This is a genomic window from Pantoea sp. BS_8 (genome assembly GCF_041954965.1).
GTDB lineage: Bacteria > Pseudomonadota > Gammaproteobacteria > Enterobacterales > Enterobacteriaceae > Pantoea > Pantoea stewartii.
The window spans coordinates 57,672-173,014 of record NZ_JAVAXU010000005.1; the positions used below are offsets into that span (position 1 = coordinate 57,672).

100 protein-coding genes, 2 pseudogenes and 1 riboswitch (2 of these 103 cut by a window edge) are annotated in these 115,343 nt (G+C 51.3%); of the genes and pseudogenes, 54 read left to right on the forward strand and 48 right to left on the reverse strand.

The features are described from left to right. Nucleotides 1-918: the 5' portion of an undecaprenyl-phosphate 4-deoxy-4-formamido-L-arabinose transferase gene (gene arnC / locus RAC65_RS11815; RefSeq protein ID WP_033742463.1), read on the reverse strand. The gene continues 63 nt to the left of window position 1, outside the view; the window shows 918 of its 981 coding nt (coding positions 1-918); its start codon is at nt 916-918; the stop codon falls past the left edge of the window. Continuing rightward, on the reverse strand, nt 919-2,055 hold the full coding sequence (gene arnB, locus RAC65_RS11820) for a UDP-4-amino-4-deoxy-L-arabinose aminotransferase (protein WP_058702544.1): 1,137 nt from the start codon (nt 2,053-2,055) through the stop codon (nt 919-921). It lies immediately after the preceding gene. Between the two features lie 528 nt (nt 2,056-2,583). Here arnB and RAC65_RS11825 point away from each other — a divergent pair. Beyond that, a pseudogene (locus RAC65_RS11825) lies at nt 2,584-2,970 on the forward strand (bleomycin resistance protein). Nucleotides 2,971-2,977: 7 nt separating this feature from the next. On the opposite strand, the gene RAC65_RS11830 reads toward RAC65_RS11825, so the two are convergent. Further along, the gene (locus tag RAC65_RS11830; protein ID WP_375096740.1) at nt 2,978-3,289 is read right to left on the reverse strand and encodes a hypothetical protein; all 312 of its coding nucleotides are present in this window, start codon (nt 3,287-3,289) and stop codon (nt 2,978-2,980) included. 175 nt (nt 3,290-3,464) lie between these two features. On the opposite strand from RAC65_RS11830, the gene RAC65_RS11835 reads away from it, so the two are divergent. The 5 genes from RAC65_RS11835 to RAC65_RS11855 all read left to right on the forward strand — a co-directional run bounded on the left by RAC65_RS11835 (nt 3,465) and on the right by RAC65_RS11855 (nt 10,587). Next, nucleotides 3,465-3,749, forward strand: coding sequence for a hypothetical protein (locus RAC65_RS11835; RefSeq protein ID WP_006121951.1), 285 nt, complete (start codon nt 3,465-3,467; stop codon nt 3,747-3,749). A gap of 639 nt (nt 3,750-4,388) precedes the next feature. Further along, entirely contained in the window at nt 4,389-5,081 is a 693-nt protein-coding gene (locus RAC65_RS11840; protein WP_006121952.1) for a response regulator, read from the forward strand. Further along, entirely contained in the window at nt 5,078-6,265 is a 1,188-nt protein-coding gene (locus RAC65_RS11845; RefSeq protein WP_058708900.1) for a cell wall metabolism sensor histidine kinase WalK, read from the forward strand. The genes RAC65_RS11840 and RAC65_RS11845 overlap by 4 nt, the downstream gene beginning before the upstream one ends. A gap of 117 nt (nt 6,266-6,382) precedes the next feature. Continuing rightward, the gene (locus RAC65_RS11850) at nt 6,383-7,516 is read left to right on the forward strand and encodes an efflux RND transporter periplasmic adaptor subunit (protein WP_058708899.1); all 1,134 of its coding nucleotides are present in this window, start codon (nt 6,383-6,385) and stop codon (nt 7,514-7,516) included. Beyond that, nucleotides 7,513-10,587 carry an efflux RND transporter permease subunit gene (locus tag RAC65_RS11855; protein WP_172913183.1) on the forward strand — a complete coding sequence of 1,025 codons (3,075 nt, stop codon included), beginning with the start codon at nt 7,513-7,515 and terminating at the stop codon, nt 10,585-10,587. Before RAC65_RS11850 ends, RAC65_RS11855 begins: the two co-directional genes overlap by 4 nt. Before the next feature lie 252 nt (nt 10,588-10,839). Here the strand turns inward: RAC65_RS11855 and RAC65_RS11860 are convergent, their stop codons facing one another. After that, nucleotides 10,840-12,498 (reverse strand): methyl-accepting chemotaxis protein, encoded by a 1,659-nt coding sequence (locus RAC65_RS11860; RefSeq protein WP_033742450.1) that lies wholly within the window; start codon nt 12,496-12,498, stop codon nt 10,840-10,842. A 312-nt stretch (nt 12,499-12,810) separates the two neighbouring features. Here RAC65_RS11860 and RAC65_RS11865 point away from each other — a divergent pair, with 312 nt between their 5' ends. Further along, nucleotides 12,811-13,155, forward strand: coding sequence for a gamma-glutamylcyclotransferase family protein (locus tag RAC65_RS11865; RefSeq protein ID WP_033742448.1), 345 nt, complete (start codon nt 12,811-12,813; stop codon nt 13,153-13,155). Between the two features lie 4 nt (nt 13,156-13,159). Here the strand turns inward: RAC65_RS11865 and RAC65_RS11870 are convergent, their stop codons facing one another. Beyond that, a complete protein-coding gene (locus tag RAC65_RS11870) occupies nt 13,160-14,065 on the reverse strand; it encodes a DMT family transporter (RefSeq protein ID WP_058702537.1) in 906 nt (301 codons plus the stop codon). Between the two features lie 169 nt (nt 14,066-14,234). Between RAC65_RS11870 and RAC65_RS11875 the strand changes: the two genes are divergently transcribed. The 4 genes from RAC65_RS11875 (at nt 14,235) to RAC65_RS11890 (ending at nt 17,229) form a co-directional block, all read left to right on the forward strand. Further along, complete coding sequence (locus tag RAC65_RS11875; protein WP_375096741.1) at nt 14,235-15,119, forward strand: helix-turn-helix transcriptional regulator; 885 nt, start codon at nt 14,235-14,237, stop codon at nt 15,117-15,119. Between the two features lie 596 nt (nt 15,120-15,715). Beyond that, nucleotides 15,716-15,811: a protein MgtR gene (mgtR, locus tag RAC65_RS11880; RefSeq protein WP_110268492.1), complete on the forward strand. Its 96-nt coding sequence runs from the start codon at nt 15,716-15,718 to the stop codon at nt 15,809-15,811. A gap of 9 nt (nt 15,812-15,820) precedes the next feature. After that, on the forward strand, nt 15,821-15,907 hold the full coding sequence (gene mgtU, locus RAC65_RS11885) for a magnesium transporter protection protein MgtU (protein ID WP_353247409.1): 87 nt from the start codon (nt 15,821-15,823) through the stop codon (nt 15,905-15,907). Between the two features lie 296 nt (nt 15,908-16,203). After that, on the forward strand, nt 16,204-17,229 hold the full coding sequence (locus RAC65_RS11890) for an alpha/beta hydrolase fold domain-containing protein (protein WP_375096742.1): 1,026 nt from the start codon (nt 16,204-16,206) through the stop codon (nt 17,227-17,229). A 38-nt stretch (nt 17,230-17,267) separates the two neighbouring features. Here the strand turns inward: RAC65_RS11890 and RAC65_RS11895 are convergent, their stop codons facing one another. Next, a complete protein-coding gene (locus RAC65_RS11895; RefSeq protein ID WP_375096743.1) occupies nt 17,268-18,740 on the reverse strand; it encodes a mannitol dehydrogenase family protein in 1,473 nt (490 codons plus the stop codon). An 855-nt stretch (nt 18,741-19,595) separates the two neighbouring features. Further along, the gene (locus tag RAC65_RS11900; protein ID WP_375096744.1) at nt 19,596-20,582 is read right to left on the reverse strand and encodes a D-threonate 4-phosphate dehydrogenase; all 987 of its coding nucleotides are present in this window, start codon (nt 20,580-20,582) and stop codon (nt 19,596-19,598) included. 503 nt (nt 20,583-21,085) lie between these two features. On the opposite strand from RAC65_RS11900, the gene RAC65_RS11905 reads away from it, so the two are divergent. From RAC65_RS11905 to RAC65_RS11930, 6 genes are all read left to right on the forward strand, one after another. Further along, nucleotides 21,086-22,231, forward strand: a complete 1,146-nt coding sequence (locus RAC65_RS11905) for an iron-containing alcohol dehydrogenase (RefSeq protein WP_289368323.1) — start codon at nt 21,086-21,088, stop codon at nt 22,229-22,231. A gap of 22 nt (nt 22,232-22,253) precedes the next feature. After that, entirely contained in the window at nt 22,254-23,135 is an 882-nt protein-coding gene (locus RAC65_RS11910) for a dihydrodipicolinate synthase family protein (protein WP_006121966.1), read from the forward strand. A gap of 77 nt (nt 23,136-23,212) precedes the next feature. Continuing rightward, nucleotides 23,213-24,634 (forward strand): sodium:solute symporter family protein, encoded by a 1,422-nt coding sequence (locus RAC65_RS11915; protein WP_006121967.1) that lies wholly within the window; start codon nt 23,213-23,215, stop codon nt 24,632-24,634. Nucleotide 24,635: 1 nt separating this feature from the next. Next, complete coding sequence (locus RAC65_RS11920; RefSeq protein WP_263759442.1) at nt 24,636-25,793, forward strand: exo-alpha-sialidase; 1,158 nt, start codon at nt 24,636-24,638, stop codon at nt 25,791-25,793. Nucleotides 25,794-25,797: 4 nt separating this feature from the next. Further along, nucleotides 25,798-26,268: a YhcH/YjgK/YiaL family protein gene (locus tag RAC65_RS11925; RefSeq protein ID WP_367144117.1), complete on the forward strand. Its 471-nt coding sequence runs from the start codon at nt 25,798-25,800 to the stop codon at nt 26,266-26,268. Between the two features lies 1 nt (nt 26,269). Further along, entirely contained in the window at nt 26,270-26,950 is a 681-nt protein-coding gene (locus RAC65_RS11930; RefSeq protein ID WP_367144116.1) for an SDR family NAD(P)-dependent oxidoreductase, read from the forward strand. A 130-nt stretch (nt 26,951-27,080) separates the two neighbouring features. Here RAC65_RS11930 and RAC65_RS11935 read toward each other — a convergent pair whose 3' ends face one another. After that, nucleotides 27,081-27,482 (reverse strand): cupin domain-containing protein, encoded by a 402-nt coding sequence (locus tag RAC65_RS11935; protein ID WP_006121972.1) that lies wholly within the window; start codon nt 27,480-27,482, stop codon nt 27,081-27,083. Between the two features lie 239 nt (nt 27,483-27,721). Between RAC65_RS11935 and RAC65_RS11940 the strand changes: the two genes are divergently transcribed. Continuing rightward, nucleotides 27,722-28,519, forward strand: coding sequence for a MetQ/NlpA family ABC transporter substrate-binding protein (locus RAC65_RS11940; protein WP_033742422.1), 798 nt, complete (start codon nt 27,722-27,724; stop codon nt 28,517-28,519). A gap of 58 nt (nt 28,520-28,577) precedes the next feature. On the opposite strand, the gene RAC65_RS11945 is transcribed toward RAC65_RS11940, so the two are convergent. Next, entirely contained in the window at nt 28,578-29,285 is a 708-nt protein-coding gene (locus RAC65_RS11945; protein ID WP_006121973.1) for a phage antirepressor KilAC domain-containing protein, read from the reverse strand. Nucleotides 29,286-29,716: 431 nt separating this feature from the next. Here RAC65_RS11945 and RAC65_RS11950 point away from each other — a divergent pair, with 431 nt between their 5' ends. Then, on the forward strand, nt 29,717-30,151 hold the full coding sequence (locus tag RAC65_RS11950) for a 6,7-dimethyl-8-ribityllumazine synthase (RefSeq protein ID WP_006121974.1): 435 nt from the start codon (nt 29,717-29,719) through the stop codon (nt 30,149-30,151). 86 nt (nt 30,152-30,237) lie between these two features. Further along, a complete protein-coding gene (locus tag RAC65_RS11955; protein ID WP_033742417.1) occupies nt 30,238-30,711 on the forward strand; it encodes a nuclear transport factor 2 family protein in 474 nt (157 codons plus the stop codon). Nucleotides 30,712-30,926: 215 nt separating this feature from the next. On the opposite strand, the gene RAC65_RS11960 is transcribed toward RAC65_RS11955, so the two are convergent. The 4 genes from RAC65_RS11960 to budA all read right to left on the reverse strand — a co-directional run bounded on the left by RAC65_RS11960 (nt 30,927) and on the right by budA (nt 34,798). Then, complete coding sequence (locus RAC65_RS11960) at nt 30,927-31,343, reverse strand: hypothetical protein (RefSeq protein WP_006121976.1); 417 nt, start codon at nt 31,341-31,343, stop codon at nt 30,927-30,929. Between the two features lie 178 nt (nt 31,344-31,521). Then, nucleotides 31,522-32,295, reverse strand: coding sequence for a (S)-acetoin forming diacetyl reductase (locus RAC65_RS11965; protein WP_375096776.1), 774 nt, complete (start codon nt 32,293-32,295; stop codon nt 31,522-31,524). Nucleotides 32,296-32,320: 25 nt separating this feature from the next. Further along, nucleotides 32,321-34,000, reverse strand: a complete 1,680-nt coding sequence (gene alsS / locus RAC65_RS11970) for an acetolactate synthase AlsS (protein ID WP_054634025.1) — start codon at nt 33,998-34,000, stop codon at nt 32,321-32,323. A gap of 15 nt (nt 34,001-34,015) precedes the next feature. Then, on the reverse strand, nt 34,016-34,798 hold the full coding sequence (gene budA, locus RAC65_RS11975) for an acetolactate decarboxylase (protein WP_033742414.1): 783 nt from the start codon (nt 34,796-34,798) through the stop codon (nt 34,016-34,018). 104 nt (nt 34,799-34,902) lie between these two features. On the opposite strand from budA, the gene RAC65_RS11980 reads away from it, so the two are divergent. Both RAC65_RS11980 and RAC65_RS11985 read left to right on the forward strand, forming a co-directional pair. Further along, on the forward strand, nt 34,903-35,784 hold the full coding sequence (locus RAC65_RS11980) for a LysR family transcriptional regulator (protein ID WP_033742412.1): 882 nt from the start codon (nt 34,903-34,905) through the stop codon (nt 35,782-35,784). 498 nt (nt 35,785-36,282) lie between these two features. Next, entirely contained in the window at nt 36,283-37,557 is a 1,275-nt protein-coding gene (locus RAC65_RS11985; protein ID WP_033742410.1) for a Glu/Leu/Phe/Val dehydrogenase, read from the forward strand. A gap of 57 nt (nt 37,558-37,614) precedes the next feature. Here RAC65_RS11985 and RAC65_RS11990 read toward each other — a convergent pair whose 3' ends face one another. After that, on the reverse strand, nt 37,615-39,546 hold the full coding sequence (locus RAC65_RS11990) for a methyl-accepting chemotaxis protein (protein WP_375096745.1): 1,932 nt from the start codon (nt 39,544-39,546) through the stop codon (nt 37,615-37,617). 156 nt (nt 39,547-39,702) lie between these two features. On the opposite strand from RAC65_RS11990, the gene RAC65_RS11995 reads away from it, so the two are divergent. Further along, entirely contained in the window at nt 39,703-40,041 is a 339-nt protein-coding gene (locus RAC65_RS11995; protein ID WP_367144112.1) for a cupin domain-containing protein, read from the forward strand. A 350-nt stretch (nt 40,042-40,391) separates the two neighbouring features. Here the strand turns inward: RAC65_RS11995 and RAC65_RS12000 are convergent, their stop codons facing one another. From RAC65_RS12000 to RAC65_RS12010, 3 genes are all read right to left on the reverse strand, one after another. Next, nucleotides 40,392-40,706 carry a YebG family protein gene (locus tag RAC65_RS12000; RefSeq protein ID WP_006121982.1) on the reverse strand — a complete coding sequence of 105 codons (315 nt, stop codon included), beginning with the start codon at nt 40,704-40,706 and terminating at the stop codon, nt 40,392-40,394. A 113-nt stretch (nt 40,707-40,819) separates the two neighbouring features. Beyond that, nucleotides 40,820-41,614: an SIR2 family protein gene (locus tag RAC65_RS12005; RefSeq protein WP_033742404.1), complete on the reverse strand. Its 795-nt coding sequence runs from the start codon at nt 41,612-41,614 to the stop codon at nt 40,820-40,822. Continuing rightward, nucleotides 41,611-42,171 (reverse strand): non-canonical purine NTP pyrophosphatase, encoded by a 561-nt coding sequence (locus RAC65_RS12010; RefSeq protein WP_033742402.1) that lies wholly within the window; start codon nt 42,169-42,171, stop codon nt 41,611-41,613. The genes RAC65_RS12005 and RAC65_RS12010 overlap by 4 nt, the downstream gene beginning before the upstream one ends. 1,775 nt (nt 42,172-43,946) lie before the next feature. Between RAC65_RS12010 and RAC65_RS12015 the strand changes: the two genes are divergently transcribed. After that, nucleotides 43,947-44,342, forward strand: coding sequence for an H-NS family nucleoid-associated regulatory protein (locus RAC65_RS12015; protein WP_006121986.1), 396 nt, complete (start codon nt 43,947-43,949; stop codon nt 44,340-44,342). Nucleotides 44,343-44,402: 60 nt separating this feature from the next. Here RAC65_RS12015 and RAC65_RS12020 read toward each other — a convergent pair whose 3' ends face one another. Further along, complete coding sequence (locus RAC65_RS12020; protein ID WP_039339626.1) at nt 44,403-45,482, reverse strand: site-specific integrase; 1,080 nt, start codon at nt 45,480-45,482, stop codon at nt 44,403-44,405. 1,071 nt (nt 45,483-46,553) lie between these two features. Between RAC65_RS12020 and RAC65_RS12025 the strand changes: the two genes are divergently transcribed. Continuing rightward, entirely contained in the window at nt 46,554-46,754 is a 201-nt protein-coding gene (locus tag RAC65_RS12025) for a hypothetical protein (protein WP_141119408.1), read from the forward strand. Between the two features lie 330 nt (nt 46,755-47,084). Here RAC65_RS12025 and RAC65_RS12030 read toward each other — a convergent pair whose 3' ends face one another. Both RAC65_RS12030 and RAC65_RS12035 read right to left on the reverse strand, forming a co-directional pair. After that, nucleotides 47,085-49,625, reverse strand: coding sequence for a YbcC family protein (locus tag RAC65_RS12030; protein ID WP_081316789.1), 2,541 nt, complete (start codon nt 49,623-49,625; stop codon nt 47,085-47,087). A gap of 29 nt (nt 49,626-49,654) precedes the next feature. Continuing rightward, complete coding sequence (locus RAC65_RS12035) at nt 49,655-51,220, reverse strand: NADH-quinone oxidoreductase subunit L (RefSeq protein WP_375096746.1); 1,566 nt, start codon at nt 51,218-51,220, stop codon at nt 49,655-49,657. A gap of 98 nt (nt 51,221-51,318) precedes the next feature. Here RAC65_RS12035 and RAC65_RS12040 point away from each other — a divergent pair, with 98 nt between their 5' ends. From RAC65_RS12040 to map, 3 genes are all read left to right on the forward strand, one after another. Beyond that, entirely contained in the window at nt 51,319-52,221 is a 903-nt protein-coding gene (locus tag RAC65_RS12040) for a LysR family transcriptional regulator (RefSeq protein WP_006121992.1), read from the forward strand. A gap of 221 nt (nt 52,222-52,442) precedes the next feature. Beyond that, complete coding sequence (locus RAC65_RS12045; RefSeq protein ID WP_033742389.1) at nt 52,443-52,685, forward strand: ParD-like family protein; 243 nt, start codon at nt 52,443-52,445, stop codon at nt 52,683-52,685. Further along, complete coding sequence (gene map, locus RAC65_RS12050; protein WP_058702519.1) at nt 52,685-53,470, forward strand: type I methionyl aminopeptidase; 786 nt, start codon at nt 52,685-52,687, stop codon at nt 53,468-53,470. Before RAC65_RS12045 ends, map begins: the two co-directional genes overlap by 1 nt. Nucleotides 53,471-53,533: 63 nt before the next feature. Here map and RAC65_RS12055 read toward each other — a convergent pair whose 3' ends face one another. Beyond that, nucleotides 53,534-54,595 carry a diguanylate cyclase gene (locus RAC65_RS12055; protein WP_375096747.1) on the reverse strand — a complete coding sequence of 354 codons (1,062 nt, stop codon included), beginning with the start codon at nt 54,593-54,595 and terminating at the stop codon, nt 53,534-53,536. A gap of 208 nt (nt 54,596-54,803) precedes the next feature. Then, the gene (locus tag RAC65_RS12060) at nt 54,804-55,115 is read right to left on the reverse strand and encodes a hypothetical protein (RefSeq protein WP_006121995.1); all 312 of its coding nucleotides are present in this window, start codon (nt 55,113-55,115) and stop codon (nt 54,804-54,806) included. A gap of 158 nt (nt 55,116-55,273) precedes the next feature. On the opposite strand from RAC65_RS12060, the gene RAC65_RS12065 reads away from it, so the two are divergent. Then, nucleotides 55,274-55,957: a hypothetical protein gene (locus RAC65_RS12065; protein ID WP_058702517.1), complete on the forward strand. Its 684-nt coding sequence runs from the start codon at nt 55,274-55,276 to the stop codon at nt 55,955-55,957. 264 nt (nt 55,958-56,221) lie between these two features. Here RAC65_RS12065 and RAC65_RS12070 read toward each other — a convergent pair whose 3' ends face one another. Continuing rightward, nucleotides 56,222-57,043 carry a Cof-type HAD-IIB family hydrolase gene (locus RAC65_RS12070; RefSeq protein WP_033742381.1) on the reverse strand — a complete coding sequence of 274 codons (822 nt, stop codon included), beginning with the start codon at nt 57,041-57,043 and terminating at the stop codon, nt 56,222-56,224. 225 nt (nt 57,044-57,268) lie between these two features. On the opposite strand from RAC65_RS12070, the gene RAC65_RS12075 reads away from it, so the two are divergent. Together RAC65_RS12075 and RAC65_RS12080 are read left to right on the forward strand one after the other, a co-directional pair. Then, entirely contained in the window at nt 57,269-58,531 is a 1,263-nt protein-coding gene (locus RAC65_RS12075) for a DUF1479 domain-containing protein (RefSeq protein ID WP_375096748.1), read from the forward strand. 58 nt (nt 58,532-58,589) lie between these two features. Beyond that, the gene (locus RAC65_RS12080) at nt 58,590-59,339 is read left to right on the forward strand and encodes a DNA-binding transcriptional regulator YciT (RefSeq protein WP_006121999.1); all 750 of its coding nucleotides are present in this window, start codon (nt 58,590-58,592) and stop codon (nt 59,337-59,339) included. 15 nt (nt 59,340-59,354) lie between these two features. Here RAC65_RS12080 and RAC65_RS12085 read toward each other — a convergent pair whose 3' ends face one another. After that, entirely contained in the window at nt 59,355-60,362 is a 1,008-nt protein-coding gene (locus RAC65_RS12085; RefSeq protein WP_058702515.1) for a LacI family DNA-binding transcriptional regulator, read from the reverse strand. Nucleotides 60,363-60,677: 315 nt separating this feature from the next. On the opposite strand from RAC65_RS12085, the gene ascF reads away from it, so the two are divergent. Then, complete coding sequence (gene ascF / locus RAC65_RS12090) at nt 60,678-62,126, forward strand: PTS cellobiose/arbutin/salicin transporter subunit IIBC (protein WP_375096749.1); 1,449 nt, start codon at nt 60,678-60,680, stop codon at nt 62,124-62,126. Between the two features lie 29 nt (nt 62,127-62,155). Next, nucleotides 62,156-63,586, forward strand: coding sequence for a 6-phospho-beta-glucosidase (locus tag RAC65_RS12095; RefSeq protein ID WP_375096750.1), 1,431 nt, complete (start codon nt 62,156-62,158; stop codon nt 63,584-63,586). Between the two features lie 94 nt (nt 63,587-63,680). Here the strand turns inward: RAC65_RS12095 and RAC65_RS12100 are convergent, their stop codons facing one another. Beyond that, nucleotides 63,681-65,447, reverse strand: a complete 1,767-nt coding sequence (locus RAC65_RS12100) for a GGDEF and EAL domain-containing protein (RefSeq protein ID WP_262960137.1) — start codon at nt 65,445-65,447, stop codon at nt 63,681-63,683. 823 nt (nt 65,448-66,270) lie between these two features. Between RAC65_RS12100 and RAC65_RS12105 the strand changes: the two genes are divergently transcribed. Then, entirely contained in the window at nt 66,271-66,510 is a 240-nt protein-coding gene (locus tag RAC65_RS12105; protein WP_058702512.1) for a hypothetical protein, read from the forward strand. A gap of 512 nt (nt 66,511-67,022) precedes the next feature. Here RAC65_RS12105 and RAC65_RS12110 read toward each other — a convergent pair. Together RAC65_RS12110 and RAC65_RS12115 are read right to left on the reverse strand one after the other, a co-directional pair. Then, nucleotides 67,023-67,793: a DeoR/GlpR family DNA-binding transcription regulator gene (locus RAC65_RS12110; protein ID WP_058702588.1), complete on the reverse strand. Its 771-nt coding sequence runs from the start codon at nt 67,791-67,793 to the stop codon at nt 67,023-67,025. A 448-nt stretch (nt 67,794-68,241) separates the two neighbouring features. Further along, nucleotides 68,242-69,435, reverse strand: coding sequence for a diguanylate phosphodiesterase (locus tag RAC65_RS12115; RefSeq protein WP_205957519.1), 1,194 nt, complete (start codon nt 69,433-69,435; stop codon nt 68,242-68,244). A gap of 671 nt (nt 69,436-70,106) precedes the next feature. On the opposite strand from RAC65_RS12115, the gene RAC65_RS12120 reads away from it, so the two are divergent. Further along, nucleotides 70,107-71,879, forward strand: a complete 1,773-nt coding sequence (locus RAC65_RS12120) for an EAL domain-containing protein (protein WP_375096751.1) — start codon at nt 70,107-70,109, stop codon at nt 71,877-71,879. A gap of 44 nt (nt 71,880-71,923) precedes the next feature. On the opposite strand, the gene RAC65_RS12125 is transcribed toward RAC65_RS12120, so the two are convergent. The 5 genes from RAC65_RS12125 to RAC65_RS12145 all read right to left on the reverse strand — a co-directional run bounded on the left by RAC65_RS12125 (nt 71,924) and on the right by RAC65_RS12145 (nt 77,598). Next, the gene (locus tag RAC65_RS12125) at nt 71,924-72,595 is read right to left on the reverse strand and encodes a hypothetical protein (RefSeq protein ID WP_033742365.1); all 672 of its coding nucleotides are present in this window, start codon (nt 72,593-72,595) and stop codon (nt 71,924-71,926) included. Between the two features lie 221 nt (nt 72,596-72,816). Beyond that, a complete protein-coding gene (locus tag RAC65_RS12130) occupies nt 72,817-73,338 on the reverse strand; it encodes a GrpB family protein (RefSeq protein WP_226374660.1) in 522 nt (173 codons plus the stop codon). Between the two features lie 8 nt (nt 73,339-73,346). Further along, nucleotides 73,347-74,219, reverse strand: a complete 873-nt coding sequence (gene rluF / locus RAC65_RS12135; protein WP_262960139.1) for a 23S rRNA pseudouridine(2604) synthase RluF — start codon at nt 74,217-74,219, stop codon at nt 73,347-73,349. Nucleotides 74,220-74,448: 229 nt separating this feature from the next. Further along, nucleotides 74,449-76,422 carry an autotransporter outer membrane beta-barrel domain-containing protein gene (locus tag RAC65_RS12140; protein ID WP_262960140.1) on the reverse strand — a complete coding sequence of 658 codons (1,974 nt, stop codon included), beginning with the start codon at nt 76,420-76,422 and terminating at the stop codon, nt 74,449-74,451. A gap of 297 nt (nt 76,423-76,719) precedes the next feature. Then, nucleotides 76,720-77,598 (reverse strand): MurR/RpiR family transcriptional regulator, encoded by an 879-nt coding sequence (locus RAC65_RS12145; RefSeq protein WP_033742361.1) that lies wholly within the window; start codon nt 77,596-77,598, stop codon nt 76,720-76,722. A gap of 490 nt (nt 77,599-78,088) precedes the next feature. On the opposite strand from RAC65_RS12145, the gene RAC65_RS12150 reads away from it, so the two are divergent. Both RAC65_RS12150 and RAC65_RS12155 read left to right on the forward strand, forming a co-directional pair. Then, nucleotides 78,089-80,218 (forward strand): TonB-dependent siderophore receptor, encoded by a 2,130-nt coding sequence (locus tag RAC65_RS12150; protein WP_205959527.1) that lies wholly within the window; start codon nt 78,089-78,091, stop codon nt 80,216-80,218. After that, the gene (locus RAC65_RS12155) at nt 80,205-81,338 is read left to right on the forward strand and encodes an ABC transporter substrate-binding protein (RefSeq protein ID WP_262960141.1); all 1,134 of its coding nucleotides are present in this window, start codon (nt 80,205-80,207) and stop codon (nt 81,336-81,338) included. The genes RAC65_RS12150 and RAC65_RS12155 overlap by 14 nt, the downstream gene beginning before the upstream one ends. Before the next feature lie 48 nt (nt 81,339-81,386). On the opposite strand, the gene RAC65_RS12160 is transcribed toward RAC65_RS12155, so the two are convergent. From RAC65_RS12160 to RAC65_RS12200, 9 genes are all read right to left on the reverse strand, one after another. After that, complete coding sequence (locus RAC65_RS12160; protein WP_262960142.1) at nt 81,387-82,358, reverse strand: XdhC family protein; 972 nt, start codon at nt 82,356-82,358, stop codon at nt 81,387-81,389. Next, nucleotides 82,355-82,924, reverse strand: coding sequence for an NTP transferase domain-containing protein (locus RAC65_RS12165; protein ID WP_039339532.1), 570 nt, complete (start codon nt 82,922-82,924; stop codon nt 82,355-82,357). Before RAC65_RS12165 ends, RAC65_RS12160 begins: the two co-directional genes overlap by 4 nt. Before the next feature lie 22 nt (nt 82,925-82,946). Further along, nucleotides 82,947-85,286: a xanthine dehydrogenase family protein molybdopterin-binding subunit gene (locus RAC65_RS12170; protein ID WP_262960143.1), complete on the reverse strand. Its 2,340-nt coding sequence runs from the start codon at nt 85,284-85,286 to the stop codon at nt 82,947-82,949. Next, nucleotides 85,283-86,275 carry a xanthine dehydrogenase family protein subunit M gene (locus RAC65_RS12175; protein ID WP_262960144.1) on the reverse strand — a complete coding sequence of 331 codons (993 nt, stop codon included), beginning with the start codon at nt 86,273-86,275 and terminating at the stop codon, nt 85,283-85,285. Before RAC65_RS12175 ends, RAC65_RS12170 begins: the two co-directional genes overlap by 4 nt. After that, entirely contained in the window at nt 86,272-86,760 is a 489-nt protein-coding gene (locus tag RAC65_RS12180; protein ID WP_033742349.1) for a (2Fe-2S)-binding protein, read from the reverse strand. Before RAC65_RS12180 ends, RAC65_RS12175 begins: the two co-directional genes overlap by 4 nt. 223 nt (nt 86,761-86,983) lie before the next feature. Further along, nucleotides 86,984-87,805: a metal ABC transporter permease gene (locus tag RAC65_RS12185; RefSeq protein ID WP_205951477.1), complete on the reverse strand. Its 822-nt coding sequence runs from the start codon at nt 87,803-87,805 to the stop codon at nt 86,984-86,986. 2 nt (nt 87,806-87,807) lie between these two features. Continuing rightward, complete coding sequence (sitC, locus tag RAC65_RS12190) at nt 87,808-88,656, reverse strand: iron/manganese ABC transporter permease subunit SitC (RefSeq protein WP_375096752.1); 849 nt, start codon at nt 88,654-88,656, stop codon at nt 87,808-87,810. Next, nucleotides 88,653-89,471, reverse strand: a complete 819-nt coding sequence (locus RAC65_RS12195; RefSeq protein ID WP_058708871.1) for a manganese/iron ABC transporter ATP-binding protein — start codon at nt 89,469-89,471, stop codon at nt 88,653-88,655. The genes sitC and RAC65_RS12195 overlap by 4 nt, the downstream gene beginning before the upstream one ends. Continuing rightward, a complete protein-coding gene (locus RAC65_RS12200; RefSeq protein WP_269750711.1) occupies nt 89,468-90,325 on the reverse strand; it encodes a metal ABC transporter substrate-binding protein in 858 nt (285 codons plus the stop codon). The genes RAC65_RS12195 and RAC65_RS12200 overlap by 4 nt, the downstream gene beginning before the upstream one ends. A gap of 352 nt (nt 90,326-90,677) precedes the next feature. On the opposite strand from RAC65_RS12200, the gene RAC65_RS12205 reads away from it, so the two are divergent. The 4 genes from RAC65_RS12205 (at nt 90,678) to RAC65_RS12220 (ending at nt 92,308) form a co-directional block, all read left to right on the forward strand. Continuing rightward, entirely contained in the window at nt 90,678-90,986 is a 309-nt protein-coding gene (locus tag RAC65_RS12205; RefSeq protein ID WP_240156271.1) for a hypothetical protein, read from the forward strand. A 227-nt stretch (nt 90,987-91,213) separates the two neighbouring features. Next, nucleotides 91,214-91,459: a regulatory protein YcgZ gene (ycgZ, locus tag RAC65_RS12210; RefSeq protein ID WP_375096753.1), complete on the forward strand. Its 246-nt coding sequence runs from the start codon at nt 91,214-91,216 to the stop codon at nt 91,457-91,459. A gap of 164 nt (nt 91,460-91,623) precedes the next feature. Further along, a complete protein-coding gene (locus RAC65_RS12215) occupies nt 91,624-91,911 on the forward strand; it encodes a hypothetical protein (protein ID WP_033742341.1) in 288 nt (95 codons plus the stop codon). Between the two features lie 142 nt (nt 91,912-92,053). Next, on the forward strand, nt 92,054-92,308 hold the full coding sequence (locus tag RAC65_RS12220) for a biofilm/acid-resistance regulator YmgB/AriR (protein WP_058702503.1): 255 nt from the start codon (nt 92,054-92,056) through the stop codon (nt 92,306-92,308). A 598-nt stretch (nt 92,309-92,906) separates the two neighbouring features. On the opposite strand, the gene RAC65_RS12225 is transcribed toward RAC65_RS12220, so the two are convergent. Next, nucleotides 92,907-93,632, reverse strand: coding sequence for a YoaK family protein (locus RAC65_RS12225; protein WP_058702502.1), 726 nt, complete (start codon nt 93,630-93,632; stop codon nt 92,907-92,909). A gap of 320 nt (nt 93,633-93,952) precedes the next feature. On the opposite strand from RAC65_RS12225, the gene RAC65_RS12230 reads away from it, so the two are divergent. After that, nucleotides 93,953-94,285 (forward strand): hypothetical protein, encoded by a 333-nt coding sequence (locus RAC65_RS12230; protein ID WP_058702500.1) that lies wholly within the window; start codon nt 93,953-93,955, stop codon nt 94,283-94,285. A gap of 22 nt (nt 94,286-94,307) precedes the next feature. Further along, nucleotides 94,308-94,678 (forward strand): annotated as a pseudogene (locus RAC65_RS12235) (RidA family protein). 2,521 nt (nt 94,679-97,199) lie between these two features. On the opposite strand, the gene RAC65_RS12240 reads toward RAC65_RS12235, so the two are convergent. The 3 genes from RAC65_RS12240 to RAC65_RS12250 all read right to left on the reverse strand — a co-directional run bounded on the left by RAC65_RS12240 (nt 97,200) and on the right by RAC65_RS12250 (nt 102,152). Continuing rightward, nucleotides 97,200-98,171, reverse strand: a complete 972-nt coding sequence (locus tag RAC65_RS12240) for a ParB family protein (protein WP_006122021.1) — start codon at nt 98,169-98,171, stop codon at nt 97,200-97,202. 7 nt (nt 98,172-98,178) lie between these two features. After that, complete coding sequence (locus RAC65_RS12245) at nt 98,179-99,378, reverse strand: AAA family ATPase (RefSeq protein WP_039339560.1); 1,200 nt, start codon at nt 99,376-99,378, stop codon at nt 98,179-98,181. A gap of 1,844 nt (nt 99,379-101,222) precedes the next feature. After that, nucleotides 101,223-102,152: a RepB family plasmid replication initiator protein gene (locus RAC65_RS12250; RefSeq protein ID WP_006122024.1), complete on the reverse strand. Its 930-nt coding sequence runs from the start codon at nt 102,150-102,152 to the stop codon at nt 101,223-101,225. Nucleotides 102,153-102,611: 459 nt separating this feature from the next. Between RAC65_RS12250 and RAC65_RS12255 the strand changes: the two genes are divergently transcribed. Continuing rightward, the gene (locus RAC65_RS12255; RefSeq protein WP_058708870.1) at nt 102,612-103,982 is read left to right on the forward strand and encodes an aldehyde dehydrogenase family protein; all 1,371 of its coding nucleotides are present in this window, start codon (nt 102,612-102,614) and stop codon (nt 103,980-103,982) included. Nucleotides 103,983-104,107: 125 nt separating this feature from the next. Here the strand turns inward: RAC65_RS12255 and zigA are convergent, their stop codons facing one another. Further along, the gene (gene zigA / locus RAC65_RS12260; protein WP_375096754.1) at nt 104,108-105,340 is read right to left on the reverse strand and encodes a zinc metallochaperone GTPase ZigA; all 1,233 of its coding nucleotides are present in this window, start codon (nt 105,338-105,340) and stop codon (nt 104,108-104,110) included. A 220-nt stretch (nt 105,341-105,560) separates the two neighbouring features. On the opposite strand from zigA, the gene RAC65_RS12265 reads away from it, so the two are divergent. Genes RAC65_RS12265 through RAC65_RS12280 form a run of 4 tightly spaced genes read left to right on the forward strand, consistent with a single transcriptional unit; the run spans nt 105,561 to nt 110,207 of the window. Beyond that, the gene (locus tag RAC65_RS12265; protein WP_375096755.1) at nt 105,561-107,087 is read left to right on the forward strand and encodes an ABC transporter substrate-binding protein; all 1,527 of its coding nucleotides are present in this window, start codon (nt 105,561-105,563) and stop codon (nt 107,085-107,087) included. After that, nucleotides 107,087-108,022, forward strand: coding sequence for an ABC transporter permease (locus RAC65_RS12270; RefSeq protein ID WP_205959538.1), 936 nt, complete (start codon nt 107,087-107,089; stop codon nt 108,020-108,022). The genes RAC65_RS12265 and RAC65_RS12270 overlap by 1 nt, the downstream gene beginning before the upstream one ends. After that, nucleotides 108,019-108,810: an ABC transporter permease gene (locus tag RAC65_RS12275; RefSeq protein ID WP_039339572.1), complete on the forward strand. Its 792-nt coding sequence runs from the start codon at nt 108,019-108,021 to the stop codon at nt 108,808-108,810. Before RAC65_RS12270 ends, RAC65_RS12275 begins: the two co-directional genes overlap by 4 nt. Next, the gene (locus RAC65_RS12280; protein ID WP_375096756.1) at nt 108,795-110,207 is read left to right on the forward strand and encodes an ABC transporter ATP-binding protein; all 1,413 of its coding nucleotides are present in this window, start codon (nt 108,795-108,797) and stop codon (nt 110,205-110,207) included. Before RAC65_RS12275 ends, RAC65_RS12280 begins: the two co-directional genes overlap by 16 nt. A gap of 12 nt (nt 110,208-110,219) precedes the next feature. On the opposite strand, the gene RAC65_RS12285 is transcribed toward RAC65_RS12280, so the two are convergent. Beyond that, nucleotides 110,220-110,768: a helix-turn-helix domain-containing protein gene (locus RAC65_RS12285; RefSeq protein ID WP_277284895.1), complete on the reverse strand. Its 549-nt coding sequence runs from the start codon at nt 110,766-110,768 to the stop codon at nt 110,220-110,222. Between the two features lie 102 nt (nt 110,769-110,870). Between RAC65_RS12285 and RAC65_RS12290 the strand changes: the two genes are divergently transcribed. The 6 genes from RAC65_RS12290 (at nt 110,871) to RAC65_RS12315 (ending at nt 115,048) form a co-directional block, all read left to right on the forward strand. After that, complete coding sequence (locus RAC65_RS12290) at nt 110,871-111,536, forward strand: AzlC family ABC transporter permease (protein WP_039339577.1); 666 nt, start codon at nt 110,871-110,873, stop codon at nt 111,534-111,536. Further along, nucleotides 111,533-111,853, forward strand: coding sequence for an AzlD domain-containing protein (locus tag RAC65_RS12295; RefSeq protein ID WP_277284893.1), 321 nt, complete (start codon nt 111,533-111,535; stop codon nt 111,851-111,853). Before RAC65_RS12290 ends, RAC65_RS12295 begins: the two co-directional genes overlap by 4 nt. Nucleotides 111,854-111,930: 77 nt before the next feature. After that, nucleotides 111,931-112,050: riboswitch (TPP riboswitch) on the forward strand. A gap of 138 nt (nt 112,051-112,188) precedes the next feature. Beyond that, complete coding sequence (locus RAC65_RS12300) at nt 112,189-113,133, forward strand: FAD-dependent oxidoreductase (RefSeq protein ID WP_375096757.1); 945 nt, start codon at nt 112,189-112,191, stop codon at nt 113,131-113,133. Further along, nucleotides 113,118-113,315: a sulfur carrier protein ThiS gene (gene thiS, locus RAC65_RS12305; RefSeq protein ID WP_277284889.1), complete on the forward strand. Its 198-nt coding sequence runs from the start codon at nt 113,118-113,120 to the stop codon at nt 113,313-113,315. Before RAC65_RS12300 ends, thiS begins: the two co-directional genes overlap by 16 nt. A 2-nt stretch (nt 113,316-113,317) precedes the next feature. Next, nucleotides 113,318-114,076: a thiazole synthase gene (locus RAC65_RS12310; RefSeq protein WP_205952977.1), complete on the forward strand. Its 759-nt coding sequence runs from the start codon at nt 113,318-113,320 to the stop codon at nt 114,074-114,076. Between the two features lie 9 nt (nt 114,077-114,085). Then, the gene (locus RAC65_RS12315) at nt 114,086-115,048 is read left to right on the forward strand and encodes a ThiF family adenylyltransferase (RefSeq protein WP_375096758.1); all 963 of its coding nucleotides are present in this window, start codon (nt 114,086-114,088) and stop codon (nt 115,046-115,048) included. Between the two features lie 22 nt (nt 115,049-115,070). On the opposite strand, the gene RAC65_RS12320 is transcribed toward RAC65_RS12315, so the two are convergent. Further along, a protein-coding gene (locus tag RAC65_RS12320; RefSeq protein ID WP_006122039.1) for a GNAT family N-acetyltransferase crosses the window boundary here: on the reverse strand, nt 115,071-115,343 show its 3' portion. The gene runs 192 nt beyond the window's last position; the window shows 273 of its 465 coding nt (coding positions 193-465); its start codon lies beyond the right edge, outside the window; the stop codon is at nt 115,071-115,073.

Below are 115,343 nucleotides of genomic sequence, written 5' to 3' on the forward strand. Positions count from 1 at the left end.
TGGACGGGCACGTACATCGTTGTAGATACGACCAATGTATTCACCCAGCAGTCCCATGCCGATAAATTGCGCGCCGATAAAGATAAACAGGACGGCAAACAACATAAAAACACCATCGCCAGCCCATGCTGCGCCCAGAAACAGCCGCAGCAGAATCAGAATCACGGAGAACGCAAAACCTGCAATCGCAATCAGGCTGCCCAGTACACTTAGCATGCGTAGTGGTGTGGTTGTGAGACAGGTGACAAGGTCGTACATCAGGTTAATCAGGCGCATAAAGCTGTACTTCGAACTGCCGTGTTCACGTTCTGCGTGAGTAACCGGGAGTTCAATCGTACGACGCGCAAATGTGTTAGCCAGGATCGGGATAAACGTGCTGCGCTCATGGCAGTTAAGCATGGCATCGATAATGTGACGGCGATAAGCCCGCAGCATACAACCGTAATCCCCCATCGATTTACCGGTCACGCGTTGAATCATCTGGTTGATGGTGCGTGATGCCTGACGACGGAACCAGCTGTCCTGACGATTCTGGCGTACCGTGCCGACAACGTCATAGCCTTCCTGAGCGGCGGCCACCAGACGGGGAATTTCTTCGGGTGGGTTTTGCAAATCGGCATCCAGCGTGATGATGAGATCGCCGCTGACATTGCTGAATCCCGCCATAATCGCGGAGTGCTGACCATAGTTACGGTTGAGCAAAACGGCGACAATATGACTGCCGGGCAGTGAGGCTGCATCGGCGATCATCGTCGCGGACGCATCCTGGCTGCCGTCGTCGACCAGCAGAATTTCATAGTCCAGGTTCAGGCTCTTACAGGCATCATCGGTACGCTGAATCAATGCCGGTAAGCTTTCCTGCTCATTGTAAACCGGGATGACTACCGATACTTTTTCAATCTTTTTATCGTCGAACATTTAAACCCCAGCCAGTCCACGTAGTGCGCTGATAACGCGTTCAACGTCATCGTCAGTCATGTCGGGAAACAACGGAATGGAACAAATACGCTCGCTGTTCCACTCAGTGGCAGGCAGCGATAAATGCGGATAATGCTCACGGTAATATTTGTGCGTATGCGCTGCACGGAAATGCAGCCCCGTGCCGATGTCCTGCTCTTTCAGCGCCTGCATCAGTGCATCACGGGTCATACCGCACGCCTGCTCATCAACGCGAATAATGAAGAGATGCCAGGCGTGCTGATGCTGCCAGGCGGGCGGAACAAGAGGCTTAAACGGCGTATCTTTAAGGGCATCGAGGTAACGTTGCGCTATCGCCGCGCGACGCTGATTGATTTCGGGGAGCTTCTCCAGCTGAACCAGCGCAATGGCCGCGCTGATATCCGGCAGATTGTATTTAAAGCCCGGCATAATCACTTCTGCCTGCGGCTGACGACCGTGTGTTTGACGATCAAACGCGTCGACGCCCAGACCATGAAACTTCAGGCTGCGAATGCGATCGGCCAGAGCCGCGTCGTCGGTGACGACCAGGCCACCTTCTGCGCAGGTCATGTTTTTGATGGCATGGAAGGAAAAAATAGCATTTCCCTGGCCACCCACGTGTTTACCTTTGTAGTAGGTACCGGCCGCATGCGCGGCATCTTCAATGACCGGAATGCCATGGCGTTGGCCGATAGCATAGATCGCGTCCATATCCGCAGGCGCACCCGCATAATGGACAGGGATAATCGCCCTGGTTTTCGGCGTAATCGCCGCTTCGATAGCTTCAGGGGTCACCATCAGATTATCGATATCCACATCGATCATCACCGGCATCGCACCAAGTAACGTGATGATATTTAATGTAGAAACCCAGGTCAGGGAAGGTGTGATGACTTCATCACCGGCTTTGATGCCCAACGCCATTAACATGACGTGCATACCGGCAGTAGCAGACGTGACGGCAATAGCGTGTTGATTGCCGGTTAACTGGCAAAATGCGCGCTCAAGTTCAGCACACTTCGGCCCGGTCGTAATCCAGCCAGACGCAAAGACCTCACGCACTGCAGACAATTCAGTCTCGCCTAAAGAAGGACGAGAAAACGGAAGAAACGCCATTAAGTAATGTCCTTAAACTGTTTTGCCTTTTTTCCAGAAGAAAGAGGATAAGTTTGAAATATGAAAACAGCCAAAATGTAATCTTATGCTCATTTTTTTCCGTTAAAATCCGCGAAAAGAGGCAAAGTACACTGACCTCTGATCGTGAAGTCAAATATTAGAAAAATATTCACTTCATAACGATGCCAAATGATACGCTCGTAACCTTAACCAAACATTAAACGCTTCATTCAATTCACAAATTGACACGATCTTTATTAGGTTTACCAGATTAATCACATTAAATAAACAGATATGTTTGACAGTTTCATGAAGAGATTACCGCACATTCTGCAAATGCTGCCAGGCGGTATCTACATTGTTGACAGATAGCATTTTCTAAGGGAAAGTCGGAGTTTTGATACACGCGTTGCACTCATAATGTGACGGTGATCACTTTTCTAACTTTTAGATTTTTTTCTTATGAACAAGGAATTAGGCGTCACTACATCGTCAGTTGAACCTGCTGATTCTGGCTTCTGGAATTCGCTGGTGCCGGAACTGACTGTCACTGATTTTGCCAGATCCTTTGCGTTTTATGTCGATGAACTGGGGTTTACTTTGAGAATAAGACGCATTCATTCAGACTTCGCTTATCTCTGTTATGGTGAAGCGCAATTAATGATTTAACAGCAGCATGACGCGGGCTGGCACACCGCAGAGATGCAGTATCCTTTGGGACGCGGTATTAACTTCCAGACAGAAGTCTCCAATATTCAGCAGCTTCACACGCGCCTGGTGAAAACGGGCACGCCCTTGTTCCGACCACTTAGCGAAAACGCCTACTCTACGGGTGAGAAATATGAACGCCAGCAGGAGTTACTGGTTCAGGATCCAGATGGCTACCTGCTGCGTTTTTGTCAGGTCTTAGACTGAAAAAACATTACAGCGCGACCACCTCGCTGACCTGATGGTGAAAGACATAGGGATCGGAGATCAACCCAAACTGTTCGTCATCCGCATAGGTAACTGCCACCGGGTAATCCTCGCCAGCAAACGCTTTCACTGCCGCCAGATCCCGCCAGTATATGGCCAGAAAGAAATGCTGCCACTCTCCCTGTGCAACCTGATGAATAAAAGCGCCTGTGTTACCGGGTACCGATTCTGCATGCTGCACGCCCGTCTTCTGTAGATGCGTAAAAAATGCCTCTGCGTGCTGCTGAGGGACACAACCATGCCAGGTTCTGACAATCATCGTTTTCTCCTTTTAATGACGTAATGTCATGGTAACACGCTGTTTTTATAAAAAATTAAGACTGGCAGTGAAAAATAATGTTGTCGGCTGGCACAAATCCGAATTTGTTCTACATTTAGTGGCCCGACCAGGGGAACGACATTCATCACAGCAAAAAACAAAAACGGTAAAAATTATGGAATTGAGCAAGTTTGAGGTCAGAACGGGCCTGTGGCCACACATGCATTTCACGGATATTGAATACGATCACCGTGGCGGAAGTTACGAAATTTATGCCACCGATGTGACCAATCAAACCAAGAGTAAACTGTTTATCTGTCGTACCACGGATGAACAACAGGCGAAGCAACTGGCGGAGCAATTTAAAATCTGGCTGCCCAAAGTTAACAGCAGAAAGCGTAAAGCGACGGCGAAATCCGCACTTACCGGTTATGATCGCGTCGCGTGCCATAAAGGGTAAATACGGATTCATGCTGGCCGCCCCGTAGCAGATGAAGGCTGCTGTGGGGCGGCCTTGCACAGAAGCGATAAATCACGCGACCGATCAGGTTTGCGCCAGACATTACGCGGCGGCGTTATTAAACCGGGCGGTTTTTCATCGTATCAGTCGGACAGCCTTGTATGAACGTCACCTGGCCTGCCCGTAACCACTTCCTGCCCGGCACCATGCCAGTCTTGCCTGAGCAAAACGCTCACCATAAAAGTGACAGTGTCATTTTTTCTGCCCAGCGCTAACGCATCGGCATCGCAGACATTCCCCACACTGAGCAACCCCCGTAATGCCTTAAACGTAAACGTCTGACTCCGCCTGGTCAGCCGTTTGATAACAACATGAAAAAGCGTCTGATGTCCGTTCATTATTTCTGATCGAGCCCTTTTTCATCACGTTTTTTTATTAGGCGTATTGTTCCTCTCTCTGGCATCCTGCGCATTCCCTTCTCTTCCTCCAGCCGACATTAAACTGACCATGTCTTGCCGATTTTTTCAGGTTATTATCGTTTTGCTTAATCACATTAAATGCAGACGACACGGCTGACATGCCAATAGAGCGGTGCGGGCACATACGGGAAATGAGGGAGAAAAAGTCAAAGTGGCCCCAATGAAGTCTAAACGTGTACTGATTATCGAAGATGATGCCGATGCAGCCGGCGTACTTGAAGCCTATCTTAAACGTGAAGGCTACACGGTGATGATTGCTGGCGATGGAATGACAGGACTTGACCACGCGCAACGGTGGCAGCCCGATCTCATTCTGCTTGATGTGATGCTGCCCGTCATGAACGGCACGGAAGTTCTGGCGGCCCTTCGACGCAGGGGAAATACACCAGTGATTATGGTGACAGCGATGGGAGATGCCCCCGACAGGATCGGCGCATTACGCTATGGTGCAGATGATTATGTGGTGAAACCCTACCATCCTGGCGAGGTCGTCGCACGTGTTCAGGCCGTTTTACGTCGCACCCAACAAAGTACCGTCCCCGACAGCACATTGTGTTGGGCGGGCCTGGAAGTCGACACTGAATCGCTGACAGCGGTAGTAAAAAATGAACAGGGCATTCAGCGGCTCGATCTGACCCCAACGGAGTTTTCGATTCTGGTGACGTTGATGCGCGCCCCAACCCGCCCGTTTAGTCGCTTATTCTTGCTTGAACACTGCCTGCCTGAAAGTGATGCGCTTGAGCGCGTGGTTGATACCCATGTTTATAACCTGCGACGCAAACTGGAAGCCGCAGGCATGTCAGATATCTTACCTGCGGTTCGCAGCGTGGGTTACAGGTTCAGACAACCATGAAACTAAAAACGCACGACTCAATGTGGCGCTGGATCTGCATCCGTATTTTGATAATCGGTCTGGGAAGCGTCATCCTTATCGCGTTTTGCATGTGGCTGCGTTTCGCGCTGCAAATGCTCTGGGTTTACTCTCGCATGCCTGCGGACGTCTGGGCGGAGTTTTCCCGCATACGGTTACACCCGGAGCAGGCACCGGCTCGCTTTCATCAGATTGTCGATCAGTGGTGGGGCGTCGGCTTTTCCGACCCGTCAATCGCCTCGGCTGACTGGCTGACGGTCGCCGTGCTGGTCGCCGTGGTGATTCCGTTCTTTATTGTAATGGGGCTGCGCTTCGCCCGACCGCTGGCGAAACAGTTTAGTCAGCTGGCGAATGCGGCACGCGATGTGGCACAGGGGAAATTCGGCACATCGGTCGGTCAGGTCGACGGCGCGCCACAGGAATTAGTGCGGTTTACGGAAGACTTTAATCTGATGACCCAGCAGTTAGCCCGTTACGAACGCGAACTTAAAGCTTCGCAGGTTGCCATTGCTCATGAACTACGATCGCCACTCACCGCAGCCATTGGCCGCTTACAAGGCATTGTCGACGGCGTATTTGCGCCGGAACCTCAGCAGTTCTCCATGATCATGAAGCAGCTGACGCAGCTGAGCCGCCTGACGGATGAACTGCACTTATTATCGTTAGCGGAAGCTGGCCAGCTTACGCTCAGCCTGAGCCGGTTTAACCTTACCGAACTGTTACGCGAACGTACGGCGTGGCTAGCGCCTCAGGCTGAAGCCGAACAGATGGTGATTGAGGTGCAGTCACCCGGCCAACTCTCTTTCACTGGCGATGTCTCCCGGCTGGGCCAGGTGGTAACCATCTTAACGGAAAATGCACTGCGCTATGCCGCAGAGGGGAAACGGTTTTATGTGACCGCTCATACCTCGCCCGCCGCTGTCACACTGCAGTTTCGTGACTATGGGCCGGGCGTGGATCCTCAGTTTCTGCCTGTCATTTTCGACCGTTTCACCCGGGCAGAATCGTCACGCGCACGGCATTCCGGCGGAAGCGGTCTCGGCATGTCTATTGCGAAGGCTATCGTGGAGGCGCACGGTGGGGAGATATTTGCACGTTTGCCTGCGGACGGCGGACTGCAGATTACGATCGCTTTGCCTTTATCTGACGACGCGCGCTCAATCTGAGTGCGTGCTGGCCTGTACAGGCTTTTTTGTCTGCCTTGACCATTTCTTGATAATTCATCGAAGGTTTCTGGACATAACCCGCTTTAAATGAGCCTGTCTCATTTCAGGAATACGGTTATGACAGATTTTATTCCCGCTTTTGCCCGCCAGGCGCTGCGTCATCTGAGCTTTCCGGGTTATGTGTTACCGTCACTGTTTGTCGTGGCAGGCATGCTTATCCTGTCAGGCTGCCGGGAGGAAGCGCCGCCTGCGCGTGAAGCGCCTCGTCCCGTGCGGACAGTACTGGTTCCGCCCTTCTCCAGCGGTGGACTGATGACGCAGACGGGTGAAATTCGTGCCCATGAAGAAATTTCGCTGGCTTTCAGGCTGGATGGCCGCGTCATTACCCGCACCACGGACATTGGACAGCATGTGAATGCCGGTCAGGTTCTGGCGACCTTAGACAGTAATGCCGCTCAAAACCAGCTCAGCAGTGCCACTGCCGATCTGGCGAGTGCGCGCGCTTCAGAACATGTTGCCGCACTAACGCTGCGTCGTATGCAGCAGCTGATGCCCGGTGGGGCCATTTCCCGTTCGCAGTTAGACAGTGCAAAAGGTGACTGGCAGGCGGCCGTTTCACGGCGTCAGAGCAGTGAAGCCGCGCTTAAAAATGCCCAGGATAATCTCAACTGGACGCAGCTTACCGCGCCGCGCGCCGGTGTCATTACCGCCGTCAATGTCCAGCCGGGTCAGGTGGTAAGCGCCGCGCAGTCCGTAATGACGCTTGCCGCTGATGGCGATCGCGATGCTGTCTTTGACCTTGCTGAACCCTCGCTGGCGGAGTACGCCTCCTCCACGCCCTTCAGCATTACGCTGTTATCGAACCCTGCGATAAAGACACAAGGGCATTTTCGCGATATCAGTCCGCAGGCCGATCCGCAGACCCGCACCTGGCGGCTGCGTGTCATGCTGCCTCAACCGCCGGTCGCTATGGCGTTGGGGTCGACCGTCGTGGGGGCCTTTCCCGGTAAAGCCGAACAGGTTGTCACCCTGCCCGCCAGCGCTCTCACGCGTGCCGGTGATCGTCCCGCCGTTTTTGTGGTGAACACCCAGTCCCATCAGCTTTCACTCAGGCCGGTCACGCTGGCGCGCTTCGATGCCCAACATATCTATCTCAGTGCTGGCGTGATACCGGGTGAGCGCGTAGTCACCGCAGGCGTGAAAACGCTCTTGCCGGGAGAGCGGGTACAGTCCGGGGAGGATGAAAAATGAGAAGATCGGCTGAAAGAGCCCGCTTTAATCTCTCTGCCTGGGCGTTAGCACATCAGCAACTGGTGGTGTTTTTCATGCTGTTGGTGATGACGACGGGTGTACTGAGTTACATCGATCTGCCCCGTAATGAAGATCCGGCGTTTACCATCAAAACGGCGGTCGTGTCCGCACAATGGCCCGGTGCCACGGTGGAAGACACGATGCAGTTAGTGACGGATACGCTGGAAAAAAAACTGCAGGAAACACCGTTCCTGGATTTTATCGAGAGTGAAACCCGGGCGGGAAAGGCCGTCATCTTTGTTAACCTGCGTGATGATACGCCGCCGGATCAGGTCCCGACTATCTGGTACCAGATTCGGAAAAAAATGCAGGATATCGCCTCATCGCTTCCACAAGGCGTTCAGGGTCCCGCTGTTAATGACGAATTTGGCGACACCTATGGCACGATTTATGGCTTTACGGCCGATGGCTTCAGTCCGCGAGAACTGCGGGATAAAGTCGATGAGATCCGTCGAAGCCTGATGGATGTGCCAGACATGGGTAAAATTACCCTGCCCGGCGAACAGGAAGAACACATTGTTATCGCGTTTTCGCCACGGCAGTTAGCGGGCATGGGCCTTACGCTTCGGGAGGTAAGTGATGCTCTGGCCGCGCAAAATGCCGTTGCGCCCGCAGGTGTAATACGCACTGATAAAGAAAATATTGCACTTCATGTCAGTGGTGCATTGACCTCGGCTGATAACCTTAAGGCCATTACCTTACATATCGGCCAGCGCTTTATCCCGCTGACCAGTATTGCCACGATAACGCTTCAGCCTGCTGAACCGCCGGCGTCAACCTTCCGGGTCAACGGCGAGCCTGGCATTGGCCTGGCCATCTCCATGGCCCCGACGGGTAATATGCTGAAATTTGGTCAGGCCATTCATGCGCGCATGGAGACGATTGCCGCCCAGCTCCCGCACGGCATCACGATGGTGAAGATCGCTGATCAATCCACCGTTGTTAAAACCGCCGTCAGTGGCTTTGTGCGGGTGCTGGCGGAAGCGGTACTGATCGTTCTGGCAATCTCGTTTTTCTCGCTGGGTTTCCGTGCCGGGCTGGTGGTCGCCGCTGCGATTCCCCTCGTTCTGGCCATGACATTCGTCGGCATGACAGTGGCCGGTATTGGCCTGCAACGCATTTCGCTGGGGGCTCTCATTATTGCGCTGGGTTTACTGGTCGATGATGCCATGATCACGGTTGAAACCATGGTTTCCCGCCTTGAGGCGGGAGACAGCAAAGCGCAGGCCGCAACCTTTGCGTTTAAAACCACCGCTTTTCCTATGCTGACGGGAACGCTGGTGATGATCGCCGGTTTTATTCCGGTCGGTTTTGCGGCCTCCAGCGCCGGTGAATATTGTTACTCCCTTTTTGCAGTCGTGCTGATCTCGCTGCTGTGCTCCTGGGTCGTGGCGATTCTGTTTTCCCCGGTTATCGGCACCTGGCTGTTAACTGAGCAGGTGACAGCCCCATCACCACCTCCCGGGCTGATGGCCCGCTGCTATCGTCGTCTGCTTGATCGGGTTTTACACTACCGCTGGACAACCGTGATAAGCGCCTTGTTATTGCTGGGAATGGGGATTGCAGGCACTACATTGATGCAGGGCGAATTCTTCCCCGCGTCCGATCGTCCCGAGCTGTTAGTGAATCTTTCGCTGGCGGCAAATGCCTCTCAAAGTGAAACGACACGGCGTACCGCACAGCTGGAAACCCTGTTGCGCGCCGATCACGATGTCGATCACTTCTCCAGCTATGTCGGCGCAGGTGCCGTGCGGTTTTATTTGCCCATGGAAGTCTTGCTGGACAATGAAAATGTGGCGCAACTGGTTGTGGTGACTAAGAACCTGGAAGCGCGCGATCGCGTTCGACGCCGCCTGGAGGCGACACTGGCGCGGGATTTCAGCGATCTGACTGCCCGTGTGGCCCCTCTCGAACTGGGCCCACCCGTCGGCTGGCCATTGAAATACCGCGTCACCGGCCCTGACTACAGCAAAGTACGGGACATCGCGGAAAAACTGGCTGCTCAACTTTCGCGTTCGCCGAATACGCGTGAGGTAAATATGACGGCTGGCGAGCCCGAGCGGGAAATCAATGTTGAGGTAAACCAGACTGCTGCACGCGCCGTCGGCGTCTCCTCAGAAAGCATTGCTTCCACACTGAATACTGTCATGTCCGGCAGTACCGTGACCACGGTTCGCGATCATAACCGGCTGATAGATGTGGTTCTGCGCGGCAACGATCGGGAACGACAGGACACAGCCATCTTAGACAGCCTGATGCTCAACACAGCTTCCGGGCAAAAAATTCCGCTTGGGCAGGTCGCCACACTGAAATGGCAGCTCGACGATCCGGTGATTTGGCGACGACAGCGTTTGCCCTATATCACCGTGCAAACCGATATTGCACCTGAGCAACGGGCCGAAACGGTGTCTGATCAACTGAGACCTGGCCTGGATACTCTGCGGGCAACCTTGCCCGCAGGTTACGCCATTGAAGAAGGTGGAACCGTCGCCGAGTCGAATAAAGGTAACAGTTCAGTGTTTGCCGTTTTGCCGGTCACCCTGTGCTGCATGCTTGTGTTATTGATGCTGCAGTTGAAGCGGTTCTCCAGAATGCTGCTTGCGCTGCTGATGGCACCTTTCGGCCTGCCGGGGATTGTCCTGGCAATGTTACCGGGTGGCACGCCGATGGGGTTTGTCGCACTGCTGGGCATCATTGCGCTGGCGGGCATGATTATCCGTAACGCCGTAATCATGATCAGCGAGGTAGACAGCCATGCGCAGGCTGGCATGGCACAGGGTGACGCCATCCGCCATGCCGCACTGCACCGGGCGCGCCCCATCCTGCTCACTGCCTGCGCGGCAATCTTCGGCATGTTACCTATTTCACATCAGGTTTTCTGGGGGCCAATGGCATTCGCGATCATCGGTGGGCTGATCACCGGCACATTGGTCACGCTGACCCTGCTGCCTGCCTCACTCAGCCTGATAATGGCATGGGAAAACCGCGGCGCGCCCCGATCGCGCAAATGAGGGCGGCGAATATTGTCAATGGGTTACTGATCGCAGTGCGCAACGGAATGAGGCATACGGTCCGGGTATGGAGGGCATGAATGGCGCACAAGGCCTGCACAGTATCACTAGCGTGCATCGAAAGAGAGAAACGCGTCTTATGCGCCAAAAACAAGGCTTTTCGCCACGCAAAACGCATATCAATAAGAAAGCGCTGCGATATCGCAGCGCTCGTGTTCTGGGCCTGAAGCGATCAGGCCCAGTGACAGCGCATCAGAAACTTTCCCAGTTAACCTTGTCTGCACCGGTGGCATTCAGTTGCGGTCTTTTTAACACAGGCGATGCATAGCTCACGGCTACAGGGGACGATACTGCCACCTGCGTGACGCTCTCGTTAACTTTGAACGTTGACACCAGTCTCGACAACGTTTCCGCCTGCTCCTGTAAAGATTTGGATGCAGATGAAGCTTCCTCAACTAGGGAGGCGTTCTGCTGCGTGACCTCATCCATCTGGCCGATAGCCTGGTGCACCTGCTCAATGCCTTTGCTTTGCTCGGCTGTAGCAGCGGCAATTTCATTAACCAGATCGGCAACCTGCTGAATAGCATGGCCCACGTTATCGGAGTTACTGCCTACGCTTGTTGCCTGCGTCAGCCCCTGTTCAACCTGCGAAACAGACGTGGTGATTAACTCTTTAATTTCACGAGCCGCGGATGACGAACGTTGTGCCAGATTGCGAACTTCTGATGCCACGACCGCAAAACCACGGCCATGCTCACCCGCACGGGCAGCTTCAACGGCGGCGTTAAGGGCCAGAATATTCGTCTGAAATGCAATACCTTCGATCAGCCCTGTGATATCAGATATTTTGGCTGAGCTACCGCGAATTTCATCCATCGTGGTCAGCATCTGACTCACGGCTTCGCCGTTCTGCCTGGACAGTTTATTGGCGTTATTGGCCAGGTTGCTGGCCTGGACTGCGCCCTCGGCATTTTGCCGTACGGTATCGCTGAGCGTAGCCATACTAACCGATGTCTCTTCCAGCGAGGCGGCCTGTTGCTCAGTGCGAGATGACAAATCTTCGTTGCCAGCCGCAATCTGCGTCGATCCTGTGCTGACGGATTGCGCCGCATGATTGACTGACAGCAGCGTAGTCGATACACGCTTAAGCAGATCATTAAACGCCATAGCCGTTTGACCAATCTCATCCTTTCTCAACACCGGCGCTAAGCGTGTCAGATCCAAATTGCTGCTCACTTCAGCCATGGTATCTTTGATGCTGGTAAGGCTACGTTTAATGCCAACAATAATATTTATTGAGAACGCACCGAGCAGCAAAATAACCAACAGTGAGGCACAGGTCATCATCCAGACGGTCTTAGAATAAATCTGATTATTCTGTGCTCTGAGTGCATCACCAATCTGAATGTTCAGCTCAATTTGTTTAGTGAAATCAGACTCCATTTTACGTGCGGCAGCGCCAATGCCATTGTCACTTTGCAGGAGAGAAAGTGACAGTTCATTATTATGGCTACGTGACGCAGCAAGAAAAGCAGGTAACGCGCTGCGGACCGCATCGAGGTTACGATTGGCCCCAACGGTCATTTCTTTATCTTCATCACTGGAAATATCATTCGCCATATAATAATCATTTAATGACTTGATGTTATTAATAATGGTATTAATTTTTTGTTCTGCTTCAGCCTGCTTAGCGCTGTCTGTCGCCGTCTGATGGCGATACAGGGCCAGCCCCAGTTGGTTAGTTGCGCTAATTGACTTATTCAGATCTTTAATGCTGGGAATAGCATTAACCTGAACATATTCAAAGCGCGACTGAAAGCCCGAAATCACAGATAAAGAAACAGCAACAAGCGCACAAAGTGATAAAGCAAGCAAAGAAAATGCCAGCACTAAACGCTGCGTGATTGTCATAGAAAAAACTCCCCCGGATAGGTAAAAACTACAATTATTTTCACAGGCCTTTATCGGCAAATAACTAACCGGCTTTACAACGTAATTTTATTTCCAGAACCTTGAAAAAAAGAAAACAGCGACTATGACGGGATATTTTGTCACTAACAGAAACTATAGGGTTAAATGTGAACAGGTTGTTTCATTAAAATATAAATCCATGATAATAAGCGCATATTGCTACGCACCGCCTGTGCGTTAAAATAGAACGTTCTCCATAATGACAACCGCAGTTCGTGCAGCTAAGGTAGCGGTTTTTACACAGAGATAATGATGGAAAGGTTATTCGTTTATGGCACTTTGCGCCCGGGCCACAGTAATGCCCACATTCTCGACAGGGTCGGAGGCAACTGGCAGGCAGGCTTTGTAAGCGGCATTTTCTATCCTCAGGGGTGCGGGGCAGCCGCAGGCTTTCCTGGTCTGGTGCTGGATAGCCGAGGTCCGCGCGTTGAGGGTTACGTTTTTAGTTCTGATAATCTCTTATCATACTGGCCCATGCTGGACGAATTTGAAGACGGGTACGATCGCCTCAGGACGGAAGTGACTCTTGAAAACGGTGACACTGTCACCGCTTACGTCTATCAACTGCAACCGCAATGCACACCGCCGCGCGCATAAACAGCTAATGCGCGTTTGTCAGCGCTTTACGCCTGAACCACTGCATGGGGCGGGCAAACATTACCAGGTTACCGCTTAAAATCAGTAGCAAGCCGGCCACACTATGACTTTGCCAGGTATAGCCTTCAAAAAGTGTGGAGAACGATAACGCGACCAGAGGGAACATAAGTGTGGTGTAGGCGGCTTTGCCCGCACTTGTGCGTTTGATCAGGGTGAAATAAGCCCAGAAAGCAATGACGGAACCAAACACCGCCAGGTAAAGTAAGGCACCGAGATAAGTGAAGGTCCATTGCGGTGAGAAGCTGGCACCACGAATAATAGCGATAAGGCCCATAACGAGGGCACCATAAAACATGGCCCAGGCGTTGGTGGTCATCGTCTCAAGATGCCGACGCTGATGGCGCAGGCTGATCATATTGCCTAATGAAAAACCAAAGGTACCCAGTGCTGACAGCCCCATTCCCATGAGCGCGGTACTGTTCCAGTCGCTGATATGCAGATCGTGCCAGAACAGGACGACCATGCCGGTTAATCCCAGTGCGGCGGCAAACCAGAAACGGGGGCGTGGGCGCTGGCCAAAGAAAATATAACTGTTTACCGCGTTATAGAGCACGGCCATCGAAAAAATCACCGACTCCAGGCCTGTATTAATGTAAGCCGCAGCCGTGTAAAAACACCAAAAATTAAAGCAAAACACACAGCATCCCTGGATCAGACAAAACAGATGGTCCTGCCATGCCAGGCGGCGCAGGCGTCCCAGCAGCGTTAACAGGATCAGCATAATGACGCTGGCGATGGCAAACCGCCAGAATACCGAAACCGTGACATCTACAGGCCCCTGCTGTAAAAAAATAGCGATCCAGGTTGTTCCCCAAATCACGACCACAATGGCGTAAAGTATTGCGTTCATCGTTATCCCTCTGCCTCAGACTCTCTTCACTGTGACGTAATCGCGAGGGGTCGGCTTTCATCATGTTGCGGTCGGGTTGCAAAATCTTGCGCATTTTAGCGTGATACATCTGGCTACCTGACGTCTGTCATCCTAGACTGGACCTCTGTTTATCAAGCGGAAGCATGCCATGTCTCGCGTTTACGACACCTTTGAAACACTGCGTCAAAAAAAGGCCGTGCTGCGGGAATCGGTGATACTTAATTCGGGCATCCGACTGGCCGCCTGGCACAACAAACAAGACCGCGTTACCGTTAACAGCAATCATCATACGCTCAGCCTGTATATTGCTGATGGTTATGAGAGTTACCACAAAACGGCAAACGGATGGCGCAACGGCGGCGGACCGAATAAATTTTGCCTGATGCCGCAGCACAGTGAATCGACCTGGGATGTACGCAGCGATCTCTCCTTCGTGCATCTCTACTGCACAGATGAGCACCTGCGAGAGGTCGGTGAAAAGATTTGGGATCGCAGCCCGGCCTCGTTATCCCTCGATGAAAAGATTTTTGCCAGTGATGACACGATTACGGCGTTGTATCGCCAGTTTTTACTTAGCTGCGACTGGCAGCAGCCAGCCAATCAGCTGATGCTGAGCAACGCCAGCACGTTGTTGTTAACCCATCTGATTCAACACTATTCGTGTGTCCAGTGGCGGCTTCCCTCTGTCACGGGCGGACTTGCTCCCTATGTGTTGCGCAATACCCTGGCGTTTATTGATGCGCACCTGGCTCTGCCCCTTACTCTGAACGTTCTCGCCAGCCAGGCCAGTCTGAGTGAATATCATTTTGCCCGGATGTTTCGTCAGTCACTCGGCGTTGCACCTCACCAGTACGTGATGAAGCGCCGGATGGAAAACGCGCGTCAGATGATCGTATCGACATCATTGTCGTTAACCGAGATTGCACTGGAGAATGGTTTTAACTCACTGAGCCATTTCAGTAACCGGTTTAAGCAGGTGACCGGATCGACGCCGTCGCAGTTACGCATGGCCAGCGGCCCTCAATTGTTGTGAATCGTCTCAGTCATGGACGAAGCACCCCGCGAGTTAACCTAAACCAATCCTCACACATTGGCGGTTCGTGCTTTGACGCATTGTGTAACCTGATTACACTACGTGCAGATTCATTCGGACGCCCTGTGACGGGATAACCTTCTTTTCACCCTCCGGTGAGTAAAACGCTTTCGTGATGGTTTTGCTCGCCCAGGGGCGACAGCAGGCTTCCCGTCGCGATGACTGGCCTTTTGTCCGGTTAATCATGAATCAGACCATAAGGACCACCGTCATGTTTATGTTCAAAAATGCGCTATTCCCGCCTCCCGGATGGACGGCATCCTTGCTGTAAGGCATCCGTAAAGCGTTTTTAAGCGCGGAACGGCAATGCGGCACCCCTGCCTTGCACAACGGAACCACACCACTGACGTACTGGCAGACCTCACGCTGTTCCTGTGACGCGCTAACCCCTTTTTGAGTGAGGCGGCTTTACGCCTTTACCGGAAACCGGTGAGCCCCTGCTCTGTCTGAAGCCATGAAACAGACCTGTCCTGCCCCGATTTGTTGCTTTCTGCACAGTAGGGTCAGGCGCTCATCATTAACCAGGGAGGAATACTATGAATCGTTCATCCGAAACCGCGATAACCCTGATCTTTCTTTTTGTCGGCTTTATCGTGATGTCGGCAGGTATTTGGCAAATACTGACGCAGTGAGGGAAGGCAATGCGCAAGTTCACGCTTAACCAGATTTTTATTCAGGTTGTTGCCATAGCGGCCATCCTCATCCTGCTGACGATCGTGATTCGTTAACCACTCAGGACCAGACATTACCTGCGTCTGGTCCGTCAGATACCGGACCCGGTGGGCGCAGCGTAATGCCCACGACGGTGCCTGAGAACCCATTAAATTTTCTGGTCAAACATCCACTTTCGCGGAACACACGTAACCAACCCCCATAAAACCTTCGCTTTCATAATCTTGCTCAACACCGCGCTATGCCTTATGCGCTACCGTCTGCTGGCAAAGGCTGAACGCCCCTGCAACCTTTTAAAAACCCTTAACAATTCATACTTTCTTTCAACGTCTCAGGGAATAATTATGAATGTATGCCACACTTTTTTATTGGGGGACTGGCCGTAATCATGACGATGAGTAACGCGATGGCAACGAAAAATACTGAACTGACCGGATACCGTGAAGGCGCAAAGGTGATTGAAGTCCACCCTGTGCGCAACCAGATTGATGCGATCACTGGCGTGGTTTATTCGCAGATTACAACGCTACGATCGGTCAGACCGCTTCACATGTCATTACTGGTGCCCCGCACCGATGCAGTCAAACCCGCAATTGTTTATTTTCCGGGCGGGGGGTTTACCAGTGCCGACCATGAGAAATTTATTCAGATGCGCATGGCGCTGGCAGAAGCCGGTTTTGTTGTGGCCGCAGCTGAATATCGTGTTGTACCGGATACCTTCCCTGCGCCGGTTGTTGACGGGAAAGCGGCCGTACGCTATCTGAGACAGCACGCAGAAACGTACGGTATCGATCCTCATCGTATTGGTGTTTTAGGCGATTCGGCAGGAGGCTGGCTGGCACAAATGCTGGGCATGACAAATGGTCAGACCGCTTTCGATCAGGGTGATTTCACAGAAACATCATCTGACGTCCAGGCCGCCGCCACGATTTACGGTATTTCAGATTTACGCAATATTGGTGAAGGCTTCTCTGAAGAGAATCAACAGGTCCATGCTTCACCGGCCGTCACTGAAGCCCTTTTGATTCATGGACCGGCCTTCCACGATTTTGCAGGCGCGTCTATCATGGATGATCCTGATAAAGCCCGTCAGGCAAGTCCCATGGGCCATCTTGCGAACCCCAAACCGCCTTTCCTGATTATGCACGGTGACAAAGATTCACTCGTTTCACCGCATCAAAGTGCGCAACTCTTTGATGCGCTGAAAAAGGCAGGTGATAAGGTTGAGTACGTCGTGGTGAAAGGTGCAGAACATGGTGATGAGGTCTGGTATCAACCTGACGTCATCCGCCTGGTTGTGAACTGGTTTTCAGAGGTGCTGCACCCTGATACACGAACAGGCAGCAAGAGCACAGCCAATTTAAACGACAATTTGTAATGCACCAGGCAAACCACTTTATGTGGTTTGCCTGGTCATCAGACTGCTGACACGTCAGCCATCAGGTCAGCGACAGTCTGTTTTGCCCCTTTGTCCAGTAGATGGAGATAGGACTTAACCACCTGCTGCACAAAACAGGGATTATCGGGCAGCGTGTGGCCGAATATAGCTTCCAGTCCTAACAGCGCTTTTACCCTCGCCTCCCCTTCTACGCTGCCGTCAACGGCGGTTCGTATAGACGCCAATAAAGGATCGCAGATCTCAATCTCTTTTCCCTGGTCATCCTTGCCGCTGACATAGCGCATCCATGCGGCAATACCTAATGCAAGCAGATCAAAACGGCTGCCGCGCTTGAGGTGCCAGCAAACGGAATGTAACCAACGTTGCGGTAACTTCTGGCTGCCATCCATCGCAATTTGCCAGGTACGATGCTGTAGCGCGGGATTTTCATAGCGTGCAATCAGCCGATCGGCATAATCGATCAAATCAACGTTCTTAACGGTCAGCGTCGGTGCCTGTTCTGTCAACATTAAGCGTCGTGCCGCAAGGCGAAAGTTCGGGTCCTGCATACAGTCATAAATATGCTCATAACCCGCAAGGTTGCCCAGGTAAGCCAGAAATGAATGGCTGCCGTTCAACATACGCAGTTTCATCTCTTCGTAAGGCAGCACGTCTTTGACTAACTCTGCACCGGCTTTTTCCCATGCCAGCCGCCCTGCGACGAAATTATCCTCAATAACCCACTGGCGAAAGGGCTCACAGGCTACCGCGACGGGATCGGCCACCTGAATAAGCGCCGCGATCGCGTCAAGACTCTGCGGATTCATCGCCGGTACGATACGGTCCACCATGGTTGAAGGGAACGTCACCTGCTGTTCAATCCAGTCTGCCAGGTCGTTGTCACGTTGTCGGGCAAAAGCACGCACGACCTGACCGATCACTTTTCCGTTTTCTGGAATATTGTCGCAGGACAACACAGTAAACGCAGGCAGACCAGCAGCCTTGCGACGCGCCAGTGCTTCAACGATGATCCCTGGCGCAGAAAGCGGCTGGTGAGGCTGAGCCAGATCAGCGACAATCTGAGGATGGTCGCGCATCAGCTCGCCCGTTGCCGGTGAATGACAATAGCCTTTCTCAGTAATCGTTAAGGAAACGATGGCAATTTCGGGCTGACACAGGGCGTGAAGTACGGCTTCGGTTCCATCGACCTGAGCGTGAAGCGCCTGCTTCACCACACCAATTACGCGCCCTTCCCAGCCATGAGCCGACATTTCTGCCACGCTGTACAATAATCCCTGACGTTTCAGATCGGCAATCTGTTGTTCCCCGCCGATGAGATTAACTTCGACGTAGCCCCAGTCGCTGTTATGTTCTGCTGCAAGAACATCGGCATAGACCGCCTGATGAGCCCGATGAAAAGCACCGAATCCAAGATGGACAATACGCGGGACGAGCTTATTCCTGTTCCATTTTGGAACCGTCGCCTTCGCATTCAGTAGGGTAGTTTGCATTTCTTTCTCACCTTATTTTTTATTAGCTGCGTGGACACTGACGTTAAATAACGGCAGCACCTGGAGATCGCCTTGATGTTTTCCTGTGTGGCGCCGTTTGGATCAAGCGCCTGAGAACACCACGGCAAAAGGAAAGTTTTTTAAAACAGAATTGGTGCGGGAAGCCTATCGTCAGCGGCAGAATTGTTCCACTACCATACCAGTTATAATTAAAAAATGTGATGAATGGCAATTATGTCTTTTGGCAAAATTGTATTAATTAACAAAGAAAATAAAAATCATAACTTCTTTATAACTATAAATATTACTGGCACTATAGAAGAATTAACCTTCAAACAGGCTGATGCGTATTAGCACGCTGTTTTGCGATGCGGGTGAATAACCAAAATTCAAAAAAATCCGAAAGAATGCTTTTAAAAAGGGCCGACCTCATCAGGCGTCATGTATAAAAAGATTTAATCGCACCAATGGGTTTAAGAGCACTCGGGTTTGAGGATGAGTTATTTCGCTACGGACAAAACGGAAATCAGGCAGAAACTCAACGCCGTATTTGACTGACGGGACATTAACGCTGAACGCTTTTTATTCCCCCATCTGGCGTCATTCGACGTGTACATGGTAAGGCTGTCAGTTATGCCTCTGTGGAGCCGGAGCATTTTGGAAACCAGTCCGATACGGTGCTGTATTGATATTGCACCCGCATGCGATGACAGACACCCGTTTCCCGACGCGTCGCTGTATTAAGGTTATATCGGTTCAGGTGCCTGTTTTATCGCGAAGGTTTGCACAACCGCCCAGAAGCCGTATGCAGGGCAACGCAATCATGTCACCCTGAGCCTCCCTTCCCGCACAACGCTATGCTTGCGTAATTTGCAGCGCCATATCAATCGAGATAGCCATACTTTCGGGATTCGCTTTACCGGTCCAGGCAATGTTAAAGGCCGTGCCATGATCGGCTGAGGTGCGCAGGAACGGTAAGCCTGCGGTAATATTTACGCCGTCGTAGAAGCCCAACAACTTGAGCGGAATATGGCCTTGATCATGATACATAGCCACAACAATGTCATACATGCCCTCATTGCATTGCATAAATACGGTGTCCGGCGGGCACGGGCCATAGACGTTTATGCCCTGCGCCTTCATCGCGTCAATCGCCGGTGTCAGCACGCGAATTTCCTCATCTCCGAACAACCCATTTTCACCCGCGTGTGGGTTAACGCCCGCAACCGCAATACGCGGCTGGCTATAACCGACCCGGCGCAAAAACGTATCGGCAATTCTGATTACCGTTTCAACGCGTGCCTGGCTGAGCGTATCCAGGAATGTCCGCAGAGAAATATGCGTGCTGACATGGATCACTTTGAGTTTATCGGTGTAGAGCACCATCGAATAATCTTTGGTGTCAGTTAATTTTGCCAGTAATTCCGTATGGCCTGGATAATGATGGCCGGCCATATGCAGCGCTTCTTTATTCAGCGGAGCCGTCGCAATCGCTTTCACATCACCGCGCATCGCCATTTCTGTTGCACGTTTGATGCATCGATAAGCCACATCGCCCGCTTCAGGCTGCACAACCCCACACTGTAGTGCCTCCGGATGTGCCACTTTCTCATCGATAATATGAATAACGCTGGGCATAAAGGTGGCTTCGGACACGTTATTAATGACGTTTAATTCCGCCTGCGGCGTTATGTTCATTGCCAGTATGCGGCGGAACGTTTGTACACAACCGATAACCACAACGGGCGAACCCGCTAACGCGCCCTCGGTTAAGGCCTTAATAATAATTTCAGGACCGATCCCAGCCGGATCGCCCATCGTAATCGCCACAACATTCGTCACTTATTTTCTCCTCAACGACGCTCAAAATTTTTAAAGGGGGAGATTCATTACCCAAACACCGGCTTTCGTTAATCCCGCCTGACGTCAGTCACAACCGGATGCATGCCCACCAGGAACATATTCCGCCGCCCTTCTGTGCCGCGTTGCGTCCGGGCCGAGACGGTTGCAGCAGCCCATTTAGCCATCCCTGACGCCTTGTCGCTAAAATCAGCCCAGCGTGCAAACCCGCACTGCCGTCGTTGAGCGATTTCACTCATCCGGTCAACGGTCAGAGATATGGCCCTCTTGTTTTGTCGCCCCATGTTGTCAAAAGCGCCTGAAGATCAGAGCCACAACGCACCTCATCAGTTTTTGTCCCTCACCTTAATGATTATATTCAATCACATTAGATTATATGTGAGCAAGATCAATTTAATAAAGCGCCATTTTATTTATAAATTTAGCCAGTGAGTGAGCGAAGTTAAGCGGAATGAAGAATTTCAGTCATTTATGGGGAGACAGACGTGGCATTAATTAACAGCACAATATTGAGCGGTTCCGACGCGATAAAGGCACTGACGCCGGTCGTCGCGGACAAACAACACCTGCTGGTTTTAACAGACAAGAACATTGTAAATTTGCCCGCGACCACGCAAATCCTGACATTGCTCAGTCAGGATGGCCGTCACGTTAAACTGATCGATGATGTTCCGGCAGAACCCACGCATACCGATGTTGAAGCGGTGCTGTCGCGTACAGCAGGTAAAACGTTTGATTTAGTGGTGGGCATTGGCGGTGGAAGCGTACTGGATGTGGCGAAGCTGCTTTCTGTGTTATGTCACGTTGCGTCACCCTCCCTTAAGGCGCTGCTTGATGGCGGGAAAATTACAGCCCGTTTACCCTCACTGCTTATTCCCTCGACGGCGGGAACGGGTTCGGAAGCAACGCCCAATGCTATTCTGGCTATCCCTGAAAAAAACACCAAATCAGGCATCATTTCCCCTGTGATGCTGCCGGATTATGTCGCATTAATTCCAGAACTGACCACCAGCATGCCTGCGCATATCGCCTCATCAACGGGCATTGATGCACTGTGCCATTTACTGGAATGTTATACCGCCACCATTTCGAACCCTGTGGGTGACAACGTTGCGCTGATGGGCCTGCATAAGCTGTTCCGGAATCTGGAAACATCCGTCACTGAACCGCATAACCTGAACGCGAAGCTGGAAATGCTATGGGCTTCTTATTATGGCGGCGCGGCAATCGCGCACGCCGGCACCCATCTTGTTCATGCGCTTTCGTATCCTCTGGGAGGCACTTATCACCTGCCTCACGGCGTCGCCAATGCCATTCTGCTGGCACCCTGTATGAAAGTGGTGCGCCCGTTTGCCATCGACAAATTTGCCACTGTCTGGGACCTCATTCCGGGCGCCGATATCACATTGACCCCGGAAGAAAAATCGCACGCGCTGGTCGACTATCTCGCCAAATTAGTTAAACGGCTCAATCTGCCGGATAACCTGGAAACATTAGGTGTGCCGTCAGGTGATATTGATGCGCTGAGCGAATCTGCACTCAATGTGAAGCGTTTAATGAACAATTCACCCTGCGCTGTAAGTCATCAGGATGTGGCTGATATTTACCGGACCCTGTTCCCTAAAATTTAACCACCGAAAGGAGTGGGTAAAGATGAAAAAAATAGAAGGTGTACTTACAGCGATTGTGACGCCTTTTACTCAGGAAGGTGATCTTTATCTTGATGAACTGAAGCGCCAGGTTACCCGACAACTCAATGCCGGTAACGGTATTTTTTGCGGCGGCACAAATGGTGAGTTCTTTGTTCTCAACGAAAAAGAAAAGCTTACTGTTACAGAAACCTGTGTTAACGAAGTGTCGGGGCGGGCAAAGGTTGTTGCCCATATTGGTGAGATATCGACCCGGGACACCCTTCGCCTGGGTAAACAAATTGAAAAGCTGGGCGTGGATGCGGTTTCAGTAATCACGCCCTATTTTGTGCCGTTAAATCAACGCGAACTGATTAACCATTACACGGCAATTGCGGATGGCCTTTCCGTACCGGTTTTTCTGTACAACATTCCGGCCAGAACAGGCAATACGATTGAACCAGAAACCGCCCGCACCCTTGCTGCCCATCCCAATATCATTGGTGTAAAAGACAGTGCCGGAAGTTATGAAAGCCTGCGCGACTATCTGGACGCGGTAAAAGAATGCGATAACTTTGACGTGCTTAACGGCCCCGATTCACTTATCCATCAAGGCTTTGTTGAAGGGTGCTCTGCCTGTATATCAGGCCTGGCTAACGTTGCACCGCACCAGATAAATGCGATCTGGTCACGCTTTCATGCCGGCGATATTGACGGATCACGTCAGGCGCAGGAACAGGTCACAGGGTTACGCACCGATCTTTATAAGGTCGCCTTTTCACCTGCAGCAGTAAAAAAAGCGCTACAAATTTTAGGCCATAACGTGGGCGAGAGCCGTTATGCCATTCATTTTGACGCTGCGCAGAAAGAGGAAATTCGCAGAATCATTAACCTGTACCTGAAATGATAATAAGAATTTATAAATTTTAAATACCGGGAGCATAAAGTGCTCCCCGAATTTATCTTGCTCTATCTGAGGCTATAATGAAAACATTCAACGCTCAGGACACCCTGATAATTATCGGCATTGTATTGGCATATATACTTTTTACCACCTGGCTGACATTCCGGTTACGTAGTAAAAACTCGGGCGATTTTATGGAGGGCTCAAGAGCCATGCCAGCCTTTATTGTAGGTATTCTGCTGATGTCAGAATATATCGGTGCAAAATCGACTATCGGCACGGCTCAGGCCGCCTTTGAAGGTGGGATTGCCGCGTCCTGGTCAGTCATTGGCGCCGCTATTGGCTTTCCCCTTTTTGGCATGATTCTGGTAAAACGCATTTATAATACGGGTAAAATTACCATCTCGGGTGCGATTGCTGAAAAGTACGGTAACAGCACCAAAAATATTATTTCACTGATCATGATTTATGCCCTGCTTTTGGTCAATGTGGGAAATTATGTCAGTGGTGCGGCGGCAATCGCCACTGTATTACACGTGACATTGCCGGTTGCCGCTTTTATTACGGCTGTAGTCAGTACGTTCTATTTTGCCTTCGGCGGTTTAAAAGGAATCGCCTGGGTCACCATGCTACACAGCGCGCTGAAATATTTTGGTATCCTGGCTATTCTTTGGTTTGCATTGTCACAAACGGGTGGCCTCAAGCCTATGATCAATGAAATGCCCGCTTATTACTGGACCTGGGACGGTAATATCGGCGCGTCAACCATTGTCGCCTGGCTTATCGGGACGATTGGCTCGATCTTCTGCACCCAGTTTGTCATTCAGGCTATCTCGTCGACCAGAAGTGTGAAGTCGGCGCAGCGCTCGACCTGGATTGCCTTTCTGTTCTGTATGCCGATTGCGTTGGCGATTGCCGTTATCGGTGTGGCAGCCAAATATCTCCACCCCAATATTGACAGCCTGTATGCATTGCCGGTGTTTCTGCAGGATATGAATCCCTGGCTGGCTGGTCTGGTAACGACCTCACTGGTTGCCTCTATATTTGTCAGCGTCAGTACCGTTGCCCTGGCTATCGCGTCACTGGTGGTGAAGGATTTCTATGTGCCTTATTTCAAACCCACGACAGAGCAGGAATTTAAAACCACGCGCTGGTTGTCGCTGCTGATTGGCTTTCTGCCGCTGATCTTTGTCCTGTTTGTCCCTGAAGTTCTGAAACTGTCCTTTTTTACCCGAGCGATTCGCCTGTCTATTACCGTTGTCGCGGTCATTGCCTTCTATGCCCCGTTCTACAGAAGTACTCGCGGTGCCAATGCCGGCCTGATTGGTGCGTGTGTCGTGACCTCAGTCTGGTATCTGGCAGGCGATCCGTTCGGTATTAATAACATGTATATCGCGCTACTGACGCCCGCATTGATCATGGCGATTGACCATATGATCCCCAGCAAAGCCAGAACCGCAGCGGCTGAACACGCCAGAGCTGCCGCAGGAAAAGGAGAATAAAATGACTGTAACCGTAACGCGCGATGGCATCCTGACGCCATGGGAAAAAGATGACCGCGTACTGACCGCAATGCTGCCTTCGTCATGCCCACAGAACCACGCCGCCAATATTTTACCGCTGCACGATGGTTCCCTGCTCTGCGTCTGGTTTGGCGGCACACAGGAAGGCATAGCCGATATCTCTGTCTGGTGCTCGCGCTTACCTGCAGGCAGCCATATCTGGAGTGAGGCGATAAGACTGTCCGACGATCCAACCCGTTCTGAGCAGAATCCCGTTCTGTTCCTCGCGCCCGACAACGTGCTGTGGCTGTTGTGGACCGCACAGCTGTCCGGTAATCAGGATACGGCGATTGTCCGCTACCGCCAGTCTGGCGATCTGGGTAAAACCTGGGGGCCCATTGACACGTTACTGGATAAACCGGGCACCTTTATTCGTCAGCCCATCACCGTGCTGGAAAACGGCAACTGGTTACTCCCGGTGTTTTACTGCCGCACACAGCCGGGTGAAAAGTGGGTGGGTAACGACGATATCAGTGCGGTGAAGATTTCATCCGACCAGGGTAAAAGCTGGCGGGATGTGGTTGTGCCGGAAAGCCTGGGGTGCGTGCATATGAATATCACTGCCCTGCAGGATGGTTCGCTGGTTGCCCTTTACCGCAGCCGTTGGGCAGACAATATCTATCTCAGCCGATCCACCGATGGTGGTGAGAGCTGGACAGCGCCTGAAGCCACGGTGTTACCTAACAACAATTCGTCAATTCAGGTGACGACGCTGCAAAGTGGCGAACTGGCGCTGGTGTTTAATAGCATGAGCGCAGCCGGGGCAACGGAACGTCGCGCGTCACTCTATGATGAGATCGATGACGGTGACGGCAGAAAGGAGCCTGAAGCAACCGGACGAAGCGCTTTCTGGGGGGCACCACGTGCCCCAATGACTGTCGCAATTTCCGCCGATGGCGGCAAAACCTGGCCGTGGCAGAAAAACCTGGATGAAGGTGACGGTTACTGTATGACAAACAATTCTCAGGAAAAACTGAACCGTGAGTTTTCCTACCCGAGCATTAAACAGGATGCACAGGGTACCTTACATATCGCGTATACCTATTTCCGCCAGGCGATTAAATATGCGCGCGTCACACCCGACTGGGTGAAGGAGTAAGCAGATGATTATCGGCAATCTGAACGCCCTGCCGCTGGCAGGGTTACCCGAACCCTTACTGGCTCTGCTCCGGTTACCCGACTGTTCTCTTGAAGCACTGGCCGCAAGGGATATCGGTAGATGGCAGCCGGAAAATGCAGCGTGGTTTTGCACGATTCAACAGGCCACCACCCAGGACGCCACACTGCGTCATACGGAATACCACCATCTTTGGACTGACATTCAGGTGATGCTGGAGGGTGAAGAGGTCATTCATGCTGGCACCCAGTCCATTGCCAGGACCGGAGATGAAGAGCACAAACCCGATTTGTATATCGCGCAGCCAGAACTATTACCGGTTAGCATCACTTTGCGTAAGGGAGACTTTGCGGTCTTTTTGCCCGGTGAACCCCATCAGGCCCTGTGTGCCGCAGGCGCGCCAGTAGCCGTTCGTAAAGCCGTCTTTAAGGTACCGAAATCGATGTCAGGAGGTTGAGATGCGTCACGCTATCGTTACAGGCTACAGTTCTGGCATCGGCAAAGCGATTACTCAGGATTTATTGCAAAAGGGCTGGAAAGTTACGGGGCTGAGCCGGACGCAGGGCGAGGCCACCTTACCCAACCTGAACGGCATCGCCGTTGATCTCACTGATGCCGATCAACTCAGGTCGGCAATCAGCGGGCTTGAAACGCCGGATGCGCTGATTCACGCCGCAGGAATGATCGTCGCCGCCCCGCTGGGCGAACTGGACGGAGCGGCCAGCAAACGCTTGTGGTCGTTGCACGTTCACGCAGCCGAAGTACTGATCAATCACTTTGCGCCAACGCTTAAGCCAGGCAGCAGGATCGTCATTATCGGCAGTCGTACCTCGCGCGGTGCCGCCAATCGCTCGCAGTATGCGGCAACCAAAGCGGCGCTGGTTGGCATGGTCCGCTCATGGGGAATGGAACTGGCTCCTCGGCAAATTACGGTGAATGTTGTCGCTCCCGGCGCAACCGAAACGCCGATGCTGACCAAACCTGAACGGGCCTCATCCGCCCCCATCCTGCCGCCAATGGGACGCCTGATTCAGCCAGAAGAAGTGGCTTCACTGGTGAGTTATTTACTCAGTGAACGCGCTGCTCCCATCACAGGGCAGGAGCTGGTGATATGTGGAGGCGCTTCACTTAAAGCCTGATTCGCCGCGTGGTTAAACCCGCGTTTACCGGCTGGTTTAACCACGGCTGTCGCGCTTATTCAGGTGAAATGACGTGAGCCCTTCCCCTTTTTTATTCACATTACGTCACGGGCTTTGCCCGCATAGCGATCTAAAACTCTTCCGGCTCGCCGGGTAGCGGTTCGGTCAGTTCCTGCCCTTTCACACCCGCGTACGTGATAATCAGTTCAGCAGGACTTTCCAGCGTAAAACCACGATGCGCACTGTTGATGGTTTCATTCAACGCTTCACCAGCCTGAAAAGTTTGCTGCTCACCCGTTTCTTTATCCTCCACCACTAACGTCCCTGAAAGGACAAACGCTGCATTGGGCATCGGATGAGTATGCCAGGGCAAGGCGGTTTGCGCCGGAAGGGTTAAGCGTATGACTGTCAGTTCGGGTTGTCCCTGCGGATAAGCGTCAATATGTTGGCCATTCCATGCCTGGCAACTTTTGAGCAGCGTTACCGCCTTAATTTCTGATGCTGATGCGTTATCGCTGTTTTCACCTGACATCGTTTCTCCTGATAATGACGCCCCGGGCCGGGCTGAGTGACTCGTTTAAAAATAGCTGATAATTCGCCAGCACACTTAATATCAGCAATTGAAAGGCGGCGGAGACAGCGATAACAGCGCTGATGTTTTTTTATCCCAATCAGAGCATGATGGTTATATCTTATAGCGACGCGTAAGTACGCAATACCGTGAATTTGTATTAGGCTTTCGGCATCAAATACTGACGGGAATCCCTACACATGAAAGGTTTATTGACGGCGCTAATCGCCAGTTCCGTATTATTATTGTCCGCCTGCTCGCCTGATAACGATCATAAAGTGAAAGTGGCTATTAATACGGGTCCTGATGAAGCCATCTGGAAAGAAGTACAGAAAGTAGCCAAAGATAAGTATCAGCTGGATGTTGAAGTGCTGAACTTCAATGATTATGTTTTGCCCAATGAAGCACTGAATAATAAAGAAGTGGATGCGAACGCCTTTCAAAGCCTGCCTTACCTTGAAGAGCAGTCAAAGGAGCGCGGCTATAAATTTGCCGTTGTGGGCAAAACGTTTGTTTTCCCTATCGCTGCCTATTCGCACAAAATTAAAAATATCAGTGAGCTGAAGGATGGCGATACCATTACGATATCAAATGAAGCCACCACGCTTGGACGCAGCCTGCTGCTATTACAGGCTCAGGGGCTGATTAAGCTAAAAGACGGTGTGGGTTATTTACCAACATCGCTGGATATTACCGATAATCCCAAACATCTGAAGCTGGTCGAAGTGGATACACCACAGCTTACCCGCACGCTGGACGACCCAAACGTCACCCTTTCCATTATTAATACCAACTTCTCTGCGCAGGCAGGGTTATCTGCTCATCGCGATGGTTTGTTTATGGAAAGCGCCTCTTCGCCGTACGTTAACGCCCTGGTTTCACGTCAGGACAATAAAGACAGCGATAAGATTCAAAAGCTGAAAGCTGCATTTCAGTCTCCTGAGGTCGCAGCAAAAGCAGAAGACGTTTATAAAGGCGATGCCATTAAAGGTTGGTAAATCCGATAGCCTGGGGCAAGCCGCGCAGCAGGCGGCCTGTTCCAGGCATAACGTGCCGTCAGGCGGCAGCGCCTTTGGTTTGTGCGGACAAATGCCCGGCCCATAAGCTGGCAATCCACCGGACCCCTTTCGTGGTAAACCGCGCCTGTGAGAAAGTATGCTGATTTTCTGCCGTTCCTGCGTGCAGGGTAAAGTAACCCGCCTGCAGATGGTAATGCTGTGGTGTCAGTGCGCCCTTTTCACGGTACATGATATTGCGGTCGAGCAGAAACTGACGAAAATCCGTTTCTTTCACTTTCAGCATTTTACACAGCTGACGAAAACCGAGCGCGGTGTCCACATTCACGAAATCGTCGAAAAAGGCGGCTTTTGGCGCAGATTCGGCCAGTTGCTTTTCTGCAGCACGGCGCTGTTCAAACTGCTCCGCCCAGGCGCGGGCCGCCTCGGCGGGATTCGTGAAATCAGGGAGATGAACGCGTTCTTCACGCGCCTGCCAGCGATCAAGCGCTTCCGCGGTAAAGCCAGGCGAAAGCCGGGCCACCGCCAGAAGGGAATCGCGTTTATTCAGGTGATATTCCTGGCGCATTTCGCCCTGGTGTTCATAGAGATTGACCAAAAGTGGCTGGGACAGGCGCTGTGCCGTTTCAAGGCTTTTGATTAACCGTTTAACTTCACCATGTGTATTTCCGGTCATTTGAGCAATTTCCCGGCTACTCATTGTGATGGCATGATCCGTTGCGTTGAAAGTTTCTGTCGACATCATCATGGGCTTTACCCCCTAATCATTCCAGACAACACCCAGCGGGCAGTGGAATAATTATACAATTACCTGTTTAAATATCCAGTATTATTTTTAAGCAACATCATAAATGGAATGCGTTACACAATCGAACAGCGATCGCGATACCGGAGGCACGCAAAGCATGGTCCTGCGCTTTTCACCTTGCCAGGGAACCCGGGGCACACGCGAAAGACCGCAAAAGCGAGTGAAAGGTAAGCACACGGGGTTTACATCGGTTTATACTGTCCGCTATTCATCACTGAATTCAGCCGGATACTGCTGTCCGGCAGCGGGATCGATGTCTTTATGATGTGTGACTGGCAATGGTACGCATCAGAGAATTTATAGTCATTCGGGAAGATGAGCGCATCTGCCGATCTCTCAGGAACCGGATGTCACGTTGACTGGAGTAAGTTATGCAACCGTTAAGAGTCGCCTTCATCAAGGCAAACTGGCACAGCGAGATTGTTTCTCAAACCCTGGCTGGATTTCAGCAGGAAATGGACAACAGCAGCACGCCCTGTGAAATCAAAACCTGGGATGTGCCTGGCGCCTTCGAAATGCCGTTACTGGCACAACGCCTGGCACAAACCGGTAAGTTCGATGCAATCGTCTGTGCGGCTCTGGTCGTGGATGGTGGCATTTACCGCCACGATTTTGTCGCTCAGGCCGTCGTGAACGGACTCATGCAGGCACAACTGGCCACCAACGTGCCCGTGTTTTCCGTCTCACTGACACCCCATAATTTTCAGCCTGCCGATGAATTCATTCGCTTCTACACCGAGCATTTTGTGAAAAAAGGCAAAGAAGCGGCACGCGCAGTCCGTCAGATTCACGCCATTTCACTGTAAACGCACGTGGTTTTGTCTGTTTAACAGTCTGTTTATCACAGCCAGGCGGCGCGCTTATCCAGAGTGCCGCTATTTCAGGAGACAGTATGGAAGCCCCACGCCAGCCTTTACCACCGTTTACCGATGTACAACAGGCCATAACGAAAGTGCGTCTGGCCGAAGATGCCTGGAACAGCCGCGACCCCGAACGCGTTTCACTGGCTTACTCGCCTGACAGCGTCTGGCGAAATCGCGATATCTTCCTGAGCGGACGTAGCGAAATCGTGGCGTTTTTGCGCGAGAAATGGCAGCGAGAAGCCGAGTATCGGCTGATAAAAGAGCTGTGGAGTTTTCACTCAAACCGCATTGCGGTTCGGTTTGCCTATGAATGGCATGACAGCGCGGCAAACTGGTTTCGTTCTTATGGCAATGAAAACTGGGAATTTGACGAGAATGGCTTCATGGTCAGGCGCCACGCCAGCATAAACGATGTGGCGATTGCCGAGAGTCAGCGTTTGTTTCACTGGCCTCAGGGCCGCCGACCGGACGACCATCCTTCACTCAGTGATCTTGGCCTGTAGGCAATTTCCGTGAAACATGTCTGAGATCCACCTGACGCACCTTCTCGCGTCGGGTGAGACAGAAAAGAACAGCACCATATTGTCTGAACCGTTCACCTTCAGGCTGTAAACAGCAGCCCTGACTTTCACACTACCTGGGCATTTTAGTTCCGGCAAGGCTGTTCACGCCGACAATTCAGGTCAGTCACATCGGACTGACCCTCCCGCCTGATGCCTTAACCTTGTTCCTGCGCAGCGTCGTTTGATTTAGGCTGCTCAACAAAGGTCGCTTTATTGCGCGTCACCGTGTAGGCCACTTTTTTCACGTCGTTAGGTGACGTTGTCACCTCAAGGGGATCAATGGTTACGCGTCCCAGACCAAATAAGGTACGGACGTAACCGCCGACTTCATGTTTACCCGCCGGGACATGCAGGACTTTACTTTCGCCATTCGGCAATTCGCCAGCATCTTTACCATCCACGGTCAGGTAAATATGGGAACCGTCGTCAGCACGCGTAATCACATGAGAGACATCAATCTGCGTTTGTCCTTCGGCAAAAGCGTCAGCAGGATTGGCGGCAGGCTGCTTTTTAGCGCAGCCTGACAAGGCAGTGGCGACCGCGAGTGCGGCAAACAGATAACGATAACGCATTGTGGCTGTGTGACTCCCTGACAAATGAGCACGTTATTTTAGCGATTTCAGAGCATGATGGAAGCCCGCAGGCGCTCGGCATGCTCTGAATTTTGTCAGTAAGCAATGCGAAGAGTAACGAGAAACGGCCTGACTGAACAGAGGTCGCCTGGCACAAGCGTGCCAGGCCTGATCGCGATCAGCTAAAGACCATTCCGCCATCAACCAGGATAGACTGGCCGGTAATATAATCCGAGTCCGGTCCTGCGAGGAAGGCTACACAGGCGGCCACATCGTCGGGCTCGGATAAACGGCCCAGTGTGATTCTTTTGGCGAAGGCCTCGGTACCATAACCTGCAGGCTGACTTGCGGCTTCGGAAATTTGCCGATCAATTTCTGCCCACATGGGGGTTTTGACAATGCCCGGACAAAAACCGTTTACGGTAATGCCCGCCGGGGCGAGATCCCGGGCTGCCGTTTGGGTCAGACCGCGCACGGCAAACTTACTCGAACTGTATATCGCCAGTTCAGGATTTCCGACGTGGCCAGCCTGGGAGCAGGCATTAATGATCTTTCCGCCGTGCCCCTCCGCTGCAAAGGCTTCAACCGCGGCCTGCATCCCCCAAATCACGCCTTTCACGTTGACGTTGTAGACTTTATCAATGATGTCTTCCGTGATGTCCTGAACAGGCGTGGACGGCGCAATCCCGGCATTATTGACAATGACATTAAAGTCGCCCAGCACTTCACGTGCCTGCTCAACCGCGTGAAAAACCTGATCACGCTTTGATACATCAACCTTGATGGCTAATGCACTGCCCTGCGCTTTTTTAATTTTTTCCGCGACCTGAGAAGCGGTATCAAAATTAAAATCCGCTACCGCAACGGCAAAGCCATCTTTCGCCAGGCGTAACGCAATGGCCTCACCAATGCCCTGGCCCGCACCTGTTACCAGCGCCACTCGATTTTTCATCATCATGTCCTCCGTTCCTTCGTGATTAAAGAAGCTGACTCAGATGGAGTTGTCCCATCAAAAGGGGGTTATCCGCATAATCCACCGGTACAGCCACAACCGCCGGCCCCTGCACATCCATTGCTTTACGCAGTGTCGGCTCAAGTTCAGCTGCGCTGGTCACCGCAAACCCCGCGGCGCCAAACGCCTCGGCATAGGCTTTAAAATCAATGGGCCCAAAATTGACACCGGACACACGTTGATATTTTTTCTCTTCCTGCATCGCCACCATGTTGTAGGCATTGTCGACCCAAATAATGTGCAGGATATTGGCGTTGAGCCTGACCGCCGTTTCCAGCTCCATACTTGACTGGAGAAAACCGCCATCCCCTGATACCGACACCACTTTACGTGACGGATCGACAAGCCAGGCACCGATAGCCCAGGGCAGCGCAACGCCCATGGTTTGTTGTCCGTTAGAAATCATGATTTGACGCGCACGGAAGCTGTAGAGGTAGCGGGCAATCCAGATATGAAAACTGCCCATGTCCACGGTAAGACTGACGTCACTGTTGATGATGTCCTGCATCGCCCGGACAATACGCAGGGGATGAAGTGCAAACTGATTCAGACTGGCCCCCTGAAGCGCCAGTAACTGTCGCTGTTGTTGGCGATCGTCCAGTATGCTGGCAGCCTGCTGACTAAGTTGTAAGGGTGAGGTTATCCGCGTCGCCAGCTTGCCCACGGTTGCCGCGATATTCCCCACTAACTCAGCATCAGGTATATAGCGGTTGTCGGTTTCCGCCGGGACGACATCGATATGAATTAACGTCGCATTACCGGTATTCCACATCGCCGGTTCGTACTCAACCGGGCTGTAGCCAATCGTGATAATCAGATCCGCCTGCTGGAGGAGTTTGTCACCGGCCTGGTTGTTGAAAAGACCCACGCGGCCAGCAAAACGGGAAAAGTGCTCCTGACGTATCGCGCCTGCTGCCTGATAGGTGCTGGTAACAGGGATATGGCTGCGGTTTAACAGATCGTGAATGGCCTCGCTGTTCTCAGGCTGGCTTGCCATCAGGCCAAGCAGAATCACCGGATTTTTTGCTTTGGCTATTTCACGACTGACCGCATCAATCATGACGTCGGGTGCCGCCCCCAGGGTGATACCGCCTTTGCTGGCCAGGACTTTGCCCGTCACCGGCTGGTCGACAATATCCTGTGGCAGGCTGACAAACGCACCGCCTCCGCGACCATGCTCCGCATGGCGAAAGGCATTTGACACGCATTCAGCCAGTGCGGAGGGATCGGTCACCTCTACCGCATATTTTGTGACCGGGCGGAACATCGAGACGGTATCCAGGCTTTGGTGGACCTGCTTGGCGCTGTCAGAGCGTTTGACGGCGCCCCCCAGCGCCACAACCGGATCGCCTTCACTGGTCGCGGTCGCCATACCGGTCACCAGATTGGAGCAACCAGGACCGGAGGTGACCAGCGCCACCCCTGCTTTTCCGGTCAGTCTGCCCACCGCAGCGGCCATAAACGCAGCATTGGCTTCATGCCGCACGGGAATGGTCTGAACAGACGAATCCAGCAATGAATCAAAGACTTTATCGATTTTTGCACCCGGAATACCAAACACATGGCTGACGCCCTGTGCTTCCAGTTGCGCGACAACCAGGTCGGCGCCGCAGGTCCAGAGGGTTGTATCTGAGAGGGTTTTCATATTCAGGCCTCGTTGTTAGCTTTCGACAGAACGGATAGCGTCATCCAGGTTTTCGGGCGTCAAATTGGCGTGCAGGAAATCACTGTTTTCCGGCAGGTCGATGACCAGCTTGCTGATGGCGCCAAAGGTCAGCGTGCCCTCTTCAAGCACGTAGTCGAGAATGTGACCGCCTCCGGTTCTGTCGTCGGTGATAAAATGTTCGTGGTACCCGGCGACGTTGATGCCCTGCATGTACTGTGGCGTACGGAACCCGATAAGCTCACCGCTGCGATGAGAAAATTCAAAGATGGGCTGATTGCCGAGCACTTCTGGCATCGAGCGGTATGGGCGGCACTGACACGGAACGGTACGGGTTTGTACCGATGAAAAGTGGCCGCTGACACGTAAGGCACAGAACTGATTGTCCGAGGTGATTTCACTGTCAATTAACTGGTGCAGCTCATGACGTGGAACAGCACGTTCGAAAGTGTGTTTATGCTGAGGCTGGAAGAAGGTCATAACCGCAAAGGGCGTTTTCTGCTCAGGATGGGCAGGACGGGCGCTGCCATCCGCCCGTAACTGATAAACATTGCTGTCGAATGCAATCAATTCTCCGTCGAGCTGGTTGAACGTGCCCAGGCCAAAGTCGCCCTTACGCAGTAAATCTGCAATTCGGGTTTCACCTTCGTAAACACCGCTCAGAAGTGCACTCATCAAAGAGGTTTGATACATAACACTTTCTGGCATATTTTTTTGCAGTTTGTTCACCGTATCTTTAAGTTGATCCTCGCAGGAACAATCAGTTACAAAATTGCTCATTGGATGCCTCATGGGTTAACTGTTAAGCCGTGTTAACATTATGGTGGTCCCGTTTGCCGACAGAATCCAATAGCAAAACCTGTTAACTTTGAGACGTTTTTAATATGGAACTGCGCCATCTACGTTATTTTGTTGCGGTCGCACAGACTCAACACTTCACCCGAGCGGCTGAACTACTGGGCATTTCGCAGCCGCCGCTGAGTCAACAAATTCAGCGCCTGGAGCATGAAATTGGTACCCCGCTGTTGAAGCGGCTGACACGTGGTGTGGAACTGACAGAGGCTGGAAAGACTTTTCTGACAGACGCGATTGAAATTGTTCAGCTGGCCGATTATGCCCTGGAGAAAGCCAGAGGCGTTGCCCGTGGGATGAGCGGAAAAATGTCATTAGGTTTTGCGAGTTCGGTGGCGTTTAATCCTCGTGTGTTCGAAATCATTCGGCACTTTAAAGCCCGCTATCCTGCACTGGAATTAATGACCCGCGAAGAAAACATGTCTTTACTGATACAGGATCTTCAGGAAGGACTACTGGACGCGGCGTTTATTCGTTTACCCTGTGAAAGCAGTCGGTCATTTAATTTGCGGGTTATTTCGACCGAGCGGATGGTGTTGGCACTACCTGCCGACCATCATCTGAAACATAAAACGGCCATTGCGCTGAGTGAGTTGGCAGACGAAACGTTGATTATTTTTCCACGTGAAGTTTCGCCCAGTTTGTATGAACTCATTGTCAGTGCCTGTTTACGGGCAGGTTTTTCATCTTCCTCTTTCCAGCAGGCCCCGCAAATCAGCTCTTCGCTGGGGATGGTCGGCGCGGGCTGCGGGATTGCGCTGATCCCTGAATCCATGATTTGCGTACAGAATCCCCACATTTGCTTTCGTGACATTGCAGAGAATACGCTCTTTACTGATGTCGCTTTTGCCTGGCGGCGTAATAATGCGTCCAAGGCCGTGAACCATTTATTAGCACTCATTCCTGCGCGTTAAACACTCACCGATCACTCCTTCCGATGGCAGAAACGAAGCGGGAAAAATAAAAGATGCAGTATGAAAAGGGGGAAATAAACGCTGCGAATATATCCCCCCTGATGCATCACCGGGGCTATTTCATGCTGCCTTTGTGTTTTCACATAAATGAAATTTTCATTCGCATTAGCTGAATTAATGCACCACATTGGTGCAAAAAAGTCAATGCCATTTCTAACATTTAATTAACTTTTTGAACCTTCTCAAAGAACTGATAAATGGTTGATTTTTTAGTTTATGCATCTTTTATGCATTTCTTATGCAACCACCGCGGGGATTTTACCCGGTTTATCTGCACTATTATTCACTCTTATTCAGCGTTAATCGAAATAGCATAGCGATAATGCGTGCCGGGCCGACATCATATTTTTTCTGGCAGTGATAAATTATATATGCGCTGAAAAGCGTGTTGTTTCCACGGCTCAACACAATAAATAACGTCGATAAGAAAGGTTCTGTATGGATAAGTTATCTTACGCGTCTGACAGTAGTACATCCGCCTGGTCTACCTACCTTCAACAAATCGATCGCGTTGCCCCTTATTTGGGCGATCTCTCTCGCTGGATCGATACGTTACGTCATCCTAAACGTGCCTTAATCGTTGATATTCCTTTGCAAATGGATGACGGTACGATTCGTCATTTTGAGGGTTACCGTGTTCAACATAATCTGTCACGCGGCCCCGGCAAAGGCGGAATCCGCTATCATCCGGATGTTGACCTGAATGAAGTCATGGCACTCTCCGCCTGGATGACCATCAAATGTGCCGCTGTGAACCTGCCTTATGGTGGTGCTAAAGGCGGGATTCGTGTAGATCCCTTCAAATTGTCTGAAGGTGAGCTTGAGCGTTTAACCCGCCGCTATACCAGCGAAATTGGTATCATCATCGGTCCACAAAAAGACATTCCGGCACCCGATGTCGGTACCAACGGTAAAGTTATGGCCTGGATGATGGATACCTACTCCATGAATCTGGGCACCACCGTGACGGGCGTCGTGACAGGTAAACCTATTCACCTGGGTGGATCGCTGGGTCGCGAAAAAGCCACCGGTCGCGGCGTTTTTGTTACAGGTCGCGAAGTGGCGCGCCGTGCCGGTATTGAGATTGAAGGTGCGCGCGTCGCCGTTCAGGGTTTCGGTAACGTTGGCAGTGAAGCGGCACGTCTGTTCAGCCAGGCTGGCGCACGCGTCGTAGTGATTCAGGATCATACCGCTACCCTGTTCAATGCCGACGGTATTGATATGGATGCACTGACGCAATGGCAGGCCGAAAACAAACAGATTGCTGGCTTCAAAGGCGCACAAGTCATTGATAAAGAGGCCTTCTGGCACACGGAAATGGATATTCTCATTCCGGCAGCCCTTGAGGGTCAGATTACCCGTGAACGCGCTGAGACCCTGAGCTGTAAACTGGTACTTGAAGGTGCCAACGGTCCTACCTATCCCGATGCTGACGATGTGCTGGCAAACCGTGGCGTGATTGTGGTCCCAGACGTTATCTGTAACGCCGGCGGTGTGACGGTCAGTTACTTCGAATGGGTGCAGGATATGGCCAGTTTCTTCTGGAGTGAAGACGAGATTAATAAGCGGTCTGATAAAATCATGACTGAAGCCATGATTCACGTTTGGGAAAAAGCCAAAGAGAAAGACTGCTCTCTGCGCACCGCAGCCTATATCGTTGCCTGTGAGCGTATTCTGATGGCCCGTAAAGATCGCGGTATCTATCCGGGCTAAGCCAGTAAAAAAACAACCCGCGATGTGCGCGGGTTGTTTTTATTCAGCGGCTTTCACTTAACGGAATTGCTGCACCGTCTGGGCCAGCTGTTGCGCCTGATCTTCAAGCGAACTGGCTGCCGCCGACATTTGTTGCACCAAAGCCGCGTTTTGCTGCGTTGTTCCGTCCATTTCATTTACCGCAATCGTCACCTGACTAATTCCTCGCGCCTGTTCATCTGACGCGGCAACGATTTCGTTGATGATACTTTGTACAGAGGAGACAGCCTGGGTCATTTCATGCATCGTTTTGCCTGCCTCATTGACCAGCGTGACGCCGCTTTGTACCCGGGCACTGGACTCCTCAATAAGCGCGGCAATGTCTTTAACCGCACCGGCACTGCGTTGCGCCAGGTTTCTGACCTCAGAGGCCACTACCGCAAATCCGCGCCCCTGCTCGCCCGCCCTGGCCGCCTCAACGGCTGCGTTGAGCGCCAGGATATTGGTCTGGAAGGCAATGCTGTTGATCATGGTCGTGATATCGCCAATTTTCTTTGAGCTGTCATCAATTTGCGACATGGTCTGTACCACCTGGCCCACCAGGTTTTCGCCCCGGCTGGCAATGGTTGTCGCATTTCCGGTCAGGTGCGTAGCCTGCTGGGCGTTATCCGCGTTCAGGCGAACCGTGGCGCTGATTTGTTCCATGCTGGCTGCTGTCTCTTCCAGTGCTGCCGCTTGTTGTTCGGTGCGCGAGGCTAAATCCAGGTTGCCGCTGGCTATCTCACTGGCCCCCTCTCTGACAGACGCGCTGGCATCTTTAATCTGGCCCACAATGGATTGCAACTGGCTCTGCATGGTGTGCAGGGCGTAAAACAGGCTGGCGTTGTCACCGTGCGCGACCTGAATATCATTGCTGAGTTTGCCTTCCGCAACGGCCAGCGCGATGCGGGCTGCTTCTGCAGGTTCGCCACCAAGCGGGCGCATTACTTTGCGATTAAACAATAACCCCAGTACGGCACCTACCAGCAGGATGCTCACAAGCATTAAACCGATAGCCCAATAGAGCTGGCGGTTCGCGGCGGCCATGACCTGGCTGACAGGGGCGACAATTCCCACATACCAGGGCTTATCGCTGTTGCCTGTCACCACCGGATACCAGGTGTACATGGCTCTTTCACCCAACACCGGATCATCATGTTCGACGATCTGACGGGTAAAATTGTCTTTGTCGCCTTTCCATTCCTTACCGGCGTCATTTTTGACAGGTGAAGATACCACTTTGCCACTGTTCGAAAGCAACAGCGCATAACCCGTCTCCTGCCAGGGTTTTATCTGGTTAACTTTTTGCTGTAATGACGCAAGCGAAATATCCGATGTGACCACCGCCATGAGCTTGCCTTGATCGATAATGGGTGAGGCAACCGAGGTCAGTAAGGTTGGCACGCCGTTGTACGGGTAGCTGTAGGGCTCTATCAGGGTATCTTTACGCGACTGTTGAGGGACCAGATAATAATCCCCCTGGCCAGGCGTCAAATAGGAGAGCAGCGGATGCATGGCATAGTTGCCGGACTGATCGCGGTCAACAAACCAGGCATAGCGGCCCTGAGGTGGCTGTCCTTTCTGACCAACAAACTCCGCATCGCGACCGTCAAACGCGTCAGGTTCAAAAATCACGGACATAGAGAGATAGCCAGGGTTGGCCCTGAGGGAATACTCCATAATTTTGTCGGCAATTTTCCGGTCATTAACGCCCGCTTTTGGTAAGGCAATCAGGCTTTGGCCAAGGCTGTGTGCCATATCGCGCGCGTAATTCAGCTCTTGCTGAATCTGCAGACCGCGACTTTGTGCAATCTGTTGAAGATAATTTTCCGCTAAGTTTTTTTGCTCTTTTGCCGATTGCCAGCTCAGGACGCCAATGGTGACGGTAAAACCAAGCGTAATAGTCAGGCCACCGGCAAGCAGCATCTGGGTGCGGGTGGTCAGTGTTTTTTTTGCAGGTTGAGAAGTCATGCGGATTCCCCTGAAATCGATCGGCTTAATTGACTTCCCTGCCAGACAGACGCTTTTATGTTCCTTAAGGATCTATCGGCGCTCAATAAACGAACTTTAATTCTCATGACTTAAGTCAGACCTTAATCACAACGTTCATCATCAGGGGGAAAGCGCATGATTTCGAAAGAGAACGCAGAACATTATTTCTGGGGTGAGCAGTGTGAGGGTTGGCATCTGCTTAAAAGACACGATCTGAGCATTATTTATGAGCAGATGCCGCCTGCAACACATGAAATACGGCATTATCATGTGCGATCGCGGCAGTTCTTTTTTGTGCTGGAAGGCCAGCTCAGCCTTGAGGTGGACGGTGTGATGCATCATCTGCAGACGCAACAGGGAATTGAAATTCCCCCCGGCGCAAAACATCAGGCTCGCAATATCAGCGATAACAGCGTCACTTTTTTAGTCATTTCTCATCCCACAACGCGTGGCGATCGTCACGATGTCGTCTGAACACCGGGCGGGAAAGTGAAATTTTGGTAACTTATCGCGATGATTTTGACCTGAAACAATAAACTGGCGGAAAAAATATGTCAGTTTGTGCCCTCTTTTTTGGTGGGATGAAAAACCGGACTTATTCATGTGGAATCATACTGGCTGGCTTCACAGCTCTGCGCTTTGTTTTGGCTGGCTTGCAAGATATCTCCATCACTACGCTTTTGCCATCACACATTTGACTGGCTGATCGTAATGCAGGCAAGCACGGCGCAAACCAGTCAGTGCGCGCGAAGCGTTATGGGGAGAGCGTTGTGCGGGATAACAGGCAGGCAGTTCACAGGTAATGAACTGCCAGGAATGAACCATCAGGCCGCTTTAACGGCGCGGACTTTTTTCTCACTTTGCGCAGTCGCGTCAGCTGTTTCTGACACATTTTGCGCCGTGCCAGGTAATTTGCTGGTGCGAAGAATATGCTGTACCGCGTCTTTTTGCTCTGCCAGCAACAACCCTAAGGTTTCAGCCTGCGATTCGTCCATATCGGCCTGGTGTGCCAGTAACCAGTCGGTGAACGCCTCTGCCATATCCAGCATTTTGTCGTAGGCATCGGCCTCTTTCTTATTGGCAAATGTCATCTTCTCTTCACCCTTTCTGACTACTACAAATTTGGTTTCGACAGCCATTTTATTGCCCTCACATACTGTTTATTTATACAGTATAACACAGTCGGCGACGTTTTCCAGTGAAGAAAAGACACAACGGTTAAACCTGCCCTGCTTACGCCATTCGGTGTGCATCAGGCCAGTAATTCTTCCATAAACTCAGCCAGCGCTTTACGGGGATCGTCCTCTTCCGACACGATCATTTCGATTCCCCATTGCCCCAATACTTCTTTTGCCACCGGGTTATTGCGATTGGTAAAAAGGTAAGATTTGGGTCGGGCGGTTGCCAGGCCTGTGCGCCCCCACATTTTTGTCAGCCGATAGAAGAGCAGACGAATATTAAAATCACTGATGCTGTAGCCAACAAACAAAACCGAATTGCCCATGACATCATGGGTCAGCTTGATATCTAACGGCGAATCAAAATAGAGGCGTTCAAAGTAGCTGCTTTCATCCAGTACGATAGAAGTATCGTCATCAAAGTCGCCATGAAGTTTGATGATATGACGTTTATCTTCGGTGAGTGAAACCAGATCGGCTGCATTCGCCACTTTTGAATAAGGCACGCCATGGGCCTCATGCGCGGCTTCCAGCCACCGATCGTAATTCGTGGTATAGATGCGTGAAAAGTTGCCCTGAGTGATCATGGTATGAATTTCAGAGCTGCGGACATCAATATCAGGCCGGTGCCATTCGCGATCCATCCAGCTTCGTAACGGTCCTAACGAACCTTTTTTCTGCTTGTAGTACTCAGCCAGAGAGAGGTGCGTACCGTAAGTATTAAAAATTTTCGGATCGTACCCCAGTTCATTAGCCAGATGAGCGATAAGCTCATGCCATTCAGGCAGGCCGAGATTACGGGAAAGACCGGCTCCGGCAAACAGAATGAGCTTGCCGGAATCGTATGCGCGTTTGAGCTCAGGTTTCATGCCACGCCTCGTGCAGTTTTTAAAAAGGCAGCAAAACGATCCAGCGCAATGCGACGGTTGGAAATTTCGTTTTTCTTCTCGCCCATCTCAGCGAAGGTTTGATCGTATCCTTCGGGAATAAAGATACAGTCCCACTGGAATCCATGGGGACCGGCAGGTTCAGGTGCAATAGTGCCGCGCAATTCGCCGAAAAACTGGTACATTTTGCGTCCGTCGCAATAACCCAGTACGGTTTTGGCGGTTACACCCTGACTGTCGAGGCCCTGTACCAGCGATGCAAAGCGATCGGCACCGAGGCGATTCCAGAAAATACGCGTCAGCCCCGCAGGCAAACCATTCAGGCCATCCAGATACAGCCCGGTGTGCTCAACAAAAAGCGGACGTCCGATAATAGAGAAGGCCTTCGTCAGTTTATCTCGCACTAAATCCAGTTCATTTTCCGTTTGAATTTCTTCAATGCGACGCGCGATGGGTACGACGTCCACGCCCACAGGTTCCAGTATTCCGCGGACCTCCGCCAGTTTTTGCTCATTGGCCGAAAGGAATCTGATTTTCATGCTTCTTCCACGTTGATTACGCTGCCTCAGTCAAATTTATCATTGAGACAGAACAAGAGGTCATCGCTGGTGAGTGTAGCGCAAATTCGCGCCTTTCTGGCGTGAACATTTGCGCAAAACGCGGGGTTACAGAGTAGAGCGGATAAAACAGAACAACGCAGGACGTGAATAAGTCCGAATAAGGCATGATGTAAAACACCGCTCCGTTTAATAAGCACCCGCTGCATTGGCTATTTAAAGACACACAATCTTTTGCGCATCGTCTGCGTTTTTGCACCTTTCCAAAGCGCGGAAATACCGTAAGCCACAGAGAAACCGGCCGCGAAGTTCTTTCAGGGGCTCTGTTCGCCAGCCAGACTGATGCAGGCGTCATCATAGTGCTGACAGTATCAAGTCACTGACGTTTTATTTTCCATCCAGTGCCTGACAGATGAACCGAAAATATTACGCATAGCATAAGCCGTTTATCCTGCGCTCTCTGTTCCGTTCGTCAAAGCCGCATCACTCGTCAGGGGCTGAACTTGTCTTTCACTGGCAGAGAGTGCTCTGGCGAGGCTGTATAAAAGAATCGGGAAGAAAGTCGGACGTGACGCCCTGACAAGGACCTGTGTATTTATCGGTGGCAAAGCTGTTTTGCAAACGGCAGCGATGAACGTTTATATCTTTTATTGCTAATGTACGGCATGTGCAGACCAGTGCCGCCCTTCACACCGACTGTTCACCCTTCCGGCATTTCAAAATTCATCCTGAGGAAAATGATAAAGACGCCGCACTACGCATGTTTTTGTGAAAAGCGGTTTTGAATGGTTCCAGAAACCCCCTGCACGTTATTCTGTCAGACAGAGCGACTCACTTTTCAGACGTGGAATGAAAAGCATCCCATAGCGGAAAAGATGACAATATCCGCCTTAGCGAAAAGTGCAAGAATCTAATGGCAGCAATACGTTGTGTTTTCATAAGCAAACGGCATCACGTCCGCAGCCATATAAATGTTGTTGATCTGATAAATTCTTATAGCGACGATAACCTCTCGACTGGCTTTAAGTACAGTGACGGAGAGAGGCCATCAGGATGATATTAGCTACCCGTTTTTATTCTTGCCGTCACTTGTCAACGCTCCGCTTATAGCTCTGCTTTACAGCACGAAATGTGTGATTAAACCTTAAGACAGACAGGCGCGCGTACCCACAATGTTATCCATCATAGCGATCTATATTGCGCTGACTAACCGTGTTAAAAGAAGGATTTGTCCTGTAAGAAAAGTTGCAGACTTCAGTAATCGTCTGGCTTCACAAAAACTAATCCCGTGAACAGGAATGAACAAGACGGTTAACGCATTATCCGGCGATTAAGACACAACCATTTTGGAGCAGAATGAAGATTAGGACAATTTATCATGGGGAATTATTAACCTGACGTTATCATTTACCTGCGCTGGAATGAAGCGACTTTATTATGCCGTAATATCCCTGTAACTGGTAAGGAGGTAATGCATTACACACTGATTTTTATTGCTTTTTTAAGTAAATAAATGGGCGTTATTTTCAATACGTCACCGTAATATGCTACCGTTTATCACCTGGACCTCAACGAAAAAGGCGCTGACAATGCGTCTGGCATTTAAATTTTATGTATGTTTAATGCGTTTAAAATGCCGTAATAATCCTAAGCGGTAACAAATTTGTACATTTCAGACAGAAGAGATATTTCTTTCCTTGATTATTTTTCGTAGAATGACCCTGTTTAAATATTCGCTGTAATTTAAGGATTAACCAATGGATGCGCTCAAAGCATTAAATAACCTTCGTATTCTACGCGCACAAGCCCGGGAAATTGAGCTTGATGTGTTAAATGAAATGCTCGAAAAGCTTTCTGTCGTTGTCGCTGAACGCCGTGAAGAAGAAGAAGCTGAGCAAGCTATGCTGCGCGAGAAAGCAGATAAGTTAGCTAAGTATAAAGAAATGCTGATGAATGACGGCATTGATATTTCTGAACTGGTTGATTTGCCCACAGAGACAAAAACAAAAGCTAAGCGCGCACCTCGCCCTGCTAAATATCGCTATACCGATGAAAACGGTGAAACTAAATCGTGGACAGGCCAGGGCCGTACACCATCGCCAATTAAAAAGGCGCTGGACGCTGGCGGTTCGCTTGACGATTTCCTGATCTGACAAAATGCGCGGTATTGATTTCGATACCGCGCATTTTATTGGAAACATTGTTTTAAGAGATTATCTGCTCATCATCATTATTGATGAACTGGCTAATTGTAGCGTCTCATTCTCATACCGATGAGGGAGATGATGGTAGCTGTCGCTTTCAGTAATACGCTCAACCGTTTCTGAATACCGCTCCAGCGCAGTCCGCATTTGCACAACATAATCATGCGTATCGTAAACCCGATCGATTCCCTCTAATGCATGATTCATAATTTTTCTTGCCACATCGTTTGGCGTGTCCAGCGCGGCGAGTTTCGAACGTGCCGTTCGACGTAAATCACGCGGCGTGAAAGGTTCCAGCCCTAATCCCCGAGGCGCACGCAACATCCGGCGTAGTGCCTGATTCAGCGCACCTTTCGAAAGCGGCTGCATGACATCACGCGGCGCAGGTACGAGCCAGGGAGAAGCCGGATCGCTGGCGGCAATTAAGGCCTCAATACAACGGCGCATTAACGCTGAAATGGGTAAAGTATGTTCGCGCTGGGACTTGTTACGTGTTCCCTGCTTCCATAATCCGGATTGCAGATTAAATTCTGATTTCCGCGCCTGAACCACTTCGTCAGGCCGACGGGCACTGACCAGACACAGGCGTAAGGCCCAGCGTACCTGTTCTGACAACGACCAGTTATCCAGACCATGCCAGAAAACCCAAATCTCCGCGTCTGACAGTTGCCGGCTTCGTGGAGGTGACGCACGGCCCGCAATATCACGTTTCCTCAGTGAAGCCACGGGCGAATGCGCCAGGTAACCCTGCATTTCGGCCCAGGACAAAAACTGTTTAGTCAGAGCAAAAACGCGCCGGGCTTCCTCTTTTTTACCTTCAGAAATCAGGACGTTATAGAGCCTGTTTAATCGTAAACGCGTCAGGTTTTTTAGCGGTAAAGTGCCAATATTCGGCAACACATGCCTGAGTAATGATGATATGGCAATTTCGGGACGACGTCGGGTGACAAGCAACGACAGTTTTACCCACACGCGGATAACCTGCTCCACTGTTCCTTCGTCGCCAAAATTATCCAGATCAGACAAGGAAGCATGTCTGATCTGATTGAGCCAACACATAACGTGACGGCCCACATGCGGCGATGTCATTTCTGTCAAAATTTCTGCCACTGCCTCTCCTGATCGTAAAACTGTCGGCCAGATTCTACCTTCCAACAGCCTGTGACTCCAGACCTGTTAAGTCTGGAGTCACAATGGTAGCGCTGTACGCTTTTTAAGAAATTCATTAAGGAAAAGACTCTTATTCTTTTTGAATGGATTGGTTATTAAACCCGCAGAGAACAACGCGATAAATGATGGATTATTTCCACAATAGCGCTATTTCAGAAGATAAAGACGATGAATGGGATACGTCAGCTAACTGCAAAGTATGCGGTCAAAAATTCCACGATGCGTTTTGTGTCTTCGACAGCTATTCGCTGTACGGAGATCCGGGCAGGAAACCTCTACGCACGTTCAGATGAACAGGCGCTGTAATAGCAAGTGAGACAGTTTCACTAATATCAGGAGGCGCAGATAAATTACGGGGTTCTGATCGTCGTGCTACCGCTTCATGAGTGCGCCCCCTGCCATAAATTATGAGGCGCACCGCCAGCAAGATCTCTGCAATACCTGCCTCGGGATACAGGAGAGATTAACGATAACAAGGCACTCTCGGGTTGACCATGTGGTCAGAATGCATTTGATACAGCGGCACTGCACTCTTACATTGAAAATGAAACAATTGCGCGTAACACCAGCCGCTTCAGCTCTTGCTAAACGTATAGTTAAAAACTCGTCCGTTTTGAGTTTGCACAGTAAGCGTCTTTCCCGCCGATGTATCCAGGGCTCTGGCCTGACTGTATTTCCACATCATGACCTGCTGCCCGTTGGGATAAGGTGATTCTGTATCAGGCGGTCCAAACATACGAATGAGCTCCGCGCGTGTCGTCTGACCGGGTTTAATCTTCTGAATAGTCGCCGTATCGAAATTGTGTCCCACAGAGTTAGAACATGCAGCAAGAACCCACACCAGGCCCATGATAATTAGTGATCGCATTACGTTGTTCCCGGAGATGAGTTTGACATGCGTTGCATCGCGCTGTGTTACAAGGGTTGTACTATCTTCTTATGATATCGGCAAAATAAGCATTCACTGCAATAAATGTCCGAATGCGTATTATGGCCTACAGACCGCCCGATGGCGTACTAAAATTCCGTACTGGCATGTCGACATTATTAAAAACGTTGCGTGATGAATTACCGCTGCTCTCTGTCAATACGATTTCCGGTTTCGCCACCGCGAGACAAAGGCTGAAGGTGACGGCTATGGCCGTGCTGCATGTGGACGACTCGCCTGTTTACCCTGACGACATTCGTTAATTCTGCTGCCTGAATGACATCGATAAAGCCCTATTTTTCAGTCTGTTAGCCAGACATCACTCTTTAAAACACCCATTCAATTTCGTATGCCACCCAGGATTGATCGCCACGTCATGCTGAACGTCAGCTTACCGGCAAAAAAATGCAGGCCGTTAACTGGCCTGCTCGCGTTATCCTGAAAATGGTTGAAACGATTTTTATGCCTGTAAAAAGGGACAGTTGCCCCTTTGTACAGAATAAAAAAATCACCTGTTAGTTACACTGTAACTTTTTTGGTCTGGCAGACAGTCGCTTCATTTTTTCAGCGAAGGCCTTAGTACACAGGCGTTCTTATAGACTCTCCAGACTCAGTGGGAGCCAGTTACCCTGTGCATAGCGTGCCAGACCGGCCTCCTCAAAGCGCCAGAGATGGAGCCAGCCGTTATCGAGCAGTTTCCGGATAACCTCATGCTTACCAATCACTGCGTCAATGGCATTTTGCGGCGCGTCGATAACAACGGTCAGGCGCAACGGCTCGTGCATCCAGTGCTCGCCGTCATGGAGCGACTGACGTGATAAACCGATCCGCAGATCGCCGCCATTGCCCTCAAAGACACCGATGCGGCCCCCCACTACGTTGTGCAGCACCTTATTGCCGCTCCCCAACCTTTGCGGATCGCATGTTGACGCGTGGTACTGCCAGTTGATCCAGTGCGTGACCAGCATGGGTGCGGTCATCAGGCCTTCCAGTAGACTGCCATCACTATCCTGACTCGCATCGTAGTCATGCAGAAAGCTGCGCCCGCCCAGGACTACGCCACGACTTCTGTGACGAGGGGCAATAAGAAAGGCTGCGTTGCCCGAAAGACCCCATTCGGGACGGGTTTGTGCCCCGTCATTAGCGCGACGGCGTAGTTGTCCGAGCAACACATCTTCGGGCGCACGCGGGTCCAGCTTAAGGGCGGGTGCCCGCTCGCGGCGGACCTGATCACTGGCTTGATTAAAAATCGGTTGCAATCGCTCACAGCGGGCGCGCGCACTTTGCGGCAACAAATCGAGATCAAACCACTCGATTTCATCGGTAGTCGTGTTATGCAGGGCGGCCACAAACGTCGTAGAGTCCGGAATCACTGTTCCTTGCGCTTGCAGCCCCTGGCGAACCTGTGGTTCGTTAAGCAATTGCGCCAGACTGCGTGCATTCACTTCACCGGTCTGGCCACAACAGGCACCACAGTCCAGTGCCGCTGCGTGGGCATTGTTAGCTGACTGGCTGCCATGTCCAACGAGGAGCACTATAGGTGCCAGATGCTGTTCCAGGCCCATGGCATGAAGAACCCCGGCAGCGAGCTTAACTTTAGCCTCAGTATCCAGCCCAACCAGTTGTGGGCGGCACGTCTCCCGAAACCGCGCAGGTAAGCCAGCAAGATCATCTCTGGCACGTGCTTTATTGCCCGGGCGTAACCAGTTTACCAGCTTGACCGAGTAGCCCAGTCCAACCGCTTCCACAAACGAGAAGGCAGCCCCCGGCCAGCGGCTAATCGCATTCCATTGATCGGCCATGGCAAATCGGGCGTGACGCGAACGACTGGCCTGGCTTTGCAGTGCCGCATCGGCTTTATATTGCGAACCCGCCTCCACGATACGGTCAGCGACCTCCAGGGAAGGCGCAAGTAAGCCGGGTAACTGGGGACGGCGGGCTTGCGTGCCCAGCGGTGTGTAGGCAACGGGAAGGCCAAAGAATCCTGCAAAACCGATGGTCTGTATACCAGCACTCACGGTCTCAAGCGCACGGCGCAACGGTTCACTGCGCACATCAATGCAGAAAGCAGCCTGTGCTTCGATTGCCTGATGTTCCGTACCATGACCGTTTGCCGAGGCCAGCCGATGTGCCAACTCACGCTGATAGCCAATCTCCAGCGCCAGTTGCCATACTTCCTCAACCAGCATCGCCTGTTCCGCCGCCTCCAGCACCTGGTGAGCCTGTTTCCAGGCGTGCTGAAGCGAAGCAAGCGCGTGCCGGGTTGCTGCATCATCTTTGCATTCCAACAGGATTACGCCCCAGGCTAAGCGAATCGTCAGCAACTCGCGCAGGTGTGGGTCCTTACCCCCCGCCAGTCCCGCCTGCCAGCTCAGAAAGGCACACCAGGAAGCCCACCCATTCACGGTAAGCAGTACCGATTCCAGATAATCCGCCCATACAGCTTCAGGCAGGCCCAGACGTGCGATAAGCCAACGCTCCGCATCGGTAGCATTATCGGGTAAGGCATTGATAGCATTTGTGATATGGGGCAACCCCATTAACAAACCGATACCCTGATCGTGTCCCAGCGTATCCCGCCAGAAGGCATATAAGCCCTGTCGCTGAGGTTGCCAGTTCGCCTGATCTTCATCGAAGTAGGCGGCGCAGGTTTGACCAACCTGGTGCGTGATAGCCTGCCGCCAGGATAATCTCTGGTGCCGATCAGGATCGTTGTCGAGCACGTCGATTAGCAGCGGCAATTGCACTGGTGAGGTTCTTGCCTGTAACGCATCCAGGCACTGTTCAGCCGTCAGACCGGTCGCTTGTGCTTCGGGCAGTTGATGTAGCGCCAGATTGAGATCGGCAAGGCTGATACGGCCCTCGCGCCAGGCCAGGAACTGCTGATCGCGCGATGGGAATACCTGGATACCGCCGAGTACCGCCATCCGGGCGGCGACCCTGCGTACCGGCATGCCAATACGCGACCAGTGAGGGTTGACAGCAATGGCGCGATCCAGCGGCCATGTAGGTGCAATCGCCTGGCAGGCCTGGCTGCAAGCCTGCTCAATTGCAGCATGCCGGGAACAGGCGTTTTGTGTCGATTGCGTCAGGCTCGCCGAACCGGTTTTTTCGTTATTGACTAAGGTATCCATCAGTAGGCTCTCCAGTTTATTCGTATGGTTCAGCTCAGCCTGTCAGCAACAGGCGCGGTTGGCACTTCAGGTTCAACGTGTATGGAAACCCGGGATGTGAGGTTAGCTGGCCATAAGCGCAGCGCCAGACGTGTGAAGGCTTCGTCAAGGTAAAAACCCGCATAGCTCCATTGACGCAAGCGCGACAGGTGTTGTGGCTGCTTTTGCAATAACACCTGACAGAGATACAGGGCCGCCATGCCTGCCAGCGCGATCAGACCCAGACTGTCATCCGGCATATCCTGCAGGCCAAGCGGCAGCGCATGTGCTGACAGCGCAACTGTCGTCAGACCGATCACCGTGACGCACCCGAAAAGAAGCTGCGCCGACTTTCCAGACCCGCCCTCTGAAGCCTCGGGTAACCACAGTAACGGTGCCCAGGCCATACCAAGCACCACACACCACCACCAGGGCCAGGCGGCAAGACCTGAGAGCATCAGCACCAGAAACACGGCGGTAATTGTCAGCACGGGGGCAAAAAACACGCTAAGGGTGGTGGGCAAAGCGGCCCGGTGCAAAGCCTGCAGGCGAGTGTCTCTTACACCTTCCGAGGCCGACAGGAAAGCATGGGCTTTATAGAGTGAATGGCCAATCAGATGCAGTGCCGCCAGCGTATAAAGGCCAAGCGCGCATTCGAGCAGCATGAAGCCCATCTGCGCAACGGTTGACCAGGCCAACCGCACTTTAATACTGATGCGAGTCAACATGACAATGCCTGCCAGCACAGCGGTCGCCAGCGCGAAAATCAGCAACAGGATGCGCGCAGCGTTTGCCTGATCTAACATGGGTGCGAAGCGAATAAGCACAAAGCCACCCAGATTGACGACGCCAGCATGCAAGAGCGCCGATACCGGTGTTGGCGCCTCCATCACCTGTATCAGCCAGCCATGCACGGGTAGCAAGGCCGTACGAAGAATGACCGCCATTACGAGCAGAACGGCACTCGCCTGTAAGGACAGGGACATGCCATGCTGAGCGATATGCATCCCCAGAGCTGACAGCGAGAAACTACCTACATCCCACCAGGCGAGCGCGGCAGCGCCAAGCAACATCACGTCAGCCATGCGATCCGCAATGTGCTTTTTGTGTGCCGCAAGCCGCGCAAAAGGCCGATCGGGATAAAAGCAAAGCAAGTGCTGAAGTGCCACACCGACTGCGGCCCAGGCCGCGATGAGCAGCAGCCAGTTATCGGCGATCACGAGCAGATGCACGCTGCACAGCACAACGGCCAGTGCGCCAATATAGCCTCGCTGATTGGCTTCCCCTTCAAGGTAACGCGCAGAAAATGAAGCGATAACCTTACCCAGCACTTGTACCAGTAAAGCCAAAACCAGGCCAAAAGAGGTTGCCATTATTACGCCCGTCCATTGCGTACTACTGATGCCCGCGGCAAGACACAGTCCGGTTAAGGCAATGGTACTCAACGAAACTCCCTGTAATACACGCCAAAGCATCGGCATGGTAATCCAACTAAACCGCGTCAGCCCCGCTAATGCGGCCATTAAAAATGCAGGCGCCAAAAAACAGACCAGATGCAGAACATCAAGGATATTCATTGTATTTCCCTCATACGCTTAATTAGCTGTATGATCATTGACCTGAACTATTCTGTAAAATATATTTATTTGCACATTTCAATATTAAAAAACGAACAATGAACCTCAACCAGTTGAATTTTCATCACCTTTATTATTTCTGGCGCGTGGCCAGGCTTGGGCATCTGACGCGGGCTGCCGAAGAGTTGGCCACCTCGCAATCGGCCGTTTCGGTGCAAATTCGGCAACTGGAGGATCGACTTGGAGAAAGTTTGTTAATCCGTAAAGGTCGCCGTCTGATGCTGACAGACACAGGTCAGCTGGTTATGGCCTATGCCGACAACATCTTTGGTCTGAGCCAGGAGATGTTGGGACGGTTAAAAGGCACGTCAGCCGGTGTTACGCGGTTACGCGTGGGCAGCGTGGCAACGCTGTCGCGAAATTATCAGGAAAACTGGATTCGGCCCGCGCTTACCGACCCTGCCATAGTACTGACACTGGAGTCCGGATTACTGGAGGGCCTGCTGGTCAGGCTGACGCAGCATAAGCTGGATGTGGTGCTGGCTAATGAGACGGTACCTGCCGATCCCGATCGTCCGTTGCGCTGCGTGTTCCTGGGCAGCCAGTCTATCTCCGTCGTCGGCCCCGCGAGCAAATGGGCGTCACAAAGCCTGCGCATCCCGGAAGACCTGGATGGCGTGGAGATTGCCCTGCCCGGCCCGCGCCATGCCCTGCGTGCGCAATTTGATGCTTTATGTTCTAAGGCCGGCGTGACGCCAAGACTGCGAGCCGAGGTGGACGACATGGCGATGCTGCGTCTGATCGCCCGCGACAGCGGCTGGCTCACCGTGTTGCCCGAGGTTGTGGTTCAGGATGAGCTACGCGCCGGCATTCTTGTCTCCGTGGGCCAGTCAGACGAATTGCAGGAGCGCTTCTTTGCCATCACAACACCACACCGGCATCGTATTGACGTGCTGGAGCAACTGCTGGCAGGGGCGCAAAAATTACAGGTGCCCAACTAAGTATCACGCCGATTGCAGGTTGCCTGGCAATGTATTGAATCGCCAAATAACTAAAATTATGAGGTTTCACACTAAAATATAAATATGCATTGGTGTAAAAGATACAGACGAAAGTCGCGTAAATTTCACACATTTTCAGATGCCCAGGAATTTTCATTGCAATTTCCACTGCAGGCATTACCCTGTATATAAAACGCATACACTTTATATACAGGATGAGTATGGGCATCGTAAAAATATCCGACGTGATGCATGAGAATCTTCGTATTGCCAGTCAGGCAATGAGCCGCTCGATCAACTCGCAGGCTGAGCACTGGTTAAAACTGGGCATGCTGGCCGAGCTCTATCCGCAGTTAACGCAAAACGAACTGGCGCAAACGCTCATTCGCATAGAAATGAACGGCGGTGCCGATATTCGCCAGGTGCTGCCTAAGAGTGACCTGGCCCCACAGGGAGAAGTGTAATGGGAACAGTGAAAATACATTCCGCCGAAGAAATCGAAAAAGCTCGCGCGGCAGGTCATGCTGCAGCACAGGTGCTGGCCATGATCACATCGCACGTTCGTCCAGGCATTACGACGGAAGAGCTGGACGATATTTGCCACGATTTTATTGTTAATGAACTCAACGTGACGCCGGCTAATATCGGTTATCACGGTTATACGCGAACCACCTGCACCTCTGTAAACCACGTTGTCTGTCACGGCATCCCTGCGGCAAAAAAACTGAAAGACGGTGATATCGTGAATATCGATGTCGCCATTATCAAAGATGGCTGGTATGGCGACACAAGCCGCATGTATTTTGTTGGCACACCGTCCGTGCGCGCCAAACGCCTGGTCGATATCAGTTATCAGTCGCTGGTTGCCGGTATTAAAACTGTCCGTCCTGGCGCGACCTTAGGCGATATAGGGGCAGCCATTCAGCGCATTGCTGAAAATGCCGGCTTTTCGGTTGTCAGGGAATATTGCGGTCACGGCGTCGGCGAGATTTATCATACCGACCCACAAATTTTGCATTACGGTACGCCCGGTGAAGGGATGCCCTTGAAAGCTGGTATGATTTTTACTATCGAGCCGATGATCAATGCCGGAAAGGCGGGCACCAGCGTGCTTTCCGATGGCTGGACGGTAGTCACGAAGGATCGATCACTCTCCGCACAGTGGGAGCATACCGTTGCCGTTACCGATACGGGTTTTGACCTGCTCACGCCCTGGCCCGAGGGAACGGGCGATTATCCCGCTATCTGAGTCAATAAAGCCGCCCTTAACAGGCGGCTTTATTTTTGCGGTATAAGATATCGCGCCCTGTGCTTAAAGACCTCGCCATAACTTTAAACCATTACGTCCTGAGCGCTTAACGTCATATAACGCTTCATCGGCACGGCGCAACCATTCGTGTATCGAACTGGCTTTTTCTGCACAGGCAATACCAATACTGACTGAACAGGTAAAATCGGGCGAAGCAGGCAACCGTAACTGCGTAATGCGCCACTGAATATGCTCAGCGAGTTTGACGATGCCAGCGTCATCAGCATCACGGACAATGACGCCCAGCTCATCGCCACCGAACCGCGCCGGTGTGTCTTTCATTCCCACACTGTCGCGCAATAAACCTGAAATTTCCGCCAGAAGAAAATCCCCTGCTTCGTGACCATAGGTATCGTTAACATGTTTGAAATGGTCAACATCGATCAGAATCAGATAGGCTTTACTGTCTCCACGGCGGGTACGAAGAAATTCGCTTTCGAGTCGGCGCTCAAAAAGACGTCGATTAGGAATTTGCAGACCCGGATCCATTAATGCAATACGTTCAAGCTCGCGATTTTTTTGACGCAGCATATACGTCAGATTATGGGATACAACGCTTAACGCCAGCATATAAAAGGTCGCCAGCGGTAATGTCAGCCAGGCTGTACGCAGGCTGAATGTCATTGATACCGGCGCGCCTTCAAGCGTCCAGACCAGAAGAAAGGCAAAAAGAAATGACTGAAATGCGGACAAGAGCTGTGGCCAGCCGCCTGCTGCGTAACGGTCGGAAATTAATACTGCCATGATCACAAAACACGGCATGGGACTCAGCGCCAGCAACGCGACCCAGATACCGCCAAACGCCGCATCAAGCGTGAGATTCATTCTTTCCCTCGCGGTTGAATCACGCGCGGAAGCCGCAAGGCGATAGGCCAGAGACGGCCAGAGGATGACATTACAGATCAGTAACGCAAAAATGGAGATGCCGTGACCCTGTTCGACTAATACAGAAGCGATTGGCATGGCACATAAAATCGTCCCTAATTGACGCATTGCGAACATGCGACGAACAAATCGCGTCGATCGCATTTTGAGATGATTATCATCGGGTGAGTAATAGGTCATTCGAAGGCGTAATTAGCAGTCTATATAATGCAGTTTATCTACAAAAAGAGCAGGCAGCATGACTTTTTAAGATTCTTTCCGCTTTATTTATTATTTTTTCTGACGAGAAAATTTTAGCTGCCCGCATTTTAAAAAATACGTTTAAGCCCAACGCGCAACATCACCTCATTGTCATGCATCAGGCTGTCAATTTAGCAATACATTGCCGCTATCTCCTGCGGCCCTTCGCGACCGACGCAGACCAGTTAAAATCGCTGACTTCACTGGCAGTCAGTGAGGACGGTTTCTTTTTTCGGACAGGTTTTTTGTTTTCCTTTTCTGCTTTTAACTTTTCTTTAAGCAATTTATCCGCCATCACCTGCTGACGCGCTTCAAGGTTAAGCGCTTTCTCTTTTTTGACGTCCGGTTCTTTACCCGTACGTTGGCGGTATTTTTCAATCAAATGATGAAGCACTTCATTGACGGCAAGTCGCTCTTCATCGCTGAACTGATCGATGGAAATCATTTTCTTGTCATTCATCGTCGCTTTCCTCGTCGTGGGATCATCGGCAGTGTACAACAAGCCGGATGAATAAAAGGCATTTGCTTGCCTTTTAACGCATTTTAACCTGGAACGTGAGTATCATTTCGTCTCAGGACAGCTAAAATAAGCGAAAATTAACAACGAGAATCTGGATAATGAAAATCCCCCTGCCTGACGATCACAAACCATTTATCACCGCACTTCTGGACGAACCCGTTGACGTCATTGAGATGCACTCTCCCCACGCTGAACACATTGATCGCGCTTATACTGTCGCGCTACAGCAAAAAAATCATGAGGCTGAAGCAGACTGGAAACGGACGATCACGTTTCTGGCCCTGTTCGTTTTTCTCTATGCGGCGCTGGGTGCATCACTGACGCTGGACCTGAGTCCCGCCGGGGCGAGTCACAAAAGTATTGAATACGCGTTAGAAGCCGTGCCGGTGCTTATCGCCTTTTCCGGCTTTTTTATTTCTGTGCTTTACCTGTTTCTTGTGCGCGCGGGGTCACGTCAACGCCGTAACTGGCAACGAACACTTTTGATTCTGGAAAGGTATACCACAGGTCATGTATTTAAACTGACGCATCAGCAAGGCGCGGGTACCAGCAACTACTCGCTTTCATCCATCATGCTGGCGCTCGCGATGTTCATTTGCCTCACATGGTTAATCATCTATAACTACCTTACCTTCACTACCAGCGGTGTGTTTGGTAGCGTCATTTCACTGTTTATCAGTACGATGGTTTATGTCATTTTGGATATTCAGCTCCTGAAACCGTGGCAGTCAGAGGCTGAAAACGATCCCTCCGGTGTTGATGAAAATAAAGCCGATCGCTAACCTTCCATGGCCCGATATGCATCGGGCCAGCCTTTGCATCTGGCAGGCGAAACAGGCACATAGGTTAATGCCATGGATAACCTAAAACGCTTAAAGTATGTTGTAACTATATTATGCCTCGTTGATGCTCAGCTTACGTTCAGGCTCGTCAGGGAGGCTGCTCACGATGAGTGAGCAGCCCCTGAAAACATCGCTACAAGTGACAACGTCACCTATGGTTTCCGCAAGACTTGATTTGGGTTGGTTGATGTCTGATTAGTGAAATCAGTCGAATGGAAATTCACGAGCCAGAACGCGGGCAATCACATTCAGCGCGCCCTCGTCCGTATTACTCTCGGTTTTAAAACGCGCGACAGCCGAGACAGCCTCACCCGCATTGGCCATTGCAAAACTAAAGCAGGCCTGACGTAACATCTCGATATCATTCGCGCTGTCGCCGACAGCCACCACTTCACAATCGCTAATGCCCCATTTTTGCTGAAGCAAAGCGATACCGTGTGCTTTATGGCAACCCGGAATAATCAGGTCAATAAAGCCATAACCGCTGGAAACGGGATGCATGATGTGATCGATTTCGCCCAATTGGGTATGCAAACGCGTCATCAGGCTTTCAATCCCTTCGTGCGCCAGATTGAGCGAGAACTTAAAGACAGTGTCATCAATATCGTAAAGGTTGTCGCGCTTCTCGAGTCGGTAATAATGATTTTTTAGCATGCCGATCACGCTATCCGGCATGGACGCATGAACATAAGCACTTTTGCGGCCACAAACAACGACGCTGATATCCGGTTCTCTGGCCAGAATATCGAGTACGCTGTGTACCCTTTCTTTTGCCAGCTCGCCACAAAATATTACTTCATCGCCATGCGACACCCACGCACCGTTTTCTGCCACGAAGGCAATTTCATTTTTGATGTCAGGAAAATATCGCTGTAACTGGTAATACTGATTGCCGCTGGCGACCACAAAATGAATACCTTTTTCTTTGAGCAGAGCATACTGGCGTGAAAAGCGCTGGACATTGTACTGCTTGTTTTCATCAAGAAAGGTACCGTCCATATCCACTGCAATCATCCTTACTGCCATTTTACTCCCCCTTTGCTCCCGGCCTTAACAGGCTAACTGTGTGGTTAAGCTTACTCGCTGTAAGGATTATTGAAAGTTACAAACGCTGAATTTCCGCCTGTTATGGCAAATTGTGCCGTCGCGCCCAGATTGAAAGTTAAAGCTCTGTTAATAATGACCATCATCTTCGAATGAAGGTTACATAAATTTCATTCGAAATAACATCATCTGTTAAGAGGTTAATCTATGCGCGAAGGACTTCACTACACCCCACTTCCTGAGGACGTCTCTGCCTCTATCCGTAACTTTAAGCAGCGCGCACGTGAGCAGATCGGTGACGTTGAGCGCGTATTTCGGCAAGTCTGTCAGAAAACAGAAGAAGCCATTGCCGAAGCCAGGCTGGAAGAGGCTCAAACCGGGAGCGCCTGGCCCATCGTCACGGGCGAGGCGATAGCCTCAGGCACGGTTTCCCCGGAAACGCGGGCGCGTATCAAGCGGCGCGGCTGTGTCGTCGTCCGGCAGCATTTCCCCCGTGAGCAGGCACTGGCCTGGGATGCCGACATATTGCGCTATCTGGATGAAAACCAGTTTGATGCACAGTACCGCGGGCCAGGAGACAATTTTTTCGGCAGTCTTGAGGCATCCCGTCCAGAAATTTACCCCATTTACTGGTCTCAGGCTCAAATGCAGGCCCGTCAACGCCCGGAAATGCATCAGGTACAGTCGTTTCTGAACCGGTTATGGACCTATGAATCGGAGGGGCAGCGATGGTTTGATCCTGACGTGAATATCCTCTATCCAGACCGTATTCGTCGACGGCTACCGGGCACCACGTCAAAGGGACTGGGTGCGCATACCGATTCAGGCGCGCTGGAACGGTGGCTGTTGCCTGCTTATCAACGCGTCTTTCACGCCGTTTTTAACGGGGATATTGATCGCTACGATCCCTGGAATGCCGCTCACCGCAGCGACGTCGATGAATACGATGTACCGGACACCACAAAATGTTCTGTCTTCCGCACTTTCCAGGGCTGGACCGCGCTGTCCGATATGATCCCGGGTCAGGGTTTACTTCACGTTGTGCCCGTCCCCATGGCAATGGCCTATCTTCTGTTACGTCCACTGCTCTCCGATGTGCCGGAAGATGAACTGTGCGGTGTCGCACCCGGCCGCGTCCTGCCTGTTAATGAAAAATGGCATCCCCATTTGATGAAGGGCTTATGCCCGGTACCGGCTATTACCGCCGGCGATTCCGTTTGGTGGCATTGTGACCTTATTCACGCGGTCGCGCCGGTCGAAAACCAACAAGGCTGGGGAAATGTGATGTATATTCCTGCTGCGCCGATGTGCGATAAAAACCGCGCGTATGCGCATCATGTGGCGCATGCGCTAAAGCAAGGTCATTCCCCTGCGGATTTCCCACCGGAGCATTACGAAGCTGACTGGAAGAATCGCTTTACCCTGGCCGACCTTAACCCACTCGGGAAACGCAGCCTGTGCCAGTCCTGATAAAAAAGAGTAAGCGGGTTAATGCCCGCTTTGGTTCAGTAGGATAAAGGGAGCCGGTATGAATACGCGCCAGGAAAAAATTATCGAACTGGTCAATGCGCGTGGCAGCATCACCGTCAGTGAACTGGCTCGCGTTGTCAGTGTGTCTGAGGTGACGATACGGCAGGATTTAACACAACTTGAACAGCAGCGCGTGTTACGTCGCGTTCACGGTGCAGCCATCGCCCTGGACAGTGATAATGTGAGCACACGGATGAACACACGTTTCAGCATCAAACAGGCTCTCGCCCGTTATGCCGCCGGACGCGTCAATGAGGGCGAATCAGTTTTTATCGAGGGCGGCAGTACGAATGCCTTACTGGCACTTGCGCTTGCCAGTCGAAAAAATCTGACGCTTATCACCGTCAGTCACTATATCGCTCATCTGCTGAAAGAAGCCGATTGTGAGGTCATTGTGCTGGGAGGCCGGTTACAAAAGAGCAGTGAATCGATGACCGGGCCACTGACGCGTTACTGCATTCAGCAGACCCACTTTCATAAAGCGTTTATTGGTGCTGATGGCTGGCACCCGGAAACCGGTTTTACCGGTCGCGACATGCTACGGTGTGACGTGGTGGACGCTGTCCTGGCAAAAGACGCTGAGAGCTATGTCCTGACAGACAGCAGTAAATTCGGACAGCTTTATCCCTATCCTTTATCGCCCGGTTATGCGCCGCGTCATGTCATCACGGAACACGGCTTGCCCGCGGATACCGTGAACCGGCTTACAGAGCAAGGCACCGAGGTGATACCGGTGACGATCGCTTAAAGGTGGCTGACGGTTTCAGGGTGCGACGCTGACAGAATCGCGCGAAACCAGACTGGCGATAAAAGGCTTACGCTGCATTAACTCGCCGCCATCGAGCATGGCGACCAGCCGGTTGATAGTTTCATTGATCATGTCGGTAACCGGAAACTTCATGCTGGAAAGCGAGGGAATCACATACGGAGCCAGCGGGATGTCATCAAAACCTATCACCGAAACTCTGGCCGGTACAGCAATGTTGTTTTCCGTGAGTTGTTTAATGGCACCAATTGCCATTTCATCGTTGCTGGCTACGATAGCGCTGAAAAACTCGCCGCCGGCGAGCAGGGATTTGACCGCCAGCATGCCGCTTTGTGCGGTCCACTTACCCTGCACAATCAGCTGGGGATTAGGCGCAATGCCCGCCGCGCTTAATGCAGCCTGATAACCGGAAAGTCGTTCCTGACTGGTAGGAGAATCCAGCGAGCCGGTGATAAACGCGATATCACGATGCCCCTGTTCAAGCAGATGATTGACAGCCAGCCGCCCTGCTGCCTGCTGGTCGCTGAATACACAAAAACTTTCATGAATGCGCAGGCGGCGATTGATTACCAGAATGGGTTGTTTGTGGTCGGAAATAATAGCATCCAGTTCATCAATACTCAGAAAGCGCGGATAGATGATGATGCCATCGCAGCGCAGATCGAGCAAAAACTGAATCGCCGCGCGCTCCTCAGCGGCAGTGTGCTTCCCGTCAGCCAGAATTAACTGACGATTCTGCTGCTCCATAATCCTTGCGGAATGCGACATTAACTCGCTGAAAATATTGCCGCTGTACAGTGTGTTAGTCACCACCAGCCCTATGGTTTGTGTACTTTTATTTGCCAGATTACGGGCCAGTAAATTGGGCCGATAGCCTGTTTCAGCGATAGCCTGCAAAACGTGTTCACGTTTCTCTTTGCCGACGTAACCGTTGCCCGACAATACCCGGGAAACCGTTGCTTTTGAGACACCGGCGCGTTTTGCCACTTCTGAAATCGTTGTCATATGAGGATCGCCAGAATTCTCAGCCTGAAAGCAGTCTACCTAAGTCTTTCATTATTTGAAATATTTACACGCCAGCCCACAGGGCGCGCCAGATCATTGACAGTGACCTTAATCACAGAAATAACACAGGGTGATTATTGGCGCTTGTGTCAGCCCCAAAACAGCTTCATGATTTTGTGAAACCGGTTTCCTATTTTGCCGTGCCGATCGTCAGTGGTCACGCAACGTTCCCCTGGCGAAAGACGTAAAACAATAAGGCAGCCGTCATGAGCGGAAACCAGAACGCACTTCCCTCTACCCTACGAGAGAAACATCATGTCAGGAAATTATGCCGGGATTTCACAGGCCATCGTTACCGCCTTAGGTGGCCTGAACAACATTAGCGCCATTACGCATTGTATGACGCGCCTGCGTTTTGTCGTGAAAGACGACGACAGTGTCGATCTGGCGGCCCTGAAGGCCGTCAACGGCATCATGGGCGTCGTGCATACCGATACACAGTATCAGGTGATCATCGGGAATAATGTTGCCAAAGCCTATCAGGCCGTTCTGGCGCTCGGTCAACCGCAGGCTGAAAGCGCTGCGCCAGTTAAACGTCGTATCACGCTGAAAAGCATTGGTGCCGGTATTCTCGATGCGCTTGTCGGTACCATGTCACCACTGATTCCGGCGATCATTGGCGGATCGATGGTCAAACTGCTGGCCATGATTCTGGATATGGCGGGCGTTTTTGACAAAGGCTCGTCCACGCTGATCATCCTGAACGTTATCGGGGATGGGGCATTCTTCTTTTTACCGGTCATGGTAGCGGCTTCTGCCGCACTGAAATTTAAAACCAATATGTCACTGGCGATTGCTATTGCCGGCGTCCTGGTGCACCCCACTTTCATCGATTTAATGGCCAAAGCAGCTCAAGGCCAGCATGTCGAGTTTGCTTCTGTTCCGGTGACGGCGGTGAAATATACCTATACGGTGATCCCCGCGCTTGTGATGACGTGGATTCTGTCCCATATCGAACGTGGCGTGGATCGGATTACGCCTGCCGTCACCAAAAACTTCCTTAAGCCGATGCTGATTGTGCTGATTGCGGCACCGATTGCGATTGTATTAATAGGTCCCATTGGCATCTGGATCGGCAGCGGTATCTCTGCGCTGGTCTACACCATTCACGGCTATCTGGGCTGGCTTTCCGTGGCCATCATGGGCGGGCTGTGGCCGCTACTGGTAATGACCGGCATGCACCGGGTTTTTACCCCTACCATCATCCAGACGATTGCAGAAACAGGTAAAGAAGGCATGGTGATGCCTTCAGAAATTGGGGCCAACTTATCACTTGGCGGTTCGTCGCTGGCCGTCGCCTTCAAAACGAAAAACCGCGAATTACGCCAAACGGCGCTTGCAGCCGCGGCCTCCGCTATTGTGGCCGGTATTTCTGAGCCTGCTCTTTACGGTGTCGCCGTGCGCCTGAAACGTCCATTAATCGCCAGCCTGATGAGTGGCTTTATCTGCGGTGCCATTGCCGGAATCGGCGGGCTTGCCAGCCATTCAATGGCTTCGCCAGGATTATTTACCAGCGTGCAGTTTTTTGATCCGTCCAACCCCCTGTCGATTGTCTGGGTCGTGGCGGTAATGGTGCTTTCTGTCGTGCTGTCGTTCATTCTTACTCTCATTCTGGGGTTTGAAGATATCCCTGAAACGACCCAGCCGTCTGCGCCCTCGTCCGTCGTCACCGCAGAAAAAGCGAACGCGGTTAACGCCAGTTAATTAATGATTACAGTATCAAAGAGGATGTCATGTCTGAGTCAGTATTCCCGGAAGGATTTTTATGGGGCGGTGCCCTGTCCGCAAACCAGTCAGAGGGCGCCTTTCTTGAAGGCGGGAAAGGATTAACGACCGTTGACATGTTACCGCTTGGCCCGGCACGCATGCCGGTGAAACTGGGGCAGGAAAAACGCGTCACACTGCGCGATGATGAATTTTATCCCAGCCATACCGCTATCGACTTTTATCATCGCTATCGCGAAGATATTGCGCTGATGGCAGAAATGGGATTCACCGTCTTTCGCACCTCTATCGCCTGGAGCCGACTTTTCCCTCGTGGAGATGAATTAACGCCCAACGAGCAGGGGCTGGCGTTTTACCGTGATCTGTTTACCGAATGTCGTCGCTATGGCATTGAGCCACTGGTGACGCTGTGCCATTTTGACGTGCCGATGCATCTGGTAACGGAATATGGATCGTGGCGTCATCGTAAAATGATCGCGTTTTTCGCACGCTATGCACGAAGCTGTTTTGAGGCATTCGACGGCCTTGTGAAATACTGGCTTACCTTCAATGAAATTAACATCATGCTGCATAGTCCGTTTTCAGGCGCTGGGCTGGTGTTTGAACCGGGTGAAAATACCGAGCAGGTTAAATATCAGGCCGCCCATCATGAACTGGTTGCCAGTGCGCTGGTAACGAAAATTGCTCATGAGGTCAACCCGGCCAACCAGGTAGGCTGCATGCTGGCAGGCGGCAATTTTTATCCCTGGTCAAGTAAACCCGACGATGTCTGGGCGGCACTGCAAAAGGATCGTGAAAATCTGTTTTTTATCGATGTGCAGGCACGTGGCGCCTACCCAGCGTATTCCGCGCGTCTGTTTCGAGAGAAAGGCATTGAGATCATTATGGCGGAAGACGATGCGGAGATCCTTAAAAACACTGTCGATTTTGTTTCATTCAGTTATTACGCCTCTCGCTGCGCATCTGCTGATATGCATGACCAGAACAGCAGCGCAGCCAATGTCGTCAAATCGCTGACTAATCCGCACATCGCACGCAGTGAATGGGGTTGGGGCATTGATCCGCTTGGACTTCGCATCACCATGAATATGATGTACGACCGCTATCAGAAACCGCTGTTTTTAGTCGAGAACGGTCTGGGTGCACGTGACGAGTTAACACCAGAAGGCGAAATCATAGACGATTATCGTATCAGCTACCTGCGTGAGCATATTCGCGCCATGGCTGACGCGATTGGCGACGGTATTCCCGTACTGGGTTATACCACATGGGGCTGCATTGATTTGGTGGCGGCTTCAACCGGTGAAATGAGCAAGCGCTATGGTTTTGTCTATGTTGATCGGGACGACCACGGTAACGGGACGCTGGAAAGACGCCGGAAAAAATCGTTCTGGTGGTACAAGAAAGTCATCGCCAGCAATGGCCGCGATCTGGATTGAGTCGGTGTGCAGCCACGAGACGTGGCCAGACGCGACGGCGGTGAAGCATTTAAAGGGATAAGGCGACAGATAATACTGTCGCCTTCTGGTCCGGTTATTTTTGCAGCAGCCAGTGTTCAATCTCGCTGGCTGGCAGCGGTTTAGAAAAAAAGTAGCCCTGAATCTGGTCGCAACCATATTGCTTCAGCAGACTCAGCGTCGCTTCGGTTTCGACCCCTTCCGCCAGAACCGTATAATTCAGCTCCTTCAACATCTGAATAATGCTTCTGACAATCACTCTGGACGCCTGATCGTTGTCCATGCGGTTAATCAGAGACATATCAACTTTGATAACGTCTAAGGGAATTTCCTGTAAATAGCTGATGTTGCTGTAGCCTGTGCCAAAATCATCCAGAGAGATAACAAACCCCTCGGTTCTCAGCGCTTCCAGGCCGTTTATAGCAACATGGCTTTCTGTAATGAGTTCATTTTCAAGGCACTCCACGCCCATAAAGGACGTAGGCAAATCAGCAGCCTGCATTTTACTGGCCAAATCTGCCGCAAAGCCGGGGCGTGAAAAGTCACGTTCACTGACGTTAACTGAGACAGGAATTAACTGATATTCCTGTTTCCACGTTTTGAGTTGAACGATGACACGATCGATGACCCAGTCCGTCAGCACCGAGATCAGGTTTGTTTTTACAGCCAGGGGAACGAAATCGGCAGGGAACAGCTCGCCTCGTTCCGGGTGATGCCACCGGATCAACGCTTCCAGCCCCACGGTTTTGCCGGTTTTTAAACACACTTTGGGCTGATAAGCCAGATAAAGACCTTCGTCTTTTTTCAGCGCCTGTGCCAAATCATTCATGATGAGAAAATCATCCGTGCGGCGCGAATCATAAGCATGATCGAAGGTCATGGCACCGCAATTCTGATAAATGCATTCATGCAGTGCGCTTACCGCCTGACGAACGATTTCATTGGCATCTATCTCTCGGGAAACAAACTCTGTTTCACCTGCATAAACGTCGATATCGATCGTGATATTATCCGCTAAATCCGCCTTCAAATCCCTGAGAACATCAATCGTGCTTTGTGCCGTGTACCCTTCAAGATAGGGCTGGATGAGGGCAAACCGACCCGGTGCAAATGAATAAAGCATATCATCGGACTCAAGTTCGAGGCGCGCACTGACCAGGCCGGCGATTTGCCGGAGCAGGTTTTCTACCGGCGCGATACCAAAGGTGCGCGAGAGTTCATAAGCATGCGGAATATCAATGCAGTCGATAAGAATAAGGCGGAAGCGTCGATCAGGATTGCTCACGGCCAGCTGCTGCATATCACGCAACAACCGCGGGCGATTAGGAAGATGCGTAATCAGGTCAGTAAAACTGGCCAGATTCCAGGCATCCAGAAATGAGGTGACCAGCCTCGCTAACGACTTTAAGGTTTCGAGTTGCGCATCGTTAAAGGTATGGGGTTGCGTATCTGTGACGCATAACGTGCCCAGAACCAACCCTTCAACATTACATAATGACACACCCGCATAGAAGCGGATATGCGGCTCGCCTTCCACTAACGGATGGAAAGAGAACCGATTGTCTTGCAGTGTATCCTGAATGACCAGTTGGCCGTCGCCATCAATAACATGTCGACACAAGGAAACATCACGTGACGACGCTTTAAGATTAAAGTTGCGGGAAACTTTAATGTATTGATTTTTGTCGTCAATAATTGAGATAAAACTGCCCGAAATGCCGAGTGCCTGCGCGGCAAGCTGTACAAATTTTTCCAGCACCTCATCCCTGGTTACATCAGGTGACAAAAGTGCTTTAACCGCTTTAAGACGATTTTCTTCATTGCCACTTTGATTATCGTGCACAACAGCCTCCCCATGTGCGGGTGCAAAACGCAGAAAACAATTTAGCCTAATTTTAAATATTTAGCGCCACATTGACCGACAATTTATAGCAAACAAGAGGCCATGCGAGACTGTATAACATGCAAGAAAAGGTTTTAAGTCATTTTTAACCGTAAATGTCACAACGTTCTGCGTTATGCCCGACACGCAGGCGGCACTTTTGGTGAGGAGACGACATCGCTGTCAATGTTCAGGCACAATAATCGATCAGCTTACCCCATTAAGGGTATTGGTCCACATTAAGCGGTTTTTTCTCCCGACGCTTCATCTTGCCACAGGCTGCCTCTCTCAGTAATGAATGCGCATTCAGTTATTACCTGTTGCGCGCCTGTAAGACTGCCGTTATGAAATATTACTTAAGCTTTTCTGTCAGAGATAAGAACTTAATAATGGCAAAACATCCTGACGGCACAGACGTTAATTAAATGCAAAATGTAAAGTTATGGAAGCAAAGATTAACAAACACGGTCGGGGGCTTCGTGATGGCGCGAGGAATACAGAACAGTTCAGGCATCTTAGTGTCTGCAGACACGATAAATGTCAGCAGACTTCTGGCTGAAAGCATAAGGAAATGGACGTTAGCCCGCTATCGCCGGCTACGGTATGCTGAACAGCTTTTCTTTTCGCTTATTAAACGACGCCCTGACGGTAATGATGGGCTGAAACGCTGATAATTGGTACACTTATTGCCTTGGCGGAACAATGCCAATGCTGAACTCGATTAACAGGTTAAACAACCCTGCCAGTTGGCGCCAGCAGGTCTGGGTTGCTCAGGAAATGAAGTATGCTGACTGACGATCAACTGAATTACATTTTCAGCCACCCCGACGAATTTTCAGATCAGGTTGTGGCAATGGCGAAAGAGATACGGGTTTACCGTGCTGCGTTCGCACAGCCCTATGCGATCATTGAACCATTAGGTATGACGTTTATTGGCGATGAAAATGGCGCGATGGTGTGGCATCCGAAACACTACGAAGAAGGCGATACGCCGCTCTACCTCAGACCATCAATGGAAGAATAACCGTTGTGACGCATTCATACTTACACATCTGTAAATCCCCGTCCTGGCACGCCCCCGTTCACCTTCATTCATGTCAACGCTGCGAGACTCATGTTACACACTGATCCTCCCTTAGTCAGCCCTGCTCTTCACCCTGTAGCATCAACACTTCATCTATCCATGTTTAGTTTGATTCGAGACACTGCCTGGCGCTGCCATGATGCGTGTGGCGTGACCACCCGCTCTGCAGAAAGATAAGCGATTCGGTCACTTTTCATCGTCAACGCATACCGATGCCGTCCATTGTGGTTGTTAGCATTTGTCCCGGCTCTGCACTTACTGAATCACTGATGTGATGCGACAAGCGCGTGATTTAAGCGAGACCCAATCATCACAACACGCGATCACCGCTTTCAGCCGCCACCGGGCGAGTCAGAAAATGCGGGTTGACCGCATTTCTCTGGGCCCCATCGTTGCGGCTTCTGCGCCCATCAGTTTTTGTAAGTTGTTACTGGCAAAATAATGCAGGCAACTCAGGCAGGATGAGCGATAGTCAACGCAGGCACGCTGCTGGACAGGAGCGCTTTCCTGACGTCTGCGTCCAGATTAGCGTCAGTGACAATATCCGTCAGCGCATCCAGATGAACCACATTGAAAAGAGACCAGGCACCGTATTTTGAACTGTCTGCCAGCAAAACACGTCGCCTCGCATTGATGATCAAATCGTGTTTCAGAGCCGCTTTTTCTTCCGTGGGCGATGTCACGCCTTTCGTCATATCCCATCCATTACCACTCAGGAAAGCAATGTCAGGATTGATATTGTTCAGCATCTTTCGACCGTGATCGCCAATGCAGGACTGGCTGCTTTCATCGATTCGCCCACCAATGATGGTTACTTCAATCTGCTTAAACTCGGAGAGGAACAGCGCAATATGTAAGTCATTGGTGATCACACGTAGCGGCATATGGGTAATTTGCCGGGCCAGCTCAAACATCGTCGTCCCTGCATCAAGGATTACAGCATCGCCTGCTTTAATGAAGGTGGCTGCAACGCGCGCAATAGCATGTTTTTCAGGCTGATTCCGTGACGATTTTTCCAGCGTGGTCGGCTGCGATGGAATAAAGCGGTTAAGCGTTACGCCCCCGTGCGTGCGGCTGACCACTCCTTCCTGATCGAGTTTAACCAGATCACGCCTGATAGTGGCAGGAGAAGCGCCTGTGACCGAAACAAGCTGTTCAACCGTTACCAGATTATTTCCTTTCAGGTAATTCATTATCGATTCTAAGCGACTGTTTTCTTTCATCTTCACATTGACCAGGGCGTTTTCTTTTTTTGGATCATGCAGATATGATCGCAAAGTGCGATTTTTCTGTCCAGGTAATACTGAGAAGATGATTGACTCAGCTCACGGGTGAGTAAATACCTTTGGATTCCTCACTGCACGACTGAAGTGACGGTGATCCGCTTTCCTGCGCCATGCATACTCTCATCGCGAAAGCATTCTGTTCAGCATGACTTCTCAGCGAGCGACGGCGTGTTAATGCTCTTAGATGAATATAAGGTTTCGTCCCACTTCGTCTGAAACGAGGACGGTAAAAATTTGATGTGAAAGGCGAGATGACTGATTCAGGCGTGAAGTCGGGACAGGTTGAATGCGGTATCTGGAGCACTGCTGACGCAATCAAAACGGCAGCGGTCCCTGCTGCGAGTGATACGATGTCTTTATCGTGACATATAATATTAACCGGACCTTACATCGCGCTTCGATATTCCGGCCAGGCCACCGTGTCTGAATGAAGCGCACCTGAAGGAGCAAATAAACTGCCCTGGAAATTAATCACGCCCGCCGCTTCCAGCCACATCCACTCCTCCGCTTTCACGATGCCGGCAGCAATGACCGTAATCTCTAAGGCAGAGCAACATTTTATAATGGCCTGAACCACGGCTTGTTTCGGACCACTGCGGTGAACATCGGAAGTGATACTTGAGTCAATGCGAATCCGGTCGGGCTGAATATGTGTCAATAACGAGAGCCCGGCGGAACCGGCACCAAAATTATCGACGGACAGACTGATGCCCGCAGCCTTAAGCTCCCTGACGGCAACCGAAAAAGCTTCCACGCGTGAAATAACTTCCGTTTCGCTGACACCAATCACCACCTGCTCAGGGACCAGCCCTGCAGCATTTATGGCCGCAACAATGGTCTGAACCGCATCAGGTACGACAACCAGCGTCATAGGCAGCAGACTGACATACAGCGTCATCTCGTCCGGGCAGGCCCGCCCGGCCATCCTGAACGCTGTAATCACCGCGTCAAGATCGGCATCATGTAACTGCTTTGACGAATCGCGCTGTTCAGTACGACGAAGCCGTGCGTCCGCTATCGCCTCAATCGCCGTTACTTGACGGGCAAGCGGATCGACGACGGGACGGAAAGTAATACCCGATACCGAAGGCGTCACCTTGCTGGCAGTGGTGCTTTCCGGAATGAATTCCCAGTATTCGGAGGGCAATACCTCGAAGTAATTCTCTTTCTCACGCGCCTCAACAAAGGTACGCAGGAACTGCAACGCGCGGTCAGCATAAGTTAACTGGTACTTCGACGTGCCTTTATCCAGCACCGCCTGAAGCACAGTGGAACGATCATGCTCACGTAAATCAAATAATTCCATGCCGGCATTACCGAACCGACGCGAGGGCGCATAATCACGCATCAACTCGACCAGGTTATGGTGACGTCGATCAGCACAAATGCGCTGATAAATGGCAAGCACGCCCTCTTCCGGGCCTTCCAGTAACTGGAAAAAATGCGTGCCATTGAACAACAGAATACCGGTCACATCATGAGACGCATTCAGTATGCTGGCATCATCCACCATTCCGGGTAGCGTCTTAACAGGAACGTCATCCGAGATATGGCTGCGATAAATTATTGTGGTCAGCAAAGGGCATCTCCAACATCAACGTGATTGTAGTCGTCAGCTTATCAGTTATTCCTTTAACATGCAGGTCTCGGTGCGCGGACTGACGCAATAATTTACATTAAATTGCATCAGGGATGAACGGTGATGGCGCGCGAGACAAAATAACACAAGGTAAACCCGGAAAAACTTCTCATTAATTATCGTTACTTTTTCAGCGGGGAACGATTGCTGCCCTGACCTCTTTTAAAAGAGATATTTTCTTAACTGCGAATGAGTGCGCTTTTATTTATTTTTAACTCTATGTTTTAAAAGGTTTTAACCCACCTGCCGGTGACTCGCGCTTCTGGGCTTGCAGATTTATCCACCTGAAGCCGGCCCGACATGCCGCACGGAGCACGTCGGGAAATGTATCGCAGCCAGAAATTTGCCTTATAAAAAATCGTAAGCGAAAATAAAATCTTCGTCCGAGGCTCCAGGGTTTCTGTTCTTTCCTCACCTGCCGTATTAATCAATACGCATTAACTCAAAAAAATGAACGGCCTTCACCCAGGACGTAAAATGGTTATTCCATGACGGTTTAACATCGCAACGCATTAATTGCTTTCGCCTTTTATAGTGATTGGCTTTTATTTTTTAAAATCAACGTACAATTATTTTTTGCAATATCATTCAGCATATGGGCAGGAGCGGCAATGGCTCAGGAACCTGGCGACAAGGAATATCACCGCACCAGAACAACACAGTCACTGCGCTTCTCAGACAGAGGCCGGGATGAGGTGCTGAAAAAGTTTTTACGTCTGGCATGTCAGTTAGTTGGTATTTATGGAAGTTATATCGCTGTCTTAAATGACGATAAGCATAGTGTGCGTGCCAATTACAATATTGAGCTGAGTGACACGACGCGCGAACAGGCCTTATGCCGGCATGTTGTCGAAAGTGATGCGACGGTCATTGCACCTGATACCCGACTTGATCCGCGTTATGCCCATCACCCTTTGATTGTCCATGCCCCTTATATTCGCTTTTATGTCGGTACGCCGCTGAAAAACGCTCATGGACAGATACTGGGAACGCTATGCCTGACGGATACGGTGCCACGGACTTTTAGCCACCAGCAGAAACAGATCATTGAGTCACTGGCTGGATTGGTTGTTGCCTTTCTTGAAGCCTGGCATTCGGCGGCCTTTATCGAACCTGTTACCGGCATGGCCAATCGGGAACGTCTCTTTCGCGACATTCTGCATCTTGCCACGCTGAATGACACGGCACTGCGCCGTCTGGTGCTTATCGACTGTATTGATATGTCACGCGCCTACGACCTGTCCCGGTCACTGGGCATGGCGTCGCTGGAGTCCTTGCTTAAGGATGTCGCCACCCTGTTAAGGTTACGTCTTCGGCCTGCCAGTGGTGAGTCGATTTACACGATCGCGACTGGCCGCTTTGCGATTTTGACCCGTGCAGAAAGCCACGTTAGCGCAAAATGGGTTGAGGAACGGTTAAACGGAATTCATGCCGATATGGGCGACGGCCTCACTATGGCGTTGGCGACCTGTACCGCGCAGATCGACTTTATCGCCGGCCAGACCTTCCCCCAGGACGCTCTCAGACGGGCAGTCAATGCGCTGGAACGCGTGAGCGGTCCGTCCGTTCGTCTGTGTGATGCTGTTAGTGATGGAATTAAAGACGCGAGTTCCCCCGCTGATTTCACCTTAATGCGTGATCTTGCAGACGCGCTGCGGCGCAACCAGGGACTGTATCTGGTTTTCCAGCCCAACGTTTGCTTGCTCAGTGGTAAACCGGTTAGCCTCGAAGCGCAGATCCGTTGGCATCATCCCCAACGTGGAGAGCTGGCAGCCGATAACTTTACTTCACTGGCCGTTGGGACTGAGCTGGGCACAACACTCACGACCTGGCTGATTGACAGCACTATTGCCCGGCTTAAACGTCTACGTAATCATCCTATTCAGTTACCTGTCACAATCAGTATTCATGAGCGGGATGTGACAGATCGGGCGTTTGCAGAAAAGCTGGCGGAAAAAATGCTTAAGGCAACCTTACCTGTGTCAATGCTGGTCATCAAAATCGTTCAAAAAGAGCATATCATTGACAGCCCCTCAGCCATGCTGGGCCTGGAAATGCTAAGACGTATGGGATTCACAATGACATGGGAATATATCGCGAAAGGCTATCGCAAAATACGCTATCTGCGCGGGATGCCGCCTGATGTTATAAAACTGGATAAAACACTGGCCAACCAAATTCATGCAAATATTACTTCCCGACTTATCGCACACAGTATTTTTACGACGCTCAAAGAGCTCAACCTCCTTGTTTTAGCCCACAGCGATCGTCCCGCCTCTGTGGTCACCTCAGATAACAGTGAGGCTACCTATGAATATTTCAACATTAAACCCATGACAGAAACGGAACTCGATCCCTGGCTGAAATGGAAGTTACCGGGATAAGCGTTTTCTCCCCGTTCTGTACTCGTGGACTATCCTGCTGGTATTTATTTTCTGGCCAGATGGCGTTTCGTATCACGGGCCTGGATACGCGCTTCTGTGGGTGAGGGAAACAGATAATGGTACAGATCGCGATACAGGCTCAGATGTTTCACCACGCCCTCATGGATAGTCTTGGTAATATCGTTGATTAAAAAATCGCAGGTGGTGTTGAAGTTTCCCATTTTAAAAAAGGCTTTATCAAAAACCGTAATAATGCCTTCCCATTTCATCTGATATTCATCTCTGATCGGATCATGAGTTGCAATGAACAGGCCTTTGTGGGACTTCACACCATGTTTGCCCACATAGGTGGTTTGCGAATCGTAGCCACGTTTACTCCGCCAACGGCAAAATTCATAAGGCACATCATAATGGGGCAAAATAAAGTCGGGACAGCGGAAATTCTCGTCGCTTAACAGGCCATCCAGCGTCACCGTGAAATGCAAAAAATCCTGCATAAAATCGAACTGACGCGTCTTGGTTAAGGTGACATTGATGGTGAAATTGCCTGAATGCACATACCAGTAGTTAGTAAAGCCGTTGACCAGAATACAAAATACCTGCCAGTCGCTAAGCCGCCGGTCACCGGCTAATCCTCTGAAACGACTTATCATTAGCCTTGCTTTGGGATGCTGATACGCTTTGAACAACGGATCATTCATACCTTTCAGTAACATCAGGCCCACTCCTTTGTAATTTAGCGTATCCTGCCATGCCATTTTACTACTGAAAAGGTGCCGTCATCTGATTATGCGACGTTGCGCTTTCCTTTTGGGCACCGTCTTACTTATCGTTCTGTGATGCCGTCTGTAGCCATAAGCATCAGGCTGCATCATTGAATGTGCAGGCAAGGCTAAATTTTGCAAAAGGAAAATAAAGACGCGTTCAGAGAGATAATTCAGAAGGGATAGAGGGCTAGTGCGCGTTGCTGATGGGTCTGAACAAACGCATTTTTTAATTCACAGTAAACGTTACTCTCCCCCCGGCAGTCACGTTGCGCGGCGTATTTCACTGCCGCATAGCTGTCGCGGATGTCTGGATATTTTCGCAAATAATCCCGAAACGCCAGATGCCGGATGATATCTGGACTGCCCTGGATAAAAGCATGGACGTGATGCGTACGGCGGCCCTGAAGGCCCTTGGTATAATAGCGTCTTCCTGGCATACCGTTTTCGCCACGCGCCTGATAGCCAGAGGCGCACAACGCTGACGTAATGTCAGACGAATCATGAGTAATCACTTCCAGCAAAATATCGATGATCGGTTTGGCCGCTAATCCTGGCACCGCAGTGCTACCAATATGATGAATAGCGACAAGGTGTTTACCCAATCTCGCCGCTAACACAGCCGCCTCAGCAGAGAAATGATTCGCCCATTCAGGGCAATACTCACTCACGATTATCTGACGCCCGTTTATCATTTCGCTTTTTAGCGCCCTTTTTTCTTGCGACCCGGCTGCGTAAATCGCTTGCGTGAAGCGGGATTATCATCAGCTTTTACGCCCGATTTAGGTTGGCTATTCCCTGGTTTTTTTGCAGGAGATTTTTTCTGCGGCGTCTTTTTTGCCGATTTGTCATCAGAAGTGGAATTTTCGAGCAGCTTAAACAGTTCGATTAATTCATCATCCGTCAGATCGCGCCATTCACCCAAAGGAATACCTTTGAGATTTACATTCATAATGCGCGTGCGTTCCAGTTTGGTGACTTCATACCCAAAGTGTTTGCACATACGACGGATCTGCCGATTAAGCCCCTGTACCAGCGTAATACGAAACACGTAGGGTGCTTCTTTCTTCACTTTGCACTTTTTGGTTACCGTGCCCAACATGGGAACGCCGGCTGCCATACCGGCAATAAATTCATCGGTAACGGGCTTATCAACAGTGACGACATATTCTTTTTCGTGGTTATTGCCTGCACGCAAAATTTTATTGACCAGATCGCCATGATTGGTCAGGAAAATAAGTCCCTGCGAATCTTTATCGAGACGACCGATGGGAAAAACGCGTTTACTGTGATTAACAAAATCACTGATGTTATCGCGTTCGCCCTCTTCCATTGTGGTGATAATGCCTGTGGGTTTATTCAGCGCAATCAGCACCAAATCATCTTCATCACGAGGCTCAATCAGCTGACCATTCACTTTTACGACATCGCCAGCAAAAACCTGGGCACCAACGGCTGCGCGTTTACCATTGATGAAAACGTTGCCCTGTTCGATAAAGCGATCGGCATCGCGGCGGGAGCAGATTCCGCTCTCACTGATGTATTTATTGAGTCGTGTTGATGAATGCGTCAGCATGGTTCCTCCAAAAACGCGCACTATACCTTACCCGCTCTCGCTTGCGAAGCAGAAGGCATTAAACTTTTGGCCCCTTCATCGGCCAGTAAAATCGGGCCATATCCTCTGCGTTTTGAACCTGAAAGTGCAGGCAGACGACGTGACACATCAGTCTCATCCCGCGCCTTTTTCGATGGCGCTGACCCGGGCCTGATCGATGCGACGCTCATAGGCCTGCACCGGACAGGTGCTAAAACCGCGCGCTCATGCCAAGGTTCCAGGTGACCTCATGATAATCACGCGCGCCCGCCACCGTCGACACAGCGGCAAAAGCGCTAACCGCATCGCCGATGGGGACATTGGCCCCTACAGCTATATCCGTCCAGTCTTTATCCTGATTCGAACGGCTTTGTCGGAAAGCCGTTCGTGTCGATTTCAGACCTGCACTCACCGACGTATCCGTGTCGCCAAACTGATGGTTATAACTGACCTGTGCCCAGGGATTGATTCCTAATCCCTGGGTATCAATGCGCCACCCCACTGCCCCAGTTTGTGAATGCCGTGTTTGATCGGAGAAACGCATCGCACTGCTGCTGTCGCCGCGTTCCTGATAACCGTCGGCCCGCACATAATCCAGCGCATAGCTGACAACAGGCCCCGTGGTAATCGTCTCGTTTAAGGGAAAATCCCAACCGGTTTGAACCCGCGTGCCCATCAGCTTTCCACTACTGCTGCCCTGTTCAGTGCGGACCGCAGGGCCAAGTTTTATCTGACGTTCAATGCTGTCGTAATCCAGATCCGCATAATGGATATCGGCGTTGACCCACAGTCTGTCCATCAGTTGTAGCTGGCTCCAGAGTGCCACCATGTTGCCGTGCAGCCGGTAATCATAACGTTCAGAGGGATGCTGTCGTTGGCTGGCCGTTGACAGCAACGCCCCTGCCTGCAGGTTGTCGGTCAGCTGATAACCCATGCCGGCTGACAGGTTTGCGGTATCTGTGTCGCCATCATTAAAAACATCACGTTTGTTGCGCGCGTGCTGACCGGCGTAACCGCCAAACACAGTGAATTCTCCGGCTTCAGCGGGTTGCCTGCGCTGCTGCTGGAGATGACTGTCCAGCGTGTTATGCACATCCTGCAGCATCGTCAGCGGTGCCTGCGTCAGTACCGCGACCTGGGCTGGTGCATCCAGGATTGACTGAATGTAGTCAGCAATCAGGGCATGCACCGCAGGGCTGGGATGAAGACGATCGGCAAACAAAAAAGTCTGTTGCGATGAGAAACCCGCTGTCGACGAAGTACAGACGGCGGAAGAGGTGCCCGGTGGACAGGCCATGCCTGCGGTGTTAGTAAGACCATAAAGCGCCGGACTGGCGATCACTTCATTAAAAAGCCCATTAATATCGACCCGAACAATATTCCCCTGTGCAGCCGCCAGCGCGTTTTCTTCCTGCTGATTGTAACGGGCCGTCAGAGAAGCCGCCTGATCGCTTAACTGCTGCCAGGTGGCGAACAGCTGTTGTGCGATCAGGTCACGAACCGCCGGTATGGCAGAGAGCTGCGCAGCGGCCTGACCGAAAGCCGTCTGGATAGCCTGCTGCCGTTCCGCCGTAGTGAACGTGGTCGCCGCGTTCAGTGACTGAAACGCCGCCGCCACCGCTGCGGAACCGGCCCCCTGAAGTATTCCTTCTATCAGGGCAGGCGTCGCACCGACATTCGGCACGGTTGGCACTATCACCGTACCAGCGCCCGCATTCAGTAACGCGCTGACCTGGCTGGCGGCCGCACCGGCGCTGTTGTCAACCAGAGAAAGCGCCAGCGAGGGGCTGGGAATGAGCGTGGCAGCGGCCAGGTCATTCCCGCCGATCCAGTGAATATAGAGCCCGTTGGAATCGGCCCGGCCATTCGTTGACGACAGATAGCGGGCAACCTGATCCTGGGTATTAAACTGCGGATTGAGAGCAGGCACTGCCACAGCACCGCCTGCCGCGTAATTACTCCCGCCCTGAGAGGACGGCTGCAGCATCAGTCCCGCGTCACGGGCGATGATTTCATCATAGAGTGGATGACTGGCAGAATCGTAGGTAAAACGGCCGACGTTGCCTGTATCACTCAGGCTGTCGCCAAATACGGTAAGACCGTCCCAGGCCATCACCGCTGGTGGGCTTACCAGGATGGCAAGCGCGACGAACGACACAGGAAACCATGCACGATTTTTCTTCATGACCAGCTCCGTTCAGGAAAATAACAAGGATGGATAAATCAAAAGAACAGCAAATAAACATCACGGCTGAGTAATAGCCGCAGATTAAAGAACGCTCCAGACGAAAGCTGACGTGAGTTCGCAAAAACGAAAAATTTTTAAGCCATTCCGAAAAGTGTCAGCCACTTTTGCAAACCCGATCACGCCGGGTATTGAGGAAACACATCCAGGCGATGCAGGGTGAGCGAAAGCGTTAAGCTGCGCCAGCCATGTACTGGCTCAACTCTCCTCTTGTCGTGTGACATCTGAACGAAGGATTTATTTTTTTATGGCAGGCTTAAGACCACGGTAGAAATCCTGTAGCCGTTTCATGGTCTTAGTCGTACGATCTGGCAGGGAAGCGGCCACCGAGAGAATCAACATTTCAAGGCAAACCATCACTGTGCCGTGTAACGGGATGCGCCCTTTTTCCCCGCCGCGTGGCACGTCAATAACCACATCCGCTTCCCGGGCAAAGAAGGCGTCGGTCGCATGGGTGAGAAGAATTATCGGAATGCCCAGCCTTTTGGCCTCACGCACCACTGTTGTTCCTTCGCGATGTGCCGACTTTTGCGCCATCATGATCAGCACATCGCCCCGTTGCAGCGCCAGCATCTGTTCCGCCAGCGCAATACCTGAACGGTTAAGTGAGAAGGCCGGCAAACCGATGCGATTTAACAGGCGGGCGGTGTAGTCAGCCAGAATACCCGAGGCGTTAATCCCGAAAACGGCCACCTGGCGGGCTTCACTCAGTAACCCCGTCGCTTCGGCCAGCGCCTGGCGGTTTTGCTCAGAGGCCAGTACCTGACACGCATGGAGATGCCCCTGCAATACGAAGTCTATCGACGACGAAACATCCCGCGTCATAGCATTGACGGTGCTCAGCATTTTCTCTTCTGAAGAGAGGCCGGGACCAAACCAGGCCTGAAGGACGTTTTTCAAATCGCGCAGTCCTGAAAAACCCAGTGCCTGAATGGCGCGAATCACGGTCGCATCCGATGTGTTGTTCGCGCGGGCGATATCCATGGCAGTGCTGTCCAGAACCGTTTCCCGGTTGGTGTGAAGATAATGTGCAACAGCCAGCAGGCGGGGTGAGAGTTGCTGTTCCCGCGAACGCAAACGCTCGCCCAATATATCTGTACGACTTCTGGCCTGCATCAAGGAAGCCTGTCACGCTGATTACTGTTAAAAACACCGATGAGATGAAACACTCTCACGCCCCCGTTAAATCCTGAACGATAATGTGTGAACCTGACAGGGTAATCCCCTTCGACGATACTGTTCTTGCTTCGCCTGCGCTAAGCATGTCCCGCACGGCTGTAGTCAGCAAGCCTTTTCTCCCTCACGAACAGCAAGGTTATGCTTCTTCCCATGGATACACTTCACCAGAATAAGTTTTTTAATTCATTAAAATTAATGACTTAACAATATAAAAACAGTTAAATCATCGTTAATACACTCTCCTGGAAATGTAGTAAAAATAAATGTTTTTATATTTACTACTACATCACTCAATGGTTGAATGATTCTCAATTACAAAACAGTCTACCAGGACGGACGCAAAAACCTCCGCCTGAAGGCGAAAAAACCCCACGTTTAACGTGGCCTTTACGTTTATTTTGTTTTTGATGATCAGCGAAAAAATATAATGAAAACACGTCCAGGCGAGAGTAAGAACCTCAGATTTCAGCAGGCTTTAATAGTGGCGATCTGTTCCAGCGCCTGGCTTCCGGCCGGTAACAGCCTTGCCGCCACCGGGGATGATACCGTCACCGTCACCAGCGATGCTGACCGTGAAGAGGGCTATGCAGCCACCACCAGCAGCGTTGGCAGTAAAATGCCGACGGCGCGTCTCGACGAGGCCCAGTCTGTCAGTACCGTGACACAACAGCAGCTTGATGATTATCAGGTCAGCAATCTGAGCGATGCGATGCGCTTCGTCAGTGGTGTTGCGGAAGCCAACACGTTGGCAGGAACAGAGGACGGTTTCGTTCGCCGTGGCTTCGGTAGCAATTCTGATGGCTCGATATATCGCGATGGTATACGAAGCAGCCAGGGGTTAAATCTGGATGCGACCACGGAGCGGGTTGAGGTACTCAAGGGATCGGCATCTCTGCTCTATGGCATTCAAAATCCGGGCGGTATCATCAATGTCATCAGCAAAAAACCACGCTATTCATGGCAGTCTTCCGTCAGTGGGCGCTACGCAAGTGAAGGTGGTGGAGCCGGTACGCTCGATGTCACCGGCCCGCTGGGTAATGGTTTTGCTTTCAGGCTCATCGCAGAGAAGCAGCGTCAGGATTACTGGCGCAATTTTGGCAGTGATGCGCATTCTCTGCTCGCACCGTCATTGCAATGGTACGGTGAGAAAGCCAGCCTGTTGGTCAGCTACAGCGACTATCGTTATGACATTCCTTACGATCGCGGTACCGCTTTTATTAATGGCGCACCACTCGATGTCGGTTACAAACAGCGACTGGATGACAAAGCGAATCATGCCTGGGGACGTAATCAGGCACTGAACGCGCATTACGACTGGCAGTTCAACGACAGCTGGAGCACGCGCCTGACGCTTGGCTGGAATCAGCGCCGTTATGACAATAACGAAGTTCGGGTCACGGCGATTAATCCTGCTACCGGCGTGGTTACCCGGCGGGCCGATGCCAATCGCGGATTTAATCAGCAAACCAAATATCTGTCATGGGACGTCCTGGGGAATCCGGAGATATTCGGCATGGCGCATGCGCTGGTCTTCGGTACGGATTATGAAATGAACCAGACGTACCGGGCGCACCAGTATCAGGGCAAAAATGACCGCCGCTTTAACTACCTCAACCCCACTTATGACCTGCTGTCACCGGTAACCGACAGCACAACCGAAAATACGGCAAATGCTAACAACCTTAACCGTATCCACAGCCGTTCGGTCTATTTAAAAGACAGTATTTCGCTTACTCCAGACTGGATTGCGGTCATTGGCGGACGTTATCAACATTACGAACAACGCGCGTCAAAAGGATTTAATCCGGTCGTTGAAACGCTGAATGATGAGGGAAATACCTTCCTGCCACAAACCGGGCTGATTTATAAAATCACACCGGATGTTTCGCTCTATGCCAGCATGAGTAAATCGTTCACTCCGTCGACGGATGTCGATGATGAAGGAAACGTCAGTAAGCCTGAGCAGGGCACCACCTGGGAGGTTGGCAGCAAATGGCAACTCTCTCCGCGCCTCTTCGCCTCGCTGGCGCTGTACAGAATCGATGAAAAGCGGATGACACTGAACATCAACGGTACTAACCGTCCGATCAACAAGGCGCGCTCGCAGGGCGTTGAGGTTGAGCTTAATGGTGAAGTGGTCCAGGACTGGGATGTCAGTGCCAGTTACAGCTATGACAACGCTGAAATTGTCGATGACCGGATTAACCCGGCGAATAATGGCAATCGCTTACAGAACGCACCAGAGCAGTCCGGTGCGCTTTACCTGAGCCATAATCTGATCGTCAGCAACGTGCCCGGTGATTTTCGTGTCGGCGGCGGCGCCCGCTATGTTGGCAGTCGTGCTGGCGATCCTGACAACAGTTTCACCTTACCGGATTATGTCGTAGCGGACAGCTTTATTGCCTGGAACAACGCGTTGCTGGGCAAGAAAACACAGATACGACTGAATCTGAATAACCTGTTTAATAAACACTATTACACGTCGAGCGGCGGAAACCTGCGCGTACGTGAAGGTGAAACCCGCAACCTGATGGTACAAGCCCGTGTTGAATTCTGATTTCTGTAAGCGCAGCCTGCTACGAACGCTCCTGCTGTTGGCTGTCACCTTCAGTAGCCTGGGCTGGGGCAAAACCATCACCGATATCAACGGCGATAAGGTCACCGTTCCCGATCATCCTGTGCGTATTGTGCTGGGCGAAAGCCGGATGCTTTACACCTACGCACTGCTGGAACCCGGCAACCCTTTCAAAAGGCTGGTCGGCTGGCCCGAGGATCTGAAAAAGTACGATCGTCAGACATGGGATATTTTCGCGCGTCAGTTTCCTGAAATGCAGCATATCGCGTCATTAGGTCAGGAGGGATCAAATGACATCAACCCTGAGAAGGTGATCGCATTACAACCCGATGTGGTAATTTTGCCGGCACTGACGCGCAGCAGTGAGGCCGGACAACGGCTGGAGCGCGTCCTGAAATCCGCGCATATCCCGGTCGTGAAAATCGACCTGCGGGTGCATCTCCTTGAAAATACGACCCGCAGCGTAGCTATTCTGGGAGAGGTGCTCGATCAGGGTGAGCGAGCCTCGGCTTTTAATGCGTTTTATCAGCAACATATGCAGACCCTTGCGCAGCGCCTCGCTCAGTTTCGCGGGAAGAAGCCCACCGTACTTCTGCAGTTGCATCTGGGACGTCGAAATGAATGCTGTGTGACGTCGGTAAACGGCAGCCTTGGTGAGATACTGGCGTTTGCCGGCGGCGAAAACATTGCCAGCAAAACGGTTTCCGGCGTTTTCGGCCGGTTGAATGAAGAAACGGTGATTGCGTCAAATCCGGACTTCTATTTTGCAACGGGCAGCGGCGATCGTAATGATACGTCCGATCTGCGTATTGGCCCTGCCATCACGCAGGCTGAAACGCGCGCCTCGCTGCGGCAACTGACCGCGCAACAAACGGGCCTGAAGTCGTTGCGGGCGTTGCAGGACGGCCACGCGGCGGCCCTGTGGCATAATTTTTACCTCAGCCCCTGGCACGTTGTCGCGGCAGAATTTTTTGCCAAAACGCTTCATCCCGCGCTCTTTAACGATATTGATCCTGAAAAAACGCTGCGCCAGCTGTTTACTGATTTTCTGCCGGTTCCGTATTCCGGCACCTATTTCTGTCAGCTAACACCCAATACCTGATCACGGATTGTCCGGCGGCGTAATGGTGACGCCGGACAACGCAACGTCTTAACAGTGATTTTTTACCCGTACGATGTCGGCCATGACAGACAGCGCGATTTCCGCGGGGGTTTTACTTCCGATAGCCAGACCAACAGGCGCAATGATCCGTGCGAGCTCATCGTTATCCAACCCTGCAATGGTCTGTAAACGCGTCTTGCGCCTGGCCGTATTTTTAGCCGACCCCATAATGCCAATGTAAAACGCATGAGTGTTGACCGCTTCCATCATGGTTAGCTCATCTATGCGCGGATCGTGAGTTAATGAGACGATGGCTACCGCAGCATGCGCACCGTTGAGCTCCAGCCAGCGCGCGGGATGCTGAGGGACGATCGTAATCGTATCCTGGCCCGTAAAATGACCTTCCAGCTCACTTAACATCTCTGAGCGATGCTCACATACCCGAACATGAAAGCCCAGGATGTGTGCCAGCCGGATGCACTCAAAGGCCACGGTAGAGTAACCTGCCACCAGCAATTCCGGGACGGCACCAACCGGTAACACGACCTCTGGATGCTGATAACGAAGCACCGGCAGCGCCGCCGTCATCGCCATAGTTTGCCAGGTGGCACGTTTGCTCACAGTGACCGTTTTGAGCAGTCGTGTTTTGCCACGCAACGCCTGATGCATCGCTTGTAACATCTGGCCGCTGTCGTTATCGGCAACCAAATATTCCACCAGCACGTCGAGGCTACCGCCACAGGGCAACTGCACCTGCGTTTGCCTTCCGTCTTCACCATAACGGACAACCTGACTGTGGATGCGGTAATGCCCCTCAGCCAGCCGTGCCAGAAAGTCTTCTTCTATACAGCCGCCGGAAAGCGAGCCGCATCCTTCTCCACTGTCACTGATCACCATCATCGTGCCAGGTGCGCGCGGTGAAGAGCCCCAGGTCTGCAACACAGTGCACAGCCAGACGGCCCGTCCCGCATGATGCCAGCCTAATGCCGTTTCAATCACTCGTTGATCTAACGTCATCATGGGCTGCACCTCATTCGCCGTAAATCATCCGGATAATCAACATCCTCCAGGCAACCGCGATCCCGAAGTGGCACGTAATGTACAGGATGATGTTGTAACAGTTGCTGCGCACCAGTATCACCGGTCAGCTGGCGCAGCGCGGGGAAAAAAGCGGCCGAAAAACCCACAGGATGACCAGCACGGTCGTCAACCCAGGGACGCACCAGCGGATACGTGCTTAACGCCCTGTTTACCGCCCTGTAGCTTGCAGCGGTAAGCCACGGCATATCGCCCAGCGCCACGATCACGCCATCATAATCCGTGCAGGCACTGACGCCCGCCGCTATCGACTCGCCCAGCCCGGCGCTGGCACACAACACCCGCACCGCATCACCTAGCAGAGAATGAATGGCCACGTCTTCGGGACGCGATACCACGACCACCTCCATTCCGCTCGCCCTCGCCTGATCAAGCGTATGTTTCAGCACGGCTTTGCCATTCCACGCCGTCAGTAGCTTATGTTCGCCACTGGCATGCCGAAACCGGCGGCCCATCCCTGCCGCCGTTAATACAATGGCCGTTTTCATCTCAGCGCGTTCCTTCGCATGTTTAGAGAATCTTATCCAGCGTGATGGGCAGATCGCGGACCCGCTTGCCCGTAGCATGGTAAACCGCGTTACTGATCGCGGCCGCCACGCCCACGATGCCCAGTTCACCAACCGTTTTGCCGCCCATCCGGGTCGCTTTATAATCCGGCAGGCCAACATCAATCGTGGTAATCGCCGGGATATCCGCGTTCACGGGAATCAGATAATCGGCAAGATTGTTGTTCAGCACTCTGCCGTTGCGCGGATCGATAATGCCTTCCTCAAGCAAGGCCTGTCCCACGCCCATAATCATGCCGCCAACCCACTGACTGCGGGCCAGTTTGGGATTATAAAGCCGGCCGCTGTCAAACGCCGCGACCATACGTTTGATCCGGATGGTGCCAAAGTCCTCGTCCACTCTCACTTCGACAAACTGTGCACTCCAGCTGTGTGCGGAGACGTCTTCCGGGCGGCTCATTTCACCCAGGCTACCGGTCACACTGTCCCGTTCCTCGGCAGACATATCCGCAGAGAACGTGCCGCCTTCGACGCACAGCACGGATGCGTTCGTCAGGCTGACCAGTGCACCAAAAGAAACAGTCTGAGAAGGGTTAGCGGTAACACAAATCGCCCCGTTCGCCAGGCTGAGTTCATGCGGAGGGATGCCTTTCAGAGGCGAGCCCGTTAATTCGCTTGCGAGCGTGACTAGGCGCGCGCGCATTTTTTTGGCGGTGTCATCAACCGCAGCCGTCAGGTTTCCTGCCAGCTGAGAGCCCCCCGCAACGCCGGCTCGTGGCAGTTGCGTATCGCCCAGTTCAACTTCAATGCAGTGTGAATCTATTCCTAGGATATCAGCGGCGGTTTGCGCCAGAATCGTGTACGTCCCGGTGCCGATGTCAGCTCCCGCGCACTGCACAACAATCTGCCCCTGAGAGGAAAGCAGGATTTTTGCCTCAGCCGGCATGGTATTAACCGGATACGTGCCCGATGCCATGCCCCAGCCAATTAATTCACGCCCTTCGCGCATCGAACGAGGCGCCATAATGCGTTTATCCCAACCGAAGGCTTCCGCCCCTTTTTCATAGGCTTCTTTCAGACGACGTGAACTCCAGGGCAACCCCAACTGATAATCGTGATCTGCCCAGTTGCGTAAGCGAAAGGCCAGCGGATCGAGATTTAGCGCATAAGCCATTTCATCCATCGCCACCTCAAGCCCGAATGCGCTGGGATTCTCACCCGGTGCGCGCATCCAGCCTGGCGTGACGGTATTGATGGGCCTGACCTGGTGCTGCGCCGAGAGATTTTCAATGGCGTACATGCGCCCCGTCACCTTACTGCAGTTTTCAGCGAAGACATCAATCAGTGACGTTTCACTGAAGCTGCGCAAAATCACCGACTGAATTTTCCCGTCGCGTGTCGCTCCCATCTCCAGCTGCTGTGAGGTGGCAGGACGCCCCCCCAAGCCGGTGAAGGTTTGTGGCCGCGTCAGTGACACCCGAACCGGACGATTAAGCGCGCGCGAGGCCACGCAGGCCAGCGCTACGTGCGTATAAGGCACCGGCTTAGAGCCAAAACCTCCCCCCACATAAGGCGAGATGACGTGAACATCTTTTGGCGAGATCCCCATCCATTCGGCGATTTCAACCTGCGCCCCTGCCACCCACTGGCTGGGTTCCCAGACGGTTATGCGGCCCTGCTCCCAGTGTGCAATACAGGCATGGGGCTCCATCGGCATGTTATATTCGCGTGGCGTGGTATAACGCTGATTAATCCGCACGTCTGCACGTTCCATGGCGGCCTGAGCCTCACCTAAATCGATGTCCTGCTTTGTAGTCGGCTTAGGCTCCACCCCTTCATCCGTCGCCGAGATCAGAGCAGGCGTCGTCTCATAGTGGATATCGACCAGGGAAGCGGCATAAGTTGCCTGTTCAAATGTCTCTGCTACGACCAGGCCAATGTTCTGACCATTGTGAATAATCACATCGTCCTGAATGGGCGTATAGGTTGTCTGCGCCGCACCGCCATCAGCGATAGCCGTCGGCTTATTGATTCTGAGTGAATTAAGATGTGTATAAACGGCAATCACACCTGTCGCACGTTCCGCTTTGGCCGTATCGATATGTGAGATGCGGCCACTGGCAATTGTCGATTGCAGGACGACGCCATGCAGCACGCGGTCGGGCTTATGCTCTACAGCATAACGGGCTTTTCCCGTGACTTTGACCTTGCCCTCACCGCGGGTTCGCGGTGTGCCAAGACCGGAAGGGCTGGCAGCGGCGCGACGGTGAGGATTGACGCTTTGCTTATCCGCGGACAGCACATCGTTGTCGGACCGCGCCAAGCCGTTGTTATGTTTTGTCATGCCTGCTCCCCCGCAGCCAGCAGCGCGCGGGCAATCACGCGCGGCGTTAACGTTATTTTGTAAGCGTTGTGCGCCAGCGCGCGCGTTTCCTGAGTGATTAACTCTGCGGCCTTATACAGGCTTTGCTCCTCAAACCGCTGTCCGGTTAACGCATGCTCCACATGACGGGCACGCCAGGGCTTGGTTGCGACACCACCTAACGCGATATGAACGGTCTCTATCCGTCCCTGCGCAAGCGTTAATCCCACGGCCGCACTCGCGCTGGCGAATTCGTAAGAAGTCCGATCGCGTACTTTCAGGTAATGGGACTGTTTTAATGCTAAGGAACGGGGAATCTCGATGGCGACGATAATTTCATCGGGTTGTAAGGCGTGCTCATGCTGCGGCGTCTCGCCGGGCAACAGAAAAAAGTCGTCAACCGGAATGCGCCGCATATCCTGATGGCTGTTTTGGACAATAATCGTCGCGTCAAAGGCCGTCAGCGCGACGGCCAGATCACCAGGATAGACCGCCACACATTGTTCACTGCCGCCCAGAATGGCGTGACTCGCATTGATGCCGTGCAGCGCTGCACATCCGGAACCCGGCGTGCGTTTATTGCAGGCGGAAAAGGTGGCCGGATCGCGGTAATAGGCGCAACGGGTACGCTGGCAGAGATTGCCGCCGATGGTTGCCATATTGCGGATTTGAGGCGACGCCGCCTGCCACAGACTGCCATACAGCGCGGGGGCCAGGGCCTCACAATCAGGATGACTGGCCAGTTCACTCATGGTGACCAGCGCCCCAATGGTGATTTTATCGTCGCCGAATTCGAGCGTTGACAGATCCGACAAGCCGGCAATATCGGTGAGGAGTGAGGGAGTCAGTACGCCACATTTCATCAAATCAAGTTGCGTCGTTCCGCCCGCGATAAGCTGATTGTCAGCGTGCTGTTTAGCGCCTGCTGCATCCGTTACTGACCGGGCAACCTGCCAGCGAAATTCGTTCATCGTACGTCCTCCGCCATTTCAGCTGCAGCCTGCTTTATCGCATCAATGATAAAAGGATACGCGCCACATCGGCAGAGATTACCGCTCATGTATTCACGAATCTCGTCGTCTGAGCCTGTATGACCTTCTTTAATACAGGCGACCGCAGACATAATCTGCCCGGGCGTGCAGTAGCCGCACTGAAAACCGTCATGTTCAATAAAACAGCGCTGTACCGGGTGCAGCTCACCCGATGCCTGTTCCAGACCTTCAATCGTGGTGACGGCTTTTTCTTGCGTCTGAACAGCCAGCGTCAGGCAACTCAGGACACGCTGACCGTTCACCAGCACTGTACAGGCGCCGCACTGGCCCTGATCGCATCCTTTTTTAGTGCCGGTCAGATCAAGATGATCGCGCAGTGCATCTAATAATGTGACGCGAGGATCGACCGTTAACTGCCGGGTCTCACCATTGACCTGCATCGTGAGTGGTATTTTTTCTGACATTATCTGTTTCCCATGGTTGCAGGGCCGGTTACGTGATATGAGGCTTATCGCTAACGGGCGAAATTAAAAACGTGAAGCGCGGATAACCCTGATGTTTACATGCGTATGTCCGTCATTAGGTTTAGCACTTATTTTTCGGGTCGGAGATAAAAACAAGAAGAATGTCTGCTGTGCTTGACGCTGACCGTCCAGACAAGGGTGACGGTCAGCGAAACAGCGAAGATTAATGGGCAGGTAAACGTGGGCCTTTAACGTGCGCGATCAACAAACTGATCATAAAAACGAAAGCGAATAAGACAACGATGGTCGGTGCTGGGGCACTGTCGATAAAAAATGACAAATATACACCGCTGAGCGATACCATTACGGAAATGAGAGCGGCCAGAATCAACGCATGTGAAAAACGACGTGTCAGTAAGACAGCAATCGCGCCGGGCGCAATAAACAAAGAAATGGAAAGAATGATGCCCACCGCTTTTAACGTCGCCACAATCGTCAGAGAAACCATGGCTAACAAGCCATAATGCAGCCAGCGCACCGCCAGGCCACAAGCCCGCGCCTGCTGGACATCGAAACTGAATACCATCAGGTCACGCCATTTCAGGATAACAAGTATTACCACTGTCGCAGCCATCGCCCCTGTCTGAATAATGTCATCACGGCTGATTCCCAGCATATCGCCAAAGAGAATATGGTCGAGATGAATCGCGGGTTTTAACGCAACAAACATAATCAGGCCGGTGGCAAACATGCCCGAAAAAACAATCCCCAGTACCGTATCCTGTTTGATTCTGCTGTTATCTTTAAGATAGCCGCTGGCAATCGCGCAGAAAAAACCCGCGCTGAAAGCGCCTGTGGCAAGTGGTAATGACAGCATCCATGCCAGCACAACACCGGGAAACACGGCATGGCTCATGGCATCCCCCATCAGCGCCCACCCTTTCAGAACCAGAAAGACAGACAACAGCGCACAGGGAATAGCAACGATACAGGCAATTAACAGGGCGTGGTTCATAAAACCAAACTGAAAAGGTTCAAGCCACATCATCATATCTCCTGCATCCGGCGACGCCGATGGTTCGCGAGTAAACCGTGCTTAGGTGCAAACACAAAAGCCAGCAGAAACAGCAACGTCTGGGCCACCACAATGATTCCTCCTGTCGCACCATCGAGATAATAACTTGCCCAGGCACCCGCAAAGCTGGTCAGGCTGCCGATGGCGACAGCAATAGCCAGTAAACGTGGAAAGCGATCGGTCAGCAGCCATGCGGTTGCGCCCGGTGTTACCACCAGACTGATTACTAAAAAAGCCCCAACCGTTTGTAATGCCGCAACGGTTGAAACTGCAAGTAAGGTGAAAAACAGTATCTTGAGCCGTCCCGGCTGTAACCCCACGGCGCGAGCATGGTTCTCATCGAAGAAAGCCACCATTAAATCTTTCCATTTGAAAAATAAAATCGTGGCAGACGTGATCCCGATAACGGCCAACTGAACAATATCCGCGGGGGCGATAGCCAGAATATTGCCCAGTATGATGGTTTGAATATTCACCGACAGGGGATTCAGTGAAACCATAAACAGCCCTAACCCAAAAAACGAAGAAAATACCAGACCAATAATGGCATCTTCTTTTAAACGTGTACGCTGATTCAGCACTAGCATGTTCCCCGCCGCTAATCCCCCCGACAGGAATGCACCAAAGGCAAACGGAAGCCCCAGCATGTACGCGCCTGCCACGCCCGGCACGATAGCGTGCGACAGCGCATCGCCGATAAGCGACCAGCCTTTTAGCATCAGGTAGCATGAAAGAAAGGCACACAATCCACCCACCATTGCGGCAATCCACATGGCATTCAACATATATTGATAACTGAAGGGTTCAAATAATAGCGTCATGGCTGACCTCGTACTGAACGCCTGTCAGGCGATGCGGGTAAAAGAGGCTTATCATCCATGACCTCACGCAGCTCACCCTCAACCATCGCATGGCGAAGTACACCGCTAAATGCCCGTTCGAGATTTGCCTGTGTAAAGGTGGTGCGCGTCGGCCCACTGGCCAGAACGGTACCTTTGACCATCACGGTGTAGTCACAAAACGCCATCACCGAACTGAGGTTGTGCGTTGAGACCAGCAGGGTTTTCCCTTCATCGCGCAGTTCACGCAACAGACTAATGATTTTGGCTTCGGTTTTTACATCGACGCCTGTAAAAGGTTCGTCCAGTAAAATTACCTCTCCCTGCTGAGCAATGGCCCGGGCGAGAAAGACACGTTTTTTCTGACCGCCTGAGAGCTCGCCGATTTGCCGCTCCCGGTATTCGAGCATATCTACCCGTCCGAGCGCAGCCATGACTTTGTCACGATCCTGTTGTCTGGGCCTGCGCATCAGACCCATGTGACCATAACGCCCCATCATGACAACATCCTCAACCCGGACAGGAAAAGACCAGTCGACCTCTTCTGCCTGCGGCACATAAGCCACCAGACTACGGCGTAAGGCCTGTCGCGTTGTCATACCGAGGATACTGACCGTACCTGCACGGACAGGAACGAACCCCATCAGCGCTTTAAAAAGCGTTGATTTCCCCGAGCCATTGACGCCAAGCAATGCGGCAATAGAACCGGCTGGCACGCAAAAACTGGCCTTGTCGAGGGCAATATGGCCATTGCGGTAGATTACCGAGAGGTCAGAAACATCAATTGTCGGCGTCATTGTTTTTTCATCCCATCATTAATGCCTTTCACCAATGTCTGAGTGGTGACCTTAAGTAAGTCCAGATACGTTGGTACGGGTCCACTGGCGGTACTGAGAGAATCGACATACAGAACGCCGCCATAGTGCGCCTGTGTTTCACGTGCTACCTGACGAGCCGGTTTATCCGATACGGTGCTTTCACTGAAAATAACGGGAATGGCATGTTTCTTCATCTGGTCAATAACCTGGCGTACCTGTTGAGGCGTCCCCTGCTGATCGGCATTGACAGGCCAGAGATAACGTTCTTTAAGCCCCAAATCGCGCGCAAGGTAGGAAAATGCCCCCTCGCTGGTCACGAGCCATCGTTTGTTCTCAGGGATGTCGGCGATTTGTTTTCGGAAAGGCTCAAGCGATGCGATGATTTTCTGCTTATAGGCAGCGGCGTTCTGTGCATAGATCTGGGCATTGGTCGGATCATATTTACTCAGCGCGTCACGAATATTGTCGACATAGATAAGTGCATTATCGGGCGACATCCACGCATGAGGATTGGGTTTGCCATTGTAAGGCCCCTCCCCTATCCCCATGGGCTCGATTCCGGCAGAAACGACAACGTCAGGTACGCCTTTCAGGTGCTGATAAAAGCGCTGGAACCATAGCTCAAGATTCAGGCCGTTAGCCATCACCAGTTGCGCCCCCTGAGCCCGCTTTATGTCTCCGGGCGTCGGCTGATAATCATGAATTTCGGCTCCGGGCTTAGTGATGGATGTTACTTCAGCCGCCTCCCCCGCCACATTTTTTGCCATATCGGCAATGACGGTAAATGTCGTTACAACTTTAAATTTTTCAGCGGCATGGCTGTTTGTTGTCATTGCAACACCGAGCATGACACTCAGCGCGGTTATCCAATACCTTTTAAACCTGTTCATCGTACTGTCCTCAGCTTAATGCGCAAATATAGCTCGTGCTAACTTGTATAGCACAAGCTATAAATCAGGGACAGAAACACTTTGTGAAGTTTTTTAATGAAATGAATGGAAGTTTCATTTTTTCTGACAGGAGATATGTAATTCGTTATTTTAAAGAGTAAAAAATAGATCCACCCCTCTCCAGCTAATGCAGATTTTCTGTCTAAACAGGTGCAGTGAGTTCGTGTAAGCGTACAAACAGCGCTGTACGGTAAGGCGGATTGTATTCTTTGCTAAAATTACGAATGTGGAACACATGCCAAAGGAGGTTATTTTGCTACTTTCACAACAGTATCTGACTAACACTATCATTGGCGAGGCTGCTCTGAACCTGATAGCAATTAATCAGGACGTAAGTGTTGAGTCCCTGGTGGATGAGCTCAGGGTAATGAAAGAATCTGAAGTTGATGAAAAACGACTTCTGCAACTGGCCGATGCAACAAAGTGGCTCATGGGATTCAGAAAAATCGGTGCACGCTCGTCTGCCGGCACAGGCTGGTCTGCACGCAAGCACCCTTTTTCAGCGTCTTCTGACAATGACTATGATGATATTTTCTTTAAATAGTAATAAGCTTGTTTTTCATCCCTGTTGGTGGGAAACAAGCTGAACCGTACGCCATAATTGTTAAAAAAGTTTAAACGCCAACCTCTATAACCCTCTGTTTTACCTCAATTAGCATTTTTTGCACAAAAATATTCCTTCAAGATCATCAAAATTCTGTACAAGTTTTTAAAACATGTATAACTTTCGCTTAGCGGCGAGGTATATTTTAACCACTTGAGGATATGAGCATGCGTCAGAACGGACATGCACCGGATAATGCCAGCGACATTGCCCGTTATTTTAACCAGGCCAGCCAGCCCTCTCAGCAGGAAACATTGGGCGAAATTGTTGTGGAACTCCTGCGCGCTGGTCAAACGCTCTCTCGTAAAGCTATATGCAGTAAACTTCTCCATCGTCTTGATGGGTGCGCTTCATCAGAACAACAGCAGCATTATCAGGCCCTGATTGGTTTGCTGTTTAGCCGTGAAGGCTGATAAATTTTGCATTAATCGTTAATTCGTTTTTAAAGTAAATTCTGATCGGACAGTACTGCGTTTAGTCACAGGGAGTGTACTGTCCACAGCTGACGCGGGAAGGTTAGCTGTCCCCGTCATCGTGACCGGACTATGGCCACACATTCGTAATCAGAGAAGCCAGTATGTACAGAAGTGAAGAAGAAAAAATAACGGATGTGATGATAGGTGAGGCCGTGCTGACCTTACTCAAGTCCGAAAGTCCGATTTCCAGCAATGCATTAATTGCCCAGCTTGAGGTGATGGCGGGCGAAACGGAAGATGCAACACGACTGCGTGCGATTAAAGTTGCCATCGTTGAAGTGCAAAAAGGAATGGCTTCTGCAAACAGTCGTCGAAGAGTGGATCTTTCCGAACGTGATAAGCACCGTTTAAACAATGATGGTCCGCCTGAAGGTTCTAAAAAGCACTGAGCTTAATGTTTGTGGCTGGTCATTCGGCGATGATGCGGTGTGATTGCAGACAGGTAAGTTACCTGATTAACCCTGATAAATAATAATACTGTCGGCTGACTTCCTGCTATTCAACTGACAATTTTCTTAGAGAATTGAGACTATGCAACAGAGCACATCAGATTTAGCCATCATCGAATTTTTCCGCAGTGAAGGCGATCACCTCGCCAAAGAAACTGAATTGCTTGGTCGGGTAATCAGAAATATTGTCAGCGATGAGAAACGCGTGACAAATAAAGCTATCATTCTTTACCTAATTGCTGAACTTGAGTGCACTTACGATGCAACTCAGACAGAACTGTTACGCAACACACTGGAGATTGTCGTAGGCCGTACTCCGGACGACGCAGGCATTTAATGTTCATGCCAGGAAATGAAATCATTAGCATTTCCTGGCTCCCCCTACCCTGCAACACCTTGATATAGCCATAAACATTAATGCATTTTACGCGCAAAAAAATGGATGGCGCGCTTGCAAAGAAGTTTAACTCTCTTATCACCGCTGTCCTGACTCATACGAAATAGTGCATCTGTAATTTGATGAAACTGCACGGGCTCGCCCCTCTTTAAAAGCTCACTGACTACTTCTCCAATCAACGCACGAATATCGTTGTCCTCATGGTTATTCACATAACCTCCAACTGGTGTATATATATTCAGACTAACATTTTTATAATGTTAAAAACAAAGAAGATTACCGAAATATAATGTAAGCGAAGCGGTAGTATTGCGTTATGATCTTGATTTCCTTCCGGGTTATATCTTTTTGAATTAATATACTTGGCAAAATTTCCTTCCCCGAATAAGTTGACAAAATACGACATTAAGTAAATTTATATTTCATGACACGGCAGAATAAGAAGAAAATTTAATGAGGCCTACGTTAGTGCTGAGGGTTAGCTTTCGGGTGATATCAAAGACAGGGCAGCTTAATCGCTGCCCAATGAAATGAGATGTTAAAACTTCCTTGCATTATTTAAGGCGATGAGGATTGCACTTGTTGCAAGGATGATCAGAAAAATACCTAATGCAATCATCGCATTGAATGCATAAGCTTTAAAAATAATTAACCCGACTATACAGCCCGACAAAAATGAAAAAACGGTAGTCAGGTGTGTGTGTAACTGCTTTTGAGCAAAACGTCTGTCGCAGGGCTCGGCACGAGAAACAAAAGATGACACGTACGTTCCGAGTGCAATACCGGCATCTGTAAGCGTCCCTGTGATATGGGTTGATCTGACACGGCCGTTCGAGAGTTGGGTTGACGTCGCATTATGCACTCCCATCAGGAATGCCAGTATCAATAAGACCTCATCATTATAGCTGGGAGAATAGAAAAGTTTTTCGAAAACCGAAGCAAGCGTGAGCGCTATCCCTTCAGCCAGAATGATCAGACAAAAAACCGTTCTGATTTTTCGCCTTTCTCCAGCTATGATAAAAAATCTTGCCGCTGTACATCCAATAACAAACGCCGCGATTAACCCGGCAAGGAATGTCAAACTGTCAAAATCTGACGTAAAAACTTCAGTAGAAATTTGAGAGGTGTTTCCGCTCATATGTGATGGGAAAAAACCAAATGCGCCAAGCGCCATCGCATTCAGTATCCCGGCGGTTGTGGCTAATGCCAGAGCAAGATAACGGTCTTCTGTATGTGAACGCAACTTCTTCTTTTTTATCAGCACCCGATTCCCCTACTGTTTTTACACCATTGATGATTTTACTTTTATACATTTTTATCATAGTAGAGTTTAAAAAACGCAGCGCTAAATACAGACAAATCTGCATGGGTAAACTGTTAATTGTATTGATATTTATGTGCTTTATGGGAATCGTGGTTACATGTAAAAAATTAAAAAGACTTTTCAGATTTTTTTACGCATCAGCAAAAATTTTCTTTGCATCCCTTTTTCTGATGTATTTAACACTGCTGCCAATTTATGGCAGGATACGCCCCCTGAATTAATCCTTCACAAGCCATATGTAAGATTTTCAAGGTCAAGTCATGAAAAGAAGTCACCGTAAATTTATTATTCCTGTGGTTATTATATTTGTTTGTCTGGCCTGGTGGCTCATCCCACATTATGATGCTGAACACGAGGCTTATTATGTTTCAGTGCTTTGCGCGGTGCCCCAGCAAAATGAACAACAGTTATACAAAGCAATGCGCACTGTCATTGAAGGCAGTAATTCTGACTATGCATTGCAAAAAATTCATTTTATTCCCGGACTGGCCAAACGCGTTATCGCTAAGTGGAAAAATCTGACGCCAGAGCAGCAGCGACAGGCCGCCAGCCACGACAGTCAGTGCCGACAGTTGATCACGACCAATAAATGATTACGCAAAAGGACACTTAATCATGCTGCAACGTAAAAATTACGCTGCGCTGGGTCAGATAACAGCGCCATATGTTCACGCCGTCAGCCATAATGGAACACTGTATGTTTCAGGCCTCACGGTACACGGCACCTCAGCAGGCCAGCATGACATAGCTGCTCAGGCGGAGGCGATATTTGATCAGCTTGAAGTTATTACCCACGCTGAGCAAACGTCGTTACAAAATTTGATCAAGGTGACCATTTTATTACCTCGTTTGTTGATATCGATTCGCTTCGAAAGGTGCTGTTCAAACGCTATGGGAGTGATCTTCCGGCCAGCTCACTGGTTCAGGTCAGCGCCCTCTTTGCACCTGAATTGTTGATTGAAATTGAGGCGGTCATTGCACTTTAAGAAAAGTTCGCCCTGCCCTTTTCATATGAGTAATATCACCAACTGGTAAGAACATGCTTTACGCACAGCATGTTCTTAATGTATTTCCATCTCCCATCCTTTTCTGACTTCACATCATTTCAGATAAGTGCGGTACATGTTTGCTCTGCACGTTGACGTGGTATTCCTCTTATGGCGCCGGCTTTTATACTTTCCCCTCCTGGCTATCTGGTTTTCAGGCATGCTCAACGCGAAAGATGCTGGCTGGCTATTAACATTGCAGCGATCGCGCTTGTATTCATACTGACGAAAGCTTTTTGACATGCCATACAGATATGCAACATTGTCGTTGCTATATGAATAACAAACCGAGTGGCTGACGTTTCGCAGCTCGCTTATCAATCTGTCGCATACCTGTCATAACCAGAATTGCGGTTTATCTGCATAAGGCTTTCTCATTCAGACAAACTGGCTGTGCCTGTCAAAAGGAACCTGATTAATTAATTCGTATTTCGCGTGGGCCTTCGTAAAAGGGATTCATTCAGAAACCCATGACATGTGAATTTCAGCCTGAAATCGCCAAAGAGAATCACTGACTACAGTGAATGTTTGAGTATTCACTGTAGTCAGTTCGCGTGAACAGATGACTGCGTTATTGGCACGCTTATTCTAGAAACAGATAAAAAGGACGGCTAACAGCGATGCTGCGGCGATGTTAAGATCGAAGCTAGTGGCAGCTCTAGACCACTTGATATTAAGGTCATTGAGCCGGCCTGAAAGACAAGCGCGCTGAACATGAATCACGGACAGCAATACGGGTACCGCAGGCTTGCGATATGCAGCAAGCCGCTAAAATGTCACGGTCATCTTAACTGGACGCGCATTTTATAGTGTCGTGATTTATTAATTTTAACTTTTACCCGATTTCGCTTTGCGGCCTTCCGGATTATATTAATTCTGAATTTCTTCAATAACGATGCGAGTCAGTTTCAGCGTGATGAGTTGTAAACATTGACTCAGGCGCGTAACCGCATTCACGGCTTAGCTTTTAGCTTCCGCCCGGAAAGGTTGACGACCAAATTTCAGCCTGAAATCGCCAAACTCATTTTGCTCACTGATTACAGTGAACATGCAGCAGGTGTTCACTGTAATCAGTAATTAGTAATTAGTAATTAGTAATTAGTAATTAGTAATCAACTGCATTTTTACATATGGCCGCTTCAGACTAAGCGAGAGATCTGATGTCATTGCCATACTCATCCCAGGCTGCGCACCGCGCCGTCAGTAAACGGCATATTCCTGACTAACAGCGGTACCAATGCGTGGCAAGTGATTCACTGTAATCTGTAGTGTGAAGCATCGGCAAGCGTCAAAGCCTGAGCAACATGCTCAGGGCACCAGAATACTGATTACAGTGAATTCAATATTAAAATCTGAGCTCCCATCGCTTTGTCCTTTTGAACATGATTAGCCGGAGCAGATGTAATAAGCCTTTCTTCGTTTTCAAAAAGTGAGATTAAAGCCAATGATTGTGTCACCTGTATTCTGGTGCCTGAAACGTTTTGCGGCCGATTCAACAGCAATGATACTGACGCAACACGCAGGCTTAAGCGGTTTTATTAATACAACGAGAATTTGCATCATCATTCACAGCGCCTTACAGAAAAAGGGGTGATATCATTTGTCTCACCTTTCCTCACTCGCTGGCCCCAGTCCTGCAGTGTGCGGGCGACTACAGGCTTCACTTTTAAAGAAAGGAGGGATGAGGGCGCTAATCAGCGTGTGAGAGAGATTCGGGCAAAATCGTGATGGTGCCATGCATTGACAACTTTGGCTTACTCATTACCAAATACTTTCCCGTTAGCACATCATCATACAGAGTGATTTATCCATCACAGCCTTAGTTATCCACTTTTTCTGTGGATAACTAAGGGATATTTTCTGTATATCGTCATTATTGATAATTTTATTGTTTATCAGATTTTCTCGCGGCAAATAAGTTTAGTGAGGATACGGTGTCAGCTCATATCGATGAGGTTTACATTGCTGGCAGTTTTAGAAAAATTTCAGGGTGAAATCGCCAAAATAAAAGCTATATAATACAAGCATATATAAGAGAAAATCGCAAATTTATCGCCGTTATAGCGTAACATCAAAGCATTCTATCACTCCTTCAAACTTTCCTTTTAGTACGAACAGTCGAGAGACAGCACGAAGAGCTGATAAAAGCGTAAGCGGTTGAACAAATATCATCCATAAGATGATTATAAGACCGGATTTCTGAACGTCAGGCTTTCATTACAGTCTTAAAGATCATGCACCATTTCGACCAGCACAACCAAGACCCGAAACAGAATTTCGGGCGAAATTTTACGGCGCTGAGATTAAAAAGAACTTATTTTTCAATATATTAATATCGGAAAGGAAGACTATTAAATGGCGATTTCAGCCTGAAATTGCGAGTGTAAATAGCAGCATAAACAAAGCAGGAAGGGAGGAAAGAAACCAGGCAAAGGCTATTTGCCTGGTCAGGGTTAGACGCTCATCGTGTCATGAATTTTTTCAGGGTTTCTGAGATCACTTTATCCAGCTCATCCTGCAGCTCTTTAGACTGGCGATTAAATTCATAACTGAACATCCTTCCTCGCGTTTTTTTACGCGCAAAACGATCTTTATCTGCGAAAGACCACAGCGCAATGGCAGTGGTTTTGTCTTTTTCGGGCTCTTTAATCAACGTCTGGCTGCCCTGACGGATTAAGCGAAGAATATTATTCTTTAGCTCATCTTCAGCTAAATTTTCACGCGCTCTGACCACATCGATTTCAGCAGAAATCGCATTAATCAATGCGTCAACTGATTGCCCTGTTTCACTGAGCTTGTCTGAAGCCTGGAGCAGAGCTTTATAATCAGGATAAGTCAGTTCAGATTGATTGGGGAAAAGCGAAATCAGATCGGCAGGCACACTCGCCGCCTGTAATGCACGGGTCACTTTAGCCTGAGACAGCCCCTGATTTTCAGCTATTTCTTTTTGTGAAAGTCCGCCTTCTTTAAGCGCAAGCAAACGCATGCCGACTTCACGTAAATTATGTTCGCGCGCCGTCTGTATATCCTGAGCAAGCTTGCGTGCCTCATCGGACGTGATTGCAGCATCGGTAACCAACACATCAAGACCGGTTTTACAGTGCAACGCTGCGGCCCGTCGCCTTGAACCATCCAGTATCTCAATACGTTCGTCCTGCATGATGCCAATGGCAGGAAAAAACTGCTGGAGTTTGATGGTACGAATAATGTCGCGTAATGAATCAGGTGTAAGACCAGACTGGTCGCGACCATTGGTTTCCATATTTACGAAGGTTTTAGCAGCCACTTCGCTGGCAGGTATATGATTAAACCTGAACACGGCGCGTTTCCCCGTCGAAAGCACAAAGGTTTGTGAGGGGAGTTCAGAGGATTTTTCGGTAGTTAACGGCGTCTGGCTGAAGGTTCGACCAATCGTTATTCTTTTTGCACTCATAAAAACCTCAGTTCAGGCGAATAAATTCGATGCGGTCAAAAACCGCTTTTGCAAAATCTTCAGCGGCAGAACGCGCATTTTTTAGCGCTTCGCTGCTGCCCACATAGGTGGATGGATTAGCAGATATAACGGTGTCAAATGACTCTCCACAGCGTTCAAAACCATCCAGTCGCGGAAGCGTTGCATCTAACATATCGCCGCCAAAAATTTCTTTAGCAAGACTATGACACAGCTTATGGTCAGCTTTATTCGAGAGTTTCGACATAAAGCCGATATTTCCCTGAAGGCGACACTCTGCCCCCGATTCTTCAATGATGCCAATCAACTCAGGTAAACGCGTCAGATATTTGAGAGTGGAATGAAAATCCACCTGTGCAGGCGGCACCGGCGTCATCAGAAGATCAGAAGCAGCAATCGCGTTTTTTAAAAAGGCATCCAGATGGGGACCACTGTCGATGAAGATAAAGTCGTAATCTTTTTTGAGTTTTGAGACAACATTGTCATAAAGCACTGAATGGACATTCTGTCCTGGAAGATGCGTGGCACAGAGCTCATCCCAGCTAGATGCAATAAACGCATCATCGATGGAGGCGGGCAGCACATCCACGCCCGGAATGATGGACGATACGATAAACTCATTCACCAGCTCGTCACGACTCACGTTCTGTAGCATGGCCTGCGCGGCCGTAGCCTCAACCAAACCGACTGAGCGTTCATGATTTAAAAACATGGTGGCTGAGGATTGTGGGTCAAGATCGATAACCAGAATGCGCAGGTCTTCATAGAGCAGGTGAGGGTGAGCGCGAAGCGCATGCGCCAGAGAAACTGTCGAAACGGTTTTAGATACGCCGCCTTTTAAATTTCCGACAAACAACGTAAAGGCTTCAGGATGGCGATCACGGTATTTCGGTACGCCGCGATGGTGATAGATATCAATGATATTCTGTATGGACATGGCGTATTTGACCGAACTTCCCGCAGCACGCTTATCAAACTGGTAGCCACTTTCTTCCATCTCATTGACAGCATAATCCACACTGGCGCGGGTTAATTTTGGCAGTTTAGCCAGCGCAGCCTTCGCATAAATCTGATAATAACTGTTTTCCTGTAACTCAAGCTTTTGCGCCTGAATTTGTTCAGTAAGGCTCAATAGCATCCGTTCAGAACGCTGAGCAACTTTCATGACCTGACTGTCATCGTTAGCCATACTTACTCCAGATATGTAGGATTTACGACTTTATACCTAAATCCTGCACATCGGGCAAGAATTTATCTTATAAACGCTATCCTGTGTTTAATGCTGAACTTATGATTTATGTGACGCTATACACATAATTTACTGTAATAAGCATCTGCGATGCGTTCAGGAGTGGACTATACAGGAGGATGAACTTAATCCGTCTCGCCCATACAGCTGGACAAAAATACCGTGAGGCTATCTTCGCTCGGTTTATACAGGAAAAGTAGAACGTCAGTACGTACAACGAGAAGCGAACATTCACTGTAATCAGTAAAGCCCGCCGATCACATGGGCGCAAAACTGCGTAGCAAAGGGTCAGCAGCTACTGCGCTTGTGGCGTCACTGCTGGCGGATGTATTTAACGGGCATCTGACCAGCAGGTGCCTTTTAACCTGTATTCGTTCACTGTAATCAGTAAAAGATTCACTGTATTCAGTAGCGGATGAGCGCCGAGCGTGTGGCCAGAATCAGGATGACAGACAGCCAAAACAGCACAGCAGGTGATTCAGCATCAATATCTATTACTTAGACTCAGCAGGGGCGTTCTGGACCCATCCTGTGTTCACTGAAGCAAGCTGTGTCTCAATGCTAACTCTCTAAAAATCAGACAGAGCGAACATATACATCCGCAATGTTCACTATAATCAGTATCCCTTCCAGTTGCCTGCAGATGAAAAGCCTGACCACAGAGATGCCGCTATTTGCCACACGACTTGCTTCTGTCGCAACAGATGTGGAAAGGCATCGACTAAAACATTCACTGTAATCAGTAAGTGATGCCGGGCCAGCTTTGAGGCCGGACCTGGCGATAAAGGCGTAGCGATACAGACCGTGACGAGCCTTTAGCGAAAAATAAACAGGGAAGGGGAATGACGTAAACATTCACTGTAATCAGAAGCAGAAACCCCATACCAGCGTGGCAGTCTTTGTTGTCGGGTAGAGAAGTCCGGAAGAGGTTTCATCAGCCCGCCCCCCTGAATATTCACTGTAATCAGTAACACATGCAGCCTTCAGAAGGAGAAAATGCTCATGGCATCATGCTGGAAGGCTATAAGAATGATACGCTTCCCTGTAACATTCACTGTAATCAGTAAACGCCCTGTTCTGAATCAGCCTCTGCCTGACATTGTGGTCCATCCATGACACGTCGATAGCATTCACTGGAATCAGTAAACGTAGCTGCTGCCGTCAGTAATCTGGATCTAACTTCGGAACGTTCACTGTAATCAGCAGGAACCTTGTGACGAACAGAGGACAGATTCACTGGAATCAGTAAATGCATTTTGTCGGCTTAACCCGTCATAACATTCACTGTAATCAGCGTTACCACTAACCCTGTCACTTTTTTACTGTGATTGTTTATTAATGCCAACGTGTTCAACCCTGCGTTGTCTAACCCAAAAAAAATACAAATAAAATCAATTAATTAACGACAATATTCACTATAATCAGTTATATCATTCTCCACAAACGTTCACTGTAATCAGTGAAAGGCAGGGCGCGAATAAACGCAGCCAGTATTCACTGTAATCAGCAAGGCGAGGCAAAAAAGGATAAGCAGAAAATTAATAAAATAATAGTAAGCGCACACTTACTTATAAGTCATTGAAATAATATTAAAATAAAATCAGATGGCAGACGTTCCAACAGCATAACTTCAGCGGCGTTACTGACTATAGTGAATGCTGCTGATTACAGTGAATGATTGTAGGTAAGGAGTGAAAGAAGTGTATTAACAGGCGTAGAGTGTCACTTTTTCGTTAAAAGTGACACTGCAACGCAAAACTTACTGATTACAGTAAATGCGCGCGCTATTCTTCAAATTCAATGTCTTCAAGGGTATCAATGCCTTCAAGATTGCCGATACCATCCAGTTTAGGCGTTCTGCTGTGGATAATGAAAAACACAGAGCGTCCGCGTTTGACTTCAGAATAGTCGAGATAGCCAATCTCTTTAAGCTGCTCCATTGCGCGTCGCACAACGTGGTTCTGCGTCGTAATTTTAGATCCTAAATTCAGGCGCATACGCAGGCGTGCCAGTGATATAGGCGCAGGGTTGGTGGGAAGGCTCTCAAGGAACGTATAGAGCGCCTGAGCCGATTCTTTACGTTTCAGACGGGAGATGGCGCGTAGCTGAAGTAAAACCTTGTGATCGAAGTTATAGAGCTCAAAAAGCTTGGGATCAGCTTGTATGCGAACAATATCTTTTTCACGATCATAGTAGGCAGACTGAACAAGGTGCGTGTGATAGGCCTTACCGTTTCCTTCAAAGGACAGCGTATTGGTCGCAATTCGCCGTAGGGATGCATCAAGCCGCTTACGTAAGGCAGCAGAAGAGTTTGCTGATGGTATTCCACACATTTTAACGAAATCGATAAAGGGCAGCGTGACCGTATCGCCCTGAGTAGGATAACGCGAAAAAGACTGGATGATGCCTGCCCATGTCTTGAAATCATTATCCATATCCAGCCTGGCACCGGTGATGGTAATCTTTTCATACCCTTCCGCTTTCACCAGCGAGAGGTTTTTAAGTTCTTTCGTCGCATCCGTGGACGCCATCGCGCCTGAAATCCCGCGCGCGGTGGATTTAAGCGTTGGTACAAACAGTCCCAGTCGCATCAAGGCAACAGGCTGAACAGTGTTATTTTTATTGGGATGAAGCTGAATAACTTCACCGCTGTTTTTAGTCACAGACAGAAAAGGCTCTAGTAACGCTTTGTTTTCACTATCTTTATCTGCCATGGGATAAGATCTTCATTCTGTGGATGAAAAGGATCGTTTTCTGATTACAGTGAACATTAGCACTGATTATAGTGAACTTTCTACAGTGTGTAGTGAATAAAGTACTGATTACAGTGAATAGTTTGCTGATTACAGTGAACACCAACCCCCTCTCAGCCCTTGTGTGGTGCGGCCTGCAGCGATCGGGGATCTCTTTGGATCTATTATGGATCTCTCTATGATCGTTATATAGGAACTATTCACTGTATAAGTGGATAACTCAGCGATAACAGATCATAGTGATGTTTCTCTGAATAGCGTTTTTTTTAAAAAAGATAAGGTAACTGCCACCCGTCCCGGACAAACGCACTCACTTGTACCTTCATTTTTCAGAAACAAGTTCATCACTATTATTCATTTTTCATCAGTATTACGACGGCGTATGGTGACAGAATTTCGTCATTACTAAGGATCACGATCATGACTGACTTTGCCATTTCGCGTAATCCCACAACGGGTGAAATTCTTGCAAAATATCCAATGCAAACCGCTTCTGAACTGGAGCAGACGTTAGACTCAAGTGCCAAGGCCAGTAAAGCGTGGCGGCAAAGCAGCATGGACATGCGTGTCAACGTACTTCGTCAACTGAGCGAACAACTTCGCCAGCGTGAGCCAGAACTGACGCGAATGATAACCCTGGAAATGGGTAAACCTGTTGCACAGGCAAGAGCAGAGATCCTGAAATGTGCCAGTTTGTGTGACTGGTACGCTGAATTTGGCCCTGCCATGCTGCAAGACCAACCCTCACAGATTCCCGATGCGTGGCAGTCATTCCGGCCAATCGGGACTATTCTGGCGGTAATGCCCTGGAATTTCCCCTTCTGGCAGGTTCTGCGCGGTGCTGTAGGGATGCTGCTGGCGGGTAACACTTATCTGCTTAAACACGCCCCTAATGTCATGGGAAGCGCAATGCTGATGGCAGAGCTGTTCGATGCTACAGATCTGCCTGAAGGCGGTTTTAACCTGATAAACGTCGATAACGAAGGCGTTTCAACCGCAATCCGGGATGATCGCATCGCAGCGGTTGCAGTAACAGGCAGCGTCCGGGCGGGTGCCGCTATAGCTGCCCAGGCGGGTGCGGCGCTGAAAAAAACCGTGCTGGAGTTAGGTGGTTCAGATCCTTTCATCGTGCTGGCCGATGCTGATCTTGATGAAGCCGTTAAATCCGCAGTCACAGGCCGTTTCCAGAACACCGGGCAGGTTTGTATGGCAGCGAAACGCTTTATCGTTGAAGCGCCGATTGCGGAAGCGTTTGAAATGCGTTTTGTTGAAGCCGTTAAGGCGCTTAAAATCGGCGATCCGCTGGATGAACAAACGTACATTGGCCCAATGGCCCGTTACGATCTCCGCGATGAACTGGATGACCAGGTCAAAGCGAGTCTGCGTGAAGGTGCACGTCTGGTGTTAGGTGGCGAAAAAATAGCAGGGCAGGGCAATTATTATGCACCGACGATCCTGTCTGATGTAACAAGTGACATGACAGCCTTCAGGCAAGAGCTTTTTGGGCCTGTCGCCGCTATCGCAGTCGCCCGTGATGCGGATCATGCGCTGGAAATCGCTAATAACAGCGAATTCGGACTTAGTGCAACGGTATGGACGAACAACACCGATCGTGCTGAGCAGATGACGGCAAACCTCGAAGTGGGTGCTGTATTTATCAATGGCAATGGTGCATCCGATCCACGCGTGACTATCGGTGGCGTGAAGAAGAGTGGCTATGGTCGTGAGTTATCGCACTTTGGCGTCCATGAGTTCTGTAATATTCAGACAGTCTGGAAAAACCGGCGCTAACCACTATTTTATTATCCCCTGAGTCTACCGGCGCAGCAGTGCGCCGGCTTACTGTCTTTTCCCATCGGATAACAACATTGATTTCTGCCTGACACAAAACAGGATCCTTTGCAGAAAAAGATCCGTTACGATTCTGCGTCATCGAACCAGCCGGGCAGGGGATCGGAAAGCGTCACCCAGTATCCCGGCCCCGCCGCCATTTCCTGAGGGGTTAACAAGGCGTGATCAAGCGCAGCACGCACTGCCGTTTCATCAATATCGATGCCGATAAAAACCAGTTCCTGTCGTGCATCGCCTGTCCCGTCTATCCAGTTGTCGGCAATAAACGCGAGGGATTCACTGTCCTGTGGCCATTTATCACGCGGGATACTGGCCCACCAGCTGCCTGCATAGCCATGCCGGGCTATCGCACCCGCCTGAGACCACGACGCTGCATATTCAGGACGGCTGGCCAGCCAGAAATAACCTTTCGAACGGATCACCCCCTCAAGCTGATGATTAACCGCATGCCAGAATCGTTCAGGATGAAACGGACGTCTTGCGCGATAGACAAAGCTACGAATACCGTACTCTTCTGTTTCTGGCTGATGCTCGCCGCGAAGTTCTTTTAGCCAGCCTGGTGCCTGAGCGGCCTGGTCAAAGTCAAACAGGCCGGTATCCAGTACCTGATCGAGCGGAACATTACCAAAATGGCTGGTGATAATGCGCGCCCGTGGATTCAACCTGTGCAGCATCGCTTTGAGCGTGCGTTGATCCTCATGGCTGATAAGATCGGTTTTGTTCACAATCAAAACATCGCAAAATTCAATCTGATCGATCAGCAAATCCACAACCGAGCGCTCATCCTCTTCGCCCAGTGATTCGCCACGCGCCTGTAAGGAGTCCAGTGAACGGTAGTCACGAAGAAAGTTATAACCATCCACAACAGTGATCATGGTATCCAGCCTTGCCACCGTCGACAGGCTTTCACCTTCTTCATCGGCAAAGGTAAACGTTTCGGCAACGGGCAGCGGTTCGGAAATGCCGGTTGATTCAATGACCAGATGGTCGAAACGACCTTCCGACGCCAGCCGTTTCACCTCCAGCAAAAGATCCTCACGTAGCGTGCAGCAGATGCAGCCGTTACTCATTTCCACCAGCTTTTCATCCGTACGAGACAGTGCCGCACCGCCATTACGTACTAAGGCTGCATCGATGTTGACTTCCGACATGTCATTGACAATCACGGCGATGCGCCTGCCTTCACGGTTATTGAGGATATGGTTGAGAAGGGTGGTTTTGCCTGCCCCGAGAAAGCCGGACAGCACGGAAACGGGCAAACGTTTGTCTGTGGGCGATGAAAGAGAGTGGCCTGACATGAAATGATCCTTAAATGGCGAATATATTATGTTATAACATAACAAAATAGCGGCCATTTTCAATATGCTTTGTTGGATTCAGGGTTTCCATTTCTTTGCTGTTAAGACTGAAAGCGAGCAGGCTGATGCGACTGGCTGAGCGTTAAACGGGTTCATATTTTAATTGTTATGTTATAACATAATTAATTCTGGGAAACATTATGTGGTAAACAGACATATCATGACACAATTCAAATACTGGTTTTTCGGTACGCTTACTGGCCTGCTGTTTGCGTCATTAAGTGCTTACGCCGATCGCAATCAGCCCGTTCGCATTGCCGCACCTTTCGAGATTAAAGGTCCCGATCCCGCCCTTTCAGGCGACATTCTGCTTCGTATGGATGTGGTGGAAACGCTGGTGGAAACGGATGAGAAAGGCAAGGCGGTACCCGCGTTAGCCGAAAGCTGGGACATTTCGCCTGATGGGCTGCAATGGCATTTTACGCTGCGGAGCAACGCCCATTTTCATGATGGATCGCCTGTTACTGCTGAGAGCGTCGTAAAATCGCTGAATACCGCCCGCAGTAAGCCAGGTTTACTCGACAAGGCACCCATTACGTCGGTCAGCGGAGAAGATCGGCGTGTGACGGTCACGCTGAGCGAGCCTTTCACGCCGCTGCTGGCAGTGCTGGCTGAAAGCCGTTCGCAAATCCTCGCGCTGAGTTCCTGGGACGATACCAATACCATTACGCGCGTCATCGGCAGTGGCCCTTTCCAGCTCGTCAGTTTTCAGCCACCTCAGTCACTGAGTGTAAAACGGTTTGAAGGATACTGGGGAGAGAAACCCAGCATTGAACGTGCCCGTTATTTGTCCGCGGGTCGGGCCGAAACGCGCGCATTACTTGCAGAAAGTGGTGATGCGGATTACGTCTTTAATCTGGACGCCGCCAGCCGTCAGCGCTTGTCACACAAAAGTTCACTACAGGTGCTTACCGTTTCCGTACCCCGTACGGTGATGCTGAAGCTGAACGTCGCTCATCCGTTCCTGAAGGAACAAACCACGCGCGAAGCGCTCAGCCTGGCGATCAATCGGAATGCGCTGGCTGCGGCCATATTACGCTATCCCGGTGCGGCAACACAGATGTTCCCGCCCTCTATGGCCGGGTGGCACAACGCGTCTTTACAGCCTCTGGATTATGCTCCTCAGCGTGCCGCCGCCTTACTGGCACAGTCCGGATGGATATCCGGCCGGGACGGCATGTTAACCCGCGCTGGCCAGCGCTTTACCCTCACGCTGCTGACATATCCCGATCGCCCCGAGCTGCCCTTAATCGCCATGGTCATTCAGCAACAACTGCGAGAGGTCGGAATCGAGGTCATCATCAATTCAACCAATTCCAGTGAGATACCCGCGCGTCATCATGATGGCAGCCTGCAAATGGCGCTCTATGCCCGTAATTTCGCCCTGACGCCGGATCCTGGCGGCACGCTACTTCAGGATTACGGTTCGCAGGGAGGTGACTGGGGCGCAATGAACTGGCACGACAACGCGTTTGATAAGGCGCTCAGCACGCTTTCACGTAGCAACGATCCCGATCAACGACAGCAGGCAAGAGCGGTCATCACCGCCGCATTACAGCGTGATTTACCGGTTATTCCGGTTGCCTGGTACCAGCAGTCAGCAGCAGTAAACGCGAAGCTCGCCGCCATAAAACTGGATCCCTTTGAACGCCATTTTGGCCTGCGTGAAATGAAATGGGCGGAATAATGCTTAAACAACTCGTCTGGCGCCTGGGTCAGGCTGCCTTTGTGATTTTTGCCGTCGGTATTTTAACGTTCGTTTTAGTACAGGCGTTACCGGGCGATATGGCCTGGCGCATTGCGTCGGGACGATATGGTTATGACCGGGTCGACCTGGCGGCGGTTACCCGCGTGCAGCAACAGCTGACGGACTTTTCCGCTCAGGGAAATGCACTATGGCACTGGATGTGGGATCTGCTGCGCTTCGATTTCGGGCGATCTCTCGTCTCAGGCGAGCCGGTCAGCAGTGAGCTGGGCTGGCAGTTAACACAAACCCTTGCTCTGGCCGGTGTAGCACTGCTGATGATGTTGATTCTCATTATTCCTGCGGGGGTCTGGGCAGGATGTCGGCCGGGCGGTGTTGTTGATCGGCTCATTAACGTGCTGGCACCCACGTTTAAATCGATTCCACATTTTGCCCTGGGTTTACTTCTGATTATGTTGTTTTCGCTGCGCCTGAACTGGCTACCCAGTGCGGGGCATGGGGAAGGGCAACATGTCATCCTGCCGGCGCTGACGCTGGCATTAACGCTGAGCGCGGTAGGGGCGCGTGTTGTCCGCGAGGCAACCTGTCAGGCTGTGAAAGCAGGCTGGTATCGCTGGGGAGCGCAAAAGGGCCTTTCCGCGCCGCACCTGTTTTTGCGACATGGTTTGCGCAATCTCAGTGTCCCTGTCGTCACCTGGATCGGCATGCAGTTCGTCTGGTTAGTGGAAGGTGTGGTGGTAATCGAAACTCTTTTTGCCTGGCCAGGTGTCGGACACGCGCTGGTACATGCGATTTTTGCCCGGGATGTTCCGGTGATTCAGGCCAGTGCGGTGGTACTGGGATTGACCTTTGTCACCTTAAATATGCTTGTTGATGGCGTGTGTTATGTCCTGGATCCCCGAGGTAAACGCGTATGACGTACCGCCAAAAAACGGGGCTGGTGATAATTTTAACCTTGCTGGCCTTTGCGTGGCTGATGCCATTGTTTGATCAGAACGATCCCCTGCAGCAGGATTTGCTGCAGATGTTAACGCCGCCCTCGGGTAACGCGTGGCTGGGTTATGACCATTTAGGGCGCTCAATGCTGGCGCGCCTGAGTGCGGCGCTGAGATTGTCGCTGGGGCTGGCGGCCCTGTGTGTGATTACAGCAATGCTCATGGGGCTGCTGGCGGGAATAGCCAGCGCCTGGTACGGCGGATGGGTCGATCGACTTTTCGGTATGCTGGCCGACATGTGTCTGGCGCTGCCGGGCCTGCTGTTAGTCCTGCTGCTCGCCGCAATCGCACCTGACGCGCCGCTCATGTTATGGCTGGGACTTTCACTGGTACTGTGGGTGGAATTTTTCCGTGTGACGCGCGCCACGCTGCGGCCTGTGGTCATGTCGCCAGCCGTTCAGTCATCTTCACTGCTTGGCTTCTCCATTGTTTATCTCTTTCGCCGACATCTTTGGCCGGCCCTGTCTCCGTTATTGCTGACACTGACCGTCTATGCATTCAGCAATGCCATTATGGCCGTATCGGCGCTGGGATTTATCAGTGTTGGCGTTCGTCCACCCACACCTGAGCTGGGCCTGATGATGACGGAGCTGTTCCCCTATGCCTGGGAAGCGCCCTGGCTATTACTGCAGCCTGTGGTTGTGCTGTTTATCCTGCTGGTGGGGCTGAATTTGTTGGTCAACAAGGAGCGCAAATGGCAAGCATCGTAATCAAACAGGTCGCCGTCTTCGCGGATACCTGCATTGTTGAGCCTGTAAGTCTGATCATCCATCCCGGCAGGCCCGTCACCTTCATTGGTGAGACAGGATCGGGAAAAAGTTTGTTTGCGCAGGCGATTTTCGGCGCCTTACCCGACGGACTGCGCGCTGAAGGAACGGTAGTCATTGACGGGCAGCAATATAATCTGCGAACCGATCTGACAGCACTCCGTGCGCTGTGGGGACACCGTATTGCCGCTCTACCTCAGGAGCCCTTGCTGGCGCTTGATCCGACGATGCGTGTGAAAGGCCAGACAGAAGAGGGTTATCGGTACATACAGGGGTACACGCGTCAGGGCGCGCAGCAGGCGGCAGGTTTGGCGCTGGACTCGCTGGGGCTGGCCCACGCGGCAAAGCGTTTCCCCTGGCAGCTTTCCGGTGGAATGGCCCAACGGGTGTGCTTTGCCGCTGCGCGGGCGGGCGGTGCCACTCTGCTTATCGCGGATGAACCGACGAAAGGACTGGATGTGGCGCGACGGGACGAAATTGGTGACATGCTCAACCTGGCCGTAGCCCGCGGCGAAGCCTTGCTGACCATCACCCATGATATCGCGCTGGCCAGGCAGTTAGGCGGTGACATTGTCGTGATGCATAAGGGAAAGGTGATTGAGCAGGGCAATGCCACGCAAGTCCTGAATGCACCGCAGAAGGCTTATACGAAACAGTTGCTGGCCGCCGAACCCCATGCCTGGCCACCGGCCACGTTGCTGCCCTGTGATGACACCCTCGTATTACGGGCCGAAGGGCTTACTCTGAAACGCGCCGGGAAAACGTTGTTCCGCAATGTAAATTTATGCTTTCGCGCCGGTGAAATCGTTGGGCTTTATGGTGAGAGCGGCAGTGGCAAAAGCAGCCTGGGAGATACGCTATCGGGCTTGATTAAGCCCGATAAGGGAACGATAACCCGACCGGGCAGGTTTCATCCGTTGCGTTATCAAAAACTGTACCAGGATCCTTCTGCGGTTTTTCCACCGGATATCACTATGGCCCAGATCATCGACGATCTGCTGCAGCGCCACACAATTCCGGTGAGGCGACGTGATGAGCGGATGCGCCAATTGGGGCTCGGACAGGCGTTGTTACACCGTCCGGCTTCAGGATTGTCAGGCGGTGAGCTTCAGCGGTTTTCGCTGCTTCGGGCGATGTTGCTGAATCCCGTGTTCCTGTTTGCCGATGAACCCACGTCGCGTCTCGATCCTGTGGTTCAGCAACAGACGCTGGCCTTACTGACTGACCTGGCCATGCAGCAACGCTGCGCCATTCTGCTGGTCAGTCATGATCTCACGCTACTTGAGAGGAGTGCACATCGGGTCATTTCCCTTGATGCGATTAGCCTGCCTGATGACTGAGGCAGAGCATCCTCAGATGTGCTCCATGACCAGCACGGCCAGCGTATCCGGCTTCAGCGCACGAAAAATATGTTCAGTGTCGCCGGGATAGCTGATGTAGTCGCCCGGTGCCAGTTCGACGGGCGAGTCTGTGGGCCCGACCAGCGCGCGTCCCTGAGTCAAGATGAGATGCTCAATGGTGTTCGGCGAATGCGGTTGCGAGCGGCGCTCGCTGCCGGGCTGGATGTGCAGCAGATAGATATCCCGTCGCGCACCGGGCGGACAGGTTGCCAGCAGGACGGCTTTATAATCCGCCTGCTCGGCGGCAACGGCAGGGCCTTCACCGCGACGAATAACCTGCAGGCGGTTCGCTTCCGGCTCCATCAGGCGGGCAAACGGAATATTCAGGGCAACGCAAAGTGACCACAATGTCTCAATGCCAGGATTACCGTTTCCCGCCTCAAGTTGAGAAAGGGTCGACTTTGCTATGCCAGCCCGACGCGCGACTTCTGCGAGAGTCAGTCCTGCCCGCTGGCGCTCTCTGACTAAACTGCTGGCGATAATATCAATGGGTGTACTCATCCTGCATCCTGTTCGTTATGGCGAACGTATCGTTCATCTTGTAATGCTGCTGCGGTCCGTTCATTATAATGGGTATATCGTTCGTTATGGGATCTAATCGTGATGCTGGATAAAAAAGAGACGCTGGACAAGGGCGTGATAAAAGCCATTTTCCTTGTCTGTCTTGCCGATGGCATTGTTGGCCTGTCATATGGTTCGCTCGCTCTTGCAGAGGGTTTTCCGTTTTGGGTGCCGCTGGCGTTATCGACGCTGGTGCTGGCGGGGGCGTCTGAGTTCCTGTTTATCGGTATCGTGGCGGGCGGTGGCAGTCCTCTCACGGCGGCAGCGGCGGGGCTGTTGGTTAATGCGCGTCATCTTCCTTTTGGTATCACTGTCAAGGATTTGGTCGGTCAGGGCAGACGGGGTCTGCTAGGATGCCACATCATGAATGACGAAAGTGTCGTGTTTGGCATTTCCCAGCCTACGCTGGCGCAACGTCGCCAGGCATTCTGGATATGCGGCATCAGTATTGGCGTGATCTGGCCTGTAACCGTAATGGCTGGCGCGGCGATAGGGCAGTTTATTCCGAATGTGTCTGCTATCGGCCTGGATGCGGTCTTTCCCGCGATCCTGATTGCGCTGATCTTTCCTGCCTTACGCAAAGCGCGCACCCGCATTCCTGCTATGACTGGTGCGTTTTTGTCGCTGGTGGTCACGCCTTTCGTACCTGCCGGTATGCCCGTATTGTTTTCCTTGCTGGGCCTCTTTACATGGAGATCGCGCAAATGAATCACGCCGTGATTATTGCAGGTATTGCGTTGCTGGCTGCTGGCACCTACGCCATCCGTTTCGCGGGTGTTAAACTCGGCAATCGTCTGCCCGTCAGTGAACGAACCCAAAACATGTTATCCGATGCTGCCACTGTACTGCTGCTTGCGGTTGCGGCAACCACCACGCTGTTTGAAGGCCAGCATTTTGCAGGGATGGCCAGAGTGCTGGGTGTCGGGTTTGCCCTGTTCCTTGCCTGGCGTAGAGCTCCGCTGATTTTCATTATTCTGAGCGCGGCCTGCATGACGGCGTTGTTGCGCTATATGGGTGTACCCTGAATGCGCTATTTATCTTGCCGGACCCGGCGATAAATTGCGTGTCAGCCTTGACGAACAGCGTCGCTTAAAATACAACTAGAACCCGTCAGGGGAGTCTCGCCAGAGAGACTGAGAGGCTAATAGCGCCATGCGCGGCTTAGCGACCCTTAGAACCTGACCCAGTTGATACTGGCGTAGGAAGACGGGCATCTGCGCATCGCGTAGATGCTTGCCGCAGAGCCTGTTTCTGTCAGGCTTGTGCTTTTTCCCTTCTTGTATCGCGGGTCTCTGAGAGCTAACAGAGAGGCCAATGTGACTATCCTTATTCCGTTTTTACCCCATCAGGATGGCGGACAATGAGCCGCTGGTCAGTGCTGGGCAGCGGTGTATCCGGACTCTGTATCGCGACGTTACTGGCCGAACACGGCGAGAAGGTTGAAGTCATTACACGACCGAATTGTCAGGCGGCGTCCTACTGGGCTGGCGGCATGCTGGCCCCCTGGTGTGAGGCAGAAAGTGCGCCTCAGCAGGTCGTTGAATGGGGACAGCACGCTGCAGCGTGGTGGGCAGCCCGCGTAAGTGGCGTTGAACAGCAGGGCACACTCGTACTCACGCCACCGCGTGACAGCGCCGAACTTACCCGGTTTGCCAGCATGACCACAGCGCATCAGTGGGTTGCGCCAGGTGACATCGAACCCGCGCTGGAAAACCGCTTCGCCCGGGGATTACTTTTCCCGGCTGAAGCGCATCTCGATCCGCGTCAGGCAATGCAACAGTTACGTGCACGTCTGGTCAGCGCGGGCGTCAGTATTCACGCTGGCAAGCCCAGCGGACGCATTATTGATTGCCGCGGTATTCATGTGCGTGAGGCACAGCCAGCCTTGCGTGCGGTGCGGGGCGAAATGCTAATCCTGCAAACGGATGAGATCACGTTTTCCCGACCTTTACGCCTGCTGCATCCCCGTTTTCCCTGCTATCTGGTTCCCCGGGCGCAGGGTCACTTTATGCTCGGGGCCACCATGGTTGAGAGTCAGGATACCAGCCCCATCAGCGCGCGCGCCATGATGGAGCTGCTGAGCGCTGCTTACAGCATTCATCCTGCGCTTGCCGAAGCGCGCATTATCGAAAGCGGGACGGGGTTACGTCCTGCTTATCACGACAACCTGCCCGACGTGCGTTATGAAAACGGCGTCTTTTCCATTAACGGCATGTATCGTCATGGCTTTCTGCTGGCACCGGTTATGGCCGAAAAGCTCATGCATCGACTTGCAACAGAGAGACTACTATGCGAATCGAACTAAATGGTTGTGCTATCGAGACGAAAGCCGGGACGCTTGCGGAGTTGTTAGAAGAGCAGGGCATTGACGCTGGCTGTGTGGCCAGTGCCCTCGATGGAACCTTTGTTCCCAGAGAGCGCTATGCCTCACAGTTGCTTGAGGCCAACTGCCGTCTGGAAGTGCTGTCGCCGATGCAGGGAGGTTAATCATGTTTTACGACTACACGGGCGAGTCCCGTTTTTTACTGGGCACGGCCGGTTATCCCTCACCGGATATTCTTCAGCAGGCTGTTGTGGCCTCCGGTGCGGATATCATCACGGTCAGTCTGCGTCGGGAAGGAAGTCAGGGTGGGGCCTTTCGCGATTTACTGAAAACGCTGAATAAGCGCGTGTTACCCAATACGGCGGGTTGCCATACCGTCAGGGAAGCCGTCACGACGGCGCATATGGCGCGCGAACTGTTTGCCACGCCGTGGATCAAACTGGAAGTGATCGGGCACGCGGATACCCTGCAACCGGATCCTTTCGCCCTGGTGGAGGCCGCCCGTATTTTATGTGCCGAAGGTTTTCATGTTTTTCCTTACACCACAGAAGATCTGATTGTGGGCGAAAAACTGCTGGAAGCGGGCTGTCAGGTGCTGATGCCCTGGGGCGCGCCCATTGGCTCGGGGCAGGGGCTACGCAATATTGACGGTTTACGCACCATGCGTGCCTGGTTTAAAGACGTTCCGCTGATCATTGACGCAGGGATCGGTGCTCCCAGCCAGGCGGCGCAGGCGATGGAGCTGGGCTTTGATGCCGTGTTGCTGAATACCGCCGTCGCGAAATCCCACGATCCGGTACGCATGGCGGGAGCGTTTGCCAGTGCCATTCAGTCAGGACATCAAGCGCGGTTGGCCGGCATGATGGAACGTCGGGATATGGCGGTCGCCTCCACGCCCGTTTTTGGTCTGGCGCAGTTCAGTTAAGGAGCGAAAATGTCGCGATATCAAAGACAGACTATGTTGCCCGAAGTCGGGGATGAGGGGCAGCAGGCGCTGGCTGCAGCCCGCGTTCTGGTCGTGGGCGCGGGTGGACTCGCGTCAACCCTGTTGCCCCTGCTCGCAGGTGCCGGCGTGGGCTATATTCGGCTGTATGATCATGATGTCGTGACGCTGCATAATTTGCATCGCCAGACGTTGTTTACCGTTGCCGACATTGGCGAGCCCAAGGTTTTCTGCGCGCAGCGTGCGCTGGCGCAACGCAATCCTGACATACTCATCGAGCCGCATGTTGATGCCCTGCGTGCCAGCATTATCGATACGGCAATGACAGGGATTGATTTGGTCATTGACGCCGCAGACAATTTTACAGTGACCTATCTGCTCTCCGACAACTGCTATGCCCGACGAATTCCCCTGGTGAGTGCCTCAGTGCTGGGAAGACAAGGTTATGTTGGCGGATTCTGCGGCGGAGCGCCCAGCTATCGCGCGCTGTTTCCCCGTTTACCCAAAGCATCAGGCAACTGCAACACTGCGGGGGTTTTAGGCCCGGCGGTCGCCACCTTAGGCGCAATGCAGGCTCAGATGGCGCTCAGCATACTGCTAACGCTGTCGCCGTCACCGTTAGGGGGCATGATTAACTGTGATTTTGTGTCATGGCAACTGCGTCAGTTCCGCTTTGACGCGGCACCGGAACCGGAAAAACCCGGGATTCCGTTTATTGATCCTGCCTTGTTGACGCCAGACGACTGCGTGGTGGAGCTACGTGGGATGGATGAAGCCCCCGTGAGCGTCAGCACGAATGCTGAGAGGCTACTGCCACAGGATATTGCCTGCTGGCAGCCGCCCGCGGATAAGCGCATTGTTCTGGTCTGCGCCAGCGGCATGCGTGCCGCTCAGGCCGCGCAGGCACTGGAGGCGCGTGGCTGTGAGCGGCTGGCCATCATCGCCGACCGCTAAATCTGACGGAAAAGCAGGCTTATCAGGCCCGGTCTGAACGACGGGCCTGATAGATATCGGGTCGGGTAATCGTCCAGGCGTAATCGGGCCGGTTGACGGGCTCGTAACCGAACTTTTTATATAGCCATGGCGCGGTTGAGGTGAACAGTAGCATCCTGCGAAGTTTATCCACGATGGGATGGGACTGACAGCAGGTAATCAGCCAACCTCCCAGACCTGCGCCCTGATACTCTTCCAGCACGTAGACATCACATAAATAGGCAAAGGTGGCGTAATCAGTAACAAAGCGGGCAAA

Excerpts from the sequence above, each read along its gene's own strand:
- RAC65_RS12220 (WP_058702503.1), top strand. The coding sequence starts at position 92,054 with ATGCAACAGAGCACATCAGATTTAGCCATCATCGAATTTTTCCGCAGT.
- RAC65_RS11940 (WP_033742422.1), top strand. The coding sequence starts at position 27,722 with ATGAAAGGTTTATTGACGGCGCTAATCGCCAGTTCCGTATTATTATTG.
- RAC65_RS12095 (WP_375096750.1), top strand. The coding sequence starts at position 62,156 with ATGTCTGAGTCAGTATTCCCGGAAGGATTTTTATGGGGCGGTGCCCTG.
- RAC65_RS11920 (WP_263759442.1), top strand. The coding sequence starts at position 24,636 with ATGACTGTAACCGTAACGCGCGATGGCATCCTGACGCCATGGGAAAAA.
- ycgZ (WP_375096753.1), top strand. The coding sequence starts at position 91,214 with ATGCGTCAGAACGGACATGCACCGGATAATGCCAGCGACATTGCCCGT.
- budA (WP_033742414.1), bottom strand. The coding sequence starts at position 34,798 with ATGAGCAATTTTGTAACTGATTGTTCCTGCGAGGATCAACTTAAAGAT.
- RAC65_RS12025 (WP_141119408.1), top strand. The coding sequence starts at position 46,554 with ATGGCCTACAGACCGCCCGATGGCGTACTAAAATTCCGTACTGGCATG.
- RAC65_RS12195 (WP_058708871.1), bottom strand. The coding sequence starts at position 89,471 with ATGACGCCGACAATTGATGTTTCTGACCTCTCGGTAATCTACCGCAAT.
- RAC65_RS12105 (WP_058702512.1), top strand. The coding sequence starts at position 66,271 with ATGCTGACTGACGATCAACTGAATTACATTTTCAGCCACCCCGACGAA.
- RAC65_RS11945 (WP_006121973.1), bottom strand. The coding sequence starts at position 29,285 with ATGATGATGTCGACAGAAACTTTCAACGCAACGGATCATGCCATCACA.
- RAC65_RS12300 (WP_375096757.1), top strand. The coding sequence starts at position 112,189 with ATGAGCCGCTGGTCAGTGCTGGGCAGCGGTGTATCCGGACTCTGTATC.
- RAC65_RS12125 (WP_033742365.1), bottom strand. The coding sequence starts at position 72,595 with ATGTTACTGAAAGGTATGAATGATCCGTTGTTCAAAGCGTATCAGCAT.
- RAC65_RS12295 (WP_277284893.1), top strand. The coding sequence starts at position 111,533 with ATGAATCACGCCGTGATTATTGCAGGTATTGCGTTGCTGGCTGCTGGC.
- RAC65_RS11865 (WP_033742448.1), top strand. The coding sequence starts at position 12,811 with ATGGAAAGGTTATTCGTTTATGGCACTTTGCGCCCGGGCCACAGTAAT.
- RAC65_RS12240 (WP_006122021.1), bottom strand. The coding sequence starts at position 98,171 with ATGAGTGCAAAAAGAATAACGATTGGTCGAACCTTCAGCCAGACGCCG.
- RAC65_RS12130 (WP_226374660.1), bottom strand. The coding sequence starts at position 73,338 with ATGATAAACGGGCGTCAGATAATCGTGAGTGAGTATTGCCCTGAATGG.
- RAC65_RS11910 (WP_006121966.1), top strand. The coding sequence starts at position 22,254 with ATGAAAAAAATAGAAGGTGTACTTACAGCGATTGTGACGCCTTTTACT.
- RAC65_RS12185 (WP_205951477.1), bottom strand. The coding sequence starts at position 87,805 with ATGTGGCTTGAACCTTTTCAGTTTGGTTTTATGAACCACGCCCTGTTA.
- RAC65_RS11950 (WP_006121974.1), top strand. The coding sequence starts at position 29,717 with ATGCAACCGTTAAGAGTCGCCTTCATCAAGGCAAACTGGCACAGCGAG.
- RAC65_RS12265 (WP_375096755.1), top strand. The coding sequence starts at position 105,561 with ATGACACAATTCAAATACTGGTTTTTCGGTACGCTTACTGGCCTGCTG.
- mgtU (WP_353247409.1), top strand. The coding sequence starts at position 15,821 with ATGCGCAAGTTCACGCTTAACCAGATTTTTATTCAGGTTGTTGCCATA.
- RAC65_RS12275 (WP_039339572.1), top strand. The coding sequence starts at position 108,019 with ATGACGTACCGCCAAAAAACGGGGCTGGTGATAATTTTAACCTTGCTG.
- RAC65_RS12075 (WP_375096748.1), top strand. The coding sequence starts at position 57,269 with ATGCGCGAAGGACTTCACTACACCCCACTTCCTGAGGACGTCTCTGCC.
- RAC65_RS11855 (WP_172913183.1), top strand. The coding sequence starts at position 7,513 with ATGAGAAGATCGGCTGAAAGAGCCCGCTTTAATCTCTCTGCCTGGGCG.
- RAC65_RS12045 (WP_033742389.1), top strand. The coding sequence starts at position 52,443 with ATGGGCATCGTAAAAATATCCGACGTGATGCATGAGAATCTTCGTATT.
- RAC65_RS12200 (WP_269750711.1), bottom strand. The coding sequence starts at position 90,325 with ATGACAACAAACAGCCATGCCGCTGAAAAATTTAAAGTTGTAACGACA.
- RAC65_RS11960 (WP_006121976.1), bottom strand. The coding sequence starts at position 31,343 with ATGCGTTATCGTTATCTGTTTGCCGCACTCGCGGTCGCCACTGCCTTG.
- RAC65_RS12160 (WP_262960142.1), bottom strand. The coding sequence starts at position 82,358 with ATGATGACGTTAGATCAACGAGTGATTGAAACGGCATTAGGCTGGCAT.
- RAC65_RS12255 (WP_058708870.1), top strand. The coding sequence starts at position 102,612 with ATGACTGACTTTGCCATTTCGCGTAATCCCACAACGGGTGAAATTCTT.
- zigA (WP_375096754.1), bottom strand. The coding sequence starts at position 105,340 with ATGTCAGGCCACTCTCTTTCATCGCCCACAGACAAACGTTTGCCCGTT.
- RAC65_RS12065 (WP_058702517.1), top strand. The coding sequence starts at position 55,274 with ATGAAAATCCCCCTGCCTGACGATCACAAACCATTTATCACCGCACTT.
- RAC65_RS12080 (WP_006121999.1), top strand. The coding sequence starts at position 58,590 with ATGAATACGCGCCAGGAAAAAATTATCGAACTGGTCAATGCGCGTGGC.
- map (WP_058702519.1), top strand. The coding sequence starts at position 52,685 with ATGGGAACAGTGAAAATACATTCCGCCGAAGAAATCGAAAAAGCTCGC.
- RAC65_RS11835 (WP_006121951.1), top strand. The coding sequence starts at position 3,465 with ATGGAATTGAGCAAGTTTGAGGTCAGAACGGGCCTGTGGCCACACATG.
- RAC65_RS12120 (WP_375096751.1), top strand. The coding sequence starts at position 70,107 with ATGGCTCAGGAACCTGGCGACAAGGAATATCACCGCACCAGAACAACA.
- RAC65_RS12010 (WP_033742402.1), bottom strand. The coding sequence starts at position 42,171 with ATGAAAATCAGATTCCTTTCGGCCAATGAGCAAAAACTGGCGGAGGTC.
- RAC65_RS11895 (WP_375096743.1), bottom strand. The coding sequence starts at position 18,740 with ATGCAAACTACCCTACTGAATGCGAAGGCGACGGTTCCAAAATGGAAC.
- RAC65_RS11860 (WP_033742450.1), bottom strand. The coding sequence starts at position 12,498 with ATGACAATCACGCAGCGTTTAGTGCTGGCATTTTCTTTGCTTGCTTTA.
- RAC65_RS12180 (WP_033742349.1), bottom strand. The coding sequence starts at position 86,760 with ATGTCAGAAAAAATACCACTCACGATGCAGGTCAATGGTGAGACCCGG.
- RAC65_RS12030 (WP_081316789.1), bottom strand. The coding sequence starts at position 49,625 with ATGGATACCTTAGTCAATAACGAAAAAACCGGTTCGGCGAGCCTGACG.
- RAC65_RS12250 (WP_006122024.1), bottom strand. The coding sequence starts at position 102,152 with ATGGCAGATAAAGATAGTGAAAACAAAGCGTTACTAGAGCCTTTTCTG.
- RAC65_RS12055 (WP_375096747.1), bottom strand. The coding sequence starts at position 54,595 with ATGACCTATTACTCACCCGATGATAATCATCTCAAAATGCGATCGACG.
- RAC65_RS12245 (WP_039339560.1), bottom strand. The coding sequence starts at position 99,378 with ATGGCTAACGATGACAGTCAGGTCATGAAAGTTGCTCAGCGTTCTGAA.
- RAC65_RS11925 (WP_367144117.1), top strand. The coding sequence starts at position 25,798 with ATGATTATCGGCAATCTGAACGCCCTGCCGCTGGCAGGGTTACCCGAA.
- RAC65_RS11990 (WP_375096745.1), bottom strand. The coding sequence starts at position 39,546 with ATGACTTCTCAACCTGCAAAAAAAACACTGACCACCCGCACCCAGATG.
- RAC65_RS12015 (WP_006121986.1), top strand. The coding sequence starts at position 43,947 with ATGGATGCGCTCAAAGCATTAAATAACCTTCGTATTCTACGCGCACAA.
- RAC65_RS12310 (WP_205952977.1), top strand. The coding sequence starts at position 113,318 with ATGTTTTACGACTACACGGGCGAGTCCCGTTTTTTACTGGGCACGGCC.
- RAC65_RS12140 (WP_262960140.1), bottom strand. The coding sequence starts at position 76,422 with ATGAAGAAAAATCGTGCATGGTTTCCTGTGTCGTTCGTCGCGCTTGCC.
- RAC65_RS12085 (WP_058702515.1), bottom strand. The coding sequence starts at position 60,362 with ATGACAACGATTTCAGAAGTGGCAAAACGCGCCGGTGTCTCAAAAGCA.
- RAC65_RS11935 (WP_006121972.1), bottom strand. The coding sequence starts at position 27,482 with ATGTCAGGTGAAAACAGCGATAACGCATCAGCATCAGAAATTAAGGCG.
- arnB (WP_058702544.1), bottom strand. The coding sequence starts at position 2,055 with ATGGCGTTTCTTCCGTTTTCTCGTCCTTCTTTAGGCGAGACTGAATTG.
- RAC65_RS12285 (WP_277284895.1), bottom strand. The coding sequence starts at position 110,768 with ATGAGTACACCCATTGATATTATCGCCAGCAGTTTAGTCAGAGAGCGC.
- RAC65_RS12150 (WP_205959527.1), top strand. The coding sequence starts at position 78,089 with ATGAAAACACGTCCAGGCGAGAGTAAGAACCTCAGATTTCAGCAGGCT.
- RAC65_RS12280 (WP_375096756.1), top strand. The coding sequence starts at position 108,795 with ATGGCAAGCATCGTAATCAAACAGGTCGCCGTCTTCGCGGATACCTGC.
- RAC65_RS11980 (WP_033742412.1), top strand. The coding sequence starts at position 34,903 with ATGGAACTGCGCCATCTACGTTATTTTGTTGCGGTCGCACAGACTCAA.
- RAC65_RS12205 (WP_240156271.1), top strand. The coding sequence starts at position 90,678 with ATGCCAAAGGAGGTTATTTTGCTACTTTCACAACAGTATCTGACTAAC.
- RAC65_RS12165 (WP_039339532.1), bottom strand. The coding sequence starts at position 82,924 with ATGAAAACGGCCATTGTATTAACGGCGGCAGGGATGGGCCGCCGGTTT.
- RAC65_RS12060 (WP_006121995.1), bottom strand. The coding sequence starts at position 55,115 with ATGAATGACAAGAAAATGATTTCCATCGATCAGTTCAGCGATGAAGAG.
- RAC65_RS12170 (WP_262960143.1), bottom strand. The coding sequence starts at position 85,286 with ATGACAAAACATAACAACGGCTTGGCGCGGTCCGACAACGATGTGCTG.
- RAC65_RS12175 (WP_262960144.1), bottom strand. The coding sequence starts at position 86,275 with ATGAACGAATTTCGCTGGCAGGTTGCCCGGTCAGTAACGGATGCAGCA.
- RAC65_RS12000 (WP_006121982.1), bottom strand. The coding sequence starts at position 40,706 with ATGGCTGTCGAAACCAAATTTGTAGTAGTCAGAAAGGGTGAAGAGAAG.
- RAC65_RS11965 (WP_375096776.1), bottom strand. The coding sequence starts at position 32,295 with ATGAAAAATCGAGTGGCGCTGGTAACAGGTGCGGGCCAGGGCATTGGT.
- RAC65_RS12230 (WP_058702500.1), top strand. The coding sequence starts at position 93,953 with ATGAAAAGAAGTCACCGTAAATTTATTATTCCTGTGGTTATTATATTT.
- RAC65_RS12020 (WP_039339626.1), bottom strand. The coding sequence starts at position 45,482 with ATGACATCGCCGCATGTGGGCCGTCACGTTATGTGTTGGCTCAATCAG.
- RAC65_RS12215 (WP_033742341.1), top strand. The coding sequence starts at position 91,624 with ATGTACAGAAGTGAAGAAGAAAAAATAACGGATGTGATGATAGGTGAG.
- thiS (WP_277284889.1), top strand. The coding sequence starts at position 113,118 with ATGCGAATCGAACTAAATGGTTGTGCTATCGAGACGAAAGCCGGGACG.
- RAC65_RS11985 (WP_033742410.1), top strand. The coding sequence starts at position 36,283 with ATGGATAAGTTATCTTACGCGTCTGACAGTAGTACATCCGCCTGGTCT.
- RAC65_RS11840 (WP_006121952.1), top strand. The coding sequence starts at position 4,389 with ATGAAGTCTAAACGTGTACTGATTATCGAAGATGATGCCGATGCAGCC.
- RAC65_RS11875 (WP_375096741.1), top strand. The coding sequence starts at position 14,235 with ATGTCTCGCGTTTACGACACCTTTGAAACACTGCGTCAAAAAAAGGCC.
- alsS (WP_054634025.1), bottom strand. The coding sequence starts at position 34,000 with ATGAAAACCCTCTCAGATACAACCCTCTGGACCTGCGGCGCCGACCTG.
- RAC65_RS12315 (WP_375096758.1), top strand. The coding sequence starts at position 114,086 with ATGTCGCGATATCAAAGACAGACTATGTTGCCCGAAGTCGGGGATGAG.
- RAC65_RS11955 (WP_033742417.1), top strand. The coding sequence starts at position 30,238 with ATGGAAGCCCCACGCCAGCCTTTACCACCGTTTACCGATGTACAACAG.
- RAC65_RS12005 (WP_033742404.1), bottom strand. The coding sequence starts at position 41,614 with ATGAAACCTGAGCTCAAACGCGCATACGATTCCGGCAAGCTCATTCTG.
- RAC65_RS11890 (WP_375096742.1), top strand. The coding sequence starts at position 16,204 with ATGCCACACTTTTTTATTGGGGGACTGGCCGTAATCATGACGATGAGT.
- ascF (WP_375096749.1), top strand. The coding sequence starts at position 60,678 with ATGTCAGGAAATTATGCCGGGATTTCACAGGCCATCGTTACCGCCTTA.
- RAC65_RS12270 (WP_205959538.1), top strand. The coding sequence starts at position 107,087 with ATGCTTAAACAACTCGTCTGGCGCCTGGGTCAGGCTGCCTTTGTGATT.
- mgtR (WP_110268492.1), top strand. The coding sequence starts at position 15,716 with ATGAATCGTTCATCCGAAACCGCGATAACCCTGATCTTTCTTTTTGTC.
- RAC65_RS11845 (WP_058708900.1), top strand. The coding sequence starts at position 5,078 with ATGAAACTAAAAACGCACGACTCAATGTGGCGCTGGATCTGCATCCGT.
- RAC65_RS12070 (WP_033742381.1), bottom strand. The coding sequence starts at position 57,043 with ATGGCAGTAAGGATGATTGCAGTGGATATGGACGGTACCTTTCTTGAT.
- RAC65_RS12145 (WP_033742361.1), bottom strand. The coding sequence starts at position 77,598 with ATGCAGGCCAGAAGTCGTACAGATATATTGGGCGAGCGTTTGCGTTCG.
- RAC65_RS11930 (WP_367144116.1), top strand. The coding sequence starts at position 26,270 with ATGCGTCACGCTATCGTTACAGGCTACAGTTCTGGCATCGGCAAAGCG.
- RAC65_RS11850 (WP_058708899.1), top strand. The coding sequence starts at position 6,383 with ATGACAGATTTTATTCCCGCTTTTGCCCGCCAGGCGCTGCGTCATCTG.
- rluF (WP_262960139.1), bottom strand. The coding sequence starts at position 74,219 with ATGCTGACGCATTCATCAACACGACTCAATAAATACATCAGTGAGAGC.
- sitC (WP_375096752.1), bottom strand. The coding sequence starts at position 88,656 with ATGACGCTATTATTTGAACCCTTCAGTTATCAATATATGTTGAATGCC.
- RAC65_RS11830 (WP_375096740.1), bottom strand. The coding sequence starts at position 3,289 with ATGATTGTCAGAACCTGGCATGGTTGTGTCCCTCAGCAGCACGCAGAG.
- RAC65_RS12035 (WP_375096746.1), bottom strand. The coding sequence starts at position 51,220 with ATGAATATCCTTGATGTTCTGCATCTGGTCTGTTTTTTGGCGCCTGCA.
- RAC65_RS11995 (WP_367144112.1), top strand. The coding sequence starts at position 39,703 with ATGATTTCGAAAGAGAACGCAGAACATTATTTCTGGGGTGAGCAGTGT.
- RAC65_RS12290 (WP_039339577.1), top strand. The coding sequence starts at position 110,871 with ATGCTGGATAAAAAAGAGACGCTGGACAAGGGCGTGATAAAAGCCATT.
- RAC65_RS11870 (WP_058702537.1), bottom strand. The coding sequence starts at position 14,065 with ATGAACGCAATACTTTACGCCATTGTGGTCGTGATTTGGGGAACAACC.
- RAC65_RS12040 (WP_006121992.1), top strand. The coding sequence starts at position 51,319 with ATGAACCTCAACCAGTTGAATTTTCATCACCTTTATTATTTCTGGCGC.
- RAC65_RS12110 (WP_058702588.1), bottom strand. The coding sequence starts at position 67,793 with ATGAAAGAAAACAGTCGCTTAGAATCGATAATGAATTACCTGAAAGGA.
- RAC65_RS11915 (WP_006121967.1), top strand. The coding sequence starts at position 23,213 with ATGAAAACATTCAACGCTCAGGACACCCTGATAATTATCGGCATTGTA.